General features: G+C 54.8%; 102 protein-coding genes, 3 tRNA genes and 1 pseudogene (2 of these 106 running past the window's edge). 66 read left to right on the top strand and 40 right to left on the bottom strand.

The annotated features are described in order from the left end of the window. The 3 genes from uvrB to katG all read left to right on the top strand — a co-directional run. Positions 1 to 1,541, top strand: the 3' portion of a protein-coding gene (gene uvrB / locus H573_RS0101895; RefSeq protein ID WP_027872789.1) for an excinuclease ABC subunit UvrB. 487 nt of this gene lie to the left of the window's left edge; only the last 1,541 of its 2,028 coding nucleotides appear in the window; its start codon lies off the left edge, out of view; its stop codon occupies positions 1,539 to 1,541. A gap of 59 nt (positions 1,542 to 1,600) precedes the next feature. Beyond that, positions 1,601 to 1,677 (top strand) — tRNA-Val (locus H573_RS0101890). 308 nt (positions 1,678 to 1,985) lie between these two features. Then, positions 1,986 to 4,166, top strand: a complete 2,181-nt coding sequence (katG, locus tag H573_RS0101885) for a catalase/peroxidase HPI (RefSeq protein ID WP_027872788.1) — start codon at positions 1,986 to 1,988, stop codon at positions 4,164 to 4,166. An 85-nt stretch (positions 4,167 to 4,251) separates the two neighbouring features. Here katG and mobA read toward each other — a convergent pair whose 3' ends face one another. After that, entirely contained in the window at positions 4,252 to 4,833 is a 582-nt protein-coding gene (gene mobA, locus H573_RS0101880; protein ID WP_027872787.1) for a molybdenum cofactor guanylyltransferase MobA, read from the bottom strand. 107 nt (positions 4,834 to 4,940) lie between these two features. Here mobA and tsaB point away from each other — a divergent pair, with 107 nt between their 5' ends. The 4 genes from tsaB (at position 4,941) to H573_RS0101860 (ending at position 8,743) form a co-directional block, all read left to right on the top strand. Next, a complete protein-coding gene (tsaB, locus tag H573_RS0101875; protein WP_027872786.1) occupies positions 4,941 to 5,615 on the top strand; it encodes a tRNA (adenosine(37)-N6)-threonylcarbamoyltransferase complex dimerization subunit type 1 TsaB in 675 nt (224 codons plus the stop codon). Between the two features lie 85 nt (positions 5,616 to 5,700). Continuing rightward, entirely contained in the window at positions 5,701 to 6,501 is an 801-nt protein-coding gene (locus H573_RS0101870) for an undecaprenyl-diphosphate phosphatase (protein ID WP_027872785.1), read from the top strand. A gap of 43 nt (positions 6,502 to 6,544) precedes the next feature. Beyond that, positions 6,545 to 7,444 (top strand): NAD(P)-dependent oxidoreductase, encoded by a 900-nt coding sequence (locus H573_RS0101865; RefSeq protein WP_205618881.1) that lies wholly within the window; start codon positions 6,545 to 6,547, stop codon positions 7,442 to 7,444. 18 nt (positions 7,445 to 7,462) lie between these two features. After that, a complete protein-coding gene (locus tag H573_RS0101860; RefSeq protein WP_027872783.1) occupies positions 7,463 to 8,743 on the top strand; it encodes a M18 family aminopeptidase in 1,281 nt (426 codons plus the stop codon). A 34-nt stretch (positions 8,744 to 8,777) separates the two neighbouring features. Here the strand turns inward: H573_RS0101860 and H573_RS0101855 are convergent, their stop codons facing one another. Further along, positions 8,778 to 9,569 (bottom strand): enoyl-CoA hydratase/isomerase family protein, encoded by a 792-nt coding sequence (locus H573_RS0101855; protein ID WP_027872782.1) that lies wholly within the window; start codon positions 9,567 to 9,569, stop codon positions 8,778 to 8,780. A 132-nt stretch (positions 9,570 to 9,701) separates the two neighbouring features. Between H573_RS0101855 and H573_RS0101850 the strand changes: the two genes are divergently transcribed. Both H573_RS0101850 and H573_RS0101845 read left to right on the top strand, forming a co-directional pair. After that, a complete protein-coding gene (locus tag H573_RS0101850; protein ID WP_027872781.1) occupies positions 9,702 to 10,805 on the top strand; it encodes a tRNA-queuosine alpha-mannosyltransferase domain-containing protein in 1,104 nt (367 codons plus the stop codon). Between the two features lie 73 nt (positions 10,806 to 10,878). After that, entirely contained in the window at positions 10,879 to 11,886 is a 1,008-nt protein-coding gene (locus H573_RS0101845; RefSeq protein WP_027872780.1) for a tryptophan--tRNA ligase, read from the top strand. On the opposite strand, the gene H573_RS0101840 is transcribed toward H573_RS0101845, so the two are convergent. The 3 genes from H573_RS0101840 to H573_RS0101830 are packed head-to-tail and all read right to left on the bottom strand — an operon-like array spanning position 11,872 to position 14,378. Next, a complete protein-coding gene (locus tag H573_RS0101840; RefSeq protein ID WP_161624225.1) occupies positions 11,872 to 12,738 on the bottom strand; it encodes a DMT family transporter in 867 nt (288 codons plus the stop codon). The two genes, H573_RS0101845 and H573_RS0101840, sit on opposite strands and share 15 nt — an antisense overlap. A 55-nt stretch (positions 12,739 to 12,793) precedes the next feature. Continuing rightward, the gene (locus H573_RS0101835; RefSeq protein ID WP_051170850.1) at positions 12,794 to 13,390 is read right to left on the bottom strand and encodes a nitroreductase family protein; all 597 of its coding nucleotides are present in this window, start codon (positions 13,388 to 13,390) and stop codon (positions 12,794 to 12,796) included. A gap of 1 nt (position 13,391) precedes the next feature. Beyond that, complete coding sequence (locus H573_RS0101830; protein WP_027872777.1) at positions 13,392 to 14,378, bottom strand: cyclase family protein; 987 nt, start codon at positions 14,376 to 14,378, stop codon at positions 13,392 to 13,394. Between the two features lie 110 nt (positions 14,379 to 14,488). Here H573_RS0101830 and H573_RS0101825 point away from each other — a divergent pair, with 110 nt between their 5' ends. Further along, complete coding sequence (locus H573_RS0101825) at positions 14,489 to 15,409, top strand: LysR family transcriptional regulator (protein WP_027872776.1); 921 nt, start codon at positions 14,489 to 14,491, stop codon at positions 15,407 to 15,409. Here the strand turns inward: H573_RS0101825 and H573_RS0101820 are convergent. The 4 genes from H573_RS0101820 to H573_RS0101805 all read right to left on the bottom strand — a co-directional run bounded on the left by H573_RS0101820 (position 15,406) and on the right by H573_RS0101805 (position 18,909). After that, on the bottom strand, positions 15,406 to 15,675 hold the full coding sequence (locus H573_RS0101820; protein WP_027872775.1) for a hypothetical protein: 270 nt from the start codon (positions 15,673 to 15,675) through the stop codon (positions 15,406 to 15,408). The two genes, H573_RS0101825 and H573_RS0101820, sit on opposite strands and share 4 nt — an antisense overlap. Positions 15,676 to 15,848: 173 nt before the next feature. Continuing rightward, positions 15,849 to 17,906: a TonB-dependent receptor gene (locus tag H573_RS0101815; RefSeq protein WP_027872774.1), complete on the bottom strand. Its 2,058-nt coding sequence runs from the start codon at positions 17,904 to 17,906 to the stop codon at positions 15,849 to 15,851. A 47-nt stretch (positions 17,907 to 17,953) separates the two neighbouring features. Then, complete coding sequence (locus H573_RS18745; protein ID WP_051170848.1) at positions 17,954 to 18,541, bottom strand: PaaI family thioesterase; 588 nt, start codon at positions 18,539 to 18,541, stop codon at positions 17,954 to 17,956. Between the two features lie 281 nt (positions 18,542 to 18,822). Then, positions 18,823 to 18,909: transfer RNA gene (locus tag H573_RS0101805), tRNA-Leu, on the bottom strand. Positions 18,910 to 19,055: 146 nt separating this feature from the next. On the opposite strand from H573_RS0101805, the gene queA reads away from it, so the two are divergent. The 5 genes from queA to H573_RS0101780 are packed head-to-tail and all read left to right on the top strand — an operon-like array spanning position 19,056 to position 22,349. Then, entirely contained in the window at positions 19,056 to 20,117 is a 1,062-nt protein-coding gene (gene queA, locus H573_RS0101800; protein ID WP_027872773.1) for a tRNA preQ1(34) S-adenosylmethionine ribosyltransferase-isomerase QueA, read from the top strand. A gap of 46 nt (positions 20,118 to 20,163) precedes the next feature. Continuing rightward, positions 20,164 to 21,273, top strand: a complete 1,110-nt coding sequence (tgt, locus tag H573_RS0101795; protein ID WP_027872772.1) for a tRNA guanosine(34) transglycosylase Tgt — start codon at positions 20,164 to 20,166, stop codon at positions 21,271 to 21,273. Next, positions 21,266 to 21,580: a YqfO family protein gene (locus H573_RS0101790; RefSeq protein ID WP_027872771.1), complete on the top strand. Its 315-nt coding sequence runs from the start codon at positions 21,266 to 21,268 to the stop codon at positions 21,578 to 21,580. Before tgt ends, H573_RS0101790 begins: the two co-directional genes overlap by 8 nt. 18 nt (positions 21,581 to 21,598) lie before the next feature. Continuing rightward, on the top strand, positions 21,599 to 22,168 hold the full coding sequence (locus tag H573_RS16640; RefSeq protein ID WP_051170846.1) for a gamma carbonic anhydrase family protein: 570 nt from the start codon (positions 21,599 to 21,601) through the stop codon (positions 22,166 to 22,168). Further along, a complete protein-coding gene (locus tag H573_RS0101780) occupies positions 22,158 to 22,349 on the top strand; it encodes a DUF1289 domain-containing protein (RefSeq protein WP_027872770.1) in 192 nt (63 codons plus the stop codon). The genes H573_RS16640 and H573_RS0101780 overlap by 11 nt, the downstream gene beginning before the upstream one ends. Positions 22,350 to 22,358: 9 nt before the next feature. Here the strand turns inward: H573_RS0101780 and H573_RS0101775 are convergent, their stop codons facing one another. After that, complete coding sequence (locus H573_RS0101775) at positions 22,359 to 23,633, bottom strand: HlyC/CorC family transporter (protein ID WP_027872769.1); 1,275 nt, start codon at positions 23,631 to 23,633, stop codon at positions 22,359 to 22,361. A gap of 81 nt (positions 23,634 to 23,714) precedes the next feature. Beyond that, positions 23,715 to 24,512, bottom strand: coding sequence for a cytochrome C assembly family protein (locus H573_RS0101770; RefSeq protein ID WP_027872768.1), 798 nt, complete (start codon positions 24,510 to 24,512; stop codon positions 23,715 to 23,717). A gap of 182 nt (positions 24,513 to 24,694) precedes the next feature. On the opposite strand from H573_RS0101770, the gene ffh reads away from it, so the two are divergent. The 14 genes from ffh to H573_RS0101700 all read left to right on the top strand — a co-directional run bounded on the left by ffh (position 24,695) and on the right by H573_RS0101700 (position 40,032). Further along, positions 24,695 to 26,071: a signal recognition particle protein gene (ffh, locus tag H573_RS0101765; RefSeq protein ID WP_027872767.1), complete on the top strand. Its 1,377-nt coding sequence runs from the start codon at positions 24,695 to 24,697 to the stop codon at positions 26,069 to 26,071. Positions 26,072 to 26,306: 235 nt separating this feature from the next. Then, on the top strand, positions 26,307 to 26,555 hold the full coding sequence (rpsP, locus tag H573_RS0101760) for a 30S ribosomal protein S16 (protein ID WP_027872766.1): 249 nt from the start codon (positions 26,307 to 26,309) through the stop codon (positions 26,553 to 26,555). Between the two features lie 5 nt (positions 26,556 to 26,560). Continuing rightward, on the top strand, positions 26,561 to 27,085 hold the full coding sequence (gene rimM, locus H573_RS0101755; protein WP_027872765.1) for a ribosome maturation factor RimM: 525 nt from the start codon (positions 26,561 to 26,563) through the stop codon (positions 27,083 to 27,085). A gap of 33 nt (positions 27,086 to 27,118) precedes the next feature. Continuing rightward, on the top strand, positions 27,119 to 27,859 hold the full coding sequence (trmD, locus tag H573_RS0101750) for a tRNA (guanosine(37)-N1)-methyltransferase TrmD (protein WP_027872764.1): 741 nt from the start codon (positions 27,119 to 27,121) through the stop codon (positions 27,857 to 27,859). A 47-nt stretch (positions 27,860 to 27,906) separates the two neighbouring features. Then, positions 27,907 to 28,269, top strand: coding sequence for a 50S ribosomal protein L19 (gene rplS, locus H573_RS0101745; protein ID WP_027872763.1), 363 nt, complete (start codon positions 27,907 to 27,909; stop codon positions 28,267 to 28,269). A gap of 110 nt (positions 28,270 to 28,379) precedes the next feature. Further along, positions 28,380 to 29,288, top strand: a complete 909-nt coding sequence (gene xerD / locus H573_RS0101740; protein WP_027872762.1) for a site-specific tyrosine recombinase XerD — start codon at positions 28,380 to 28,382, stop codon at positions 29,286 to 29,288. Positions 29,289 to 29,366: 78 nt separating this feature from the next. Further along, entirely contained in the window at positions 29,367 to 30,140 is a 774-nt protein-coding gene (locus H573_RS16635; protein WP_036255452.1) for a DsbC family protein, read from the top strand. Between the two features lie 151 nt (positions 30,141 to 30,291). Further along, a complete protein-coding gene (locus H573_RS0101730; RefSeq protein ID WP_027872761.1) occupies positions 30,292 to 31,599 on the top strand; it encodes a homoserine dehydrogenase in 1,308 nt (435 codons plus the stop codon). 60 nt (positions 31,600 to 31,659) lie between these two features. Then, the gene (gene thrC / locus H573_RS0101725; RefSeq protein WP_027872760.1) at positions 31,660 to 33,057 is read left to right on the top strand and encodes a threonine synthase; all 1,398 of its coding nucleotides are present in this window, start codon (positions 31,660 to 31,662) and stop codon (positions 33,055 to 33,057) included. Between the two features lie 38 nt (positions 33,058 to 33,095). Next, positions 33,096 to 34,799 carry a single-stranded-DNA-specific exonuclease RecJ gene (gene recJ / locus H573_RS0101720; RefSeq protein WP_027872759.1) on the top strand — a complete coding sequence of 568 codons (1,704 nt, stop codon included), beginning with the start codon at positions 33,096 to 33,098 and terminating at the stop codon, positions 34,797 to 34,799. A 72-nt stretch (positions 34,800 to 34,871) separates the two neighbouring features. Continuing rightward, positions 34,872 to 35,970, top strand: a protein-coding gene (gene prfB / locus H573_RS0101715; protein WP_154653813.1) for a peptide chain release factor 2 whose coding sequence is annotated in 2 segments (ribosomal slippage) — positions 34,872 to 34,946 and positions 34,948 to 35,970 — 1,098 coding nt in all. Because the reading frame shifts where the segments join, the coding sequence is not laid out codon by codon here. Positions 35,971 to 36,033: 63 nt separating this feature from the next. Further along, positions 36,034 to 37,548 (top strand): lysine--tRNA ligase, encoded by a 1,515-nt coding sequence (gene lysS, locus H573_RS0101710; protein ID WP_027872757.1) that lies wholly within the window; start codon positions 36,034 to 36,036, stop codon positions 37,546 to 37,548. A gap of 147 nt (positions 37,549 to 37,695) precedes the next feature. Beyond that, entirely contained in the window at positions 37,696 to 38,349 is a 654-nt protein-coding gene (locus tag H573_RS0101705; protein WP_027872756.1) for a Crp/Fnr family transcriptional regulator, read from the top strand. 105 nt (positions 38,350 to 38,454) lie between these two features. Continuing rightward, the gene (locus H573_RS0101700; protein ID WP_154653812.1) at positions 38,455 to 40,032 is read left to right on the top strand and encodes an alpha/beta hydrolase family protein; all 1,578 of its coding nucleotides are present in this window, start codon (positions 38,455 to 38,457) and stop codon (positions 40,030 to 40,032) included. Between the two features lie 11 nt (positions 40,033 to 40,043). Here H573_RS0101700 and xseA read toward each other — a convergent pair whose 3' ends face one another. Then, on the bottom strand, positions 40,044 to 41,393 hold the full coding sequence (xseA, locus tag H573_RS0101695) for an exodeoxyribonuclease VII large subunit (RefSeq protein WP_027872754.1): 1,350 nt from the start codon (positions 41,391 to 41,393) through the stop codon (positions 40,044 to 40,046). A gap of 110 nt (positions 41,394 to 41,503) precedes the next feature. Here xseA and guaB point away from each other — a divergent pair, with 110 nt between their 5' ends. The 9 genes and pseudogenes from guaB (at position 41,504) to tadA (ending at position 49,327) form a co-directional block, all read left to right on the top strand. Then, positions 41,504 to 42,970, top strand: a complete 1,467-nt coding sequence (gene guaB / locus H573_RS0101690) for an IMP dehydrogenase (protein ID WP_027872753.1) — start codon at positions 41,504 to 41,506, stop codon at positions 42,968 to 42,970. Between the two features lie 78 nt (positions 42,971 to 43,048). Then, positions 43,049 to 44,632 (top strand): glutamine-hydrolyzing GMP synthase, encoded by a 1,584-nt coding sequence (gene guaA / locus H573_RS0101685; RefSeq protein ID WP_027872752.1) that lies wholly within the window; start codon positions 43,049 to 43,051, stop codon positions 44,630 to 44,632. A 121-nt stretch (positions 44,633 to 44,753) separates the two neighbouring features. Continuing rightward, a pseudogene (locus tag H573_RS16630) lies at positions 44,754 to 44,999 on the top strand (TIGR03643 family protein). 119 nt (positions 45,000 to 45,118) lie between these two features. Next, positions 45,119 to 45,544 (top strand): DUF3465 domain-containing protein, encoded by a 426-nt coding sequence (locus H573_RS0101675; protein ID WP_027872751.1) that lies wholly within the window; start codon positions 45,119 to 45,121, stop codon positions 45,542 to 45,544. A 560-nt stretch (positions 45,545 to 46,104) separates the two neighbouring features. Further along, positions 46,105 to 46,401 carry a DUF6920 family protein gene (locus H573_RS19860; RefSeq protein ID WP_422730519.1) on the top strand — a complete coding sequence of 99 codons (297 nt, stop codon included), beginning with the start codon at positions 46,105 to 46,107 and terminating at the stop codon, positions 46,399 to 46,401. Positions 46,402 to 46,521: 120 nt separating this feature from the next. Then, entirely contained in the window at positions 46,522 to 47,781 is a 1,260-nt protein-coding gene (locus H573_RS0101670; RefSeq protein WP_027872750.1) for an esterase/lipase family protein, read from the top strand. Between the two features lie 109 nt (positions 47,782 to 47,890). Then, positions 47,891 to 48,289, top strand: a complete 399-nt coding sequence (locus tag H573_RS19230; RefSeq protein ID WP_084497903.1) for a GFA family protein — start codon at positions 47,891 to 47,893, stop codon at positions 48,287 to 48,289. Between the two features lie 40 nt (positions 48,290 to 48,329). Further along, positions 48,330 to 48,791: a methyltransferase family protein gene (locus tag H573_RS0101665; protein WP_027872749.1), complete on the top strand. Its 462-nt coding sequence runs from the start codon at positions 48,330 to 48,332 to the stop codon at positions 48,789 to 48,791. Between the two features lie 38 nt (positions 48,792 to 48,829). Further along, on the top strand, positions 48,830 to 49,327 hold the full coding sequence (gene tadA / locus H573_RS0101660) for a tRNA adenosine(34) deaminase TadA (RefSeq protein ID WP_267878896.1): 498 nt from the start codon (positions 48,830 to 48,832) through the stop codon (positions 49,325 to 49,327). A gap of 33 nt (positions 49,328 to 49,360) precedes the next feature. Here tadA and H573_RS0101655 read toward each other — a convergent pair whose 3' ends face one another. From H573_RS0101655 to H573_RS0101635, 5 genes are all read right to left on the bottom strand, one after another. Continuing rightward, positions 49,361 to 50,032 carry an adenosylcobinamide amidohydrolase gene (locus tag H573_RS0101655; RefSeq protein ID WP_161624224.1) on the bottom strand — a complete coding sequence of 224 codons (672 nt, stop codon included), beginning with the start codon at positions 50,030 to 50,032 and terminating at the stop codon, positions 49,361 to 49,363. Positions 50,033 to 50,103: 71 nt separating this feature from the next. Then, complete coding sequence (gene egtD / locus H573_RS0101650) at positions 50,104 to 51,078, bottom strand: L-histidine N(alpha)-methyltransferase (protein ID WP_027872746.1); 975 nt, start codon at positions 51,076 to 51,078, stop codon at positions 50,104 to 50,106. Positions 51,079 to 51,102: 24 nt separating this feature from the next. Next, positions 51,103 to 52,377, bottom strand: a complete 1,275-nt coding sequence (gene egtB, locus H573_RS0101645; RefSeq protein WP_051170843.1) for an ergothioneine biosynthesis protein EgtB — start codon at positions 52,375 to 52,377, stop codon at positions 51,103 to 51,105. A 99-nt stretch (positions 52,378 to 52,476) separates the two neighbouring features. Then, positions 52,477 to 53,280 (bottom strand): PhzF family phenazine biosynthesis protein, encoded by an 804-nt coding sequence (locus H573_RS19225; RefSeq protein WP_084497850.1) that lies wholly within the window; start codon positions 53,278 to 53,280, stop codon positions 52,477 to 52,479. Positions 53,281 to 53,357: 77 nt separating this feature from the next. Next, positions 53,358 to 54,506: an acyl-CoA dehydrogenase family protein gene (locus tag H573_RS0101635; RefSeq protein ID WP_027872743.1), complete on the bottom strand. Its 1,149-nt coding sequence runs from the start codon at positions 54,504 to 54,506 to the stop codon at positions 53,358 to 53,360. A gap of 99 nt (positions 54,507 to 54,605) precedes the next feature. Between H573_RS0101635 and H573_RS0101630 the strand changes: the two genes are divergently transcribed. The 4 genes from H573_RS0101630 (at position 54,606) to H573_RS0101615 (ending at position 58,183) form a co-directional block, all read left to right on the top strand. Continuing rightward, positions 54,606 to 55,058 carry a hotdog fold thioesterase gene (locus H573_RS0101630; protein WP_234701821.1) on the top strand — a complete coding sequence of 151 codons (453 nt, stop codon included), beginning with the start codon at positions 54,606 to 54,608 and terminating at the stop codon, positions 55,056 to 55,058. A gap of 26 nt (positions 55,059 to 55,084) precedes the next feature. Continuing rightward, positions 55,085 to 55,768 (top strand): tRNA (guanosine(18)-2'-O)-methyltransferase TrmH, encoded by a 684-nt coding sequence (trmH, locus tag H573_RS0101625; protein WP_027872741.1) that lies wholly within the window; start codon positions 55,085 to 55,087, stop codon positions 55,766 to 55,768. Positions 55,769 to 55,842: 74 nt separating this feature from the next. Next, positions 55,843 to 56,979 (top strand): DUF1214 domain-containing protein, encoded by a 1,137-nt coding sequence (locus H573_RS0101620; RefSeq protein WP_027872740.1) that lies wholly within the window; start codon positions 55,843 to 55,845, stop codon positions 56,977 to 56,979. Positions 56,980 to 57,007: 28 nt separating this feature from the next. Beyond that, positions 57,008 to 58,183, top strand: coding sequence for a sulfotransferase family protein (locus H573_RS0101615; RefSeq protein ID WP_027872739.1), 1,176 nt, complete (start codon positions 57,008 to 57,010; stop codon positions 58,181 to 58,183). Between the two features lie 8 nt (positions 58,184 to 58,191). Here the strand turns inward: H573_RS0101615 and H573_RS0101610 are convergent, their stop codons facing one another. After that, the gene (locus H573_RS0101610) at positions 58,192 to 59,073 is read right to left on the bottom strand and encodes a LysR family transcriptional regulator (protein ID WP_027872738.1); all 882 of its coding nucleotides are present in this window, start codon (positions 59,071 to 59,073) and stop codon (positions 58,192 to 58,194) included. A 167-nt stretch (positions 59,074 to 59,240) separates the two neighbouring features. On the opposite strand from H573_RS0101610, the gene cysC reads away from it, so the two are divergent. Both cysC and sat read left to right on the top strand, forming a co-directional pair. Next, on the top strand, positions 59,241 to 59,852 hold the full coding sequence (cysC, locus tag H573_RS0101605) for an adenylyl-sulfate kinase (RefSeq protein WP_027872737.1): 612 nt from the start codon (positions 59,241 to 59,243) through the stop codon (positions 59,850 to 59,852). A gap of 56 nt (positions 59,853 to 59,908) precedes the next feature. Next, positions 59,909 to 61,096, top strand: a complete 1,188-nt coding sequence (gene sat, locus H573_RS0101600) for a sulfate adenylyltransferase (RefSeq protein WP_027872736.1) — start codon at positions 59,909 to 59,911, stop codon at positions 61,094 to 61,096. A gap of 223 nt (positions 61,097 to 61,319) precedes the next feature. Here the strand turns inward: sat and H573_RS18740 are convergent, their stop codons facing one another. From H573_RS18740 to gcvP, 3 genes are all read right to left on the bottom strand, one after another. Then, the gene (locus tag H573_RS18740) at positions 61,320 to 62,615 is read right to left on the bottom strand and encodes an OmpA family protein (RefSeq protein WP_051170842.1); all 1,296 of its coding nucleotides are present in this window, start codon (positions 62,613 to 62,615) and stop codon (positions 61,320 to 61,322) included. A gap of 65 nt (positions 62,616 to 62,680) precedes the next feature. Then, entirely contained in the window at positions 62,681 to 65,374 is a 2,694-nt protein-coding gene (locus H573_RS0101590; protein WP_154653810.1) for a PI-PLC domain-containing protein, read from the bottom strand. A 359-nt stretch (positions 65,375 to 65,733) separates the two neighbouring features. After that, positions 65,734 to 68,607, bottom strand: a complete 2,874-nt coding sequence (gene gcvP / locus H573_RS0101585) for an aminomethyl-transferring glycine dehydrogenase (RefSeq protein WP_027872734.1) — start codon at positions 68,605 to 68,607, stop codon at positions 65,734 to 65,736. Between the two features lie 243 nt (positions 68,608 to 68,850). Here gcvP and H573_RS16620 point away from each other — a divergent pair, with 243 nt between their 5' ends. The 4 genes from H573_RS16620 to H573_RS0101560 are packed head-to-tail and all read left to right on the top strand — an operon-like array spanning position 68,851 to position 71,794. Then, a complete protein-coding gene (locus H573_RS16620; RefSeq protein WP_051170839.1) occupies positions 68,851 to 69,915 on the top strand; it encodes a peptidoglycan-binding domain-containing protein in 1,065 nt (354 codons plus the stop codon). Between the two features lie 49 nt (positions 69,916 to 69,964). After that, positions 69,965 to 70,549, top strand: a complete 585-nt coding sequence (locus tag H573_RS0101570; RefSeq protein WP_027872732.1) for a uracil-DNA glycosylase family protein — start codon at positions 69,965 to 69,967, stop codon at positions 70,547 to 70,549. Next, on the top strand, positions 70,546 to 71,160 hold the full coding sequence (locus tag H573_RS0101565; protein ID WP_084497849.1) for an NUDIX domain-containing protein: 615 nt from the start codon (positions 70,546 to 70,548) through the stop codon (positions 71,158 to 71,160). Before H573_RS0101570 ends, H573_RS0101565 begins: the two co-directional genes overlap by 4 nt. Before the next feature lie 58 nt (positions 71,161 to 71,218). After that, positions 71,219 to 71,794 carry a DUF1134 domain-containing protein gene (locus H573_RS0101560; RefSeq protein WP_027872730.1) on the top strand — a complete coding sequence of 192 codons (576 nt, stop codon included), beginning with the start codon at positions 71,219 to 71,221 and terminating at the stop codon, positions 71,792 to 71,794. 21 nt (positions 71,795 to 71,815) lie between these two features. On the opposite strand, the gene H573_RS16615 is transcribed toward H573_RS0101560, so the two are convergent. Together H573_RS16615 and greB are read right to left on the bottom strand one after the other, a co-directional pair. Continuing rightward, positions 71,816 to 73,087 carry an alpha/beta hydrolase gene (locus H573_RS16615; RefSeq protein WP_154653809.1) on the bottom strand — a complete coding sequence of 424 codons (1,272 nt, stop codon included), beginning with the start codon at positions 73,085 to 73,087 and terminating at the stop codon, positions 71,816 to 71,818. A gap of 30 nt (positions 73,088 to 73,117) precedes the next feature. Next, positions 73,118 to 73,627, bottom strand: a complete 510-nt coding sequence (gene greB / locus H573_RS0101550) for a transcription elongation factor GreB (protein ID WP_027872729.1) — start codon at positions 73,625 to 73,627, stop codon at positions 73,118 to 73,120. Between the two features lie 82 nt (positions 73,628 to 73,709). Here greB and H573_RS0101545 point away from each other — a divergent pair, with 82 nt between their 5' ends. The 6 genes from H573_RS0101545 (at position 73,710) to H573_RS0101520 (ending at position 79,302) form a co-directional block, all read left to right on the top strand. Beyond that, complete coding sequence (locus H573_RS0101545; RefSeq protein ID WP_036255448.1) at positions 73,710 to 74,531, top strand: M23 family metallopeptidase; 822 nt, start codon at positions 73,710 to 73,712, stop codon at positions 74,529 to 74,531. Positions 74,532 to 74,576: 45 nt separating this feature from the next. Beyond that, the gene (locus H573_RS0101540) at positions 74,577 to 74,762 is read left to right on the top strand and encodes a Trm112 family protein (RefSeq protein ID WP_027872727.1); all 186 of its coding nucleotides are present in this window, start codon (positions 74,577 to 74,579) and stop codon (positions 74,760 to 74,762) included. Between the two features lie 124 nt (positions 74,763 to 74,886). Further along, positions 74,887 to 77,508, top strand: a complete 2,622-nt coding sequence (gene alaS / locus H573_RS0101535) for an alanine--tRNA ligase (RefSeq protein WP_027872726.1) — start codon at positions 74,887 to 74,889, stop codon at positions 77,506 to 77,508. Positions 77,509 to 77,592: 84 nt separating this feature from the next. After that, positions 77,593 to 78,822 carry an aspartate kinase gene (locus H573_RS0101530; protein WP_027872725.1) on the top strand — a complete coding sequence of 410 codons (1,230 nt, stop codon included), beginning with the start codon at positions 77,593 to 77,595 and terminating at the stop codon, positions 78,820 to 78,822. Positions 78,823 to 78,899: 77 nt separating this feature from the next. Next, entirely contained in the window at positions 78,900 to 79,082 is a 183-nt protein-coding gene (gene csrA / locus H573_RS0101525) for a carbon storage regulator CsrA (protein ID WP_027872724.1), read from the top strand. 127 nt (positions 79,083 to 79,209) lie between these two features. After that, positions 79,210 to 79,302 (top strand) — tRNA-Ser (locus H573_RS0101520). Positions 79,303 to 79,568: 266 nt separating this feature from the next. On the opposite strand, the gene H573_RS0101515 is transcribed toward H573_RS0101520, so the two are convergent. From H573_RS0101515 to H573_RS16590, 9 genes are all read right to left on the bottom strand, one after another. After that, the gene (locus tag H573_RS0101515; RefSeq protein WP_027872723.1) at positions 79,569 to 80,267 is read right to left on the bottom strand and encodes an endonuclease/exonuclease/phosphatase family protein; all 699 of its coding nucleotides are present in this window, start codon (positions 80,265 to 80,267) and stop codon (positions 79,569 to 79,571) included. An 8-nt stretch (positions 80,268 to 80,275) separates the two neighbouring features. Continuing rightward, positions 80,276 to 81,022, bottom strand: a complete 747-nt coding sequence (locus H573_RS0101510; RefSeq protein WP_027872722.1) for an endonuclease/exonuclease/phosphatase family protein — start codon at positions 81,020 to 81,022, stop codon at positions 80,276 to 80,278. 724 nt (positions 81,023 to 81,746) lie between these two features. After that, positions 81,747 to 82,175, bottom strand: a complete 429-nt coding sequence (locus tag H573_RS0101505) for a hypothetical protein (protein ID WP_027872721.1) — start codon at positions 82,173 to 82,175, stop codon at positions 81,747 to 81,749. Then, positions 82,169 to 83,785: a YfjI family protein gene (locus H573_RS16610; RefSeq protein WP_084497847.1), complete on the bottom strand. Its 1,617-nt coding sequence runs from the start codon at positions 83,783 to 83,785 to the stop codon at positions 82,169 to 82,171. Before H573_RS16610 ends, H573_RS0101505 begins: the two co-directional genes overlap by 7 nt. After that, positions 83,782 to 84,630, bottom strand: coding sequence for a toprim domain-containing protein (locus H573_RS16605; RefSeq protein WP_051170835.1), 849 nt, complete (start codon positions 84,628 to 84,630; stop codon positions 83,782 to 83,784). The genes H573_RS16610 and H573_RS16605 overlap by 4 nt, the downstream gene beginning before the upstream one ends. Continuing rightward, the gene (locus H573_RS19220; protein WP_161624223.1) at positions 84,623 to 84,961 is read right to left on the bottom strand and encodes a helix-turn-helix domain-containing protein; all 339 of its coding nucleotides are present in this window, start codon (positions 84,959 to 84,961) and stop codon (positions 84,623 to 84,625) included. Before H573_RS19220 ends, H573_RS16605 begins: the two co-directional genes overlap by 8 nt. 1 nt (position 84,962) lies before the next feature. Beyond that, entirely contained in the window at positions 84,963 to 85,292 is a 330-nt protein-coding gene (locus tag H573_RS19460) for a hypothetical protein (RefSeq protein WP_051170832.1), read from the bottom strand. A gap of 129 nt (positions 85,293 to 85,421) precedes the next feature. Continuing rightward, positions 85,422 to 86,495, bottom strand: coding sequence for a hypothetical protein (locus tag H573_RS0101480; RefSeq protein WP_027872720.1), 1,074 nt, complete (start codon positions 86,493 to 86,495; stop codon positions 85,422 to 85,424). Positions 86,496 to 86,598: 103 nt separating this feature from the next. Further along, positions 86,599 to 87,954 carry a tyrosine-type recombinase/integrase gene (locus H573_RS16590; protein WP_205618880.1) on the bottom strand — a complete coding sequence of 452 codons (1,356 nt, stop codon included), beginning with the start codon at positions 87,952 to 87,954 and terminating at the stop codon, positions 86,599 to 86,601. 459 nt (positions 87,955 to 88,413) lie between these two features. Here H573_RS16590 and H573_RS0101470 point away from each other — a divergent pair, with 459 nt between their 5' ends. The 3 genes from H573_RS0101470 to ppnP all read left to right on the top strand — a co-directional run bounded on the left by H573_RS0101470 (position 88,414) and on the right by ppnP (position 93,068). Next, positions 88,414 to 89,538, top strand: a complete 1,125-nt coding sequence (locus tag H573_RS0101470; protein WP_027872719.1) for an efflux RND transporter periplasmic adaptor subunit — start codon at positions 88,414 to 88,416, stop codon at positions 89,536 to 89,538. Positions 89,539 to 89,628: 90 nt separating this feature from the next. Further along, entirely contained in the window at positions 89,629 to 92,790 is a 3,162-nt protein-coding gene (locus H573_RS16585; RefSeq protein WP_051170830.1) for an efflux RND transporter permease subunit, read from the top strand. After that, positions 92,787 to 93,068 (top strand): pyrimidine/purine nucleoside phosphorylase, encoded by a 282-nt coding sequence (gene ppnP, locus H573_RS0101460; protein ID WP_027872718.1) that lies wholly within the window; start codon positions 92,787 to 92,789, stop codon positions 93,066 to 93,068. Before H573_RS16585 ends, ppnP begins: the two co-directional genes overlap by 4 nt. Here ppnP and H573_RS16580 read toward each other — a convergent pair. After that, the gene (locus H573_RS16580) at positions 93,065 to 94,402 is read right to left on the bottom strand and encodes a flavohemoglobin expression-modulating QEGLA motif protein (protein WP_036255441.1); all 1,338 of its coding nucleotides are present in this window, start codon (positions 94,400 to 94,402) and stop codon (positions 93,065 to 93,067) included. The genes ppnP and H573_RS16580 overlap by 4 nt on opposite strands. Positions 94,403 to 94,409: 7 nt before the next feature. Continuing rightward, a complete protein-coding gene (locus H573_RS0101450; RefSeq protein WP_234701820.1) occupies positions 94,410 to 95,585 on the bottom strand; it encodes a GNAT family N-acetyltransferase/peptidase C39 family protein in 1,176 nt (391 codons plus the stop codon). 139 nt (positions 95,586 to 95,724) lie between these two features. Between H573_RS0101450 and H573_RS0101445 the strand changes: the two genes are divergently transcribed. Continuing rightward, entirely contained in the window at positions 95,725 to 97,194 is a 1,470-nt protein-coding gene (locus H573_RS0101445) for a RimK family protein (protein ID WP_027872716.1), read from the top strand. A 39-nt stretch (positions 97,195 to 97,233) separates the two neighbouring features. Here H573_RS0101445 and H573_RS0101440 read toward each other — a convergent pair whose 3' ends face one another. Together H573_RS0101440 and H573_RS0101435 are read right to left on the bottom strand one after the other, a co-directional pair. Further along, positions 97,234 to 98,373: an acyl-CoA dehydrogenase family protein gene (locus H573_RS0101440; protein ID WP_027872715.1), complete on the bottom strand. Its 1,140-nt coding sequence runs from the start codon at positions 98,371 to 98,373 to the stop codon at positions 97,234 to 97,236. A gap of 15 nt (positions 98,374 to 98,388) precedes the next feature. Continuing rightward, a complete protein-coding gene (locus tag H573_RS0101435; RefSeq protein WP_027872714.1) occupies positions 98,389 to 99,582 on the bottom strand; it encodes an acyl-CoA dehydrogenase family protein in 1,194 nt (397 codons plus the stop codon). Between the two features lie 262 nt (positions 99,583 to 99,844). On the opposite strand from H573_RS0101435, the gene H573_RS0101430 reads away from it, so the two are divergent. Together H573_RS0101430 and glpK are read left to right on the top strand one after the other, a co-directional pair. Continuing rightward, a complete protein-coding gene (locus H573_RS0101430) occupies positions 99,845 to 100,594 on the top strand; it encodes an SDR family NAD(P)-dependent oxidoreductase (protein ID WP_027872713.1) in 750 nt (249 codons plus the stop codon). 83 nt (positions 100,595 to 100,677) lie between these two features. Then, complete coding sequence (gene glpK, locus H573_RS0101425; RefSeq protein ID WP_027872712.1) at positions 100,678 to 102,156, top strand: glycerol kinase GlpK; 1,479 nt, start codon at positions 100,678 to 100,680, stop codon at positions 102,154 to 102,156. On the opposite strand, the gene H573_RS0101420 is transcribed toward glpK, so the two are convergent. The 3 genes from H573_RS0101420 to H573_RS16570 all read right to left on the bottom strand — a co-directional run bounded on the left by H573_RS0101420 (position 102,153) and on the right by H573_RS16570 (position 107,431). Then, the gene (locus tag H573_RS0101420) at positions 102,153 to 104,855 is read right to left on the bottom strand and encodes a putative bifunctional diguanylate cyclase/phosphodiesterase (RefSeq protein ID WP_161624222.1); all 2,703 of its coding nucleotides are present in this window, start codon (positions 104,853 to 104,855) and stop codon (positions 102,153 to 102,155) included. The genes glpK and H573_RS0101420 overlap by 4 nt on opposite strands. A gap of 89 nt (positions 104,856 to 104,944) precedes the next feature. After that, complete coding sequence (locus H573_RS0101415; protein WP_027872710.1) at positions 104,945 to 106,078, bottom strand: hypothetical protein; 1,134 nt, start codon at positions 106,076 to 106,078, stop codon at positions 104,945 to 104,947. 630 nt (positions 106,079 to 106,708) lie between these two features. Then, on the bottom strand, positions 106,709 to 107,431 hold the full coding sequence (locus H573_RS16570) for a DUF1499 domain-containing protein (RefSeq protein WP_051170827.1): 723 nt from the start codon (positions 107,429 to 107,431) through the stop codon (positions 106,709 to 106,711). Between the two features lie 236 nt (positions 107,432 to 107,667). On the opposite strand from H573_RS16570, the gene H573_RS0101400 reads away from it, so the two are divergent. Both H573_RS0101400 and H573_RS0101395 read left to right on the top strand, forming a co-directional pair. Beyond that, positions 107,668 to 108,444, top strand: coding sequence for an SDR family oxidoreductase (locus H573_RS0101400; RefSeq protein ID WP_027872709.1), 777 nt, complete (start codon positions 107,668 to 107,670; stop codon positions 108,442 to 108,444). 22 nt (positions 108,445 to 108,466) lie between these two features. Continuing rightward, complete coding sequence (locus tag H573_RS0101395; protein ID WP_027872708.1) at positions 108,467 to 109,162, top strand: EthD domain-containing protein; 696 nt, start codon at positions 108,467 to 108,469, stop codon at positions 109,160 to 109,162. Between the two features lie 19 nt (positions 109,163 to 109,181). Here H573_RS0101395 and H573_RS0101390 read toward each other — a convergent pair whose 3' ends face one another. Further along, positions 109,182 to 110,012, bottom strand: coding sequence for a MerR family transcriptional regulator (locus tag H573_RS0101390; protein ID WP_084497841.1), 831 nt, complete (start codon positions 110,010 to 110,012; stop codon positions 109,182 to 109,184). Positions 110,013 to 110,226: 214 nt separating this feature from the next. On the opposite strand from H573_RS0101390, the gene H573_RS0101385 reads away from it, so the two are divergent. The 4 genes from H573_RS0101385 to H573_RS0101370 form a co-directional block, all read left to right on the top strand. Further along, positions 110,227 to 112,701 carry a TonB-dependent receptor gene (locus H573_RS0101385; RefSeq protein ID WP_051170825.1) on the top strand — a complete coding sequence of 825 codons (2,475 nt, stop codon included), beginning with the start codon at positions 110,227 to 110,229 and terminating at the stop codon, positions 112,699 to 112,701. 34 nt (positions 112,702 to 112,735) lie between these two features. Further along, complete coding sequence (locus H573_RS0101380) at positions 112,736 to 113,416, top strand: START domain-containing protein (RefSeq protein ID WP_027872705.1); 681 nt, start codon at positions 112,736 to 112,738, stop codon at positions 113,414 to 113,416. Positions 113,417 to 113,531: 115 nt separating this feature from the next. Then, entirely contained in the window at positions 113,532 to 114,386 is an 855-nt protein-coding gene (locus H573_RS0101375) for a metal-dependent hydrolase (RefSeq protein ID WP_234701818.1), read from the top strand. Next, positions 114,383 to 115,343, top strand: partial view of an alpha/beta fold hydrolase gene (locus H573_RS0101370; protein WP_027872703.1) — the 5' portion only. 38 nt of this gene lie beyond the right edge of the window; the window shows 961 of its 999 coding nt (coding positions 1–961); the start codon lies at positions 114,383 to 114,385; the stop codon falls past the right edge of the window. The genes H573_RS0101375 and H573_RS0101370 overlap by 4 nt, the downstream gene beginning before the upstream one ends.

Below are 115,343 nucleotides of genomic sequence, written 5' to 3'. Positions count from 1 at the left end.
GTGGTGAGCGCATCGACCAGCGCAAACTGTTGCGCCGCCTTGCCGAATTGCAATACACCCGCAACGATATGGCCTTCCAGCGCGGCACCTACCGTGTTCGTGGCGATGTGATTGATATTTTTCCTGCCGAGAGTGAAAAGGATGCGGTGCGGGTTGAATTGTTCGACGACGAGATTGACAGCATCAGCGGTTTTGACCCGCTGACGGGCGAGTCTTACGGCAAGATGCCGCGGGTTACTATTTACCCGAAAAGCCACTACGTAACGCCGCGGGAAACGCTGCTGTCTGCGGTGGATAAAATCGAGCTAGAGCTTAAGGACCGTTTGGAGCAGCTGCGCAGCAACGAGCTGCTCGTCGAGGCGCAGCGCTTGGAGCAGCGCACTCGCTACGACCTGGAGATGATTCGCGAGCTGGGCTATTGCAACGGCATCGAGAACTACTCTCGGTATTTGTCTGGCAGAGAACCCGGGGCGGCGCCGCCAACCTTGTTTGATTATTTGCCTGAAAATGCCTTGGTCGTCATCGATGAGTCTCACGTGACCATTCCACAAATTGGTGCGATGTATAAAGGTGACCGCTCCCGTAAAGAAACGCTGGTGCAGTATGGTTTCCGCCTGCCGTCGGCGCTGGATAATCGACCGATGCGCTTTGAGGAGTGGGAGCGCCTTGTGCCGCAGTTAATTCTGGTGTCAGCAACACCAGGGCCCTATGAAGAAGAACACGCGGCGCGTGTTGTTGAGCAAGTCGTGCGCCCGACAGGGCTGGTTGATCCCGCCATTGAGGTGCGTCCGGCCAGTACCCAGGTTGATGATCTGCTATCAGAGATCAACGTGAGGGTGGAAAAGAAAGAGCGGGTGTTGGTCACTACATTAACCAAGCGCATGGCCGAGGACTTATCTGAGTACCTCGACGAGCATGATATTCGCTGCCGGTATTTGCACTCCGACATCGACACGGTTGAGCGCGTAGAGATCATCCGGGATTTACGCCTCGGTAAATTTGATGTGCTTGTCGGCATCAACTTGCTGCGCGAGGGCTTGGACATGCCGGAAGTGTCGCTGGTAGCGATACTCGATGCAGACAAAGAGGGCTTTCTGCGCTCTGAGCGCTCTTTAATACAGACGATTGGCCGCGCGGCGCGAAACTTGAACGGCAAGGCAATTTTGTACGGCGATAATATTACCGGATCCATGCGCCGCGCTATTGACGAGACCGAGCGCCGCCGCGAGAAGCAGCTTGCCCACAACGAGGCGCACGGCATTGTGCCCAAGGGCGTGCACAAATCCGTTGAGGATATTTTAGAGGCTGCGGCGGCGCCGGGGTCAAAAGCCAATCGTCGTGGACGTGACCAGCGCAAAGCCGCTGAGCCCGCCGGTGATTATCTGCTCGATGCAGAGAGCTTGGCGCCGAATGAATTGGCGAAAATGCTTAAAACGATGGAACAGCAGATGCAGGAACACGCTAAAAACCTCGAGTTTGAAGCGGCGGCCAAACTGCGCGACAAGCTTCACGAGATTAAGGAGCGCATGTTTATTAGCTAATTGGCGACCGGGCTTGTCTTCCCCGAATTGCCTGCTTATAATGCGCGGCTCTCAACAATACGACCGTAGCTCAGTTGGTTAGAGCACCACCTTGACATGGTGGGGGTCGGTGGTTCGAATCCACTCGGTCGTACCAAATTTAAAGGCTCGCCTATGGCGGGCCTTTTTCATTTCTGGCTTCTCTTCGAGGCTAACTGGGCGCTCAGTCCGAGCTATCATTGTCTAAATCTATCATTTTAATGTTAATAATCGATTTCATCTTTTATCTGTCTGCAGGCTTACTAGTCATGCCTGGACCGGAAAGCGCGTTGTCGTGTATACGAGAAAGGGAATAAATGCTGCTGAACGCTGATTGACGACCTTGGTCAGAAAGCTGTGCTAGGTTCAAGGGCAGGCGGTGTTGCCAAAAAATGAATACGCTGACGTAAACAATGGAGATCGACGATGACTGGCTCTTCTTCCTCGGGCGGTAAATGCCCGGTAATGCACGGTGCGAATACACGCCAAGAAACGCAGGTGGCCTCTTGGTGGCCCAATTCGCTGGATCTGGATTTGCTTCACCAGCACGACCGTAAGAGCAATCCGATGGCCGAGGACTTCAACTATGCAGAGGCGTTTAAGCAGCTGGATCTGGAGGCGGTTAAGAGTGACCTCAAGGCCTTAATGACGGACTCGCAAGATTGGTGGCCGGCAGACTGGGGGCACTACGGTGGGCTGATGATTCGCATGGCCTGGCACGCTGCTGGCACCTACCGTATTGCCGATGGTCGCGGGGGTGCGGCTACTGGTAATCAACGCTTCGCCCCCCTAAATAGCTGGCCTGATAATGCCAATCTTGATAAAGCTCGACGCTTGTTGTGGCCGATAAAGAAGAAGTACGGCAACAAGCTGTCATGGGCAGACCTGATGATTCTGGCCGGTAATATGGCTTACGAGTCGATGGGGCTGAAGACCTACGGTTTCGCCGGCGGGCGCGAAGATATTTGGCACCCTGAAAAAGATATTAATTGGGGTTCTGAGAGCGAATGGCTTGGCAAGGGTCAAGACCGTATGAATAGTGATGAGCGCGGCGCGCTCGACAATCCCCTCGCGGCAGTGCAAATGGGCCTGATTTACGTTAACCCGGAGGGCGTTGATGGCAAGCCCGACCCATTAAAAACCGCTGAAGATGTTCGCCTCACCTTTGCACGCATGGCAATGAACGACGAGGAGACGGTAGCACTCACCGCTGGCGGTCACACTGTGGGGAAATGTCACGGCAATGGCGACGCGGAAGCCCTCGGCCCCGAGCCCGAAGGTGCTGATGTTGCTGAGCAAGGCTTGGGCTGGCGTAACCCCAATGGAAGCGGAGTAGGCAGCGACGCTGTGACCAGTGGTCTTGAGGGTGCATGGACAACAAACCCCACCCAGTGGGACAACGGCTACTTCTACCTGCTGTTTACCTACGACTGGGAGCTGAAAAAGAGCCCGGCTGGCGCCTGGCAGTGGGAACCGATAGACATCAAGGAAGAAGACAAGCCGGTCGATGCCAATGACCCTTCGCAGCGCCATAATCCGATTATGACTGATGCCGATATGGCAATGATTAAAGACCCCGCCTATCGCGTTATTGCCGAACGGTTCTACAAAGACCCAGCGTACTTTTCCGAGGTGTTCGCCCGCGCTTGGTTTAAGTTAACGCACCGCGACCTTGGGCCTAAGAGCCGTTATCTGGGCGCTGATGTGCCCGCTGAGGACTTGATTTGGCAAGACCCAATTCCCGCGTCAGAAACCCGCTTGTCAGACGGCGATGTGGAAACCTTGAAGAGCGCTGTGCTCGCCAGTGGTTTGACAGTATCTGAGTTGATTGCCACTGCTTGGGACAGTGCGCGCACTTTCCGAAATTCGGATTGTCGCGGCGGGGCGAATGGTGGCCGCATTCGCTTGGCGCCTCAGCGTGACTGGGTTGGCAACGAGCCCGAGCGCCTTAACAAGGTGTTAACGGCACTTGAGAAGGTGCGCGAAGCGCAGGGCGTGTCGGTGAGCATGGCAGACCTCATTGTACTGGCCGGTAGTGCGGCTGTTGAGCAAGCAGCGCAAGACGCCGGTGTGGCAGTAACTGTGCCATTTTCACCTGGGCGTGGTGATGCCACAGCAGAGATGACAGATATTGAGTCCTTCGCAGTGTTGGAGCCGCTGCACGACGCGTTCCGAAATTGGCTGAAAGCTGACTTTGCCGTTCCCGCCGAAGAGTTAATGTTGGACCGCAGTCAGTTACTGGGGCTCAGCGCGCCAGAAATGACAGTCTTGCTCGGTGGGATGCGCGTGTTGGGTGCGAACGCGGGTGGGAGCCAGCATGGCGTGTTTACCGACCGCGTGGGCAGTTTGACTAACGACTTCTTTGTCACGCTAACCGATATGCGTTACGCCTGGAAGCCGGTGAGCGACAACCTGTTCGAGCTGCGTGACCGCGCCAGTGGCGAGGTGAAGTGGACGGCGACACGCGTTGACCTGGTGTTTGGCTCGAATTCGATTCTGCGCTCCTATGCCGAGGTGTATGCTCAGGACGACGCCAAGGAAAAATTTGTCCACGATTTTGTCGCGGCGTGGGTGAAGGTGATGAATGCGGATCGATTTGATCTGTAATAACCGCTGCTAGCCCCAGGCTTTGGCCTGAAGACGCGCCCCGGCGCGTCTTTTTTGTTGCCTACACTATTGCGGCTTGTGCGGCCTAGCTATTGCTGCGTCCTGCATCGCTTGGCCGGTTCATATTCTTAAAGCGCTCGGCTTGATCGGAGAAATCCACTTTTTCAGCATGGCATTGTTCGAACCAGCCTTTAACGCTGCGCTGGCCGCGTTGTAAGTAGTCATACAGGCTTGCGCGGAGGTTCGCAGGAATAAGTGCGTACAACACCTGGTCCTGCTCTCCGTCAAAGGCAAAACGAATCGCGCTGGTGCTTTGCTTACTCAGTCGCTGATACAGGTCGGTGGGCGGGCAGGGGTTGTCGCAGGGCACCACCAAAACTTGCGCTTGGGACGCGCCCTCAAGCCCGGCCAGGATCCCTGCCAAGGGGCCGGGGAAGTCGGGAAGTGTGTCGGGCAGGGGGCGTCCATAGTCCCGGTAGCGGTCGCTATTGCGGTTGCAGCTTACCAACACTTCATCGGCATTCTCGGCAAGCGCATCGACAATGTGGGCGATGAGCGGTCGGCCTTGCCAGTCCAGCAGGCCCTTGTCTTTGCCCTGCATTCGGCGGCCCTGTCCGCCAGCCAGAATTAACAGGCTATAGGGTTGGGCAGCATTGGTTTCAGGCATTGGGGAAAACCCTGTTTTATCCATGAGTTCGGCGTGTTCGCTGCCTATGTTAGGGCTGTGCTGTGCTATCATGCCAGCGTTTTTTAGCGCTGTCGGATACTCTCCCTATGACAACCCTGCTTGCCATCGATGCTTCAACATCGGCGTGTTCTGTTGCGCTGATGCATGAAGGGCACGTGTACGAAGATTTTCGTATGCTGCCTCGCGCCCACACGCGATTTTTACTGCCCATGGTGGATGAGATGTTAGCTGAGCATTCACTGCCGCTCGCGCAGATGGATGCACTGGTTTTTACGGCAGGCCCCGGTTCTTTTACGGGCTTGCGGGTGGCCATTGCCACGGTGCAGGGCTTGGCCTTTGCGGCGGAATTGCCGGTAGTGCCGGTTTCAACCCTGGCGGCGATGGCGCAGTTCTACGCCGAGCGAGAGGGCGTGGCTGAAGGCGCAGTGATCCTGCCGGCGCTGGATGCACGCATGGACGAGGTGTATTTCGGTCGCTATCAGTACCGCGATGGCGTGGTTGCGCCGCTAAACGCCGATCAGTTGCTGCCACCTGAGCAAGTCGGCAACACGGCTGCGGCCGCCGCGGGTGTCGGCGATGGCTGGACTTATGCCGGGCGCTTTGGCGATGCCGCGCCAGCCATTGTTGACCAAACGATCCTGCCGAGTGCCGCCGCCGCGCTAAAACTGGCAACGCCAGATGTGTTGGCAGGGAAGGTGTTGCCTGCAGAGCAGGCTCAGCCGGTTTATTTACGCGAAAGCGTGGCATGGAAGAAGCAATAATTAATGCGTCATAAGCAATAGAGAATCAGGCGCTGGTGTTGGCATAAACAGCCTCAAGCAAATTCGATAGATAGGAAAGCGTGTAATGGATGCACTGCAAGCGGTGATATTAGCGGCAATTCAAGGCTTAACGGAGTTTTTGCCGATCTCCAGTTCCGGGCATTTAGTCCTGCCGCAAACCTTGCTGGGCTGGGAAGATCAAGGCCTTGCTTTTGATGTTGCCGTGCATGTGGGATCGCTGTTAGCGGTGCTGGCGTATTTTCGTAAAGACGTTAGCACACTGCTTACTGCCTGGACGCAAAGCGTGGTGGCAAGGCAACACAGCGCCGACAGCCGGCTTGCATGGATGGTGATTGTGGCAACACTGCCCGCCGTGGTTGCCGGGCTGATCTTTAACGATATTATCGAGCAACACCTGCGCGGCGGGGTGGTGCTAGCAACAACGACGTTGGTGTTTGGCGTGATTCTCGGCTTGGTTGATCGCTACTCCAGCCACAGCCGCAGTATTGCTGATATCGGCCTGCGCATCGCATTGCTGGTTGGCTTTGCTCAGGCTCTGGCGTTGGTGCCGGGTACTTCGCGATCGGGGATCACCATGACCGCGGCACTGTTATTAGGGTTGGGGCGCAGCGATGCCGCGCGCTTCTCCTTCTTGTTGTCCATGCCCATTATTGCGGCGGCGGGTAGCTATAAGTTACTGGAATTGCTGCAGCATGGCAGTGATGTCGCCTGGCAACTGCTGGCAATCGGTCTGGCCGTCTCGGCGGTGACGGCCTACGCCTGTATCAGCGTATTTATGAAGTGGGTGGAGCGAGTCGGCATGATGCCCTTTGCCATATACCGAGTGGTACTGGCGATAATTATCTACGCTGTCGTGCTAGCCTGATCGAGAAACATAGCAACGCGGTGAAACAAGGCGGATGACGGTGATGAAGGCAGCATTTTTAGGTTTGGGTGTGATGGGCTTTCCGATGGCAGGGCATGCCGCGAAGGCCGGGGTAGACCTGCGCGTATACAACCGCAGTGTGGAAAAAGCCCAACGCTGGCAAGCGACCTATTCCGACTGCGTTGCCGCGAGCGTCGCGGACGCGGTGGCAGATCGCGACGTCGTCGCAATCTGTTTGGGCGCCGACGCTGATGTGCGTGAGGTGCTGTGTGGCGAACAAGGCGTGTTCGCCCATATGCCGCGTGGCGGTGTTGTGGTCGATCATTCCACGACCTCTGCCGAGCTGGCAAGAGAGATGGCGCAGGCCGCTGCATCGGCTGGACTGCAGTTTATCGATGCACCTGTATCGGGTGGCCAAGCGGGTGCGGAGTCCGGCAAGCTCACAATCATGGCGGGCGGTGAGTCAGCAGCTTTTGCCAAGGCTGAGCCGTTATTGCAGTGCTATGCGGCGCGGTACCGTCTTCTTGGCGAGGTTGGCAGTGGTCAGTTGGCGAAAATGGTTAACCAGATCTGCATTGCCGGCCTGCTGCAGGGTTTGGCGGAAGGAATGAACTTTGGTCAGCGCGCGGGCTTGGATATGTCGGCGGTTGTGGATGTGATCAGCGCGGGTGCCGCTCAGTCCTGGCAGATGGATAATCGAGCGGAAACCATGCTCGCCGGCGAATTTGACTTTGGCTTTGCCGTGGACTGGATGCGCAAGGATTTGTCGTATGTACTCGACGAGGCGCGTCGGCAGGGCAGTAGCCTGCCAGTGACGGCCCTGGTCGACCAATTTTATGCGCAGGTGCAAAGCCTGGGCGGCGGTAGGAAAGACACATCAAGTTTGCTGTTAGCACTGCAGGCCGCGCAGCAGCACGCACGTTCTTCCAGAGACAAAGGTTAGTGAGTGATCGGATTGAATATGGATAAGCAAACGTTTAACCAGCAGTTGATGACATTTTTAGATGCCAGCCCGACGCCGTTTCACGCGGCGAGTAATATGGCTGCAGCGCTGGACGCCGCGGGTTTTATCGCGCTGGATGAGCGTGATGATTGGTCGCTTGAAGCGGGCAAGGGCTACTATACCCTGCGCAACGGCGCTTCAATTGTGGCGTTTCGAGTGGGCCAGGGCGATGTCGCCCAGCAGGGCTGGAAGATGGTCGGTGCTCACACTGACAGCCCTTGCTTGAAGGTGAAGCCCAACCCGGTACTGCACAAGAAGGGGTATTTTCAGCTCGGTGTGGATGTGTACGGCGGCGCGCTGCTCAACCCCTGGTTTGATCGTGATCTCGGTCTGGCAGGCCGCATTAGCTACCGCAGTCAGAATGGCGAGTTGCGTAATCGCCTGATTAATACTGAGCGAGCGATTGGTTGTATTCCCAGCTTGGCGATTCATTTGGACCGAGAGGCCAACAGTAACCGTAGTATCAATGCCCAGACCGACCTGCCGGTATTGATCAGTCAGCCTGACAAAGCCCCCGACTTCAACGCCTTACTCAAACAGTTGCTGATTGAGCAGGGCGGTAATGATGTCGACACGGTTTTGGACTACGAATTGAGCTTTTATGACGTGCAGGGCGCTGCCCTGGTCGGGCTTGAGCAGGAGTTTATTGCCAGTGCGCGTCTGGACAATCTGCTGTCCTGTTTTATCGGCTTGCAAGCGCTGCTAGCGGCGCCCTCCGATCAACACAGTGTGTTTGTCAGCAACGACCATGAGGAAGTTGGCAGTATGTCGAGCAGTGGTGCTCAGGGGCCCATGTTGGAGTCGGTATTGCGCCGTATTGCCGGGGATGAGAGTCGCTGGCAGCGGGCCATTGCTCACTCTCTAATGATCTCGGCAGACAATGCGCACGGGGTTCACCCCAACTTCAGCGACCGCCACGACGCGAATCATGGGCCGCTGCTGAACCGTGGTGCCGTAATAAAAATTAACGTCAATCAGCGCTATGCCACCAACAGTGAAACCAGCGCGGCCTTTCGGCATCTTTGCCAGCAGTGTCAGCAGCCGGTGCAGAGTTTTGTGGTGCGCAGCGACATGGCTTGTGGAAGCACGATCGGGCCGATTACATCGTCTACACTGGGTGTGGCAACGTTGGATATCGGTGTGCCGACCTTTGCTATGCACTCAATACGTGAGCTTGCCGGCGCCGATGATGCGGTTGGATTAAGTCAGGTACTGGCAGCGTTCTACGCGCGGCAATAGTGCTGCGCGCAGAACACCCCGTGGCGCAATAGTGTTACTCGCCCTTGAAGCTGGGCTTGCGGCGCTCTACAAACGCGGCCAAGCCCTCTTGACCATCCGCGCTGCCCACGCAGTGTGAAATTCCACGGCTCTCCTGTTCGAGCTGGCATTCCAGTCCGTTTTCGTAGCTGCTCAGCAGCAGTGCCCGTGCGCGCGCATAGGCTTCGGTAGGGCCCGCTGCGAGTTGCGCGGCAATCTTATAAGTTTCCGTAGCGAGGTCCTCGTCGGCAAACACCTTGGTGAGCAGTCCCCAGTCCAGTGCCTCGGCAGCACTGAGAACGCGGTTGGTGTAAATCAATTCCTGCGCGCGGCGCAGGCCGACCAAGCGCGGCAGCCAGGTGGTCGAGCCGCCATCTGGGCTGACTGCGATGCCGGTGTAGGCCATAGTGAACTTCGCCTTTTCGGAAGCCAGCACAATATCGCCAGACATCGCCAGGCTAAATCCAGCGCCAGCGGCAGTGCCATTTACCGCGACAATCAGCGGCGCGCGCATACGGGCAAAGCGCGAGTTGGCCGCGTGCAGGTTGGCGGTGATTTCTTTAATCAGTTGCGGTGCCTCATCGCCCGCCTGATGAAAGCTTTGTACATCGCCGCCGGCACAAAACATTTTGCCATCAGCAGTGAGCACGACCGCGCGTACATCGGAATTGCTGTCACATAAAATGGCCGCTTGCGCCAGTTCCTGAGCCATTTGTAGATTTAGGCTGTGTGCCGCGTCGGGGCGGTTTAGCGAAATGCGAGCGATGCCGTTTTCAAGTTCGAAGCGCAGGGTGTCAAATTGGCTCATGTCAGTGCTTGCCTATTGTTGTGAATGAACGTGGCACGGGGCCAGATAGTGGGGAAAGAAGGGTAGTGCAGCACTGTAGTCGGGTCAACGAGTGCGTATACTTCCGACGCTTCTGTAATGTGAGGGGAAACTGTGCGCATCTTGCTATTGTCGGCCTACCACGCGAATAGCCACAAAGCCTGGGCTGACGGTCTGGTGGCGGCGATGCCGACGCATCAGTGGACGGTGCTTACGCTGCCGCCACGCCATTTTAGTTGGCGATTACGCGGTAATAGCCTGAGTTGGGCAATGCTGCAAAGTGAACAACTAAATGCCGACTACGATTTACTGGTCGCCACATCGATGACCGATTTATCCGCTCTGCGAGGGTTATGCCCGTCGCTTTGCCGCTTACCGACGCTGGTGTATTTCCACGAGAACCAGTTCGCCTACCCCGTGAGCGCGCAGCAGCGACAGGGCGTTGAACCTCAGATACTAAATTTGTACACCGCCCTGGCGGCAGACAAGGTGCTGTTCAATAGTGACTACAACCGCCAAACGTTTATCGAGGGCGCCGATAGGCTACTGGCTAAGTTGCCCGACTTCAGCCCGCGCAGCGAGGTGATGACCCGGCTTAACGAAAGCGAGGTGCTGCCAGTCGGTATTGCACCGCCAGCACCAGCAGCGCCGCGCTTGCCGAGCGAGCGCTTGTCGGTGTTGTGGAATCACCGCTGGGAATACGATAAAGGCCCAGAGCAATTGCTCTTGGTATTGCAGGCTTGCGAGCGCGCCGCCTTGCCTCTCGACATACACATCATTGGCCAACAGTTTCGCAAACGCCCCAAGGCTTTCAGTGACATTGAACGCTTGCTTACCCGCAGTCAGTCCCTGGTCTGCGAACATTTTGGCTACGTGGAAAGCCGTGATCAGTACGAAAAACTCTTGGCCGCCAGTGATGTGGTGCTGTCGACGGCGCTGCACGACTTTCAGGGGTTGGCGGTGATGGAGGCTGTTGCCGCGGGGTGCCGGCCATTGTTGCCAGCGCGCTTGTGTTACCCGCAGTGGTTTGACGCGCCGTATTTATACGACAGCGCCTTGGATGCGCCCGCTGTCGAGGCAGAGTCGGCCTGCGAAGCGCTGGTCGCACTGCTGGCCGAAAAACGCTGCGGGGCGCTACAGACGCCCGATATTTCCGGCCTATATTGGCCGTGTATCGCAGCACAGTATCAGCGTCATTTCGATGCGCTTTGCTGCTGAGCAGCGGTGACAGCGCATCTGGCAGTCAGTATCATAGTCGGCTTTTCGTTTTCCGTGAATACAGGACAGCATCATGGCCAAGCCCCGGGTTCTCACCGGCATTACCACCACTGGCACGCCGCATTTGGGTAACTATGTTGGGGCAATTCGCCCTGCAATTGCAGAGAGTCAGTCCACCGAGCAAGACAGTTTCTTCTTTCTGGCCGACTACCACGCGTTGATCAAATGTCAGGATCCGGCGGCCGTGCATCAGTCTGCCCGTGAGATTGCGGCTACGTGGCTGGCGTTGGGCCTGGATACGGATCGCACGACCTTTTATCGCCAGTCTGATGTGCCGGAAATTACCGAATTGATGTGGGTGCTCAACTGTGTGGCGAGCAAGGGGTTGATGAACCGCGCCCACGCTTATAAGGCGGCGGTGCAGGACAACCAGGAAAAAGGTGAGGACGCCGATTTTGGTGTGACCATGGGCTTGTTCTGTTACCCAGTGTTAATGGCGGCAGATATCCTGATGTTCAACGCGCAGCGTGTGCCGGTGGGGCGTGATCAAACCCAGCACTTGGAAATGGCGCGCGATATCGCTCAGCGTTTTAACCATATTTACGGTGAAACGTTTGCCATGCCAGAAGCCGTTGTCGATGAAGACGTGGCGGTGCTCAGTGGCTTGGATGGCAGAAAAATGAGTAAGAGCTACGGCAATACCATTCCGCTGTTTTTGCCTGAGAAAAAACTCAAAAAACACATCAATAAAATCAAAACCAATCTGCTGGAACCGGGTGAGCCTAAAGACCCAGATGACTCAACGGTTTTTCAAATTTGGCAGGCCTTTGCCAATGCCGAGCAAACGGCATACATGCGCCGCGAGTTTGAAAATGGTATTGCCTGGGGCGAGGCCAAGAAGCAGTTATTTGAATTGATCAACGATCAAATCTCAGCGGCGCGCGAGCGTTACGATGCCATGCTCAACGACGGCAGTTACCTCGATGCTGAGCTGGCCAAAGGCGCAGAGAAAGCCCGCGCCGAGGCGGCGATAATGCTAGATAAAGTGCGCGGCGCGGTAGGGTTGTCACGCTTCGGCTAATGATGCGTGGCGTTTAGCTGCTGCGCTGCTGATGGCAATGCCCAGCGCGATTGCAGCGGCACCTGCCCACGCCCCTGGCGGGTATTGCTCGCCAAGTAACGAGGCGGATATCAGCATACTGACTGAGGCCGCCACGTAGCCCAGCTGGCTGAGCAGTACCGGGCCGCCGCGTTGTTGCAATCGGAATATCAGCGGCGCAGTTGCTGCTGCAATCAGTAATTGCGCGCTACTTAGCGCCGGTGCCAAACCAAGCTGAAAAAGGCCTTGGGGCCCACTGGTAGTGACAAGTAGCAGCAAGTAGCTAAGGCTGGCAAAACCGTGGCTCCACAGAGCGAGCTCGTCTGCCGCGGCTCCTGGTGGCCAGTCCCAGCTGCGGTAGATATTTCCCGCGGCAAGAAGCATCGGAATACACAATGCCAGCAGCAGGTATCCCAGCTCAGGCGCATCGGCGGCGCTGCCGCGTGAGACGCTGACGGCGACGGCGCCCAACAAACCTAACACCACGCCCAATACGCCGAGACCGCTGGTGGTTTGCTGACGCAATAGCGCGGCAAAAACGAGTGTGAACAGCGGTGACAGGGCAAACATCAATCCTGTATAGCCCGCCCCACTGTGCGGCACACTGATTACTAGCAATAGATTTGGCGCGGCAAAACTGAGTGGCCCGGCAATAAGGCAGTAGCGCAGGTGCTGGCCGCGTGGGCGCTGTAAACGGCCTTGCAACCAGAGCGCAGGAAACAGGGCTATGACGGCGCCAAGGGACGTGAGCATCGCCCAAAAAAGCGGGCTCAAGCCGTTAGCCGATGCCAGCTTTGCCATCGGAAAGCTGAGACCAATCAAGGTCCCAGACATTAGGAGTAGCCGCGAGGCGTCCAATTTTTGCGGCGACTGTTGGACCCTTTCCATTTCAGGACACCTCCGTAGCACCGCGCCCGGCGTAGGCGATCGCTGACAGGGGTAAGCGCGGGCGCCGTGTTTCCTGGTTGCGCAGCGTCGCAGGTAAGTTGTTCGCTTGGCCTAAATAGCCCACTGCTACCGCGACCTGTAACTGCCAGTGGTCGGGGAGCAACTGTGCTGAAACGGCCCGCTCGCGGTGAATACCTGCCATGGCATGCGTTTGCAGGCCAAGGTGCTCTGCTTGCAGTGCTAGCTGCATCCATGCCGCGCCACAGTCAAATTGGTGGTAGGGCAGAGCGCGAGTTTTTCCGCCACTTTGGTGCTCAGGTGTTGATGCGATCAGAATCAGTGCCGAGGCCTGTTGCGCCCAGCTGCGATTGAATTCGTCCAGCAGCGAAACAAAGGTTTGCCAGTTTTCATCGTTGCGCAGGCTGTAGACGAACCGCCAGGGCTGGCTGTTATAGGCCGACGGGGCCATGGCAGCCGCTGAAAGCATCGACTGTATTTGCTTGTGATCCACGCGGCGGCCTGAAAACGCGCGCGGAGACCAGCGACGTGCAATGGTGGGCAGCATATCCGCTTGGGTGTTGAGAGAAGGGGTGGACATATCAAGGCTCCTTGGTCTGGGGCAGTAGAGGGATTGCGATGGGGCGAAGAGGGGCGGCATCGGCGCCGCGCAGTCGTAGCCCCGCTGCGATGAATGCGAACTCATACACCCGGTCCTTTGCCAACTCTTCAAGGTAGGCGAGTTCGATAATGGGAACCCCGCGTTGTGCAAGCAGGTAGGTGTGCACGGGGACATAGTCGCTGTCGAGCTCAGAGGGGAAGGCCTCCAGACTGAGGTTATCGGCGCCAACCACCATTACCCCGGCGTCTTCCGCGAGATACTTGGCCGCTTCCAGGCCGAGTCCGGGCGGAGAGTCCATGTATGCCGCGGCGCGCTCGTAGCGTTGCATGCGGCCGGTTCTCAGTAGCACAACGTCGCCCGGGTGCAGTTGCAGGCCTTGGCGAGCAAGGCTAGCGACGATGTCGTCTTTCGTTATGCGGTAGCCGTCTGGCAGCATCGCTTGTTGGTGCAGAGCGGCGATATCCAGCATTACGCCGCGGGCGATGATAGGTGGGAATTTTTCAACGCCGCCGCGTTGCCAGCCGCGATCGCCAAGATATTTCGCCGCGGAGAAACCGTTCCATATTTTGCCATTGAGTCCAAAGTGACTCAGTGCGTCGATATGTGTGCCGGTGTGGCTATACATGGAAATAGCCGAGCCGCTGTAGCTGACTTGACGGTTTTTCCGCTCTCCTTGCTCAAGCGGGTCATCAATGACGTTGCCGTCGGGGGTGTGGGTCATCCACAGTCGATAGTGCGGGTCGCCGGCGGCCTGCCAGCTGGGCATGCCGATGTAATAGTCCACCGATAGGTCGTAGATGCGCTGGCTGGTCAGGCGCATAAAAATAGCGGCGCGCTGCCTGGCATTCATGGTGTTGAGCTGGCCTATTTCATCTGTTGCGCCCCATGGGCTAATGCCCACATCTCGTTCTGCGTGGGCGTGGCTTAGCAACGCGGCGAACAGCAGCAGTAGGGTGAGGCGTTTCATGCTTTGGTCTCCTGACGTAAAACAGGAGGCCAGCCTAGCGCGCTCAATTGTTTTTATAATCTGCCTTATTGGAATAATATTGTTTCCAAATTAAATATAATTGGTGGCTTATGCTCGATGACATCCATGTTTTTGCTCAGGTGGTCGATGCTGGAAGTTTTACCGAAGCAGCAACACGGCTGAATATATCCAAGTCGCTGGTCAGCAAGCAGGTGAGTCGTCTTGAGGGGCGCTTGCAGCTTCGCTTACTCAATCGCAGTACGCGCAGCTTGAGCCTAACGGACGCCGGGCGTCGCTTTTATTCGCGGTGCCGAGGTGGCTTGCAGGAGATTGATGCCGCCATAGAAGGCCTCGCGTTTATGCGCGACGAGCCGGTGGGTTTGCTGCGGATAAACCTGCCGATGTCATTTGGGGTGATGCATGTTTCGCCGTTGCTTCCGGCGTTGCAGCAGCGCTTTCCTGAGCTCGACCTAGAGGTCAATTTAGATGATCGCAAGGTCGAACTCATTGAACCGGCCTTTGATGTGTCTATCCGTATTAGCGATCTCGCGGATTCGAGCATGGTGGCTCGGCGCTTGGGGCCCTGTCGGCACCTGTTGGTGGCTTCTCCCGAGTATGTAAAAGCGAACCCGCTGAGTGACGTGGCTGAATTGGCAGAGCATCGAATTCTAAGTTATCGCCATCAACAGTCGTCAACCGAGTGGCATTTTACGCACCCTGAGCACGGTCACCAGAGTGTGCGCTTGCGCCCGGTAGCAGAACTGAATAACAGCCTTGCTATCAAACAGATGGCGGTGCAGGGGGGAGGTATTGCGCGAATGCCGAGCTTTGCCGTTGCTCAGGATATTTGTGAGGGTCGTTTGCAAGCTGTATTGGCGGGCTATCAATGCCCGGAGTTGTCAATCTTTGCCGTGTATCCGGTGCGGCGCTATCTGCCCCCGAAGGTACGCGTTTTTATCGATTTTATGTTGGAGCATATTGGTGAGAACCCGGCCTGGGACAGGGCGCTGACGCTGTCAAATCAACGCTAAAAGCGTGCCGACAGCGAGATGCCCAGGGGGCCAAGGGTGAGTGTTGTGCCATTGCGATGGCGCAATGAGAGCTCGAAGCGCTCCGAGTCGGAACGAAGCTGCAACTTTGGCAGCCGCTGCGCGGGCACAATAGTTGAGCGCACGGTCTCCGGGGTCACGATAATCTGGTCGAGCGACTGGCCGGCAAAATCACGTTCAGTCTGGGCACTGGCTGCGCTACTCAGCAGTAGTATTAACAGGGCTGTAAATATGGCGGTGTATGTCATCGCTGCTCTCCGAATTCGCGGTGTCGCTGGTTACTGACTATTGCGAAATTGCCGAACAGAGAAAATACGGGAAGCGCGGGAAGGTGACCTGGGTCTCGCTGTGTTTGGGTAAGTCACAGCGTAGCTATGGAGTTATACCTAGGCAGGGCAGGCCCCTGCCTAGGCTAGAGGGGTTAGAAATTGACGCCAAGCTCAACAAAGACGCTGCGGGGCTCGCCAATAAAGTAACGGTAATTGCCAAACGCATAGTCGGCGCGCTCTGCGTAGTCGATATCCTCGATGTTGTTTACCCGCACCACGCTGTAGACGTGCTCACCGTAGTGCTGCACCCAGCGAGCATGAAGCAGTGTATGCCCGGGGTAGCGGAAGCGGTTGTCGGCTTCAAGGAAGTACTCACTCTGGTGCACAGCTTCAAGGCTGAGCACCGTGCTTGGGGTCGCCTGCCAGATGAGTTGTGTGCTGGCGAGCTGGCGTGGGGCAGTGTCGAGTTCGTTACCGGCTTTGGTCAGTGCATCGTTGTCGTACTGGTGCTTGCCGTAGCTGCCTTGCAAGCGCCAAAGCAGCTGCTCGGTGAGCGCCCAGTTCACTTCAAGCTCCAAGCCGCGGCTTTCTGTGCGCCCGCCGTTTATATTCTGGCGGTTGCTGTCTTGAATAATGACGTCGTCTTTTTGCAGCCAATACACCGCACTTCGATAGCTGAAATCCTGCCACTCGCCGCGCAGCCCGATCTCTGCACTATTCAACAGCTCCTCCTCCAATTTAGATGTGAGCTGCTGATTCTGCAGGCGATAGAGTTCACTGGCCTGAGGCGCCCGAAAACCGTGGGCGAGGTTGGCGGTAAAACTGTGATGGGCATTTAACTGGTGGACCACCCCGCCGTGGAAAGACCAATTTCGAAAACGCTCGCTTTGGTCGTCTGGTCGCGCGTAGCGGCAGGCACCATTGCCCGTTGTGCAGGGAGTGCCATCGTCGGCGGTGTTGCCGCTAATCATGCGGTTATCGTAGTCGTAAAACTGAATATCGTAACGCCCGCCGAAGTTCAGGCGAGTTGTATCATTTATCTCGTAGTCACCGCCAACAAACCAGGCGAAGTAGCGGGCATCTACCTCGTAGTCGTAGTGTTTTCCCTGGGGGAAGGGGCCAAAGCCGGCGCTGTCCTGCTGCTGCTCCAGGTAGGCTTGGCTCAGTTCCATGTCAAAGCCGTTGTGCAGGGTAAGCTTGTCGCTGCTTTGCTGGTAGAACGCGGTTTGCACACCAACGCTGCGCTCGCCATTTTCTTCAAGCGGGGTGCCGGGAAGAAAATGCTGCAGAAAGCTCATATCGGTGTAGCGCAGATACGGCGTGACAACAAAGTGGCTGTCCTGAGTGCCATCGCGTTCAAAACGGCTGTAAAAGCGCACATTTTTGCTATTGCGGTAAGCGTCGGGGTTGGGGTTTTCACGCTTGCGGCTGTCGTCTTTGTAGGCGTCTTTGCCGAGCACGTATCCCGCGGTTTCTTGTTGCAAGTTTGCTGCAGATAGCAGCGACTGCACCGACCAGGCTGCGCCGTTGTAGTTGTGGCGTAGCGACAGCTTTTGCTGGTTATAGCCAGAATCCTCTTTATAACCGCCATCGCTGCTGCCGTGCGCGCTAATGCGATAGCCGTGTTTGCCCACGGTGTTGCTATGGCTAAACTTGAGGCGGCCATAGTCATTGGGGCCGCCTTCCGCGGCGATCTGCGTTTCTGGTGTTTCGCTTGGTGCGCGGCTGACAATGTTGATAACGCCATTGAGGGCGTTGCTGCCGTGCACGGCGGTACCGGGGCCGCGAATCACTTCAATGCGGGCCGCTTGTTCGCTGTTTACATCAAAAAGTTGGTTGACGTTGCAGAAGCCCGGGCCGCGCAGCGGGATACCGTCTTCAGCGAAGTAGAACGCACCACAACTCCCCGCGCCTGTGAGCACCCCGGAGCGAATCGCGGTGAGGTGTTCCTGACCATTGCCGCGGCTTATCCACACCCCCGGCGCACGGCTCAGTAGCTCGCTAATGTGGGTATGGCCGATTCGGTCGAGGCTGTCTTGGTCTATCACGCTGATAACAACGCTTAAATCCTGCGGGTCGCGCTCGGTTCGGCTAGCCGTAACGGACACTTGCTCCATCGTCGTGCTGGTACTTGGTGCCTGATCCGCCCAGAGTAGAGGGCTCATGCCCGCCAGCAGTAGGCTTAGTGGGCGCAGTCTTACAAGATTCATTCGGTTCGATCCCGTTAGTGTCAGGGTGGCTAGTGGCAGGGTGAATATTACACGATTCGGATAAACAAGCCTTCAGACGAGGCAAGTACGTCGTCGCCATCGTGGCACTCACCGTGGGCGATAATTTTGCGCTCACCGATATCTTCCAGCCACGTGTCGAAGCGCAGCGTTTTGTATAGTGGGACAGGGCGCCGGTAATTAACCTTCAGCGATGCGGTATAGCCCGGGGTGCCATTGCGCAGGCAGGCAAAGGCCAGCAATTGGTCGAAAACCAGGCTCGTCACGCCGCCGTGCACGCTATTTGGCGGGCCTTCGTGGCGTTTACCGAAGCAGATATCACTGACCACGCGGTCATTCTCTACTCTAACTTCCATATCGGGCGAGTAGGCATTGTAGCGGCCGGTGGCGGGGCCGTAGGGGAGGGCTTCGCGTAGCTCGTCACCAAACTCCATATTGAAATAGGGCATGATCTTCTCGCCCTGGTGAGCGCTGAGCTGATCGTTCAGTGCTTCAATCTGGCTGGCAAGTTCAGCGAGCCGCTCCGCATCGGCGTTAACGTCAATGCTGAGTTCTAGACTTTCCTGTAACGCCCGACTGAGGCGAAGCAATTGCGATGAGGCAGTATTGGCCGACATGTGTCCGTCGTTCCTTATTGTAATGACTAAATAAAACGAGAGCCGCAGTGTAATAGGAGGAGGCTGTGCTGCAAAGGCTTGGTTATGAGAGTGTGCCGGTTCTTAGTGTTTTATAAGTGGGGGGGGGCAGCGAGAGTTGGCGGTAAGGTGTTGGTATCGGATATTTATCGGCGATAACTGGGTTTTTACTGCAGCGTGCAATTTCTATAGCGCACAGTGGTGACGCGTATTTAGTGGTCAGGGAAAGCGTTTGAACAGTAAAGGTGTCTACAAAGAAAAGATGGTACCAGAGGCCGGACTCGAACCGGCACGCCCGTGAAGGCAAGGGATTTTGAATCCCTCATGTCTACCAATTTCATCACTCTGGCATTGAGGAGGCGGGATTATAGCAGCCTTGTTTAATCGGTCAATCCATCGGCTAAAAAAATTGCTGTTTTCCCTCTAAATGTCGATGAATGGAGTCCGAAAGCGATTTCCGTTAATCTTGCGGCCTTTATTTTTAGTGATCGAGAGTATGCAGCGCCGCGACTTTTATTTTGATCTGCCTGATGAACTGATTGCGCGTTATCCTGCCCAGCAGCGCGACGGGAGTCGCCTGTTGGTGTTACAGGGTGACGGCAGGCTCGAGCACCGGCAGTTTCCTGATTTACTCGACTATCTGCGCGAGGGGGATTTGCTGGTATTTAACGACACCAGAGTGATTCCCGCGCGGCTATTTGGCGCAAAGGAATCAGGTGGGCGCATTGAGATATTGATCGAGCGCCTGATCGATGAACACCATGCCCTGGCCCATATACGGGCGAGCAAATCGCCGAAGGCGGGTAGCCGCTTGTTCCTGGCTGGGGATGCGGAGGCGCCAGTTGGCAGTGATGCGGTTGAGGTGCTTGGCCGCCAAGGCGCTCTGTTTGAACTGCGCTTTGATGCGCCGTTGTTAGAGCAACTAAATACCTATGGCCACATGCCGTTGCCGCCCTATATCGACCGCGCGGACGACGCAGAGGATCAGCAGCGCTACCAAACGGTGTATGCCAAACGCGATGGTGCGGTAGCCGCGCCGACGGCGGGCCTGCATTTTACCGAGGACTTTCTCGCGGCATGTAAGGCAAAGGGCGTTGAACAAGCCTTTGTGACGCTGCATGTCGGGGCGGGAACCTTTCAGCCGGTGCGCGCAGATGATATTCGCGATCACGAGATGCACGCCGAGTATATTGAAGTGTCGGCCGCCGTCGCCCAGCAGGTCAGGGCAACTCGCGCTCGTGGCGGGCGTGTGGTCGCCGTGGGCACCACCAGTGTGCGCAGCTTAGAGAGCGCTTCCCAGAGTGGCGAAATTGCGGCATTTTCCGGTGATAGTCGAATTTTTATCTACCCTGGCTATCAGTTTAAGAGCGTGGACGCCTTGTTTACCAACTTCCACCTCCCGGAGTCCACGCTCATCATGCTGGTCAGCGCCCTAGCTGGTCAGGCGCCGGTAATGGCGGCCTACCGCGAAGCGGTGGCCGAGCGTTATCGTTTTTTCAGTTATGGTGATGCCATGCTGGTTTTCCCCACTTTGCAGCAGGAGTCCATAAATGACTGATGCCTCTTCTCCCTCTGATACTGGCAGCAGTCGTGATGATTGCCGAATGCAGTTCAGTCGCAGTGCCCAAGACGGCCTGGCGCGACGCGGCGAATTAAGCTTTCCGCGCGGCAAGGTGCAAACGCCTGCCTTTATGCCGGTAGGTACCTACGGCACGGTAAAAGGAATGCTGCCGCGGGATATCCACGAGATCGGTGCGGAAATCATACTGGGCAATACCTTTCACTTAATGCTTCGCCCCGGTACAGAGGTGGTGAAAGCCCACGGTGATCTGCATGACTTTATTGGCTGGGAAGGGCCGATACTGACTGACTCGGGGGGCTTTCAGGTATGGAGTTTGGGCAAGCTGCGCAAAATTAGTGAAGAGGGCGTGTCTTTTCAGTCGCCGGTCGACGGTAGCAAGGTGTACATGGACCCGGAGCGCTCAATGGAAGTGCAGCGCGAGTTGGGCTCCGATATCGTTATGATCTTCGATGAGTGCACGCCGTACCCTGCAACAGAGGCAGAAGCGCGCAGCTCTATGGAGCTGTCATTGCGTTGGGCAGAGCGCAGTAAAAGCGCCCACGAAGGCAATGATGCCGCCTTATTTGGGATCATCCAGGGTGGCATGTACCCCGAGTTGCGCCGCGAATCCCTGGCGGGTCTTCAGGACATTGGCTTTGATGGCTATGCCATCGGCGGGCTGTCGGTTGGCGAGCCCAAAGAGGAAATGCTCAAAGTTCTGGATGGTCTAGCGGATCATCTGCCAGAGCAGCAGCCCCGCTACCTGATGGGCGTTGGCAAGCCCTCTGACATTCTTGAAGCCGTGATGCGCGGTGTCGACATGTTTGACTGTGTGATGCCAACCCGCAATGCCCGCAATGGCCACCTGTTCACTTCAACGGGAGTCATTAAGATTCGCAACGCGGTTCATCGCCACAGCGACCAGCCGCTCGATGCGAATTGTGACTGCTATACCTGCCAAAATTTTTCCCGAGCCTACCTGCATCATTTGGATAAATGCCGGGAAATATTGGGCGCCCAGCTCAACACCATTCATAACCTGCGGTACTATCAAAACCATATGGCGGCAATTCGCCAGGCAATAGAGCAGGGCCGCTTGGCCGAGTTTGCCGAGGAATTCTACGCAAGTCAGGATGGTAGGGCGGATGTATAAGCTGGTGTTTTTTGTCCCCGTCTCGCATTTGGAGGCGGTGAAAGACGCGGTTTTCGCTGCCGGTGCGGGGCGCCAGGGCGAGTATGAACACTGCTGTTGGCAGACGCTGGGCTATGGTCAATTCAAGCCCAGTAGCGCTGCCCAGCCGTATATCGGCGAGTCGGGGGAATTAGAGGTGGTACCCGAATATCGCGTAGAAATGGTGTGCGAGGCCTCGGCGCTTAAAAATGTGGTTCACGCCTTGCGACGTGCCCACCCTTACGAAGAGCCGGCCTTTGATGTAACCGAAACAGTGGATGGCCTGTAGTGGGCCGAGAGAGTAGTTATGTTGTATGAACTGGGTGACCGTCGAGTCAAAATGCTCGGTGATGGTCACTTTGTGGCGGACAATACATCGCTGATTGGCGACGTTGTGCTGAGCCAAAATGTAAGTATTTGGTTCAATGTGGTGATCCGCGGTGACACCGAACAGATTCGCATTGGTGCTGGCAGCAATATTCAAGATGGCAGTATTCTGCACACCGACCACGGTTTTCCAATGAATATTGGCAAGGATGTGACGGTGGGGCACAAGGTCATGTTGCACGGCTGCACGATTGGTGATGGCAGTTTAATCGGCATGAATGCAGTGGTTCTCAACGGCGCCAAAGTCGGAAAAAACTGCCTGATTGGTGCCAATGCGCTGGTGACAGAGGGTATGGAAATACCCGACGGTTCGCTCGTGATGGGAATGCCGGCTAAGGTTAAGCGCGCACTGAGCGACGTGGAGCAGGCAACCCTGGCGCTCTCGGCTCAGCATTATGTGGAGAATGGTCAGCGTTTTCTCAGCGATTTGCGTCCCCAGAGCCTTGCGTCGGCAAAGTGTGATGGCGAGGAATTTAACGATGAGTTCTGAACCATTAGAAACCCCAGTCAAGTCGCCCTGTGTCTCGGTGTGCGCGCTGGATGAGCAAGATGTCTGTCTGGGTTGTTACCGAACAGTAGAAGAAATTCGTGAGTGGTCGTCGGTAAATGATGCGCAGCGCCGAGAGATTGTTCGTATGGCCAATGCGCGTTGCAAGGAACGCTACGGCTAATTGTCGGCGCTATACGCGCCGACGGTTGCGACCTTTCGGGTAGGCTCTTACCAACTGGATCAGGTTGCCTTTCATTTCCATAATTTCAAAACAGTAGCCTTCAACCGTAACGCCCACCATGGCCTCTGGAAAGCTCTCCAGTGTTTCCAATAGCAGGCCGTTCAGTGTTTTAGGTCCGTCGGTGGGCAGCTCCCACTTAAGGGTTTTATTAATGTCCCGCACGGTGGTGGTGCCGTCGATCACAAATGTGCCATCGCTTTGGTGGGTGATGTCGTCGGTGTCAGTGCTGAGGTTAGACGTGAACTCGCCGACAATCTCTTCAAGCAAATCCTCTAGCGTGACGATACCCTGCATCACGCCGTACTCATCGACAACAATGCCCATGCGTCGCTTTTGTTTTTGAAAGTTAAATAGCTGGGTGTGCAGGGGGGTGCCTTCCGGAATGAAGTAGGGGGCTCGAAGGGCGCGTAGCAGGCGGTCGCGCTGTACTTTGCCGTGCTCATCAACGCTGTTAATAATGTCCCGTTGATGGAGAATGCCGACAACATTATCAATGTCGTTTTGGTATACCGGAATGCGGGTAAACTCAGCGTCGCGCAGCTTTTCGATGATGGCCGTCGTGTCGGCTTCAATATCAATGCCGTAGACCTCATTGCGCGGGATCATAATGTCGTCCACGGTGATGAGCTCTAGGTCCAATATATTCAGGAGCATGCCGCGGTGGTGTTTGGGAATCAGGTGGCCGGCATCGCCGACGATGGTCCGCAGCTCCTCCATGCCGATGTGTTCGCTGCCGTCATTCTTCTCAACACCGGTCATGCGCAGCACCATATGGGTGATATGGCTAACTAACCAGATTACCGGGAACAGTAGGCTGCGCAGCGGCAGCAAGATATGGCTGACGGTATAGGCCACCATCTCAGATTTATACGCGGCAATGGTCTTGGGGATGATCTCGGCAAAAATCAGGAAGACTAGTGTCAGTAAAATAGACGCGGGAACAACGGCGTTGTCGCCATAGAGACGAATCGCGAGTACGGTGGCGAGCGCGGCGGCGAGATTGTTGATGAGGTTGTTGCCGATCAATATTGTGCTGATCAGGCTGTCGGGTTTTTCCAGCAAGCGCGCAGCGCGCCGGGCACCGCGGTGGCCAGTTTTCACTTTGTGGCGCAGGCGGTAGCGGTTCAGGGACATCATTCCGGTTTCAGAACCGGAGAAGAAACCAGAAAAGAAGATCAGCGCGGCCAATATTCCAAATAAAAGACCCAGCGGTGCCTCGTTCAAAAAGCCCTAAACTCCCGAGAAAAAAATCAGTGCCAATCTTGAAGAAAAACCGCCTGCAGCACAAGCCGCCAGGCTCATAAGTTAGGGGCTGGCAATCAAGCTCAGGGCGATTTTTGTGCCCAGGTAGCCCAGTAGCAGGAAGGCGAAGGCCCACAGTGTCCAGCGAATCGCTGTGCGGCCGCGCCAGCCGAGGGCCAGCCGCCCGCCAATAAGCACGCCAAGCAGCAGCCACGCCATGATGGAAAACAGGGTTTTGTGGGCAAGGTTCTGATCTAGCAGGTTATCGACGAATACCACGCCGGTGCCAATGGCAGCTGTTAGCAGCAGGAAGCTCGCAGCAACCAGCTCAAACAACATGCTCTCCATGGTTTGCAGTGGCGGCATGAAGCTGGGCAAGCCGCGAAGCTGATGCTGGCGCAGCATGCGGTCCTGGCTGGCCAGTACCAGCGCCTGAACGGCGGCGATGGTGAGCATGCTGTATGCCAATATCGATAAAATGATGTGGCTGTACATGCCTGCGGTGTGCTTTTCACCAACTTGCTGGCCCGGTAGAAGTAGCTCTAAAGCGATGGCGAGCATGGCGAGGGGGAACAATGCCAGTAGCAGATTGTGTATCGGTCGGCGAAGGCTGGCCCCGAGAGTGATCGCGCAAATCAGGCCGGTGAGGAGCGAAAACAGCTGCGATAGCCCCAGATCTGCGCCCATGGGGGTGGCAATGGCGCTTACCGCCGCCACAAAATGCGCTGCAATGGCCGCGGCACCGAAGCACAGTGCGCCGCGGCTGAGTTGTTGGCCGTTGCCAAGGCGAAGGCGCCTCACCTGTGCGCCAGTGGCGAAGAAGTATAGAAGGACTGCTATCAGGCTGCTTGCAATGTTCATGTACTCGGCTTTGCCGGATTCCCTGTCTGCGTTTTGGGTCTGGGCAGTGACTCGGTTATACTTCCGCGTCTTTCTGTCGGCCCGCTGCGTTCTATGCGTGGGCTGATTGTAAGCGTGTTCACTGCAGCCTGTCGATACGGCTTACAGTACAAGCGCATTTCCGACTTCAGAGAGTTGATGGCATGTTTGAAAATCTCACCGAACGTTTATCGCAAACCCTGCGCCATGTTACCGGTCAGGCTCGCCTTAGCGACGACAATATAAAAGATGCGATGCGCGATGTGCGCATGGCATTGCTTGAGGCTGATGTCGCGCTACCCGTGGTGAAGGACTTTGTTGAGGCGGTGCGACAACGCGCGGTGGGTCAGGAAGTAAGCAAGAGCCTGAGCCCGGGGCAAATGTTCGTGAAAATCGTCCAGCAAGAGCTGGAACACATCATGGGCGATAAAAACGAAGGCTTGGATTTTTCCATTCAGCCGCCGGCAGTCATCCTAATGGCGGGCCTGCAGGGTGCGGGTAAAACCACCTCGGTTGGTAAGTTGGCAAAATACTTAAAGGAAAAAGAGAAGAAGAAAGTATTGGTCGTGAGTGCCGATATCTATCGTCCGGCGGCCATCAAGCAGTTGGAGACCTTGGCCGGGGATGTTGGTGTCGATTTCTTTCCGAGCACCACCGAGCAAAAAGCCGTGGATATCGGCAAGGCAGCTCTCGCCGAGGCAAAGCTGCGCTTCTACGATGTGGTGATCGTCGATACGGCGGGTCGTTTGCACGTCGACACCGACATGATGACAGAGATTCAAGAGTTGCACGCGGCGATTACGCCTGCGGAAACGCTGTTCGTGGTTGACGCCATGACCGGGCAAGACGCGGCCAATACCGCCAAGGCCTTTGGCGAAGCCCTGCCGCTTACCGGGGTTATTCTCACCAAGGCTGACGCGGATAGTCGGGGTGGTGCGGCGCTTTCGGTTCGACACATTACTGGCAAGCCAATCAAATTTTTGGGGGTGGGTGAGAAAACCGACGCTCTGGACCCCTTCCACCCGGATCGTGTGGCCTCGCGAATTCTGGGAATGGGGGACATTCTCTCCCTGATCGATGAGGCGGAAGCCAAGCTCGATAAGCAGAAAGCCGAAAAGTTGGCGAAAAAGATCAAAAAAGGGAAGAAATTTGATCTTGAAGACCTTCGCGACCAGTTGCAGCAAATGCAAAACATGGGTGGCCTCACGGGTATGCTGGATAAGTTGCCGGGGATGGGCAATATGGCGCAGATGGCGCAAAACCAGATCGATACCAAAATGTTTACGCGCATGGAAGCCATCATCAATTCGATGACGCCAGCCGAACGACGCAACCCGGATCTTCTCAACGGGTCGCGCAAGAAGCGTATCGTGGCGGGTTCCGGCACCCAGATCCAGGATCTGAACCGCTTGCTTAAACAGCACAAGCAAATGGCGAAGATGATGAAAAAAATGGGTCAGAAGGGTGGCATGACTAATATGATGCGCGGTATGGGCGGAATGATGCCTCCTGGTGGCGGTGGTCGCTTCCCTGGGATGTAGTCCAGAGCTGGCAAGAAATGTAATATAATCAAATACTTGCTCGCATTTTAGGGTGGCTGTCTGGCAGTGTGGTCAGGTAATAATCACCGCAGAGGGAAAAAAGTGTGTCAGCTGTTTCAAATGCATACACTTTCCCTTATAATTCCGCGCCTTTACGGCTACGGGTCGTTAACAGGATCAAAAATTCGCAGTAGCGGTCAACGCCGCTGCCCAAAAGCTAGGAACTGATACAAGAATGGTCACTATTCGTTTGGCACGTGGCGGCTCTAAAAAGCGCCCCTTCTACCACCTGACAGTCACTGACAGCCGCACTTCACGTGACGGTCGTTTCATTGAGCGCGTTGGGTTCTTTAACCCTGTTGCCCGTGGTAACGAAGAGCGTCTGCGTGTAGACACTGCTCGCGTTGAGCACTGGGTTGCTCAAGGCGCTCAGCTGTCTGACCGCGTTGCTAAGCTGATTAAAGAAGCGCCTGCAGCCGAGTAAGCTGGGTGTCTACCTCGTCTTCACCAGTCGTCATAGCGAAAATCTCGACGGTATACGGGGTAAAAGGGTGGGTAAAGATACATTCCTTTACCGACCCGCTTGAGAATTTTCTCGACTTTTCTGACCTTCGGCTTCGTCAAAAAGGTCAGTGGCAGAAAATCGAACTCGACGAATGTCGGCGCCATGGTAAGGGCATCGTAGCCCATATTAAAGGTGTCGATGATCGCGAGGTGGCTCGAGAGTATTGCGGGCTTGAGCTGGGGATTATGGCAGAGCAGTTGCCAAGCCTGGCTGAAAATGAGTTTTACTGGCACCAGCTGGTTGGTTTGAAGGTTATCGCTTCGGGGCAGCTGTTGGGTGTGGTGGATCATATGATCGAAACCGGCGCCAATGATGTAATGGTGGTGCAGCGGTGTGAGGGAAGCCTCGACGATCGAGAACGGTTGATCCCTTACTTGCCGGGTGATTTTGTGCAGGATATAGACCTGCAAAGCGGCATGATTACTGTCGATTGGGACCCGGAGTTCTAACGCGCAGTGAACGTGGTGCGTGATGGGGGCAGGATGGATATCGCAGTGGTAACCCTGTTCCCCGAAATGTTCGGCGCTATCAGCGATTATGGTGTTACCGGACGAGCAGTACAAAAAGGTGTGTTAAACCTTAGCTGCATCAACCCGCGGTCATTTACTCAAGATCGCCACCAAACGGTTGATGATCGCCCCTACGGTGGCGGCCCAGGTATGGTGATGATGCCAGAACCGTTAAGCAAGGCGTTGCAGGCAGCGCGCGAGACGGTTGCCAAGCCGGCTAAGACGGTATATCTGTCGCCGCAGGGTAGAAAGTTAGATCAAAATGGCTTGCAGGAGCTGGCGCAAGAAAGTGCGTTGATTCTATTAGCCGGGCGTTATGAAGGCGTTGATGAACGCTTGATTGAACGTGAGATCGACGAAGAGTGGTCTATTGGTGACTATGTCATCAGCGGCGGCGAGCTGGCTGCGATGGTGATGATAGACGGCTTGAGTCGTTTGCTGCCGGGCGTGTTGGGCCATCAGCAGTCGGCGGAGCAGGACTCCTTCGCAGAGGGGTTGTTAGATTGCCCACATTACACTCGGCCCGAGGTGTATGGGGAAGATGTGGTTCCAGAGGTGTTGCTTAGCGGCAATCACGGAGCCATACGACGCTGGCGCTTAAAGCAGGCGCTGGGTCGAACGTTTGTACGGCGCCCGGACTTGCTCGAATCGAGAGAGCTGAGCGACGAGGAAAACACACTGCTGGCGGAGTATCTTCGCGAGCGTAACGACTAATTGACAGCTAGCTGTGAAGCTACCAACTTTTATTTCAGGAGCATGCCATGAGCACCAACAAAATTATCGCCGAGCTGGAAGCGGAGCAGACCGCCAAAGAGCTGCCGGAATTCAGCCCCGGTGACACCGTTGTCGTTCAGGTAAAGGTTAAAGAAGGTAACCGCGAGCGTCTGCAGGCCTTTGAAGGTGTTGTTATCGCCAAGAAAAACCGCGCGTTAAACTCTTCTTTCACCGTTCGCAAGATCTCTCACGGTGTTGGCGTTGAGCGTACTTTCCAAACTTACAGCACGCTGATCGATAGTATTCAGGTTAAGCGTCGCGGTGACGTTCGCCAAGCTAAACTGTACTACCTGCGTGAGCGCAGCGGTCGTTCAGCTCGTATCAAAGAGAAGCTGGCAACCAAGTCGTAAGACGGTTTTTGCATCTCCGAAAAGGCAGCCAGTGGCTGCCTTTTTTGTGTCTGGCTGGTGGCGCCGTCCATCGACGAGATAGAATCTGGCTGACGATCGAGGAGGAGTTCATGGCGCAGCGAGCCAGTGATCAGGATCAGCCAACCATAGACCGCTACATTGACGCGCTGTGGCTCGAAAAAGGGCTTAGCGATAACAGCCTGCAGTCTTACCGCCGCGATCTACACCAATGGTCCCATTGGCTCGCTCAGCGGGGTAGTAGCGTGCTGCTATGTGGTCGCGCCGATGCGCTGGATTATTTGGCCGAGCAGCGCGGCAAGGGGAAATCTGCCCGCAGTACCGCACGTTTGCTTTCTTGCCTGCGGGGTTTTTACCGTTATCAGCTCCGGGAAGGGCGCCTTCAGGAAGACCCGCTTGCCAATATTGAAGCGCCCAAGTTGGGGAGGCCTCTACCTAAATCCTTGAGTGAGGCTGATGTTGAGGCCTTGCTCGCGCAGCCCGACGACGATATTGCGATCGAGCAGCGTGACCGGGCAATGCTCGAGCTACTGTATGCCGCTGGCCTGCGAGTCAGCGAGTTGGTGAGTCTGCGGTTTTCGCAGTTAGGCCTGGAGCAGGGCGTGGTGCGAGTCACCGGTAAGGGCAACAAGGAGCGCCTGGTGCCCATGGGGGAAGAGGCTCTGCACTGCTTGCAGGCGTATTTGCGTGGCGGTCGGCCGCAATTGTTGGCGGATGGCGAGTCGGATGTGGTATTCCCCAGTCGCCGGGGGCAGATGATGACTCGGCAAACGTTTTGGCACCGCGTGAAGCTCTACGCGCAGCGCGCCGGCATTCGCGCTAGTATTTCCCCGCATACGCTGCGTCATGCGTTTGCCACACATCTAGTGAATCATGGTGCTGACCTGCGGGTTGTTCAGCTGCTGCTTGGTCACAGCGACTTGAGCACCACGCAGATATACACCCATGTTGCCAGAGAGCGAATGCAGGCTTTGCATCGCGCACATCACCCGCGCGGTTGAACTTGGCGCTTTCTCTGGGTTCTCAATGGTATATGATGACCGCCTTCACACCTTCCGTACGGAGATTTTTCGTTGACTATGTATAGCCCCCGAGTATTGATTTCGCGCGCTCTATTCGCGTCAGTAATAGCAGCTTCAACTTTTTTTGGGGTGGCCTACGCCGAGCCTGCCAAGACCGCGACCTTTGTCGATAAGGCGGCTGAGCAAGCGATTCGCAGTGCGTTTAAGAGTTCTCGCCCAGACCTGCAGGTAAGCAGTGTTGCAATCAGTGAGATGCCCGGGGTGTATCGCGTTGAAATGGCCAATGGGCCGACGGTATATGCAAGCGCCGACGGTAAATATATTGTTGCCGGTAAAATGTACGAGCTGACGGCGAACGGCATTGAGGATCTCGCCGAGCGCCGCTTGCAGCCCCAGCGCAAAGCCTTACTCTCCAAAGTGCCACGGGAAGATATGATTATCTTTAGCCCGGAAGGGGAAACAAAAGGCGCGCTGTATGTATTTACCGATGTGGATTGTGGCTTCTGCCAAAAGCTGCACAAAGAGGTGCCTGCCCTGAATGCCAGTGGTATCGAAGTGCGCTATCTTGCCTATCCCCGCCAGGGTGTTGGCACGCCAACATTCAACAAAATGGTGTCCGCCTGGTGCGCCGATGACCGCCTCGCAGCGATGGATGCCCTAAAGACTCGTCGCCCCATTGCGAATAAGCAGTGCCAAACGCCGATCATTGGCCAGTACGAATTGGGTCAGCAGCTTGGAGTGACTGGGACACCGGCGATCGTCACCGAGGACGGCGCCCTGATTCCCGGCTACCGCCCGGCTGACCAGCTGATTCCCCAAGCACTGCGCTGAGAAGTCGTCAAAAGGTAGGAATAGAGGGGCTCTGTTTGGATCTCTGGCGCTTCAGCATGGCGCTAGGCCCCCATCCTGACATAAAATGGAAAGTTCGTAGCGCCGCGCTTATGTGCGGCGCGCTAATAATTGAGTTTTAAAAGGAGTGGCGGTGAGTCCGGTCAGAGTAGGTATATGTGGTCTTGGTACCGTTGGCAGCGGTACTTACGCAGTATTAACGCGCAACGCAGCGGAGATTGCTGCCCGTGTCGGTGCCGATATTGTGGTAACTGAAATAGGTGCGCGTCGCGACAATCCCAATTGTGATACGGGTGATGTGGCCATTAACCGCGACATTTTTGCCGTTGCAGAAAACCCCGATGTCGATATTTTGGTTGAGTTGATCGGCGGGACCACCGTTGCCAAGGAATTGGTATTAAAAGCCATTGCCAATGGCAAACACGTGGTGACCGCCAATAAAGCCTTGATCGCCGAGCACGGCAACGAAATTTTTGAAGCGGCTGCCCAACAGGGCGTTACGGTTGCCTTTGAAGCAGCGGTTGCCGGTGGCATTCCCATTATCAAAGCGCTGCGCGAAGGCTTGGCAGGGAATAAAGTGCAGTGGCTCGCGGGCATTATCAACGGCACTGGCAACTTTATTCTCACTGAAATGCGCGACAAAGGGCGTGACTTCAACGACGTACTGGCCGAGGCTCAGGCCCTGGGTTACGCCGAGGCGGACCCGACCTTCGACGTTGAGGGCATAGATGCCGCGCACAAGTTAGTGATTTTGGCGTCACTGGCCTTTGGTATCCCGCTGCAATTTGACAAGGTATATACCGAGGGAATTAGCCGGATCGCCCAGGAAGATGTGGTCTACGCCGAAGAGCTGGGTTATCGCATCAAGCACTTGGGTATTGCCCGCGATACCGAAAAAGGCATTGAACTGCGCGTTCACCCCACACTGATCCCAGAAAAGCGCCTGATCGCGAACGTAAACGGTGTGATGAATGCTGTACTGGTGCAATCGGATGCTGTTGGTCCGACCTTGTATTACGGTGCTGGTGCCGGTAGCGAACCCACAGCATCAGCGGTTGTCGCCGATGTCGTGGATGTCGCGCGTACACTTAGCGCCGAGCCGCATCACCGGGTGCCTTTCCTGTCATTCCAGCGCACGTCGTTGAGCGATCATCCTGTGCTGCCGATAGATGATGTAGAAACCGCCTATTACTTGCGCATGTCGGCCCTCGATAAGCCTGGCGTACTGTCGAAAGTGGCGCAGATTCTCAGCGACGACGGTATTAGCATTGAAGCACTGATTCAAAAGCAGCCGGCGGAGGACGCGAATTTAGTCCCGGTGATTATCCTTACCAACCGCACTGTCGAGAGCAAGTTGTTTGCCGCCGTCAGCCGTATTGAAGGGCTGGAAGGTATTGTTGGTGAAGTGACGCGTATTCGCGTTGAGTCACTGGCGGGCTAAGTATCGCTTCTACACTGCGTCTTCGGGCGCAGTCCCCATATTCCATGAAGAGTTAGTAACGTGAAATACATCAGCACCCGTGGCCAGGCGCCCGCCCTCAATTTTGAAGATGTACTGCTTACCGGCTTGGCGCCGGATGGCGGTCTTTACGTGCCGGAGTCCCTGCCTACTTACAGCCGCGAGCAAATTGCGGCGTGGTCGTCGTTAAGCTATACCGAGTTGGCCTTTGAAATCGTTCAGCCCTTTGTTGCGGGCAGCATTCCCGATGCCGATCTCAAAGCGATTATCGATGATAGCTATTCGGACTTCAGACACCCGGCCGTCGCGCCACTGGTGCAGCTGGGCCAAAACGAATGGGTGTTGGAACTGTTCCAGGGGCCGACCCTGGCCTTTAAAGACTTTGCATTGCAGATGTTGGGACGCCTGCTGGACTATGTGTTGGAGAAGCGCCAGCAAAAAGTCGTTGTAATGGGCGCGACGTCAGGCGATACCGGGTCGGCGGCGATTCAGGGTGTAAAACGCTGTGAAAACGTCGATATTTTCATTCTGCACCCCTACCAACGCGTGTCGGAGGTGCAGCGCCGCCAGATGACAACGGTGCAGGGCGACAATATTCACAACATTGCCCTGAAAGGGCACTTTGACCACTGCCAAGCCATGGTGAAAGCGAGTTTTGCGGACCAGAGCTTTTTGCCCGAGGGGCGCCAGCTGGTAGCGGTGAACTCCATTAACTGGGCGCGTATAATGGCGCAGATCGTTTACTACTTCTACGCCGCCTTTGCTTTGGGCGCGCCGGATCGCAAAGTCAGTTTTTCTGTGCCGACGGGCAATTTTGGCGACATCTACGCCGGCTACCTCGCCAAGCAGATGGGGCTGCCCATTGACCAATTGGTGGTGGCAACGAATCAAAACGACATTCTGCACCGGGTGATCAGCGGCAACCAGTTTGAAAAGCACGATTTGCAGCACACATTGTCGCCAAGTATGGACATTGTCGTGTCCAGCAACTTCGAACGGATGCTATTCGACTGCTTTGATCGCGACGGTGCGGCCATCGCCGACCTGATGCAGCGAATGAATACCGAGACAGTATCTCTTCCCGCCGCCGCGTTTGAGCGCGTACGCGAGCTGTTCGCCAGCGCCAGCGCCAGCGACGAAGAAACCGTGGCTACCATCGCCAGCGTCTACGACGACAGCGAGTACCTGCTCGATCCGCATTCGGCAATTGGTGTTAAAGCCGCTCGCGATTGCTGGCGCGACCGCAGCGTACCGATGGTGACCCTCGCCACTGCGCACCCAGCGAAATTCCCTGAAGCGGTAATGAAAGCCGGTTATCCCAGTGCGCCAGCGCTGCCGCATCATATGGCGGACCTTTTCGACCTTGATGAGCGTTACGAAGTGATCGACAACGACATGTCGAGCGTTCACAGCTTTATGGCAAAGAATATCCGCGCCTAAACGTGAGTCGCTTCCCGCGTATCCTTGAAAGAACCACCGTGGCAGATGCGACGGTGGCGCTGCCTTCATTGCCGCCCCTTTTGTCTCGGCTGTACGCCGCGCGCGGCGTAGTGTCCGACGAGCAGGCAAAGCTCGGTTTGGATGCCTTGCCCGCACCCACTATGAAGGGCATGGAGGCGGCTGTCTCAGCGCTGGTTGAGGCGATCAGTGAGGGTAAGCGCTTGTTAGTGGTTGGCGACTTCGACTGCGACGGCGCCACCAGTACAACCCTGGCGCTGCTCGGCTTGCGAATGTTGGGCGCTGCTGACGTCGATTTTCTGGTCCCCAATCGCTTTGAATACGGCTATGGCCTGAGCCCGGAAATTGTTGCTGTCGCGGCTGAGCGTCGCCCGGATATTATCATTACCGTCGACAATGGCATCTCCAGCATCGACGGTGTTGCCGCGGCGGCACAGGCCGGTATTCCGGTTATCGTGACCGACCACCACCTGCCTGGTGACCAGCTGCCAGACGCACTGGCGATTGTGAACCCCAATCAACCCGGCTGTGACTTCCCAGATAAATCACTGGCTGGCGTCGGCGTGATGTTTTATGTGCTGCTGGCATTGCGGGCGGCGCTGCGAGAGCGCGGTATCTTTCGCGATGGCAAGGGCCCCAATCTTGCTGAGTTGCTCGATCTCGTGGCGCTGGGCACGGTCGCTGATGTGGTGCCTCTGAGTCAGGCAAACCGGGTGTTAGTGGAGCAGGGCTTGCGGCGAATTCGCGCCGGGCGCTGCCGCCCGGGAATTAGTGCCTTGCTTCGCGTTGCCGGGCGGGAGCCCGCGCGCTTGGTCGCCAGTGACCTCGGTTTTACCGTTGGGCCACGTTTGAATGCGGCGGGCCGGCTGGATGATATGACGGTGGGGATCCGCTGCCTGCTTGCCGACGATGCGACGCAAGCCCTGAACTTGGCGGCCGAGCTGGATGACCTCAATCGAGAGCGTCGCAGCATAGAGCAGAGCATGAAAGACGACGCCATGCGCGCACTGGCGCATCTGCAGCTAGACGCCAGTAAGGTTCCGGCGGGATTGTGCCTGTATGATCCAACTTGGCATCAGGGCGTTGTGGGGATATTGGCCTCGCGGATCAAAGAGCAGTTTCACCGTCCGGTGATTGCCTTTGCCGAGGCCGATAACGGTGAAATCAAAGGCTCGGCCCGTTCTATTCCCGGCCTGCATATGCGCGATACCTTAGACAGGGTCGCAAAACGTCACCCGCAGATGTTAAGTAAATTTGGTGGCCACGCCATGGCGGCGGGGTTGAGCTTGGCCGAAAAAGACTTTGAAGCCTTTAGCGATGCCTTTGTTGACGCCGTTCGTGAGCAGCTTAGTGACGATCAGCTCGAGGCGGTGGTTCACAGCGACGGCGAGCTGGGCCCGGCAGACCTTAAGCTGGAAAATGCAGAGCTGCTGCGCAGTGCCGGCCCGTGGGGGCAGGGCTTCCCCGAGCCATTGTTTCACGGTGTATTTACCCTGGTTCAGCAGCGCCTTGTCGGCGAGCGGCATTTAAAAATGACGCTCGCACCTCGCCATGACGAGCAGGCGATCATTGACGCCATTGCGTTTAATGTCGACCTCAACCTGTGGCCAGACCCATCGGTGACGGAGGTGGAGGTGGTGTACAAGCTAGATAGCAACCTCTGGCGTGATCGCCTGTCACTGCAGTTACTGGTTGAGCATCTGCGTCCCTGCGCTGGTACATAATGCCGGCCAGCTTTCCGCCGCGCGACGCATCGGGTAAAATGCCCGCCTTTTCACGTGGTCCGGATACTATCCATGCTAGAAATTAATCCCCTGCGCAATGCCCTTAAGGATATGACTGAGCGTACTGATACGCTTAGGGGGTATCTTTGACTACGCTAACAAGAAAGAGCGCCTAACTGAGGTCGAGCTGGAGCTCGGTGACTCCGCGGTGTGGGACGACCCCGCCCGCGCCCAGGAGCTTGGTCGCGAGCGCGCCAACCTGGAAGGTGTGGTGGGCGCCATCGACGAGTTAGACGCCGGTATTGGCGACGCTTCGGAACTGCTCGATATGGCGGCCGAAGAGAACGATGAAGACACCATTGAAGCCGTGCAGGGCGATATCGAGCGCCTCGAAGGGGTGCTAGCCAAACTGGAATTTCGCCGTATGTTCTCCGGTGAAATGGACCCCAACAACTGTTATTTGGATATTCAGTCCGGTTCCGGCGGCACCGAAGCGCAGGACTGGGCCAATATGGTGCTGCGCATGTATTTGCGCTGGTGCGAAGACAAAGGCTTCAAGGCAGAACTGGTTGAAGTCTCTGACGGCGAAGTGGCGGGGATCAAAAGCGCGACCATTCATATTCAGGGCGAATATGCCTTCGGTTGGCTGCGCACCGAAACCGGTGTTCACCGCCTGGTTCGCAAGTCGCCCTTTGATTCGGGCAACCGCCGTCACACATCGTTTTGTTCGGTGTTTGTGTCGCCGGAGATCGACGACAATATCGAAATTGATATCGATCCTTCCGATGTGCGCACGGATACCTATCGCGCCAGTGGCGCAGGTGGTCAGCACGTTAACAAGACCGACTCGGCGGTTCGCTTAACGCACGAGCCGACCAATACCGTTGTACAGTGTCAGAGCGAACGCTCCCAGCACCAAAACCGCGACAACGCATGGAAAATGTTGAAGGCCAAGCTCTATGAAATGGAGCTGCAAAAACGCAATAGCGAGGCCCAGGCATTGGAAGACAGCAAATCGGATATTGGCTGGGGCAGCCAGATACGCTCCTACGTGCTCGACGACCAGCGTATTAAAGACCTGCGCACCAATGTACAAACCAGCAATTGCAACAATGTGCTCGATGGCGACCTTGACCTGTTTATCGAAGCGAGCCTGAAATCTGGCTTATAAGGCCGGCACCCTAGCTAATGAAATGACGCGGCCCGATGGCGGGTCCGACCAAAGGAAACACAGATGTCTGAACAGCAGAACGACACGCAAGCCCAGGAAGCCGGGCAGGAAGAAAATCGCTTGATTGCTGAGCGCCGTGCCAAGTTGGCGGCGATTCGCGAAAAGCGCAATGCCTTTCCTAACGACTTCCGACGCGATGCCTACGCCCAGCAACTGCAAGAAGAGTTGGGCGAGCACGACAAGGCGGCGCTTGAAGCGCTGGACAGACATGCCGCGATTGCCGGTCGCATTATGGCCAAACGTGGCCCGTTTATGGTGCTGCAAGATATGTCTGGTCGAATTCAGACCTATATCGACAAGAAAAAACTGCCTGAAGCGCTGACCGATGAGATTAAAAGCTGGGATATCGGCGACATTATTTTTGCCAAGGGGCCGGTGCACAAATCTGGTAAAGGCGATTTGTACGTGTATATGCAAGAGGGCGGCTTGCTGACCAAGTCATTGCGTCCATTGCCCGACAAATTCCACGGCCTTCAGGACCAGGAAATGCGCTATCGGCAGCGCTATGTCGACCTGATTATGAACGAGCAGTCGCGTCGCACCTTCGCGATTCGCTCTAAGATGATCAGCTCTATCCGTAACTTTTTGCAGCAGAAAGACTTTGTCGAAGTTGAAACACCGATGATGCAGGTGATTCCCGGTGGTGCCACCGCGCGGCCGTTCGTGACGCATCACAATGCGCTCGACCTCGATATGTACCTGCGCATTGCGCCCGAGCTTTATCTCAAGCGCTTGGTGGTTGGCGGATTCGAGCGGGTGTTTGAAATCAACCGTAACTTCCGCAATGAGGGTTTGTCGACGCGCCACAACCCCGAATTCACCATGATCGAGTTTTATCAGGCCTATGCTGACTACAAAGACTTGATGGACCTGACTGAGGCAATGTTGCGTCACGTTGCTCAGGAAGTATTGGGCACCACGTGCTTGCACTACCAGGGCAGTGACTACGACTTTGGCAAGCCGTTCACCCGACTGTCGGTCTTTGATGCCGTGCTGCAATACAACCCGTCCATCAGCGCTGACCAGTTAGCCGATATGGAGCAGGCCAAAGCCATTGCCAAAGGCCTTGGCATCGAAGTTAAGGACTCCTGGGGGCTGGGCAAGATCCAAATTGAGATCTTTGAGGAAACGGTTGAACACAAGCTGGATCAACCCACGTTTATTACCGAATACCCCACCGAGGTATCGCCGCTGGCCCGTCGCAGCGACGACAACCCCTTTGTGACTGACCGGTTCGAGTTTTTTGTGGGTGGTCGCGAGCTCGCCAATGGCTTCTCCGAGTTGAATGACGCAGAAGATCAAGCTGAGCGATTCATGGCGCAAGTGGCCGAAAAAGACGCTGGCGACGATGAAGCTATGCACTACGATGCTGATTATATCGCCGCCTTGGAATACGGCCTGCCACCGACCGCTGGTGAGGGGATAGGTATCGACCGGCTGGTGATGCTGTTTACCGATTCGCCATCAATTCGCGACGTTTTATTGTTCCCACATATGCGGCCGGAATCACAAGGTTGATTAAGTGGGTGCCGGTTCACCGGCACCCACTCCTTCCCATTGGTTGCACTTTGCGACCTGATTCTCAGCGATAACTTCAAGCTAGACAGCAACTTGCGCAGCTATGCTATAGTGTTGCCAATAAAAATTTGGGCCTGGAGTGTGGCAATGAGTATCGAAAACGTAGATCTGTTTGACGGTTTGTCGCCAGATGAACTCAAGCTTTTGCGCGATACCAGTATTCTTCGTGAGTTTGCAAAAAACACCGTACTGATTCACGAAGGCGACGTGGCGGACTCTCTGTATGTCGTCGAAACCGGCCGGGTAAAAGTCTACTGCAGCGATAAAAGCGGTAAAGACTTCGTGTTGAATATACTTGAGTCCGGCGACTATTTTGGTGAGCTGGCCCTGCTGGACGATGACCGCCGGTCGGCGTCGGTGCGGGCGATGGATGCGACGCAGGTGCGCATTATCTACAAAGAAGATTTCAAAGCCATTATGGATATGCATCCGAACATCACTCGTATTTTGAACAAGAACCTGACGCGCCGTATTCGCAAGTTGACCAATGATGTGAAAAGTCTGGCTTTGCAGGATGTCTATGGCCGCGTGGTGAAGGTGCTTACCGGATTAGCCGAGCCCCACGGTGAAGAGGGGCAAATGAAGATCAACGAGAAACTCACCCAACAAGAGATCGCTGACAGAGTGGGCTCGTCACGGGAAATGGTGGCGCGTATTCTCAAAGACCTGACCATCGGGGACTATATCGAAGTGGAAGGTCGACATATCATTCTTAAGAAGAAGCTGCCGGAGAGCTACTAGGGTCTGCTCATATTCACCAGGATGATGAGCTCGATGCCAGCGGCGCCCATAGTGGCGCCGTTTTCGTTCCTGTTGCAGTAAAACAAATAATAACCAGGGGGTAATATGCGGGGCTTAGGAGCAATACCGCTCGCAGTAATCGTGGTGATTGTCAGTGCCTGCGGCGGTGGCAACAGTGGGTCGTCGCCCAGCCAGGCTGAGCAGGGGGCGGCGAATCTTTTTCAGCGCCACAGTGTTGATACACGCTGCGATCTTGCGGCCTATCCGTCGGCTGACTGGTTGCAGTGCGAGCTGGAAAATCATGCCCGAACGCTGGAGGCCAATGTCGAGCAGCTCGCCCCTAGTTTTGTTATTCGCTCTCAAACGCAGGAAAACGCTAACCGCTTGGCGATGCTAGCCCGCATTGCTGAGGATCCGAGCTGGAGCTTGCCACCCACCCAGGGCACCACGCCGCTTACGCCACTGTGCTCGGCGGGAATGGGGCCCTGCGTTGGTGACCCGTTCCGCTACCCCGGTGTTGATGGCCCGGATGGCCGGACCTTCTACGAGCAAGAAGCCGTTGTCGAGCCCGTCGTCTATTACGATGAAGGGTGCGCACGCATCAGCGGACGGGTGTGGCGGCCACGCGCCATGCAGGCTGGTGAACGGGCGCCTGTTGTTGTGATTAAAAATGGCTCCGTGCAGGCAGGCGAGCAGCTTTACTGGTGGGCGGCGCAGGCCCTGGTGCGAGCGGGGTATGTTGTGCTGACCAGCGATCCTCGCGGGCAGGGCGCATCGGACATGGCAACACCAAATTCGGCGGAGCAGGGCGGCAACATTAATGGCCATGTGTTTTACCAGGGCTTGGTCAACGATATCGACTTTATTTTATCGCGCCCAGCGCTGCACTACCCCCATGAAGCGAGTTGCGCGGGCAGTTACCCAACCGAAACCCGCGCGTTTAACCCCTTTCACGCCTTTGTTGACCGTGAGCGCATTGGGATAGCCGGACACTCCTACGGCGCCGCTGGCGTGACCTGGGTACAGACCTATGGCGCGCCGGGTGCTGAAAACTGGCCGGGCTTATTGAGTTCGGAAAACCCGGTAGATGCGGTGGTGGCCTGGGATGCCCTGGGTTATACCGACACCGGCAATAACGCCACCATCACCAGTGTGCAACTGCCGCCCGGCAGTACCAATGCCATTACCGACGCCTTTGGTGGTAGTGACTTCCCGGCAGTGGTTGCCCATAAGCCCGCGCTGAGTTTTAAGTCGGAATACGGCTTTACGCCGGTACCGTTCGTCACCGATCCGGATCGGGATGCGCATAAAAATGCCTTCAAACAGTGGCAGGCAGCGTCTGTTCCTGTGGTGAGTGTCACCATTGCTGGTACGACGCATTTGGATTACTCATTGGGGCCGACCTTGCCCGCAAGTTCTTGGTGCCCAAATACGGATAATAATCGCTGTGAGGGCGGTTGGGCGCGCCCGATGATTACCGAATACACCGTTGCGTGGTTTGATCGATGGCTGAAAAAGCGGGGAGAGCTGGGCTATGCCCAGGCGGAGGCGCGCCTGTTAGATGACGCGCGCTGGGCTGAGCGAATGAGTTTTCACTTTGCTTCCGCTCGTGATTTTCCCTTGCGCAGCGGTGAAAGGGAGTCCTGTGAAGATATCCGCTTGTTATGCGGTGCCGGCGAGTAAACCCCGTTGACTCACTCGCTCTCATCCACGGTGAGGGCGACCTGCCCCTCGGCGAAACGCCCGCGCAACCGCTGCCCTTGCTGAAGATCGGCGGCGCGTCGCACTGCCCGGCCTTGTTGGTCGAGAACAATCGCATAGCCACGGCTAAGCGTCTGCTCGGGGCCCAATTGTCGCAACTGAGACTGCAGTGCCTGTAATTGTTGTGCGCGGCGTCCCATTTGCTCTTGCACGCTGCGCTGCAGCCTTGCTTGAAGTTGTGTCAGGGCATTGAGCCGTGTCGCGTGTTGCCGATCGGGGCTCAGCAGCAGCATTTGTTGTTGCAGGCCCGCGAGGCGCGCCAGGCGTTGGCGCTGGCTACTTTGCCACTGGCGTCGCAGACGCATTTCAAGCTCATCCAGCCGCTGCGCTTGCTCTCTGAGCCGGCTCCGTGGGTCTCGAATGCGTCGGTTCAATTGTTGTAATTGTTCACGCTGATGCTGAAGGCGTCGCCGCTGCGCCCGAACCAGACGGCCGCGTAGCAGCTGTACCCTCGAGTTGATTTCGCTTTGATCAGGGCTGAGCAATTCCGCCGCAGCCGACGGCGTTGCCGCGCGCAAATCCGCGACAAAGTCGGCAATGCTGAAGTCCACTTCGTGCCCCACGGCGCTCACCACGGGCAGTTCCGATTGGTAGATGGCCTCGGCCACCACCCGCTCGTTAAAGGGCCAGAGATCTTCCAATGAACCACCGCCGCGCGTCAGCAGGATCAAGTCAAAGTTATGCGACGCTGAACGGGCGAGCTGATTCGCCTGGGCGATAGCGCGTTGTATTTGCCCGGCCGCCTGCTCGCCCTGCACCAGCACAGGCAGCAGGGTGACCTTCATTGCTGGCCAGCGTCGCTTGAGCACGGAAACAATATCCTGCAGGGCGGCGCCTGTGGGTGAGGTGATAATGGCAATGTGCTTGATAGCCGGCGGCAGGGGCTTTTTCAGCGCCGAGTCGAACCAACCGGCTGCCTGCAGTTCTGCCTTGAGTGCTTCGAAGGCGGCTGCCAGCGCACCGGCACCGGCGGGTTGCATGTGCTCGACAATAAGCTGGTAGTCACCGCGCCCTTCATAGAGGCTGACTTTGCCGCGAACGACCACCTGCAGGCCCGGTTGCGGTTGAAAATTCACCCGCATATTGCGGTTGCGAAAGAAGGCGCAGCGGATCTGTGCGCGCTCGTCCTTTAGCGTGAAATACCAGTGGCCGGAACTGGGGCGCGACAGGGTGGAGAGCTCGCCGGTAACACTCACCTGGGCGAAGCAATCTTCTAAAAGTTGCTTGGCGAGGCGGTTGAGTTGGCTGACGCTGAGCTGTTGTGGGGATTCTTGTGTAGTCATTGCGCAATCATATCAAGATATAGCGCTATTGCGGGGTCAAATTGGTTTACTCGGGGGCTGTCATCACTTAAAATTGCCAAGATTCTAGCCACCGGCATTGGAATCATTCTATGTTACGTATCGCACAAGAAGCACTGACCTTCGACGATGTTTTGCTTCTTCCCGGCTACTCCGAAGTAACCGCCAAAGACGTCAGTCTACGCACTCGACTCACTCGCAATATTACCCTCAATATTCCTCTGCTATCTGCTGCTATGGATACGGTCACCGAAAGTGGCTTAGCCATTGCGCTGGCGCAAGAAGGTGGTATCGGCATCATCCATAAGAGCATGACCATCGAACAGCAGGCTTACGAAGTTCGAGCGGTGAAAAAGCATGAAAGTGGGGTGGTGAAAGACCCGATTACTATCGATGCGGCGGCTCCCATTAGTGAACTGTTTGAGCTGCGTCGCCGTCACAAAATTTCCGGCGTACCGGTGCTCGATAAGGGCGACTTGGTGGGTATCGTCACCAGCCGTGACGTGCTGTTCCAAGAGCAAATGGATGTGCCGGTTTCAACCATCATGACTCCCAAGGCCAAGTTGGTAACGGTTAACGAAAACGACGATATGTCGGTGGCCCGAGAGTTACTGCACAAGCATCGGATTGAAAAAGTTCTGGTTGTGAACGATGCCGGCAAGCTGACCGGGATGATCACCGTTAAAGATATGAACAATGCGCAAACGTACCCGCTGGCCTGTAAAGACAGCTCGGGCCAGTTGCGGGTGGGCGCCTCTGTAGGAACCAGTGCTGATACTGACGACCGCGTGGCGGCGTTGGTGGCGGCGGGCGTGGATGTACTCGTCGTAGATACCGCTCACGGGCACTCGAAGAACGTTCTTAACCGGGTTAAGTGGATTAAACAGCACTACCCTCAAGTGGATGTGATTGGCGGCAATATCGCCACTGGCGAAGCGGCTCTAGCCCTGCTGGAAGCCGGTGCCGATGCCGTGAAAGTCGGCATTGGCCCGGGCTCAATTTGTACCACGCGAATTGTCACTGGCATTGGTGTTCCGCAAATCAGTGCTATTGCCAATGTGGCGGCGGCACTTAAAGACAGCGGACTGCCGCTGATTGCCGATGGCGGTATCCGCTTTAGCGGCGATCTGTCAAAAGCCGTCGCGGCGGGCGCCAATGCGGTGATGATGGGCTCAATGTTTGCCGGCACAGAAGAAGCGCCGGGAGAAGTGGAGCTTTACCAGGGCCGCACGTATAAGTCTTACCGTGGTATGGGCTCGCTGGGTGCCATGACCAAAACCCAAGGCTCCAGTGATCGTTACTTCCAGAGTGCTGAAGACGGTGCGGAAAAGCTGGTACCCGAAGGTATTGAAGGTCGCGTTCCCTACAAAGGGCCGCTGGCGGCTATCGTGCATCAGCTGATGGGCGGTTTGCGCAGCGCCATGGGTTATACCGGCAGCGTGGACATTGAGACCATGCGCAGCAAACCACAGTTTGTACGTGTGACGGCTGCAGGCATGAATGAGAGCCACGTCCACGATGTTAGTATCACCAAAGAAGCACCAAACTACCCGACCTGAGTGTCGTAATGGGGCGCTGCCTGCGGCGTCCCCGTCCCACCTTTTACACTACCCCTCAGTCTGAATAGAGAGAACGCCGTGTCCAGCCCCGATATTCATGCCCACCGAATTCTGATCCTTGATTTCGGTTCTCAGTACACGCAGTTAATTGCGCGCCGTATCCGCGAAATAGGCGTGTACTGTGAGATTCGCGCCTTCGATATTGAAGACGCAGAGATCGATGAATTTCGTCCATCGGGGGTGATCCTGGCCGGTGGCCCCGAGTCGGTGACGGCGGCAGGCTCGCCGCGTGCGCCGCAGAAAATATTTGACCTCGGAATCCCAGTACTGGGGATCTGCTACGGCATGCAAACCATGGCCGAGCAGTTGGGCGGCAAGGTAGAAGCATCGCCGGTTCATGAATTTGGCTACGCACAAATTCGAGTGGAAACGCGCGGTCAGTTAACGGCTGATATTGCTGACCACATGGACAGTGAGTCGGGTAAGGCGCTGTTGGATGTATGGATGAGCCACGGCGACAAAGTGGTGGCGCTTCCCGACGGGTTTGAAGTGTTGGCGTCGACACCATCGTGCCCCATTGCCGCCATGCAGTGCGAAGAGAAGCGGTTTTACGGTGTGCAATTCCACCCGGAAGTAACCCATACCCTGCAGGGCCAGCGTATTTTTGAGCACTTTGTACTCCAGCTTTGTGGATGCGAGGCCTTGTGGACGCCGGCAAATATTATTCAGGACGGCATTGAGCGCGTGCGTGAGCAAGTGGGCGACCAAAAGGTCCTGCTTGGCCTCTCTGGCGGTGTCGACAGCTCGGTGGTCGCGGCGCTGCTCCACAAAGCGATCGGTGAACAGCTGACCTGTGTCTTTGTTGACAACGGCCTGCTGCGCAAAAATGAAGGCGACCAAGTCATGGAAATGTTCGCCAACAATATGGGTGTTAAGGTTATCCGTGTTGACGCCGAAGAAACCTTTTTAAGCAAATTGCAGGGCGAGGCCGACCCCGAGAAAAAACGTAAAATTATTGGTAATACCTTCATCGAAATTTTCGACGAAGAAGCGGCCAAGCTTAAAGACGTGCCGTTTTTGGCTCAGGGAACCATCTATCCCGACGTTATTGAGTCGGCGGCATCAAAAACCGGTAAAGCCCACGTCATTAAATCTCATCACAATGTTGGTGGCTTGCCCGATGATATGGCAATGGACTTAGTCGAGCCGTTGCGTGAGCTGTTTAAAGATGAAGTGCGACGCATAGGTTTGGAGCTGGGCCTGCCCTATGACATGGTCTATCGCCACCCATTTCCCGGCCCCGGTCTCGGCGTTCGTATTCTCGGCGAAGTTAAAAAAGAGTATGCCGATGTGCTGCGCGAAGCTGATGCCATCTTCCTGGAAGAGCTTCACAAAGCCGACTGGTACCACAAAACCAGCCAGGCCTTCGCGGTATTTATCCCTCAGAAATCGGTGGGTGTCGTCGGTGACGCGCGTCGTTACGAATGGGTTATTGCACTGCGAGCGGTAGAAACCATCGACTTTATGACCGCCCGCTGGGCGCACCTGCCTTACGAGCTACTGGAGACGGTTTCCAATCGCATCATTAACGAAATCGCCCATGTCTCTCGCGTAGCCTACGATGTGTCGAGCAAGCCTCCCGCAACGATTGAGTGGGAATAAGTTCGTTTTGTGATGGCGGCGCGGGCGGGCTGTTCCGCTTGTGCCGTGGCTTCGTGAGCTCGGAAATCCGTTTGTTGCCAAACAGCCTATAAGCAAAACCTATCTGTTGGTCTTTGCTACTATGAGCCCTCAAGATTTATCGCGTATTATTGAAATGGCCTGGGAGGATCGGACTCCCTTCGAGGCGATAGAAAACGACTACGGTTTATCAGAGGCGGCGGTGATACAGCTGATGCGACGCTCTTTGAAGCGATCTTCGTTTCGTCTCTAGCGCAAGCGTGTCTCCGGTCGTAAAACTAAGCATGCTAGCTTGCGATCACCGTCGGTGACTCGCGCATACTGCCGAAGTCAATATCGGCATCGCTAAATCAGTACGGTGATAATTGTAGCGTTTGCGATGTCGAGCTGGGCTGTGTACGCCGTGTTTTGACAGACTTCTAGCCACCGGGGCTAGCCCGAGAGGATGGATTCGTAGGGGGAGAGCACATGCGTTGGATATGGGTGCTGGTGTTCGCGACGGTTGCACTGGCCTTTGGTTTTTCAAACAGCACCAATGACGTTGCACAGGGCACACAGGGCAGCGATGAGCGACTTCTTCATGCTTATGAGAATCGCCAGTCGAACTTGCAGCTGTCAGGGCAGGGCGTGGTAGAAAAATTATTAAGCGATGACCTCGACGGCAGTCGCCATCAACGTTTCATTCTACGCTTAGCTTCCGGGCAGACTTTGCTCGTCGCACACAATATTGATCTTGCACCGCGCATAAACGACCTTAAGGTCGGTGATATGGTCGCTTTTTATGGCGAGTATGAATGGAATCAGCGTGGCGGGGTCATCCACTGGACACATCACGACCCCAGAGGCAAGCATCCCCACGGCTGGTTGAAACACCGCGGGGTGACCTATCAATAAAGGCTATTTCGAGGGCATTGGACGCTGTTTGTGGAGCAATTCCATCAAGGTAAATGCGACCTCTGAACCGGCGTTTTGGTTCTGCCCTGTAACAACTATACCGTCGACCACAACGTGATTGGCCAGCAGGTCATAGAATTTTGTGTTGGATTCAAAGGCCGCGCCAGCAGCTCGTAATGCAGACTCTGGGTGTTATGGCGTTTCGGTGATACCGAGCTCTTCGATTTGTTTGTCGGTAACGGCGGTTAGCTTGCGTGATTTTTTCACCGAGTACCTCTGAGTAACCCAGGTCGTACGCGGCGCCCAGCCTCCAGCTAATCATAAAAAAAGTGCTGCATTCGCGCCCCCTAAAAACCGGATTGCCGGCGGTCGTTGAGCGTTACTTTGACCGCTGTTTTGGCGATGCATCTCGCGACTACGCTGCGGTGCGATTAAAACGGCGTGGGCTTGCGCAGTGATGTGAACCATCAACGTTGGTGGGCATTCTCTGCACAGCAGCACTCCACATTGGTGTTTCCGGACTTTGACTGATAGGCAATACTTCGGGTTAACACTAATATTTGCGATTGTGGCAGCAGGGGAAAAGGGCTCGGCTGTCGCAGTACTCAGCGATCGCGGCCAACGCTGTGAGCATGCACTTTCACTTTAATTCTGAAGGGGAGGTCACGCGGGTGTCTACTCCCGAACGGTTTTGCTGGGTTAACGATGGCTACGAGAAACGCCCCTGGGAGGGGCGCTTTTACCATTACCAACGCCGTTCAGGTATGTGGTTGCCCAATTACTTCTGCCAGTGCCGCTTGGCATGTCCCTCAGGGGGGGGAGAGGTTTGGCGAGGTATTCCAAAGGCCGAATTTTAATATACGAGTGTATATACAAATGTATTGACACTTGTCGGTCAAGGCGTATAGTCGCGGTGGTCAATTATTGAACATAGTGGTGGAGCAGGCCATGCAAGTGACCACTGAAGAGAGTAGGCAATGAAAACAGGAAAAGTCCTCCACGGCGCGGCGCGGCTCGCTTTTGATAGCGTAGACGGTGTGAATACCATCGTAGAGCAGATGTACCGCAATATCAGCGCGACACCGCTGCCATTTGGTCGCGCGCCGGAGGGGCCTGCTCCCGGCATTGCGGGGTTGGTGCATCGAGTGATTCGCGGCGTTAACGGCGGGATTCGCAGCACCACTGATGTGGCTTTGTCACCACTGACAAACTATTTAGATGGGCATTTTCCCCCGGGGCCGCATCGGGCGGCAGTGATTGCGGCGCTCAACGGAGTATGTGGCGACCACTTGCACCGTAGTGGCAACCCCTTAGCGACCCCAATGACGCTGAGAGTGATGCTGGGCCAGGACGCACCGCAAAGTGATGGCCCTGGTGCCGCATTATTTGAAACCTGTCGCAGATCCGTTGAGATATACCCCAGTGCCGAGGCCCTGGGCGACAGCGAGTTTACCGCGGGTGGCCATATTTTATTGCTGGCCCATGGCCTGTGCATGAATGAATTGGAATGGACAGCGAAGCAGCACAACCACGGACATATGCTGGCTAACGAGTATGGCTACAGTCCGGTGTTTGTGCGTTACAACAGCGGTAAACATATTTCACAAAATGGGCGTGAGCTTGCCCAACACCTTGAGGGGCTTGTCGAGCGCTGGCCTGTTCCGGTTCGATCGATTACCGCCTTGGGCTTCAGCATGGGCGGGCTGGTACTGCGCAGCGCAATGCACAGCGCTCTTGAACACGCGCAGCGGTGGCCACAGCTTTTGGATAAGGTGGTGTACATCGGTACACCTCACCACGGCTCTGCGTTGGAGCGGGGCGGCTATTGGCTGCAGAGAGCAATGGCATTCAGTCCCTATACTGCGCCGCTTGCTGCGCTGGGCCGCATTCGCAGCGACGGTATTACAGACTTGCGCCATGGAAATATTGTCGACGCCGATTGGCAGTTATATGACGAGCATCAGGACAATGCCGATCATCGGGTGCCGCTCATGCTTCCACCAAGCATTGACCATTACGCGATTGCGGGGACACTGTCTCGGTCGTCGGCGGGCTACCTGCAGCGCAGTGATGGTTTGGTGCACCCCGATAGCGCTTTGGGGAGGCACCCGCTGGGGGCAAAAACGCTAGGCTTTGCCGCAGACCGGCAGCGGGTGTTTTGTCAGCTGGATCATTTGAGTATGCTCAGTGACGCTCGCGTTGCCGACCAATTGAAAGAGTGGCTGCGCTTAAGTTGAACTGGGTGGTCTCGAACTAATTGGCCTTGAAATGAACGGTCTTGCGCCGAATATTGGGGCCGGAGGTACTTATGTGCCCCGGCCCCGCCATAACAAAGGGAGTGTTGTGATGATAAGTGGGTCGTGCCTGTGTGGCGAAGTGCAGTACACAGTCGAGGGAAAATTCGACCATTTTTTCCTGTGCCATTGTCGCCATTGCCAAAAGGATACCGGGTCAGCCCACGCGGCAAATCTGTTTTCCCATGGCGGGCAGCTAACGTGGCGTCAGGGAGAGTCATTGGTAACGAGCTTCACCTTAGAGGGGAGTCGTCATTGTAAAAGTTTTTGTAGTCGTTGTGGCTCGGCGCTGCCATCGCTGCAGCTTGCGGGGGAGCTGTTGGTGGTACCAGCGGGAAGCGTAGATGAGCCGCTACAACAGCGCCCCAATGCCCATTTGTTTACGCGTAGCCGCGCGTCCTGGGATGCCGATTTAGAACAGTTGCAGGCGTTCGAGACGCTGCCGGGGTAGAATACGTCGCCATAATCTCTATCACGAAGGATGATATTGAGTGAAAGGCTTAGAGAATAAGATACCGCCGCCAGCAGTGGCCCTATTGGTGGCCACTGCTATGTGGGGGCTCGCTGAGGCGACGCCGAGTATGCCCGTTGATAACACGACGAGGCTTGCTCTGGTGGCCCTGTGTTATCTGCTGGGCGCTGGATTTTCTCTCGGTGGGGTGATGTCATTTCGGCGCGCAAAAACGACGGTGAACCCCTTGAAGCCTGAATCAGCCTCGGCACTGGTCGACACAGGCATTTACCGCTACACCCGCAACCCAATGTATGTTGGCTTTGCGTTATTTTTGTTGGCGTGGGCGGTGTTTTTGTCGTCGCTATGGGCCCTGTTGGGACTGCCGCTGTTTATTGCCTATATTCAGCATTTCCAAATTCGCCCGGAAGAGCGCGCTTTAGAACGGATTTTTGGCAGTGAATTCTTAGACTACAAACGCCGGGTTCGCCGCTGGTTGTAGCGGTGTTGTCGCGATAAATATAAAGGGTGTTAGAAGCTTTGCACGACGACGAATACTGGATGCAACAAGCCCTGTTATTGGCAGAGCGTGCGGAAAAACTCAATGAGGTGCCGGTTGGCGCGTTGGTGGTACGCGACGGCGTTGTCTTGGGTGAGGGCTATAACAGCCCGATTTCCGGGCATGACCCCTGCGCCCATGCGGAGATTATTGCCCTGCGCCAGGCCGCCGCGAACGTTGAGAATTACCGACTGCCGGGCGCGACTCTATACGTCACCATTGAGCCCTGCGCTATGTGCGCGGGCGCGATCATTCACAGCCGGGTGGCGCGACTGGTGTATGGCGCCAGTGAGCCTAAGGCAGGGGCGGTGAGTAGCCATTTGCAGTTATTTGATCAAGCGCAAATGAATCACCGGGTTCAGTGGCAGGGCGGCGTGCTGGCTGAGCAGGCGAGCGCGCAAGTGCAGGCTTTTTTCGCGCGCCGCCGCGAAGAGAAAAAAATAGCAAAGCGCGCGGCGAAGGCAAGTAGCGGCGAGTAATCGGGCAGTTCCGTGTGCGAACAATTGCGATTGCTAGCAATAGAAGGCGTCGATACTGCTGCGCAGTGCGTCCATATACTGGCGGGCAATGTGCTCGCCAATGTCAGTGTGTTTTCCCAGCCAACGCACAGGGGCGCCGCTACCACTAATTATCGCGCAGGCGTCGGTGCCGGTTCCTGTCGCAATTTGCCCTGATACCGGGCTGCGAATATTCATGTCTTGCAGCACCGCAGCCTTGGCTTCGCTGATTAAGCCGTGGAGCTCCACCATGCCCGCCGTTGAAAAACTCAGGTCGGCGATAACAACGCTGTTGATAGTGCCGACCGGCATGGCTTGGGTGGGCTTCCAGTCGCAGGGGTCGCCGGCGCGGCGTGCGTTGCTCAGTCCGCAGCTAACATAAACAGCAAGCGCTTCCCCGTAGATGTGGCTGTGTGACTGGCGCAGTGACTCCATTGAGGCTGCGGTCATCATACCGACACAGGTGTCGGGAAGTTGAAGGCGCTGCTGAGCTTGCTGAAGACTTTGTTCCGGGGTGTGCAAAGGGACATTGGCGTCGCGCTCGACGCGCAGGTTGATAAATGACCGCGCGCTGACCAGCCCACCATTCAATACTGCTGAGCTTAAACACGGTCTTGGCTCGGGCCACTGCAGTGTAAAGTGAGCCGAGCTAGTGTGAGACCGCCAATTGTCGCTGGGTGTTTCCAAGATCAACCTGCCGAGTATTTTGAGGCAGGTATTGTCAGTGAAGGCGCTCAGCGTCTCAAGGATTTGTACGCTTATTTCTGGCCGAGTAAGAATACGCCAAAGTCACCCTGAGGGTCTTTCCAGACCCGGTGAATTTCCATATCTGCCGCTGATGCCAACTCGGCAATACTTTGTTCGCTGTACTTATGCGAATTTTCCGTATGGATGACCTCGCCGCAATGGAAGTCCATCTTTTCACCTGCCACATTAACGGTTTGCTCTCGGCAGGCGACCAGCTGCATTTCGATACGGCTGAGTTGTTCGTTGAAGATGGCCCGGTGTTGAAAGCCATCGTCAACATCGAAATTGGCCTTCAAATCGTGATTGATGCGCCGCAGAATATTCTTGTTGAACTCTGCTGTGACACCGCGCTTGTCGTCATAGGCGGCCAGCAGCCGCTGTCGGTCTTTTATCAGGTCGGCGCCTAAGAGCAGTGCACCTGATGGGCCAGCCAGGGCTTTTAGTGAGCGAAGTACGCCCAGTGCTTCAGTGCGGTTAAAGTTGCCAATGGTCGAGCCGGGAAAGAACACGAGGCGGCGGCCAGACTGGCAAAGCGTGCTGACTTCATCGAGGCAGGCCTGGGCGGTGAAGTCGCCGGCAACCGGGTGAACCCGCAATTCCGGGAAGCGCTCTTTCAAGCTTGTGATCGCATGCACCAAGGCGTCGACGGATATCTCCAGCGGAATGTAGCGAGGTAAAGTCGGTAACTGTTTGAGTAGCAGCTGTACTTTTTGGCAACTGCCGGCGCCCGGCTCAATGATTTCGGTGTAGGGGCTCAGCGCCTTGGCGATACTCTTACCGCTGCTGCGCAGGATGCTGTATTCAGTGCGCGTTAGGTAATATTCGTCGAGCAGGCAAATTTCTTCGAACAGGCGCGAGCCGCGAGCGTCGTAAAAATACTTGCAGGGCAGAGTCTTCTGAGCTTGTCGCAGGCCGTGAATAACGTCGTGTAAAAAGGTGTGGTATTGGTCGTCTAGCGTGCTTTCTTTGGCGAGTGTAGAAGGCATAGCAGCTCCTGTTGTCATTATGGTTTACGTCAGGTCGCGAGCGAGTCGTAGTCCCGCGCATTGCCAATATTGGTGTGGGTAGAAAAAGTTGCGGTAGCTGTGGCGAAGATGGTTGTCGGGGCTGAGGCAGGAGCCCCCGCGTAATACGAACTGGCCAGACATAAATTTGCCGTTGTATTCCCCCGCGTCGCCAGCAAAGGGCGTGAACCCCGGGTAGGGTAGGTAACTGCTGTTTGTCCATTCCCAGATATCGCCAAACATTTGCGCCAATGGGGTGTGCTGAGCCGCTTCTGGGTGATAGCGGGCGCAGTTTGCAAAGTGTCCTGCTACTGGAAGGGCGCGACTGGCATGTTCCCATTCCTGCTCGGTAGGCAGGCGGGCGCCCGCCCAATGAGCGTAGGCGGTGGCTTCATAAAAATTCAGGTGGCAGGCCGAAGAGGCGGCTTGCAGGGGGTGCAGGCCTGCCAGGGTGAACTCCCACCACTGGCCATCACGCAAATGCCAGTAGTGCGGTGCACCTCGCCCGGTGTCTTGCAGTTGCGCCCAACCGTCGGATAACCAGTGCTCTGGTCGTTGGTAGCCCCCATCGGCAATAAACTCGGCGAATTCACCGTTGCTTACCGGCCGGTTGGCAAGCTCGAAGGGGTTAAGCCAAACTCTGTGCTGGGGGCGCTCGTTGTCGAAGCTGAATTCGCTGCCGGTGTCGCCTATGCAGACCAGCCCGCCGTCAAAACATGACCAGCTCAACGGTGCTTGCTGCGATGCTACAGCGCTGGCTGGGCTTCGCTGATAGGCTGGAAACAGCGGGTTCTGATGAAAGGCGTGCTTAATGTCCATGAGCAGCAATTCCTGGTGCTGCTTTTCGTGCTGGATGCCCAATGCTAGCAAGCCGCTGGGGTCGTGCTGGTAGCGGTTTAGAAACGCAAGAATATGGTGATCGACGTGGGCGCGATAACGTGTAATTTCGACGAGTGAAGGGCGCGACAGCAAGCCGCGATGTGGGCGGCTAAATTGTTTTCCAATCGCGTTGTAATAGCTATTAAACAGTTCACCGTAACTGGGGTGGAAAGGCTGATAATCGGGTAATTGGGCTTGCAGTATAAAGGTTTCAAAGAACCAACTGCTGTGTGCCAGATGCCATTTGGCCGGGCTGGCATCGGGCATGGATTGCAATTGGCAGTCTTCATCACTCAGGGTCGCAACGAGTGCCAGGGTTTCGTCCCGGCATCGCCGGTACCGGTGCTGAAGCGATATAGGTTCTGCAAGGTCGCCGTGATCCGACCTAGGGTGATCGAGCATTCGTTGCTCCCGCGGGGTCGCTCTTCTCGTATACAGGTAGCATCGTCATCTACCAAATAGCCAATTGCTAAATAGTCACCTGCCAAGGCTACACATTGGTTACAGTGTAGAGCACTTTCCCCAAATGCGTGTTGAGCTACCCAAATGTTGGGCTCGCAACCGTCCGCCCTGTGGCGATGCCTGCCAACAGCGTATTGGGCGGGCGCCCAATCGCCCCCGCCACCAATTGGCAATCAAACAGTGAGCTGACCCCGTGGCGGGGTCTTCAAGAGTGCCGTAAGCGGGTGTGAAGTAGCGGCTGACAACATCGATGCCCGGTCGGTGACTTCTGGCCGTTATCAGTATGCAGTCTGTTGTCAGCTGCAATAGTGCCTCGGCGTTGAGCCGCACCTCTTGCGCGGCCGACTCACTGTGCAACTCGACGATAAGGCTGCCGGGCAGGGAAGTGCTTTGCGCGCACCGCAATATCCTCTGCCCGATCAGCGTTGCCAGTCCCTCAGGCGGGCTGCAGAGCCGATAATTATTGCTGGGCAGCGCCAGGCACGTTTCATCGCGCAATCGCGTGGCGCGAATGTGTTGCTGACAGGCAGGGAGATGGAAGTGTAATGGCTCTTGCTTACCGTGTGACCACAGCCAGTGGGCGGCACAGAGTAGGGCGTGCCCACAGAGCTGAATTTCCCCGGATGGGCCGAAGCTGCGAAGCGTGATAGGGCTGTTGCGATGTGTAGCGGGCAGCAAAAGGGCACATGCCGTCGCACCAGGCCGGGCAAGATATTGCGCTGCCGTTGCGTGAATGTCTGCCGTTGGCTGAACGGGGACGACCCAGGCTGGGTTCCCGGCACAGTTGGGGCCGGTAAATGCGTGAATCAGTTGGGGGGGGAGTGATGTGATTGACGAGCGCATCGTCAAAGTGTGGGTGATCTTCTTGAGAAGGGCAAATACCACTCGGGGCCACTGGTGCAGCCCCGAGCGGTAGGTCGTTATTTAACCAGTTCGCGACCGATGATGAGTTTCATAATCTCGTTGGTGCCCGCATAGATGCGCTGCACGCGCGAGTCGGCAAATGCACGCGCCACTGGGTACTCCCACATGAAGCCGTAACCGCCGTGCAATTGCAGGCACTCATCAATGACCTTGCATTGCAGGTCAGTGGCCATCAGCTTGCATTTTGCGGCAGCGACGGAGTCGAACTGCTTGTTGATGTGAAGCTCCAGGCAGCGATCCATATAGGCTTCGGCCACAGTAATGTCGGTATCCATTTCCGCCAGCTTGAACTGGGTATTCTGGAAGGTGGCGATACTCTTTCCGAAAGCTTTGCGCTCTTTCACGTACTCGACAGTTTGTTCCAACACCGACTTAGCATTGGCAACGGCGTTAATGGCAACGCTCAAGCGTTCCTGCGGCAGGTCCTGCATGAGGTACACAAAGCCCATGCCTTCTTCGCCAAGGAGTTGGTCTTTGGACACGCGCACATCTTGGAAGAACAGCTCGGAGGTGTCCTGAGCCTTCATGCCCACCTTCTCTAGGTTCGCGCCCTTGCTAAACCCAGGTGTTCCCGACTCTACCAAAAACAAGCTAACACCCTTGGCGCCGGCACTGGGGTCGGTTTTGGCAACCACAATCACCAGGTCAGAGAGCTGCCCGTTAGTGATGAAGGTTTTGGAGCCGTTGATAATGTAGTCGTCACCATCTTTTACGGCAGTGGTTTTAATGCCCTGCAGGTCGGAGCCGGCACCGGGCTCTGTCATGGCGATCGCGGTGATTATTTCGCCGCTCACGCATTTGGGCAAATACTTCTCTTTCTGTGCCTCGTTGCCGTAGCTGATGATGTAGGGAACAGCGATATCAGAGTGCAAGCCCCAGCCAATACCGGTCAGGCCACTGCGGCCCACTTCTTCGTCAACAATGGCGTTGTAGCGAAAGTCTGCGCCGACGCCGCCGTATTCCTCTGCCACGGTGGGGCTCAGGAAGCCTTGCTCGCCGGCTTTAATCCACAACTGACGGTCGACATGGCCATCTTTTTCCCACTGGGCGTGGTAGGGCGCAGCCTCGGTTTCCAGGAATTTACGCACCGAGTTGCGGAACATTTCATGTTCTTCTTCGTAAATATATCGTGGCATGCCGCTCATGGCTGACCTCCTTTGTGATAGATTTTGACCTTATTTTCCTACATGTTAACAGGGAGAACTTTAAAAGCCACTAGCTCCGCATACGCGCAGGAAAAGGGCTTGGATGTAGTACAAAAGGAGAAAAACGTGACCTTGTGGAAGCAAAATGGTGATGTTGAAAAAGCCAATGAGATGATGAAAAACACCATTGCCGAGGTGTTGGATATTCGCATTGAGGCGATTGCAGAAGACTCGTTGACAGCCAGCATGCCCGTGGATCATAGAACCCACCAGCCAATGGGTATTCTTCACGGCGGGGCGTCCGTGGTACTAGCCGAAACAGTGGGGAGTATGGCCGCGATGATGGCTGCAGAACCCGGTAAGGCCTGCGTCGGTTTGGATATCAATGCCAACCATCTGCGCAAAGTGGTAAGCGGCCGCGTAACGGCGGTTGCCAAGCCCATTCATATTGGCCGCACCACCCACGTTTGGGATATTCGCATCTGCGACGAGCAACAGCGTGATATCTGTATCTCGCGGCTGACCATGGCCGTGATTGATATGCAGGTATAATGGCGATTTTTTGACGTGTATCTACCATGACCCCGGAACGCTACCAACGGCTCAGAGCCGTGCTGGATCGTCGCCAGCCTGATTTGACGGTCATCACCGACAATGTCCACAAAGGGCGTAATTTATCGGCGATAGTGCGCACTGCCGATGCGGCGGGCATCGCGGAAATGCACGCAGTGATCGACGACAAGGACTACAAGACTTTCCGTGGTACAGCGATGGGTAGCCACAGCTGGGTAGCCGTGCGCCGCCACCGCGATATTGCAGCGCTGATTAAAAAGCTTCAGGGCGATGGTTATCAGGTTCTTGCGGCCCACCTTGACGCAGACTCGGTGGATTATCGCCAGCCCGACTACACCCGACCCACGGCGATATTGCTGGGGGCGGAAAAGCGGGGCGTAAGTGCTGAGGCGTGCGCCCTGGCTGATGCGCACATCACGATTCCGATGATGGGCATGGTGCAGTCGTACAATGTGTCGGTGGCGGCGGGCATTATCCTTTCGGAGGCGCAGTATCAGCGCGATCAGCAGGGTTTGTACGACCGGCCCCGACTGGATGAACAGACCTACCGGCAAACGCTGTTTGAATGGGCTCATCCGCAAGTGCGCGACTTTTGTCGTGAGAATGGCTTGGACTACCCAGCGTTGCGCGAGGAAGATGGTGAAATCGCCGACCCTGCGCAGTGGTATAAGCGCATTCGTGAAGACTGATTTTCATCCCTCTGGGTGATGCCCACCGTTGCCATTTAACGCCATAGTGCCTGCCATAATAATGGGAGAGCACGATGACTGATAACGCTAAGGCGAATGGTAGCCCGGTAAACGCTGAGATAGATGCGGTAATGAGCGGAGAACTTTGGGCGGAGTTCTGCGATCAACTCAAAGACGCTGGCCAGCAAATTTTGCGCCCTGAAGCCCCGCAAGATGCCCTGCACCGCGCCGAAGGATGGCGCTATCTCACGCGCTTAACGCGCATTGCGCTGGATATGTTTGTCGAGTGCAGTGATCCGGACTTCCCCGACTTCTACCGCCCCTCGCACGAAACCGCCAAAATTGGTGCGGACAACCCAGATAACTACTATCAACGTGCTGAGATCAATGGCGCACACGACTATCGAATTCGCGGAAGCCGCGGCAGTGTCGCGTATCTGGGCTTCATTGCGATTGCTGGTGGCTATGAGGAAGAAGACGGCAATATGCGCTCGGTCGCAGCGTTGGATACCCATGGCGGTTTGGAAGTGAATGACGATGGCAGCATCGACATTATTCTGTCCCGTAAACCTCACCCCGAGAATTGGTTGGCGATCACTGAGGACACGGTAGCGGTGCTGGTGCGCCAGACGTTTCTTGACCGGAAAACCGAAGTCGCGGCAGACCTGATTATTGAGCGCCTCGACCGCGACGGCGTTAAGCCAGCGCCCCTGGATGCTGCAGAATTTGCCCAAAAACTGCGCAGTACCGCAGCCTTTGTCAAAGGTACCGCCACCCTGTTCGCCGACTGGGCCGAGGGCTTTAAAGCGCAGCCCAATAGCCTTCCCGCCGCCGACCAAGCCTACTGCCAGAAACTGGGTGGCGACCCCAATATCTATTATTACCACGGCTATTTCTGTCTGGCAGACGATGAAGCGCTAGTGATCGAGGTCGATGATATTCCCGAATGTGACAACTGGAATTTCCAGCTTAACAACTACTGGATGGAATCGCTGGAATACCGCTACGTCGATATCCATGTGAATAAACATACCGCGCAGTATCGCGATGACGGCAGCGTGCGCATAGTCGTCGCTGCGCGTGATCCGGGCTGCGCAAATTGGCTGGACACCACGGGGCACCGTGAGGGCACTATGGCCTTTCGCTGGATTGGTGCAGCACACATCACCGACCCGCGCTGCAGCGTGGTAAAAATCGACACACTACAATAACAATCGCGAAACGAATAAGGAAAGCACCATGACAGAGCAGGCAATTCCGCAGGTGGATCTCAGTGTTGATTCGCTTTTACAAGCAGCCACCGAGGCAACGGGCGGTTTGCGCGATTTTGGCGACGAGTCATTTCGCGAGCCAATGGCGGTGTTGGTAAAGGCGTTGAACGAGGAAGCCAAGCTCAATGCTGCCGGCCGCTTCGGGCAGTATCAACGCATTCTGAATATTTTGATTAACCGTCTGAGAATGGAAGCCTGGATTAGCAAGCACCCGGAAATCCTCGACGAGAAAGTGCTGTCGCCGGTGGTGATTATCGGTTTGCAGCGCACGGGATCGACATACACTCATCGCATCCTGGCCAGTGACCAGCGCTTCTATGCGCCACTTTGGTATGAAGTGCGTAACCCCGCGCCAGCGCTGGATTGGGATTTTAGCGGCAAGGACCCACGAATTACCTCAGCAGAGCAGGAGATTGCCGCGATGCTGGAGGCTAACCCAGAGATCGCGGCCATTCACCCCATGGACCCGGTGGGTGCTGATGAGGATATTTTGCTGCTGGAGCACAGCTTTTACAGCACGATCCCCGACGCGTTTTGCAATGTTCCCAGTTACGGGGAGTGGAACGACAGCCACGACAATACCCCGGCCTATGAGTATTTGAAGCGCATGCTGCAGTTTTTGCAGTGGCAGAAAAAACGCAACGGCCAACAGGCTGAGCGCTGGTTGCTGAAAACGCCGCATCATTTGCACCATATCGCTGTGCTGTTGAAGGTTTTTCCCGACGCCAAAATCGTGCAGACCCACCGCGACCCGCTGCAAACCATTCCGTCGGCAGCCAGTATGAACTACAACCTGTGGATTATGGCTAGCGACGATGTGGACCCAACCGTGGTAGGCGAACAATGGGCGAAGAAATACGCCAGAGGTACGTTGCGCACCATGGCAACACGTGAGCAATATCCCGACGCCTTTCTCGACGTATGGTACAAAGACACGATTAGCGACCCGCTGAAGAGCATGGAGTCGGTGTATCAATTTATTGGTATGGCATTCACCGATGAGGCACGCGATGCCATGGAGCGTTACCGTGAGGACAATAAACGCGAAGCACGTCCCGCCCATGAGTACACGCTAGAGCAATTCGGTTTTACCGAGCCGCAGTTGAAAGAGATGTTTGCCGACTACCGCGCCAAATACCTTTAGTGCGGCGACTAGCGTTGGCGGCGGCAGAGTTCGATCCAGTAGTTCACTGCCGCCTTGTCGTGCCGCTTTTTCGGCAGGGCGAAGTAAAAGCGGCGGCGCATATCCCGACGCGCCAATTTAAGCGGCACCAGGGTGCCGTTGCGAAAGTCATTTTGCAGTACCACCTGTGATAGGCAGCCAATACCGAGGCCTGATTCCACGGCGCTTTTTATCGCTTCGTTGTGGCGAAATTCCCGATAAATATTAATCTCCGGCAGCAGGCCGGCCAGTGCTCGGTCGAAGGTGTGTCGCGCGCCTGAATCCGGTTCGCGCAAAATCCACCGAGCGCTTTTTATGTCTTTGTTGCTAAGGCTTTGCTGCTTGGCAAGGGGGTGCGCGGCGCTGCAAAAAACGATCAGCTCATCCTCCATCCACGGGATCAGCTCCAGCTCTCGGTGCTGAACCTCCCGCTCAATCATGCCGACGTCGACCTCGTAATTGAGGACCTTCTGAACGATCTCGGGGGTATTCGCCGTGTCGAGCTCAACATCCGCATCGGGGTAGTGACTCAGGTAGTCGGCGAGATAGCGCACCACCAGATGGTTGCCAATGGTAAAGCTGGCACCGACCTTCAAGTGCCCGAACTCGCCGTGGCGTTGCAGCAGTTGTTCAAACTGCTGTGCGTGCGCATACAGCGTTTCTGCCTCTTTGCGCAGGCTGTGGCCGACCGGGTTTAACGACAGTTTGTTGCCCTGGCGCTCAAACAGCGACACACCGTAGTTCCGCTCCAGGGCTTGCAGCGCCGCGCTGGCCGCAGATTGAGACAGGCTAAGCTCAGCCGCCGCCTTGGATACGTTTTCATGGCGGGCGACGGCGAGGAATATGCTGAGTTGGCGCAGACTGTAGTTCATGGGCCAAGCGTAGCGTGTTCGCGCCATTCTCGCTATCGATAAAATCGATACTGAGTATAGTAATAAGCCGTTTTACTTGTTGGTGGGGCAGTCGTATCATTGCCGCCAATTCCGACTGGCCGGTTCGGCTGGTCTACTTTTGACGCTACTCAAGTGTGGAGATCAACATGACCGAAGTGAAGGCTACAAATGTTCACTGGCACGACGGCGAAGTTAGCCGTGAAGACCGCAATGCACTGTTGAAGCAAAAAGGTGCCACGCTGTGGTTCACTGGTCTGTCAGGCAGTGGCAAGAGTACCGTTGCCGTGGCGTTGGAAAAAGCGCTAATGCAGCAGGGCCACCTTTGCTATCGCTTGGATGGCGATAATATCCGCATGGGTATTAACAAGAACCTGGGCTTTAGTGCAGAGGATCGCGCAGAAAATATTCGCCGCATTGGTGAAGTGTCGAAGTTATTTGTCGACACCGGCGTAATTGTATTGAGCAGTTTTGTCAGCCCTTACCGCGAAGATCGCGATGCGGTGCGCGCGTTGCACGACGAGAGCGATATGGCGTTCATCGAGGTATACGTGAATGTGCCGTTGGAAGTGGCTGAAGAGCGTGACCCCAAAGGCCTGTATAAAAAAGCTCGTGCAGGTGAGATCAAAAACTTCACTGGCATTGACGACCCCTACGAGGCACCGGAAAGCCCAGAACTGGTTCTCAACAGCCACGAGCTGAGCCTGGACGAAGAGGTAGAGGTTCTGCTGAATATGCTGAAAGAGCGCGGCATTATTTAAGCCCAATTTGCTCAGCAACTGAACGAGAAGACACCACGAAATTACGGAGTTTTATGATGATTAAGCCCCATGGCGCTGATGAACTTAAGCCGCTGTTTGTTTACGACACCGAGAAACACCACGCACTCAATGCTGAGGCGGAAACTCTGCCTTCTATTATTGTTAGCTCTGCCGCTGCCGCTAACGCGGTGATGCTGGGTGCCGGTTACTTCACCCCGCTGACTGGCTACATGAACCTGACGGACTCTCTGAGTGTGGCCGAGAAACTTCACACTGCAGAAGGCCTGTTTTGGCCAGTGCCTGTTGTTAACTTGGTGCAAGATGCACAAGGCATTGAGGCGGGAAGCCGAATCGCGCTGCGCGACCCCAATGTTGAGGGCAATCCCGTATTGGCGATTATGGATGTAGACGCTGTTGAGTCGGTTAGCGACGAACAGATCGACTTCATGGCTGAGAACATCTTTGGCACCCTGGATGCTGAGCACCCCGGTGTGAAGACTTTCAAGTCTTTGGGCAATACCTTGCTATCAGGCCCGATCCAAGTGCTTAACTTCAGCTACTTCCAGGCTGACTTCCCGGATACTTTCCGCACTGCCGTTGAAATTCGTAACGAGATTGCAGAGCGTGGCTGGGAAAAAGTGGTTGCTTTCCAAACGCGTAACCCAATGCACCGCGCGCACGAAGAGCTGTGCCGCATGGCGATGGAAGACCTGGGTACCGATGGCATCCTTATTCACATGTTGCTCGGTAAATTGAAGGCCGGAGATATCCCCGCTCACGTGCGTGATGCGGCGATCCGCAAAATGGTTGAAGTTTACTTCCCCAAGAACACGGTAATGATTACCGGCTACGGTTTCGACATGCTTTACGCTGGCCCACGTGAGGCGGTATTGCACGCGGTGTTCCGCCAGAACTGTGGCTGTACGCACCTGATTGTTGGCCGTGACCACGCCGGTGTGGGTGACTACTACGGTGGTTTCGATGCGCAGACGATTTTCGATGAGAAAGTGCCTGAAGGGGCGCTGGAAATTGATATCTACCGCGCCGACCACACGGCTTACTCTAAGAAGTTGAATAAAGTGGTGATGATGCGCGATGCGCCGGATCACAATAAAGAGGACTTCGTATTGCTATCCGGCACTAAGGTTCGTGAAATGTTGGGTAATGGCATTGCGCCACCACCGGAGTTTTCACGCCCTGAGGTAGCTCAGATTCTGATGGACTATTATCAGATTGAAGGCTAATTAGACAGCCTCTAAAAAAGCCCCGCGGTGACATCACCGCGGGGCTTTTTTTTAGCGCTGATATTTCTTAGTGCAAAAGCGACGTTAACATTGAAGCCTAAGTGGCCGGTCTAGTAGAGCCTACTTTCCCTGTATGTAGGGCGCTGCAGTGGCCCGTAGAAACGGCGGACTCAGACACAAAAAAAGGGGGCCTAGGCCCCCTTACAATATTGCGTCAGTGCGATTAGCGATTCGGGCTATTCACCTGTAGCTCTACGCGACGGTTGCGCTCACGGCCCTCGTCGGTGGAGTTATCGGCAACGGGTTTACTTTCTCCGTAGCCCACCGCGCGCAGGCGGCTGCGTTCAATACCTTTGCTAATCAAGTAGTCGACCACTGACTGTGCGCGCTCTTGCGACAGGCGCTTGTTGTAAGCATCGCTACCTACAGAATCAGTGTGACCCGCTATGATAATGGTAATGTCTGGCTCGTTGTTCAGGGCCTTGGCGACGTTATCCAGCACGGTCTTCGAATCAAGCATCAGCCGAGCTTTGTTAAATTCGAAGTGTACGCCATCGATATCGACTTTTTGCGAGATCACACAGCCGCGGGAATTCACTTTCATTCCGGGCAGGGTGCCTGGGCACTGGTCGATCTTATTGGGTACGCCATCGTTGTCGCTATCGAGCGGGCAACCGCGAACATCAACGGGTACGCCAAGCGGGGTGCCTGGGCACTGGTCAATATCGTTGGGCACGCCATCGCGGTCATCGTCGATAGAGCAGCCGTGGACATTTACTTTGGCGCCGCGTGGGGTGTTTGGACATTTGTCGCGGAAGTTGGGAACGCCATCGCCGTCGCTATCCAGCGGGCAGCCGTTCGAGTCGACAGGCGTGCCACGGGGAGTGTTAGGGCACTTGTCGATGCGGTCGGGTACACCGTCGCCATCGCTGTCGTAATTATAGGGTAGAGGCTTGTCGCCGAAGGGGACGGAGATACCCAGCATAAAGGCATAGGTATAGAAGTAGTCGTCTTCGAGAACGTCTTTTTCGTTGATTTTATCTATCTGGTAGCGGGCTTCTGCACGCAGTGACGCCTCGCCTAAGTCGTAAGTAAAACCGGCGATTGCGTCGTTACCGAAATCAGTTTCGATATCGCCAACAAACTCAATTTCATGGTAAGTCGCGCCAACACCGAAGTAGGGTTGGAGGGCGCTGGCATCGAGCTCAAAGGCGCCGAAAGGGAAGAACAAAATATCGACACCTGCCGCAGCGCGCTCGTAGACATCGTTCTTACTGGTTTTGAGCTCACCATAATTTAAGTGGGCATCGAGCATGATGTAACGGCTGATGGGCTTGCCGATACCGATCTTACCAATGCCGCCATTGTCGTAATTTTCATCGTCGGCGACCGTTGCGCCGAGCATAACGTGGCCACGCCAGCGGTCATCATACACCGATTCTTCATCGCTGCTGTCGGCGAGCAGGGGCGAGGTCAACGCCGTGGCAGCCATCGCAAGCGCAAGAGTACGCAGTTTCATTTAGTTTCTCCTAGTAACTACCCAGTGGCAAAACGCGGCCGTTAGGCCGCGTTTTATCCTTTTTATTATGGTGCTAAACCTTCAAAGAGGTTTATACAGTCATCATAGAATGTGTCGTCGAAGTTTTGGAAATCTTCGGGGTTGAAGCCCAGTAATGTATCAAGCAATGCATCTGTGACTGATAGAACCGGAGCTGCCAAACATGCATCTACGGCATCAACGATCGCACCGAGTCCCGCAGGCAGCTGGTCGCCACCGGAGAGTAAGAGACTGGTCAAATCACCTAAGCCTGCACCCAGGTCCGGTGCAGAGGGGTCGAGCGCAGAGAAATCGCCCGTTACTAGTCCCTCGATGATTGCTTCAGCGGGAATTGTGCCGCCGTCATCGTTGCTAATCAACGTTGCGAGTAAGGGGTCGGCAACCAAGCTGATGCCGTAAATCACCGGTAAAATCACGCCTGGTGTTTCAAAGCCTGCGCCAGGGAATGAGCTCATTGTTAGGACGGGCTCAAGGACTTCGCACAGTTCATTTGAATAGGTCAGCAGCTTATCATCGGCGGCCGGCAGGACCAACACGCTAGCGCCATCGACCGACTTAGTCTCAAAGTTGCTGTCCAGGTCTGTGTCAGCCTGCGCCTGCACACACACAGTGCTCAAACGCAGTAAGCCGTCAGACTTCAGGCGTCCTTTCTTATTGGGGTCAAAACTCGCTGCGCCATCCACCACAGCGAACTCGCCTATTCCACCACTGATGTCCTCAACTGGAACCGAATCATTGATCGCTGTCTGGCACTCTGCAGGATCAGCAAAGTCACCACTCCAGAAGCCGGGTATTGCAGTGAAAGCGATGTTGCTTTGATCGGTTACACGAAGTAAGCGTGTCGTCGAGGTATTGTCAGCGCCGAGTAAGTCGCCCTCAGTAGGTAGGTCAGTTGAACCCTGCAGGCCACTGAAGTTGGCATAAGCTTCAAACTGTTGCCCGCCGCGAACAAATTGTTCGCCCTCTTCCAGTGTTTCAACCAAATTGTCACGACCGACACAGGCGAATTCATCTTCGGCCAAGGTGTCAGGCTCATTGCCATTAGGCACCATGAACAGGCGTAGCTCTGTCAGTGTGCCGGGATCTACGGCGTTCACCGGACGTGTCACTGAAACCGGCTCGTCGCTGCCAAAGTAAGTCAGTTTGAGGTCTAGCTGCCCACTCGTCGCGCCGGCTTGTGCCGTAAGGGTAGTGTTAACCGATGTATCGGGTATGGGGAGGGCCGTGGCAGGCACACTAGATTCCCATTCGATCAGGCCGTTAGGACAGGCCTCAAAAGCACCGGTGCCACCAGCGAGTTCAGTGAACTTACACAGCGCGCGGTACTCAATGCCATCCAAGAAGCTGTTGACATACAGGGTGTCTGGGCCGTTGGTGTCATTGTTCAGTCCATCTACACGCTCTATTTTTATCTCATCGACGCGCGGGCCAACCAGGTTCAGCTCAAGCGTGTCAGCCAGATCGGGAACGTTGTTACCAAAGTTGCCGGTTACCACGCTGGTCAGAGCAATGCCGCCGGCTGCTTTCAATTCGTCATACGTTGCGCCGTCAACGGTCACTGCAAAGCCTTCCTTGGGGTCGACTTTAGGATCGCTGCTGTAGATCAGGTCGCCGTCGCGGGTGCTCCAAACATCATTGTCGTTGTCGCTGCACTGGTAAACCTGCAGGGTTTGGCCCGGGTTTTGCACGTTGTTGTAGGTGAGGCGCGCTACGAACTGCAAGCGCTGCGCCGCAGGCACGCTAATGCTGTTTGAATTCAAGCCTTTACAGCTCGCAACCAAGTTCTGGTCTAATACACCGCCTTCGTCGCAGGCTGAGGCTGTTGGGTTAATGACCGCACAGATATCCACCTTGGCGAAGGTTGCTGGCTTGATCGTTACCGTCAGCTCGCGGATGCCGTCAGAAGTTGCACCAACACAGCCATTGGGGTTGCTGTCGGCATCAACGGCAAACAGGGTAACTTGGCGCTCGGCATTATTACCGTCGCTAGTGAAGGGGCTTTTGTAGGTAACGGGAACCGAACCGTTGAGGGCAACAGGTTGATCCGCTGACGGTTCTGCCAGCGCGGTATCGCTGCTGCAAATATAGACGGTATCGGTGATGTTTTCGGGAATCGGCGTATTGGTGAAATACTGCAGTAAGCGGTAGTTCGTTGTTTCCGAGTCGTTTTCAATCAGCGGGTCAAGCAAAATTAGCTCTTTGCCCACAATCTTGGGGCTGCCTGCCGGCGTGGGTGGAACCACGGTGAAGGGCAGGGTCTTGCTGAAGGTTTTGCCTGATTTAGTAAACGTACCGGTTACCGTTGCATTGATATCTGCGTCATCAACGCCCATCTGCACGCGGTTCAGAATATCCTGGACTTTGCCGTCTCTAACGGTGTCGCGGAATTTCGGAGAGCCATCGTCATTGACGTCGAGCTCAGCCTTTTCGGGAGAGCCGAGATTCGCGCTCAACTGCCAGCGAACCTGGTCGGTAATAACCATTTCTGGGCCGACGTTCTTGTTAATGCCATCGGAGCGCAGCGCGAGCATGCGCACAGAAATCCGACTGTTACCGGTACCCGGTAAAGTCGAGACGTTGTTGACGAACTCCATGCGGAGGGTTTCAGGGTCTATGGTTAATCCCGGACGGTCGGGGCTGCGGGCATCGCCACCGCCTCCACACGCTGCGAGTAAGAACGATGCGAAAACGAGCGACATCGCTATTTTTATGCTTTTCATGTATTCCCCTCCCGGAGAGTCAAGCTGGTACAACAGGAAATGGGTGTGCGCTTAAGGTTACGTAGTTTTACGGATGTTGTAAGTAAAAACAACAGTCGTCACCTCTAAAGTTAGATGTTAGAGCAAAAAGGCCAAAATTTTCTGTGATATGTGCACGTTTAGGCTCTTGGTCGGCATTATTTTAGGGCTAAACGATAGCTATGTCGCTGTTACAAAAGCAATTTTGGGCAATGTCGCAAGCTGGTGGAGAGTTTGCCTTACCGCGTGTGGTTTTGGCTCGTCCTATCGCGGTATTGTTAGAGGGTGGATATGGGGAGTTCGCCCCACTCTTGGGTTTTTGAGTGGGGCGGGGAAGGGTTTTATCGATAGCTCTCTACCGGCGGGCAAGAGCAGATCAAGTTGCGGTCGCCGTAGACGTTATCGATGCGATTGACCGTTGGCCAATATTTCGACTCTCTTAAGTCGTTAACGGGCCATGCGGCTTCTTCGCGACTGTAAGCGCGAGCCCAGTCACTGCTGACGATGTCGGCTTGCGTGTGCGGTGCATTAACCAGTGGGTTGTCGTCAGCGGGAAGCTGGCCAGCTTCCACGCGCGCAATTTCCTTGCGAATGTGGATCATGGCATCGCAGAAGCGATCGAGTTCGGCCTTGGCTTCGCTTTCAGTCGGCTCGATCATCAGTGTTCCGGGCACTGGGAATGACATGGTGGGCGCGTGAAAGCCATAATCCATTAAGCGTTTTGCAACGTCTTCTTCGCTGATGCCACTGCTTTCTTTTAAGGGGCGCAGGTCGATAATGCACTCGTGGGCGACGCGACCGTGTTTGCCGGTATAAAGGATGGGGTAGTGGTCAGCCAGGCGCTTGGCCATGTAGTTGGCGTTAAGAATCGCAACTTCTGTAGCGCGGCGAAGTCCGGCGCCGCCCATCATGCGGATATACATCCAGGAAATAGGTAGGATACTGGCGCTGCCGTAGGTGGCTGCCGATACGGTGTCGTTTTCGCTACCCAGGCCGTTAATCGGCTGTACAGGGTGATTGGGCAGGAAGGGAGCCAGGTGGGCTTTAACACCGATAGGCCCCATGCCAGGGCCACCACCACCGTGGGGAATGCAAAATGTCTTGTGTAGGTTGAGGTGCGATACGTCGGCACCAAAATGGCCAGGGGCGGCAAGGCCCACCAGGGCATTCATATTGGCGCCGTCGACGTAAACCTGGCCGCCGTGCTCATGAACGATGTCACAAATTTCGCGAATGCCTTCTTCGAAAACGCCGTGAGTCGAGGGGTAGGTCACCATTAGTGCGGCGAGCTCGTCGCGGTGTTGCTCGGCTTTTTGCCGTAAATCCGCGACATCAACATTGCCCAGTTCGTCGCAGTTGACGATCACCACACGCATACTTGCCATCGCTGCTGACGCGGGGTTCGTGCCGTGTGCTGAGCTTGGTATCAGGCAGATGTCGCGCTGCGCATCGCCGCGGCTTTCATGGTAGCGGCGGATGGCAAGCAGTCCGGCATATTCGCCTTGAGAGCCCGCATTCGGTTGCATGGAGAATTTGTCGTAGCCTGTGCATTCCACCAGTTGCTTTTCCAGTTCATCAACCAGCTGCAGGTAGCCTGTTATCTGATTTGCGGGGGCAAAGGGGTGGATGCGCCCCAGTTCAGGCCAGGTAACCGGGATCATCTCGCTGCTGGCGTTGAGTTTCATGGTGCAGGAGCCGAGCGCGATCATCGAATGGTTAAGCGCAATGTCCTTGCGCTCCAGGCGGCTCATATAGCGCAGCATTTCTGTTTCAGAGTGGTAGCTATTAAAGACCGGATGCTCCAGAACGGCGGTGTGGCGTTGCATATCCGCCGGTATTCCCGGTAATTCGCCGAGCTGGCTGTCGATATCCGCTACGCTCGGTAGCGCTTGGTCTGCCGTAAATACTGACCAAATTTGTTCGATATCTTCACTGCGAGTCGTTTCATCCAGGCTGATGCCGAGACTGTCGCTATTGCGCCGGAAATTAAGGCCCAGTGCCTCTGCTTTGTCGGCCAACTCTTTGCTGCGCTCGCCACAGGCGACAGTTAACGTGTCGAAGAAGTGGGCATTGCTGTCGAAACCTAGCTGCTTGAGGCCCGATGCAAGTACGGCTGTAGAGCGGTTGACACGAAGTGCGATCCGGCGAAGTCCTTCGGGGCCATGATAAATGGCGTAAAACACCGCCATAATGGCGAGCAGCGCCTGCGAGGTACAAATATTGGAGGTGGCCTTTTCGCGGCGGATATGTTGCTCGCGGGTTTGCATGGCCATGCGCAGTGCCGGTTTTCCGCGGCTGTCTACCGACACACCAATGATGCGGCCAGGTACGGAGCGCTTATGTTTGTCTTTAGTTGCGAAGAAGGCTGCGTGGGGGCCGCCAAAGCCCATGGGGACGCCAAAGCGCTGAGCGCTGCCAACGACAATGTCGGCACCCTGTTCGCCTGGAGGTGTGAGTAGCATCAGGCTGAGAAGGTCGGCAGCGACCACGCTAAGGCAGTCTTTCTCCTGCGCGAGCTGGCAAAGTCCGCGCAAGTCTCGAATTTCACCGCCTGTCTGTGGGTATTGAACAAGTACGCCGAAGCAGGGCTGCGCTTCCAGGTCGCTAAAGGCGTCGCCGACGACGACTTCGAGGCCGAGCGCATCGGCGCGTGTTTTGAGTACCGCGATAGTTTGTGGGTGGCAGTGCTGGTCGACGAAAAATACATCACTTTTGTTTTTCCGCGCCGCGCGTTTGCACATCGCCATGGCTTCCGCGGCAGCGGTAGCTTCGTCTAGCAGCGATGCGTTGGCGAGATCCAGTCCGGTGAGGTCGATCACCATTTGTTGGAAATTCAGCAACGCTTCTAGGCGCCCTTGCGCGATTTCCGGTTGGTAGGGTGTGTACGCGGTGTACCAGCCTGGATTTTCCAGTACGTTGCGCAGAATAACCTTGGGGGTATGGGTGTCGTAGTAACCCATGCCAATATACGAACGGGCAATCGTGTTCTTGGCGGCAATACTGGCCAACTCATTGAGTGCATCTTGTTCGCTAACCCCGTCGGGCAGCGGCAGTGAGTCACGCAAGATAGATGCGGGAACCGTTTCGCTGATCAATGTCTCTAGTGAGCTGCTGCCCAAGCTATTGAGCATAGCGCGAACTTGCTCTTCGTTCGGGCCGATGTGCCGCTGTTGAAATTCACCTGAGTCACTAAGTTGCTTGAGAGAGTGGGTCATTATTGCAAGGCGCCTGCGTTCAAAAAAAGCGCGCTTATTAAAGCATATTGCGGTTGGAATTTCCCCGGCATTATTGCCGCCAGCTGCGATATTTTCCTCGGAGATCGCCGCATTCAGGAAGTTTATTGTGTGGTTTGGCGATTTGTGGAAATTGCGGTCGATAAGCTAAATGAATTCGTTATAAAATGCTGCAAACATAGATCGCTCGTTAGATTTATGGGTCATAGTCAGTAGGAGAATAGAGTGATTCGCAGTGCCACGCTTGCCGTATTGATCGCCGCTGTTTGCAGCGCCTGTGTGATGGCCCCGAACTACCGGGGTGGTCGCACACCCGTCGAGCAAGGTGGTCAGCGCGTTGCTTCTTTGGAAACGGCACTGGCAGATGCGTTGATCCAAATTGAAAAGCTCAAGGCACGAGATGGTGGTAGCGCGCTATCGGCAATGCCGCCTGATGCGCAGACGGGCGCTTGTTATGCTCGAATGTTGTTGCCGCCAAAATTTATTGATCGCGAAGCCACTCGGGTGGTGAAGGAGTCCAGTGAAAAACTGGAGATGCAGCCCGCGAAAACGGAGTGGCGCGAAGAAAAGGTTGTGGTGAGTGAGGCCTACACGCAATTAAAGGTGGTTCCTGCGACCTATAAATGGCTTGAAGAAAAGACGCAGGTGCTTCCTGCCAGGGTTCGCCAAGAATTGGTGTCTGAGGCTGAATACGAGACAGTAACAGAGAAAATCCTGAGCAAGCCGGCAGAGTCGGTGTGGCGCCCGGGGCGCGGTGCGGTGGAAAAGATTGATGAAGACAGCGGCGAGATTCTCCACTTGGTGGAGGTGCCTGCCAAGTACCGCCGAGTCGAGCGCCAGGTGTTGAAGCGCCCAGCCGTGTACCGCCGCGTTGTTGAGCCTGCCGTTTTCGAGACGGTGAAAAAGCGGGTGATCGACAAGCCTGAACACACCGTTGAGGTGAAGGTGCCTGCAACAACCAAAACGGTGCGAGTGCAGCACGTTGTCGAGCCGGCAAAGGTCAAGCGAATTAAGGTGCCTGCTGTGTATGAGCGCTACAGCTATCGCGAAAAAATTGCCGATGAGACCTTGGTGTGGCGGCAGATTCTGTGCAAACGCGACGCAAGTGAAGCCACTATTCGCAATGTTCAGCGAGCCCTTAACGAGCGCGGCTTTGATGCGGGCTACGCCGATGGCATTCTCGGTAAACGCACACGTACCGCTATTCATAGTTTTCAGCAGAAGAAGGGGTTGGCGACAGGCCGTTTGTCAGTTGAGACCCTAGAAGCGTTGGATGTCGCGGCACCCTAGCTAGTGTTGTTCTCTTGCCGCCATATGCATTCGACTGCAAAATGCGGCTATGGAGAACCTTCAACAGTTACTTAATGAAGTAGCGGCATGCCGCCTTTGTGAATCGGCGCTGCCTCTTGGTCCGCGCCCGGTTCTACGGGTCGCGCCAGAGGCTAGAATTCTCATTATCGGGCAGGCCCCGGGGCTGAAAGTGCACAATAGTGGGCTGCCCTGGGATGATCCTTCCGGTGACCGCCTTCGCGGCTGGTTAAGCATCGATCGAGAGCAATTCTATCGCGACGCGCGCCTGGGTATTTTGCCGATGGGCTTTTGTTACCCAGGCAAGGGCAAGAGTGGCGATTTGCCGCCTCGTCCAGAGTGCGCGCCAACATGGCATGAGCGCCTGTTGCAGCAGATGCCGCATATAGACGTTGTGCTACTGATAGGCCAGTATGCCCAGAAACGCTATGCCGGTGATGGCGAGACAAGCCTCACCGAACGCGTACAAAACCAGTCGCTAGACGGGCGGTTTATCAGTCTTCCACACCCCTCGCCGAGAAATATCCGTTGGTTTAAGCAAAACCCTTGGTTTGATGAGCAGCTACTGCCATCGTTTCAGCGCCGAATACACCCCCTACTAAGCGAGCCGTCGTGAGTGATAAAAAACAGTCAGTGATCGTTGGGCCTTGGCGGCTGCATCACAGTGAGAGTGTCTACGAGAATCCGTGGCTGCGGCTTGAGCATCACGAGGTGACCACGCCGGGAAACACGCCGGGCATCTACGGGAAAGTTTGCTTTAAGAACCGTGCGGTGGGCGTGATACCGGTGGATGAGCAGGGCTACACCTGGTTGGTAGGTCAATATCGCTATCCGCTGCAAGCCTATAGCTGGGAGATACCCGAGGGCGGCTGTCCTCTTGACAGCTCCGCGCCGGAGGCAGCGCTGCGCGAGCTTGCAGAGGAGACCGGCCTGCGTGCGGCGGCGCTGCACCCATTGATGACGCTGCACACCAGCAACTCCTGCACCGATGAAGTCGCACAGATTTATGTAGCGCGGGGCCTAACGCTGGGCGAAAGCGCGCCGGAGCCCTGCGAGGAGCTTGAAGTCCGGCGTCTACCGTTGCCTGAGGTAATAGACATGGCGCTTTCCGGTGAGATTACCGATGCTATCAGCGTGGCGGCGCTACTAAAGCTGCACACCTTGTTGCTGAAACATGAAGGCTGTTGGAAGGCGTTGCTTGAGCGTCTGCCGCCCAGTGAGATATAAACAGCGTTGTCGGCAATAGCCGCCGGGGCCCTTCATAGGAGCCTGAAGAGGAGGTCGTATGGAACAGATAGTGCGGTGGAGCAACGGTGTATTTGCTGCTTTGGTTATCACGCTGTCAATGCTGGCGGGTGCGCATGCGGAAGAGTCCGCCAAGGGCTTCAGTCGCGAGCAGGTAATGGAAAAAGCCGGGTTGTTTTTCGGCGAAACAACCGAGGGGTTGGCAAAGGCGGTCGAGAAGGTTTTTGCCGAACAAGGTGAGCCCAACGCCATTATTGTTGGCGAAGAGGTCTCCGCAGCACTGGGGGTTGGTGTGCGCTACGGCCGCGGTGAATTGCAAACCCTTAGTGGGGAAGTTCGCGCGATATTTTGGCAGGGGCCATCCATCGGTTTTGATCTCGGGGCAAATGCATCCAAGGTTTTTACGCTGGTTTACCAGCTTGACGACGTCGAGCGTTTGTATCAGCGCTTCCCGGGCGTGGAAGGGAGTATCTATGTAGCCGCCGGTGTCGGGGTGAATTACCAGCGCAGTGGCGACATCGTTTTGGCGCCTATTCGCACGGGTGTTGGTCTGCGCAGCGGCGCCAATGTTGGGTATTTGCAGTACAGCAAAAAAGCCAGCTGGAACCCGTTCTAAGGGCTCGCTCTAAAGCCCGGTTTATGCCGGGCTGGTTTCATCGCTGAGCGCTGCGGCAGTCTTTTCGGCTTGTGCCAAGTAGCGCTGGTGAAGGCAGTGGCAATAGTCGCAGAGGGCATTGACCACAATTTGGCTTCGCAGTGAGATCACCAAGTCGAAGGCGTGCTGAGCATCGGGCAGTTCGGCGTAGGCCACGGGGTTTTTTGAGCTGGCCTTCAATTCTGCGTAGAGCTCACGCGACTCTTTCACCGGTACAAGTGTGTCCGCTTCGCCGTGAATAATAAGAAAGGGTGGTGCATCTTCATGTATCCACGACACGGGCGAGGCGCTGCGCCACAGTTCGCCGCCCTCGCTGCGCGTCTTCTTAATCACGCGCTCAGCCAGCCATTGTTCTAAGCCTTCATTGTGCCGCTGTGCCTTACTGTTCAGAAAATCATAGACCCCATAAAACGGGATGCAGGCTTGCACCTGAGTGTCGCGCTCCTCAAAGCCCGGCTGAAACTCGGCGGCGTTAGCACTCAGTGCTAACAGACTACTTAAATGACCGCCAGCAGAGCCGCCCGTGGCGACGATAAAGTCGGGGTCACCACCGTAATCGGCGATGTGATCTTTGGTCCAGACCAGCGCGCGCTTGCAGTCGATAATATGGTCGGGGAAGGTTGCCGCCGGACTCAGGCGATATTGAACGGCAACGCAGATCCAGCCGTTTTCGGCGAGCTGTGTCATTAGTGGCAGGGCCTGTTGCTCTTTGCTGCCCAGGTTTTGCATCCATGCGCCGCCGTGTATTTGTAGCAGTACCGGCGCATTTTTTGGGCAATCCCGGCGACGGTAGATGTCGACATGAAGCTTGCGGCCATTAACATCGCAGTAGGGAATATCCTTCAAGCGCTCTACCCGTGGATGGCGGAAAGCGAAGGGTTTTAGCAAGCGGTCGCTGTCGGGGGTGTAGTGCAGGTTATCGGGAGTCTGCGGATAATCGTCAGTCTCCAGCGCTTCGCAAACAGCCGCACGCATAATTGCCTCATTATTTCGCGCCCTGAAGTAAAACAAGCCCAAGCTGAGCCAGCTTGCCATGGCAATCAGCAGTCCGAGGCTATCGGCGAGGCCGTCGAGTTCGCCGAATAAAACGATCCCCGCCGTAAGCAGCACATTGATGGCTATGATATGCAGGCCGAGTTCGCCCGCTAACATGCCAAAAATGAAGCTGACGATGCCCATGAATTCAGGTCTACCTTTCCAGGGGTGGTAGGCGTTCCAGCTAAACCATGCCCAGAAGAGTGAAAGTGTCAGCATTGCGAATGTGCCTCGGTTGATGTGTGTGACTCAGCGCGGAGAATGCCCGTAGTGAATGGCGGTAATATAATAAAGCTTTTCGCCGGTTGGCGCTGTGACGGAAATTTCATCATCTACTCGCTTGCCAAGCAAGGCTTTAGCGAGCGGCGAGTCCATGGAAAGTTTGCCACTGCTCACGTCAAACTCATCCGGGCCGACGATACGGTAGTGGCTTTCGTTACCGTCTTCATCCTCTATGGACACCCAAGCGCCGAAGAAAACCCGTTCTCGATCGCTGGGGAATTCGTCGACCACAGTGAGTTCATCGAGTCGTTTGCTGAGAAAACGCACCCGGCTGTCGATTTCCCGCAACCGTTTTTTGCCGTAGATATAGTCGCCGTTTTCCGATCGATCGCCATTCTTTGCCGCCTCGTGCACGGTTTGGGTGACTTGCGGACGCTCCACTTTCCACAGCTGACGCAGTTCTTCACGAAGCGCGCGCTCGCCCTCTGGGGTGATGTACCGAGAGCCTCGTTGGCGGGGCGGACGATAGCGACTCATTTGTTGTCAAAACCTTAAGCGAGATGCTGAATCGCGCATAATATCGCGATATGGTGTTAGGCAGAAATCGCTAGGAGATGATATGCGAACGCTAATGATATTGTTAACCGCGCTGTTGCCGCTGCAACTCGGTGCTATTGAACTGCAGGGGCAGTTGATACAGGGCGGGCTTATCCACGGCAAAGTGGCACCTGGCAGCCGAGTGGAGCTCGGAGAGCACACGTTGAAAGTGGCTGAAAATGGGGTGTTTGTGGCCGGCTTTGATCGCGATGCGCCCGCGGCGATGACGTTGCGCGTGTGCCGTGACGGCGACTGTACCAGCCAGGAACTTGCGATAACGCAGCGCGAATACGCCGTGCAGCGGGTAAATGGGGTCCCTCAGAAAACCGTTACACCGCCGGCAGAGGTGCTGGCGCGTATTCGTCAGGAGTCCGCCATGGTGGGTAAGGCGCGCCGGCGCAGTGAAGACCGGCAGGATTTTTTAAATACCTATCAATGGCCGCTAATTGGCCCCATCACTGGTGTTTTCGGTAGTCAGCGTGTCTATAATGGCACCCCCGGTCGACCACACTATGGTGTGGATGTGGCGAGGCCCGTGGGGGCAACGGTTATCGCGCCCAACAGCGGCGTGGTGACGCTGGTTCACAACGATATGTTTTATTCGGGGGGAACCCTGATCATCGATCACGGCCAGGGTATCTCCTCCACGTTCATCCATCTGAGTAAGATTTTGGTTGCACCCGGGCAAGAGGTGGAGAGAGGGCAGGCCATCGCCGAGGTAGGTGCAACGGGGCGGGCGACAGGGCCGCATCTTGACTGGCGCATGAACTGGCATGGTCAGCGTTTAGACCCGGCGCTATTGGTAGGACCGATGCCCAGTGAGCTGGCGCCCGTCAGTGAATGAGCGCACCCCGGGGCTGCGTTGTTGTTTTGATTTAGAGTGTTGAAAATGATTGATAAAAAGTTGTTGGAAATATTGGTTTGCCCGGTGAGCAAAGCGCCTGTCGAGTTCGACGCTGAGCGCAATGAGCTGGTGTGTCGCGCTAGCGGTTTGGCCTACCCGGTGCGCGACGGTATTCCGGTAATGCTGGAGTCAGAGGCGCGACCGCTGACTGCTGATGAAAAACTTGGCTAATTCACCCGTTGTCGCGGGCGTTGGCGCATACATCGCCTGCTGATTTCGCTATACTTTTTCCTTTCCGCCGGAAGCTGTCTTCCGGCGTTTGTCGTTATGTAGACCCCAGAGTGAGACCGTGTTCATGAAAAGCGCTGCTATCCGCGATGCCTTTATTCGCTACTTTGAAAGCAAGGGACACACCCCGGTGGCCAGTAGTTCGCTGGTACCCGGTAATGACCCTACGTTGCTTTTCACGAATGCGGGGATGGTGCAATTTAAAGACGTGTTCCTCGGTCGCGATAAACGTAATTACAGCCGTGCAGTCAGCAGTCAGCGCTGTGTTCGCGCTGGTGGTAAGCACAACGATTTGGAGAATGTTGGCTACACCGCTCGCCACCATACGTTCTTCGAAATGCTGGGGAATTTTAGCTTTGGCGACTATTTCAAGCGCGATGCCATTCTCTTTGCGTGGGAATTCTTAACGTCGAAGGAGTGGCTGAATATCGATAGCTCACGCCTGTGGGTAACGGTTTATGCCGACGATGATGAAGCCTACAAGATATGGAATGAAGAGGTTGGTATTCCGGCTGAGCGCATGGTGCGTATCGGCGACAACAAGGGCGCCAAATACGCCTCGGATAACTTCTGGTCAATGGGTGACACAGGCCCCTGTGGGCCCTGTACAGAAATTTTTTATGACCACGGTGAAGATGTAGCCGGTGGTCCTCCGGGGAGCCCGGATGAGGACGGCGACCGCTACATCGAAATTTGGAACAACGTATTCATGCAGTTCAATCGCGATGCCGATGGCACCATGACTGAGCTGCCTGCGCCATCGGTAGACACCGGTATGGGGCTGGAACGCATATCTGCGGTGATGCAGGGTGTTCACAGCAATTACGAGATAGACCTGTTCGATAACCTCATTGCCGCGACGGCCAGGGTGCTGGGTGTTGATGACCGTCAACACACGTCGTTGCGTGTTATTGCTGACCATATCCGCTCCTGCGCGTTTTTGATTGCCGATGGTGTACTGCCATCCAACGAAGGACGCGGCTATGTGTTGCGCCGGATAATTCGCCGTGCAGTGCGCCACGGCAACAAGCTTGGTGCGACCGAGCCCTTCTTTTACAAACTGGTTGATGCCCTGGCTGTTGAAATGGGCAGTGCTTACCCTGAGCTACGTGAATTGCAGGGTGCGATTGAAAAAGCATTGCTCCAGGAAGAAGAGCAGTTCGCGAAGACTCTGGACCAGGGGATGAAGATTCTCGAGGCAGACCTGAGTGAGCTTAAGGGGCAGCAAATCCCGGGTGAAACGGTGTTCCGTTTATACGATACCTATGGTTTTCCCGTGGACCTTACCGCCGATATCGCCCGTGAGAAAGACCTGACGTTGGATATGGACGGGTTTGAGGCGGCCATGGAGGCGCAGCGCGAGCGTGCTCGCTCAGCATCGAATTTCAAAATGGATGCCGACCTGCGTTTAGACGTCGACGGTGCCACCACCTTTACTGGCTATCAGTCGCTGAGCGACGATGCCAAGATTATTGCGCTGTTGCGTGATGGTCAGCCCTGTGAACGCGCTGCAGAGGGTGATGATGTTCTGGTGGTGCTGGATCGTACACCTTTCTACGCTGAGTCCGGTGGCCAGGCAGGGGACTGCGGTGTTATCCGTGCAGAAGGCTTACGCATAGAAGTGCGCGATACCCAAAAGGCCGGTGATCACTTTGTGCATATTGGCGTGGTTGCGGCGGGGGCGGTTGTTGCCGGCCAGACTGTTGAAGCCGAAGTAGATGCCAGTATTCGTCAATCTACCGCGCTGAATCACTCGGCAACCCATTTGCTTCACGCCGCATTGCGCAAGGTACTGGGTGAACATGTAGCGCAAAAGGGCTCGCTGGTAACCGCTGAGCGCCTGCGTTTTGACTTTGCCCACGGCGAGGCGGTAACTGCGGAACAGTTGCAGAAAATAGAGGCGATGGTGAATGACGAAATTCGCCGAAATACGGCGGTTGAAACCGTGGAAACCGACATCGACTCTGCTAAAGAGCGGGGCGCGGTGATGCTGTTTGGCGAGAAGTATGGCGAAACCGTGCGTGTATTGAGCATGGGCGGCGACTTTTCTGTCGAGCTGTGTGGCGGCACCCATGTTCGTCGCACCGGCGATATTGGCGTGATGCGTATCGTTGCGGAATCTGGCATTGCTGCCGGTGTGCGCCGAATTGAGGCGGTAACCGGAGCCGAAGCGCTTAATGAAGCGGGGCGCGATCGCAGCCGTCTGCAGTCTGCTTGTGCGGCATTGAAAAGTACGCCTGAAAATTTTGATGCCAAACTTGCGCAGCTGCTGAGTAGCCACCGGGAACAGCAAAAAGAACTAGAGCGTCTAAAGGCCAAGCTGGCAACCGCGGGCAGTCGCGATCTATTGTCTGAGGTGGAAGAGATCAACGGTATTAGCGTCCTCGCCGTTAATATAGAAGGCGCTGATGCGAAGACCTTGCGCGATAGCATGGACCAGCTGAAAAATAAGTTGGGCTCAGGTGTGGTGCTGCTGGCCAGTGGCGAGGGCGAAAAAGTATCGCTGGTCGCCGGCGTAACGAAAGACCTCACGGGTCGCTGCAAAGCGGGCGATATTATGAAGCGAGCTGCGGCGGCAGTCGGAGGCAAGGGCGGCGGTCGTCCAGACATGGCGCAGGGTGGCGGCAGCGATGTTGCCGCGATCCCCGCTGCCTTGCAGTCGGTCAAAGATTACGTGAATCACGTATAGAGACATAGTAGCCGTTTCCTTTATTCTGGAGTTGTTGTTTAATGAGCGCCCTTCGCACAGGGCGGTCATTTGCAGATAGAAAACATGAGTCTGATTGTTCAAAAATTTGGCGGTACTTCGGTCGGCACCGTTGACCGGATAAAGGCGGTCGCAGAGAAGGTTGCCGGCTTTCGGCGTCGCGGTGATGATGTTGTGGTAGTCGTGTCGGCCATGAGTGGCGAGACTAACCGCTTGATTGAAATGGCCAAGGCCATGCAGGAGCACCCCACCCCAAGGGAGTTGGATGTTCTCGTCGCAACCGGCGAGCAAGTAACCATTTCCCTGTTGTGTATGGCCCTGCATGAACTCGGTGTCGGGGCGAAATCCTACACGGGCAGCCAGGTGCGTATTCTCACCGACGAGGCCCACACCAAGGCGCGGATCAGGGAAATTGATGATCACCGTATTCGCGATGACCTGGCTGGTGGCAACGTGGTTGTAGTTGCTGGCTTTCAGGGTGTGGATGAGAACGGTAATATCACCACCCTTGGCAGAGGTGGCTCTGATACCACGGGTGTCGCCTTGGCGGCGGCGCTGAAGGCCGATGAGTGCCAGATATATACCGATGTCGATGGTGTTTACACCACCGACCCTAGGGTAGAGAGCCAGGCGCGTCGGCTTGAGCGCATCACCTTCGAAGAGATGCTGGAAATGGCTAGCTTGGGCTCGAAGGTGTTGCAAATTCGCGCCGTTGAGTTTGCAGGTAAGTACAATGTGCCGTTGCGCGTATTGCACGCCTTTGAAGACGGCCCGGGTACGTTGATTAGTCTTGAGGAAGAGTCAGATATGGAAAACCCGGCGATTTCGGGTATCGCGTTCACGCGCGATGAAGCAAAGATTACGGTACTCGGTGTACCCGATACACCGGGCTTGGCCTACCAGATACTTGGGCCTGTTAGCGACGCAAATATTGAGGTAGACGTCATTGTTCAAAACGTCGCAGAGGACAATACGACTGACCTGACCTTTACTGTCGGTCGAAATGACGTTGCGAAAACAGAGGCAATTGTTCGCAAGCTGGTCGAAGAGACAGGTGCGCGAGAGGTGAAAACCGACAATAAAATTGCCAAGGTGTCGCTTGTGGGTGTCGGAATGCGCTCACACGCTGGCATCGCAAGTAAAATGTTTAAAACTTTGGCGGAAGAGTCGATCAACATTCAGCTGATTACCACTTCAGAAATTAAGATTTCGGTGGTCGTTGATGAAAAATATCTAGAGCTGGCGGTGAGGGCCCTCCATACAGCTTTTGATCTAGATAAAGCGCCTACATCGTAGAAACAGAGACGTGAACTGCTGCGCGCATACGGATACGCACGGGGTACGGATACTGGCTCTGGATAGGAGAAAGCAACATGTTAATACTGACTCGTCGTATTGGTGAGACGCTTATGGTCGGTGACGAAGTGACTGTCACTGTATTGGGAGTGAAGGGGAATCAAGTGCGTCTGGGTGTGAATGCGCCCAAGCATATCGCCGTTCACCGGGAAGAAATTTATGACCGCATTCAAGGCGAGAAAGACGGTAATAAAGAATAGCGGGAAATTAGCCTAAAGGCCTTTGATTCTTCGCTCAGTATGGTATTATGCCGCGCGTTTCGTTGCTAACACGCTTTTGAAAACAAGGTCTTAGCAGCGAAGCTCCAACGGAACGTTGGAACAATTCGGAGAGGTGGCCGAGTGGCTGAAGGCGCTCCCCTGCTAAGGGAGTATGGGGTTAATAGCTTCATCGAGGGTTCGAATCCCTCCTTCTCCGCCATTATTTAAGATAACCCGCTGATATAGCGGGTTATTTTTTTGTCTGTTGTTTTTTCTTGTGCCACTCTTGGTGCCAAAAAGTCGGGCCCACTATCTCGTCAGCACTTCCCCTGGGGGGCTAACTACCTGAAATCTTTCATTCCCGCTTTGCATTTGTTTATTTAAGGGCTGAAAAGCGAAGCCAAGTACGTGCAAGCTGTATATCGCCTCGTCTCGGCTAATATTGTTAGTGTTGCTGCCATAATCTCCCCTCGCGATTCTTGTTTTTCAGGTTTTCAAACTAACTACCAATGGCATATGGTCGCTTAGGTCTATCCAGTTTTCGTATTTACCTATCTCTATATGCGGGTCTTGCAGTAATGCCTCCGAAATATACGCGTAGTCTATGTGGTAAGACTTTTGTTCATTGCGGTACATGTACTGTGTGGCCGTTTTTTCTAGGCCATGATCTTCCATTGTCAACCGGTGGTAGATGCTCTCGATACTTAATTTGCTTAGATCTGTAACAACGTCACTATGGCTACAGCCAGAGTGCTTTTTGTCCCAGGCAGCATTGCTATTCAGATCACCGCATAGAATTATCCGGTCTGAGCCAATTTTTCTTTTATGTATTTGCAAGTATTGCCACAGCTGACCTATGTAGCGAAATTTTCTAGGCCCAGGGTTTTTTGTCCAAATGCCAACCAAATTGAAGGAATCGTTGATACGGCATGGCAAAAAGAGTTCTAGCCCTTCATCACTCCAATCAAGTTTTGCTATCTTGGTCGAGCCTTTTGCAAAAATTCCTATCCCCTTATTTTTGGATTGGCCAAGCCAAAGGTAGTCGCCGGCCCATTCTCGATAGGCTTTGGTTGATTGGGCTGGGTCTTCACACTCCTGAATGACAAGGACGTCTGCGTCCATTGGCTCTAGCGCGTGGTATTTCTTCCTGAATGCGCCGTTACAGTTCCATGTAATAATTTTCATTTCTGGGTTCAAAACCTAGTGATTAAGGGCGTATGGTCACTTAGAGCTATCCAGTCTTTATAATCGCCCACTTCAATGCTAGCCGAATGAAGTAGGTCGTCCGACAGGAAGACATAGTCAATATGGTAGGGCTTTTCTTGTTTGCGCTGATGGAACAAAGTTGGTTTAGACTCTTTTCCAGGGTCCTCGCCGGTGCGGTAATGGTAAAGGCTGCGGAGCCCGAGTTCCTCTAGCTCCGCTACGGTGTCGGAGTGGCTCCACCAACGGTCTGGCTTGTCCCACTGTACGTTGCTATTGAAATCGCCAATAACCATAGTGTGATCGTTGGCTAGCTCAGCGTGATGGATTTGCAGGTATTTCCAAAATTGCCCCATATAGCCGAAAACATGGTCTTCCTTACCTTTTGTCCATACAGCCAGGGCAGTGGTGCTGTGGTTTATGGTGAATGGTAGAAATAAACGTAGATCTTCTGTGCGCCACGTTATACTGCGGCTGCGGCTTCTTAGGCCGGGAACTGTAAATTCTCCCTGCCAGTCCAATCCTTGAGCGGTGTTGCCTTTGCGCGGAAAAACTCCGATGCCCTTATTTTTTGATTCTCCAAGCCAAAGGTAGTCGCCGGCCCATTCTCGATAGGCTTTGGTTGATTGGGCAGGGTCTTCACACTCCTGAATGACAAGGATGTCTGCGTCCATTGGCTCTAGCGCGTGGTATTTCTTCCTGAATGCGCCGTTACAGTTCCATGTGACAATTTTCATTCTTGGCTCAACAAGCTAAGTAGTGCTTGGATCATACCGTAGATGCGTTCTGGGTCGATAATTTACCTTGTACTCGATTGTTAGAGAACCCATGTAGGTTACAAACGAATGCCTAGTTTTTCACAACAAGTGATTAAGGCGCGGTTTGCTTCCACATCAGCTGCGAGATAGCGTTCCAGCAGACGTTCACGAGATTTACCCCACAAAGGACGTCGATAGCTGCTCTTCAATTTGTCGTGCAGCTTATTCCGCTTAATGCAGGCGCGGCCATGCTCATTCTCAAGTTGAGTTTGATAGGGCAGCCGGTAACATTGGCGACAGAGAAAATACTTGTCAGCTCCACATAGCACCTCACAACGCCTATTACAGCGTGGGCAGAGAAACCATTGCCTTGCCCCGCCATAGTGGCAAGGCGTCTCAGATAGCCGTATGTGCCGCTCTATATCCTGCCAATCACTAGCCGAAAGGCGATTCCGGTAGCGATAACTGATGGTTACTTGGTCACTCCCAACTGTGAAAGCAACGCTAGCAGTGAGTTCACCATTGCGTGACCAGTTTAGATTTCCGGACAACCCTGGCTTCAGCAGGCACTGCCTTCGCATATACCGAATATCAATTCGTTTCGTCGACTCGACTACCCTGGTGTAATTCGATGGCCTACCTGATCCCACACCGCCCATAATCAGCCTCCAGTTTTTATCGAAATCATTTGGAAATCACCTATTTAACGGTTCCGTTCTCTAAGCCATGTATTAGCTGCAAATCGACCTTTGTTTTGCTTTCGGTGTGGTGCGCACTCACCCTGCATTGCTCGCTGCCATATTTCTATGTACTGATCGAGTAGGACATCGCGCTTGTCTGGGGTTAGTGGTAGACGTTGGCGCAGGAAAGCCAGGTCATCGGGTGTGATCTCTATACCTCTAAGATTGAGCGCTTCTATGCTTAATTCAAAAGTAGGAGGTATTGCGGATTTTGCGGAATTGCGGGTTTTGTGGTCAGTCACCTCTGGCGGCAGCGTATAATGAGGGTTTGATTGAGCCTGTTTCATATGCTCATTACTGCGGGTTTTTGCGGAGAATTGCGGATGTTTCACCCCCGGCAAGTTCGGCGGATTGTTTCGGAGGGCTATCCCTTCGGCAATCAGGTCTAGCATTCGATTACCTCCCAGCTTATTGCTTTACCGCCAGTGCCAAGTTCAGCGGTTAGGTGGCCGTCTAGCCGCAATCGTTCGAGTATTGCCCTGGCTATACTCGACTTTCGGTACGCACTTGGCAGGCGCTTAAATTGAGCTGCCTCCAGCTTGCCTCCATGCTGTTTGATCCATTCAAGCAATTCGCGGGCTTGCACGTCTGCAAGGTCATTGGCGGCTTCCCCTGTGCGGATTGCCATGGAGCTAAGGTAGTAGGAAACCAGCTCGCCGGCGCGCTGAATATGGCATGCTGTGATTTCCTCACCTTCAACAAATGCCATGACAGCAGCCATGCGTGCGGCATTCTCGGCGGCTTTAGAGGCGAAGGCTTTAATGTCGACAAAGCTGCCCCCTGGTACAAGGTGCTTTTCGATACCGTCATGCAATGCTTCCCAATATTGATAGGCCTCTCCGGTAATCTTGAGGGTGTGCAGTTCAAGCCCACCGGTTTCCTCGTTTGTCTTTAGCGGGATAGCAAGCAACTCAGATAGTCGATCCCAATAAGCATTAATAGCTGGATCGTTATCAGCCCCGATTTCTGGATTACGATCTTTGAGAAAGCGAGTACCGGCGATGCTGTCCTCATGGCATACCAGAAAGCGTGCGATAAAGCCCTGCCCAAGTAATAGAGGGTCGGACAATACTTCAGCGCTGACGACGGGTTGTACCATGAGGTGTGCTGAAAGACGGCGATTATCCATTTCTCCAGATTCACCCTCTGCTGCGCGAGTGCGCTGTAAGGTACTGCCGTCCCACAACTGAGACAAGCTGCCGATCATTCGGCCTTTTGCGTCGGCGCTCATGCCGTGGCCGTTAAAGAAGCTCACCGCCTCATCAGAGAATAAGCCAGCGCTTGGAACGCCTTGCTGATAATGGCGCCATATCGCCTCTGGGGTGGGTTCTGTGAAGGTGATGCTTGCCCTTGGTGGCGGGGTCGGCTTTTCTGACTCAAGCTCTAAGAGTGCGCTAGCGAGGCGTTGCTCGTCGCTTTCGCTCATGGCCTTGTGTTTGCCATTAGGCTTGAATGATTGTTTGACTGAGTTGAGACGCATCTCCCACGCGAGCAGGTTTGAGCGGTAGCGGCTCCATTCAGAGTTAAGCTCTTCTCGGCGCCTTGCTTCAAAACCTCTGATTGGTTTGAGCGCCAGTTTGTCGGTTGCGCTCTTGCGATCACCGCTTTCGGCAACGGATAGACAATATAACGACACTGGGCCAGTGCTTATCTTGCCTCTCGCCACGTCAACGTGCTGTTGAGCAACGAGCGAAGAGGCGGCAAGAACTGACTGACAAGCAATTCCGAGAGGTACTTGCACGTGATAAGCAAGAGCTTTTGCGGCATTTCCTAGTATTGGGCCTAATGCTCCAACCGGATAGGTGATTGCCTGTGGTTTTTCCGGCAGAGGAATGGGTTTGAGCATAGGCAAAGGGCGGCCATTAGCGTTTCCCGCACTCTTTCCGCAAGCCGTCCGCAAGTCCTTCTTATTCGGAAAGCTTTGCAAATCAGGTTTTTCCGAGTTGGTCCGCAAATCCGCAGCTCCCGCAACGCCTGCGGTTATCTGTAGTAGTTCATTCATACAGATACCCCGCGTGCATTGACCCAGTCATTAAAGTCAGTACCAGGAGTGGGAGGGCACCACAGGTCGGCACCAGTCAAAGCGGAAGCCTGTCTAGCAGCTTTGATTCCAGCCGCGTCATTATCGGCAACCACGATTAGCTGGATGTTTGGGTGCTTCTCCTTGATTTTCATCGTAACTGCAGGGAGGTTTCCAGCGTTAAATGCACATGCAGTGGTTCGGCCTGTATAAGCCCTCACACTGGCGGCGGTGGCAAGGCCTTCTGCAACATATATTGGGCCTTTGCTTCTGCCCTCAACCCAATACATGCAGCCTTTGATGCGGCCACCAGACAGGAAGCGCTTTTCACCACGGGAGCTGATTGTCTGGATTGACCACAACACACCATCAATGTCAGTTACCGGCACAATCAAGTTGCCAGCAGTTTCACGCAAACCGCAAGGCCCAATGCACTTGCTAGTTAGGTAGGGGTGACCGGGGGCGGCGGGGTGGGAGTTATTCCAGATTACTTGCGCTCGCCGTGCGGCGGCGTGCTGCTCGGCTTTTCTGGCCTTCTTAGCGCGTTCTCGGGCCTCTGCCATCATCGCCTTGCTCGCTTCAATGTCGGCTTGAGTTAGCTTGTTGTCGAGCCACGTAGATACGTTAAGGCTCTGCCCCGTGCGCCAGTCGCCTACTACACCGGCTACTCCGTTCGGAGATCCAAAGAAGACGTACCAACTTGAATGGGATTTAGGCTTATCAGGTTGGGCATAGCGGTGGACCTTTCCGTCAATTTCAATGTGGCGGGGTGGCTCGAGTCCCGCATTGTAAAAACCTTGTTGGAGGTCACGGTATATATCATTCATTGCTCGTACCTCCTTTGCTTTTATTCTTCTTGATCGGCCGCTTCCATGGGCCGGAGTGAAGAGTGTACAACGCTGTGCGATGCCTGTTTCCTTGTGCATTGACGCCTCTGACCATTTCTTTTTGGATGTTGTGGCCATAGTCGTGACGTAGCTCAAACACCCTGGGTGCGGGTGCCATCACGTCGTATTGCTCACGGAACTCAAGGGTGGTGATTCCGCCAGGTACTGTCCGTAATGCTTCTATCATGCGTTGGCGCTGGGCGGCGTAGGAGTTACAATTAGACGGCACTGTTGTTGAGGCTGCTTTCTTAGGAGAGTGGCCTTTTTTCATGCTATGCCACCTCCGTTGTACTAAACATCGTTCGCCAATCAAGCTTTGTGCGTGCCGCATGGATTGCTTTGACCAGTTCTCTCATTTCTGCGTCATTAGCACCCGCTAGCCGGGCGCATTGAACAATCTCAATTTCGTAGTCCGGGGTTCCTTTTGTGCGTGGGCCAAGCTCTACCATTTCAGGCAGTAGGCCTTCCTTGCGCTTTCGGTAGTCGCTAGTTTTGTTTTCGCCCAGCAGGGCCAAGCGATCACGTGGGCGTAAAAACTTGAAGGGGATGCGGGGATTAATATCGGGGACGAGTGGTGTTGCTTTCGTTTTGGGTCTAGCCACGATTTAGCTCCTTTGTTGCTAAAGGTTCCCCCAGCAGTCATTTGGGGGCGTGGCTGTAGAATCGCTAACATATTGACTTCAAAAGCCTAAATAGGATTTTGAAAACCGAAATAGAAGTATTTCGGTTTTTTAAGGGTGCTCAATTTTATTGCGTAGCTGTTCTAGGGTGGCGCCCAGTTCCTTATCGTCTAAAGCGTTCAATATGCTTCTTGATGTATCATCGTTGATATTCTCGCCAATTTTGTTCACCAGACGCCCTAATTTGCTTGCTGCGCCTCTTTCCCGCCAATCAATCCCCTGTTTGAAGAGTAATGCGCCAAGAAGTAGTAAGTACGATCTCTCTTTCTTGTGGTGTAACGCTTTTGGGGGGGGAGTCTCATCCTGTTTTTTTGAGTTAAGGTCGACCAGTTTTTCTTCAAGCTGTGCAATTCGTACTTTTGCATGTCTTAACTCTTCCAGTTTGCTGAGCATCATTTTGATATGACGCTGGTGATCCTTCGCCGCCTCCATCAGTTCGGTGCATATTTGGATGCGTTTTCTTTCAGCCCAACACAGAAAGTCCTCTGGTGGATAGGCTTTGCGCTTAAACTCGGCTTTTCCGAAACTGCGTTCTGCCAGCTCACATGCACTGGAAAACTCGTGCGCAAGCTCCTTGCCTAGCAACACCTCCGCGGAAAAATGCGAGCTAAAAAAACTGACATATTTCTCCCCTGGTAGCTCCAGAGTAGGGGGTATCGCCTCGCCCAAAATGCCTGGCTTGATGCTAAAGGCAAGGCACAGCCCCTCTTCGATGGTCCAGGCATCCATTCTCGCCCAATGTTTGAAATCTGGCTTGGCGTGATCTGCTTTAAGGCGACGGGAACGCTCTTTGAGGTCATTGTAGAGCGCATCCATAGCTTCAGTGTCTAGGGAGAGCAATTGTTCGTAGCGGTTAGCGCCGGCTCGAAGTGCATCCGACCTTTTCTGCTGCTCATCGGCTAGTTGTTTCCTCACCACTTCTCGCGCTGCTTCTATTTGCTCTGCGTTACCTGACTTTCTTAGCGACCTGTCTATTAGTAACTCTTCGCTTTTAGGCTGTCTTAGCCCAGCTCCGCTACCATTTTTCATAAGACTTGGCACATGGTCGCCGCCCATCTCCAGAAGGGTGATTTCCCAGGCAACCCTGTTTATTTCTGATACTGGAGGCCATTTGTTCTCGGCCATAAGTTGACACTCCTTCTAGTTTTCATTCTGGTTTAGGTAGCTGTAATGGCATAGTGAATTGGTCACCTATTAAGAGGGAAAGCCATCAAAAACATAGCGTTACTTAGGCAAGTACGTCTCTAATTGGTATCACCTCGCCCTGTTGGGCCTCAGGCTGCCCAATTCGGTTTGCCCAGTCTTGCATCAGTTTGCGGCGTTTCTCGGGCAGTGTGGAGCGGTGGTAAGCAGCCTCTGCTTTGTCCTTGAGCTGATGGGCCATAGCAAATTCGATCAAATCTCGGGGGTATGCTGTGCATTCACCAGCCCAAGTGCGGAAAGTAGTGCGGAAGCCATGTGGAGTGACTACACGGCCATCAGGTGCGCGCCAAGGTGTTTTCTCATTGTCCATGCTCTTTATCAGTTTGAGCATGGCCATATTCGATAGTTGGCCACCGCGTGGGCTTTGGAAGATCAGGCCTTTGTCATTTTTATTTTCAAGGCTGGTAAGGATTTCTATGGCTCGGTCAGACAACGGGACAATATGCTCCTTCCGAGTCTTGAGTCGATACTCTGGGATCGTCCATAGCTCGGTATTGAGGTCAATTTCACTCCAGTCGGCCTCTAGCACATCCCCCGTGCGGGTGTTGGTCAGTATTAAGAACTCAAGGGTTAGGGCTGATATGCTGTTTGATTCCCGTAGCGCCGATATAAAAGCTCCTATTCTCTGGTAGGGCAGGCTGGGGAAGTTCTCGGCTCTCGCGACCTTAGATGGCTTTGCCAGTAAAGCGTCCAAGTGTCCGCGCCACCGTGCGGGGTTCTCTTCTGTTCGTAGCTTTCTTGCTCTGGCGTAATCAATAACCTTTTCTATCCGCCCTCGCACCCTAGTAGCGGTTTCGGTTTTGGTTGTCCAAATAGGCTCCAGAACCTGAAGAATATCGTCTGTGTCTATGTCGGCAATATGGCGATTGCCAATAATAGGGCTGGCGTATTGCGCTAGTGTGCGCTCCCATTGTTGAGCATGTTTTGGATTAGACCATGCTGAGCGATTGGCGTTTATAAACTTTTCTGCCACTTGGTCAAAGGTAACCAGTTGACGCTTGTTCTTGCGTGCCTCTGCCTCTTTTTCGCGTTTTAGGTCCAGTGGGTCACGAGGTGGGGTAGTTGAGTTGCCCTTTAATATTTTGCGCCAGTAGGCCAGATGCTCGCGCGCCTCAGCCAACGAGACTTCTGGATAACTGCCCAGTCCCATCTTCCGGCGACGCCCGTCCAACATATACCGGAAAACCCAACTGCGGCTACCTCCAGGGTCTACGTTGAAGTAAAGGCCGCGTCCATCGGCATAAGTGCCCGGCTTAGTCAGCCTTTTTAACTGTAGGTCTTTGAGCTTTTCTTTGGGGTGGGGTTTAGGCATATCTCCGCCAGAATAATATTGTGCCAATCCTTGCGCCAAATTATATGCATTTGTACGAAATCTTAACAACCCTTATGAAACCCTAAAATTCGTTATGTACTTTATATATAGCATCTAAATTAAGTTTACGTTGGTTTCATTACGTGGCAAAGGAATAGACTCCTTCTCCGCCATACATAAAAAGCCCCAGTCTGACGACTGGGGCTTTTTTTATGCTTGCGTTTTGGCATTTTGGCCACCCTGCAGTTGTTGGCCGCGCCAAGACTTTACTTATGCGTTAGTTTGTGTCCAAGGTTATTCCCAATAACCCCTTTAATATTAATGGCTTACGCAATGTAGGCGGTTAAATTGTTGATGCATTCTCATTCTCATCCCTGTTACTATCTCTGTGTAAAATTCGTACTACTGTTTCTAGGGGTAACAGCGGTGATCTCGTGATAGGGAAGCTGTTGGGCTTGGCGCATTCGCCGAGCTCGACACATTGCTATATCGAATTCGCAGCTACTGGATGGTCGACAAGGAATACAAATGACTAAGCGTATGGTCGTAATGCTGGCAATCAGCGGCGTTGTTTTTGGTGGCGTGTTTGGTATGAAGTGGTTTGGCAACCAGATGATGAATGAATTCATCGATAATATGCCGACGCCGCCGGTGACGATTTCAAGCACTACGGTTACCCCGCAGCAGTGGGTCGCTCGTCTGAACGCGGTGGGCAGTTTGGTGGCAGTGAAGGGCGCCGATCTGACCGCTGAAGTTGATGGCACCATCACCAAAATTAGTTTTGAATCTGGGCAAAGCGTTGAGGCGGGCACCGAACTACTGAGTTTGGAGTCTGTCGCTGAGCGCGGTGAGCTCGCGCGATTGGAAGCGCAGGCAAAGCTTGCCGAGATTGAGCAGCGCCGGCGCGAAAAACTCTACAAGCGCGGAACCATCTCTAAGTCTGAATATGACACCGCGCTGGCAGAAACGAATGTGGCCAAGGCGGCAGTGGAGGCGCAGCGGGGACGTTTGAATTTGAAAACTCTGCGAGCGCCCTTTAGTGGTGAGCTGGGTATTCGCCGAGTCGCATTGGGTCAATACCTCCGCGCTGGCGACAAGATCGTTACCCTGCAGTCTTTAGATCCCATTGAGTTGGATTTTTCATTGCCTGAAAAGCAGCTGGGCAAGGTGAACCCGGGCAGATCGATCGAAATCGTTGTCGACGCGCTGGGTGGGCGCCAGTTTAGTGGCGAGATTATCGCCGTTGAACCCAAGATTGATGCACAAACGCGTAACTTCGATGTGCGCGCGCGATTTGCCAATCCTGAGAAAGTGCTGAAACCGGGCTTATTTGCAAAAGTTACGGTAAACCTGGGAGAGCCGACGCAGGTGCTGGTTTTGCCAAAAACCGCTATTCAGTACAGCTCTTACGGCGATTCGGTTTTCGTTATTCGTCAACAGGAGGGTGGCGACGCCGAGGCCCTGGATGTCATTCAACGCTTCGTTACCTTGGGAGAGGCCCGCGGTGATTTTATTGAAGTCATTTCAGGCGTTAAAGAAGGCGACGAAGTCGCCAGTACTGGCTTGCTGAAGCTGCGCAGTGGTCAGCCGGTTACGATCGATAACACGCTCCGTCCCAAGCCTAGCTTGACGCCGGCCCCCCCGCAGGGGTGATCGGCGATAAATAGCTTGATGGCCTCTAAAGAGGTTGATGGTCATAAATAGGTTGATGACTCTCCCACGCCACTAACAAGGACAGGCGTCATGCATTTCACAGATATATTTGTTAAACGCCCGGTGTTGGCCATTGTGGTCAGCTTGGTGATCTTTCTACTGGGTTTACGCGCGGCACAGGACCTGACGGTGCGTGAATACCCTGAGATTCAAAATGCGCGGATCAGTATCTCGGTCGTTTATCCGGGCGCGGACCCAGAACTTGTCGAAGGTTTTATCACCACGCCGCTGGAGCGTGAGATAGCCTCAGCAGATGGCATTGATTTTCTTACCTCCAATTCTGCTCAGGGATTGTCGAGCATCTCGGCGAACCTGAAAATTGATAAGGACCCCAATGAGGCGCTGACCGAAATATCCGCAAAAGTGAATAAGCTGCGCAGTCAGCTACCGGAAGGTAGTGAGGACCCTGTTATTCAGTTAGCGGGTGCCGGTGACAACGCGGCGATGTACTTGTCGTTTTACTCCAAGACGCTGAGCAAAGCGCAAATTACTGATTATGTGGCGCGGGTTGTTGAACCGGAGCTATCTGCCCTCAGCGGTGTGGAGCGCGCGGTGATACTCGGTGGCAGGAATTACGCCATGCGGATCTGGTTTGACCCAGAACGTCTTGCGGCGCACAACATGACACCGGGCGAGGCCTTTTCAGCAGTAAAACGGCAAAACGTTTTATCGGCCGTAGGGGAAACCAAAGGGCAGTACGTTAAGGTCGGCATTTCTGCAGATACGGATTTGAGCACAGTAGAGGCATTCAGGGACCTTGTGCTGCGCAGTGAAGGAACGCAGCTCGTGCGCTTGCGGGATGTCGCCGATGTGGTGTTCGGCGATGAGAGCTACGACTATGTAGCGCACTGGGATGCCGAGCCAGGCCTGTTTATCGGTATTGAAGTGCGCCCGGATGCGAACTTGCTGGATGTCACTGCGGAAATCCGCGAAATGTGGCCGCGTATTCACCGCGCTTTGCCGGAGAGTATTGAGGCGAATATTTCCTATGACAGCACGGTTTATGTCAACGCGGCAATCAGCGATGTACAAGCAACACTGATCGAAGCGGTCATTATCGTTATTCTGGTCATCTTCTTGTTCCTGGGTTCACTGCGCAGCTCAATGATCCCGGCGGTGACCGTACCGCTGTCGTTGGTAGGCGCTCTATTCCTGATGTACTCGATGGGCTTCTCGATTAATCTGCTAACGCTATTGGCGATGGTCTTGGCGATCGGCATGGTGGTCGATGATGCGATTATTGTGCTGGAAAACATCCATCGTCATATTGAAGAGGGCATGGAGCCATCTAAGGCCGCCTTGGTAGGCGCACGCGAGTTACTGGGGCCGGTTATCGCGATGACAATCACCCTGGTGGCAGTGTATGCACCGATTGGCTTCTTAACCGGAATGACGGGCAAGCTGTTCACCGAGTTCGCGTTTACCTTGGCGGGCGCGGTATTGATTTCGGGCGTTATTGCACTGACGTTAACACCGATGATGTGCGCAAAAATACTGCAGTCGCACGATGAATCGGGTAGCAGTCGTCTGGAGCGTTTCCTGGATGAGAAGTTCGAATACTGGCGCCAGGGCTATAAGCAGCGACTCCACTCAGCGATGGACCAGGTCAATGTGATTGGCGTATTCGGTTTGGTGGTGTTGGTATCGTGTTATTTCCTCTACCAGAGCAGTGACAACGAATTGGCGCCGGCCGAAGACTTAGGTTTTGCTGGCGTCATTGCCGAGGGTGACGGCTATGCATCGCCGGAGTACTTTACCAATGCCTTTTTGGCCGCTCAGAATTTGGCGTTGGAGCACCCCAATGTGGATCATACGTTTGCCTTCACCATCTCAGAAAGTGGTGAAAGCAATAAAGGCTTTATCGGCTTGATTGGCACCCCCTGGGACGCTCGGACCAAGACAATGGGGGATGTCGCTAACGACTTGAGTATGAGCATGGAGTCAGTGGCGCCGCTACGCCTGGCGACATTCCAGCCGCCGCCGCTGCCAACTCCAGGGCAGGGCTATCCCGTGGAGTTTATTCTCAAGTCGACGGCTGAGCCACAGCTGATGGCGGAAGTGGGCGATGAGCTGGTTAAGCGTGCGATGGCCAGTAAGCGCTTTTTCTACGTGGCCTCGCAGTTAAATTTCGATCGCCCCGAGGCCGAAATTATCGTCGACAGAGACAAGGCCGGTCTACTCGGCGTTGACATGCAAAGCCTGAGCTTAGATCTGAGTGCGATGATGGCGGGTGCTGAGGTGAATCGTTTTTCGTATATGGGGCGCTCGTACAAAGTCATTGCCCAGGTTGAGCGCGAGGAGCGCCTGAACCCTCAGCAACTGACCGGGTACTACACGCGTGCGGCAAGCGGCGACCTGATTCCAATCTCCACACTCGTCGAGGTTGTGCAGCGAACCAAGCCAAGATCAATACCCCATGCCCAGCAATTAAATGCAAATACGATTATTGCAGTGCCGCGCCCCGATGTTTCCCAGGGCGAAGCGCTGGCCCTGCTTGAAGGTATTGCCAACGACATTATGCCCGCCAACTTTCAGCTGGACTACGCGGGGAGCTCTCGGCAGTTCAAGCAAGAGGGCGGAGCATTGGTGGGAACCTTTGCCTTTGCCCTGCTGATTATTTACCTCGTCTTGGCGGCGCAATTCGAGTCTTTCCGGGACCCGCTGATCATTCTGGTGACCGTGCCTATGTCGGTATGTGGCGCGTTGCTGTGCATTAATATTTTTGCACTGACTAACGGTATGCAGCTGACAACGTTCCCCGGTATGACCCTGAATATCTATACCCAGGTTGGCCTGGTCACCCTGATTGGGGTGATCTCCAAACACGGTATCTTGATGGTGGATTTTGCAAACCGGTTGCAGGAGCAGGGCGTGTCCAAGCGCGAAGCCATAGAAGAGGCCGCGTCGATTCGTTTGCGTCCTATTTTGATGACCACGGCGGCGCTGGTGATGGCGATGTTGCCACTGCTGGTTGCCAGTGGTGCCGGTGCGGCATCGCGTTTCTCGCTAGGTATGGTTATCGCCTCGGGAATGAGCATCGGCACGCTGTTTACCTTGTTCGTTGTGCCGGCCATGTACCACTACATAGGGCGAGACCACCGCGCCACGTCTTCCGCTGAGGGTGGTGTACTGGCCGAAGCGGGGCGCGACGGGTATGATCGCGCCTTAACTGAAAAAGAGGGTGTGTCGTGATCAAGCACAACAGCTATTTTGACGAAAAAGTTCAGTCATTGGGTTTTGAAGGAAAATCCCAGCCGGTCTCGGTGGGCGTTATGGAAGCCGGTGAATACCGCTTTGGCACCGAAGCGGCGGAGCGCATGCAAGTTATTACTGGCGCGCTGGTTGTATTGCTACCGGGTTCCAGCGATTGGCAGCGCTTTAGCGCCGGGCAATCTTTCGATGTACCGGCCAACAGCGCGTTTGATTTGAAAGTGGAAGAGACCAGTGCCTACGCGTGTTTTTATGGCTAATCGCACTTGGTGCCATGTATAGCGTCCGGAGCGGCTTTCAAGTGCTCGAAAAGTGTTTGAAAGTGCTCCTGGACACTGTGAATATTGATATCCGCCAGCCCGCTAGATAAGCCAAACCACACGTACAAGCCATTTAGGTCTCGAAACATAGGCGGCAGATAATGCGGCGCTTCAATGATGCCTTCCTGGCAATAGGGGTAGAGATGGGGGACGTCCTCCAGGGACACCTTGCCTACAAACAGCATTGGTAGTATTTCCGGCACGTCGCTGAGGATCGCGCTGCGAATAAAGTTTACCGTTTCGACAAAGCCCCTGACGTAGCTCAAATCTTTGGTGAAACAGGCGCCGCCTTCCACCATTCCACCGCGGAATACCCGCTGGGCAATTTTGTAGCTTTCCTTGTTGCTGAGGCCCTGGCCAACAAAGTGCCGATATACATCGAGAAAGTCGCCCCCTTGTTCTGCGATATCGATAGCCACTACACGGTCGCTGATTTTTCGCGCGCGCCCGGGAAAAGAGCTAAACGTCAGTGTCTCGATAAGCACTGCTAAGCCCTCTTGGAGGGCAGTAATACGGGGAGAGCCGACGCTTAGCCAGCTGGCCCATGGCTGGCGGCGACCATTTAACGTGGTGCCGACATGCACCCAACCTTCGTGAACCTCCAAAACTTGTATATCGAGAAGGGAGAATTGCGCGTGGCGATTAATTTTGATGCAGTCGCCCCCGGCTGAGGCATCAGACACGATGCCATCTGTTTCCCGAACGGTGAAAGCGGTATCCGGAAAAAAGGGCTTGAGTCGTTGGGAGAGCATTTCCACTGCGCCAGTCGCATCGATGACCTTGGGGTAGGGGGATGCAAGATGGTGGGCAGCGGGAAGGGAAAAAATGCTGCACAAGCGCTTACCCATGTCGATAAGCGGCAGGCTGTCACCCCGCAGACGATCGCGTGCAGAGCCATAAAGCCGCCGGCTGGCGGTCAAGAATGCCTTTTGGCCACGGTGCTCCAGTAGGTCAACCACGCTGCGGTACTGTTCGGCGGTTTGCCAAAGAATTTGGCCGAGGGCGTCGCCGTGCCCCAGAGCACTATCGAGCCGTTGTTGGAAGTTTTTCAGTTGTGCATCAATCTCTGCCGCGTTGAAACTGAGAGGGTTGTTGCGCAGGTAGTCTTCACGGCACACGGTCGGTAGCGCGTTGGCGCCGTTCTCAAAAAAACGTTTCTCCACATCATGGGGCCACTTGATCGCATCGAGTATCAATATCGGCTTTTGAATGCGGATCAGCTCATCCGAGAGCGCGCGCAGCGCTGTTTTATAACTTGTGGCGTCTGATGTCATCACGGCCTCATTTTTGTAGGGTTAATATGCAGCGTAGACGCCGTTTTCCAAAGCTTGCCATGTTGCTGAATTGTTCAAGTGATATTGGCACGCGGTGGTATTCAATCTCAGACTGCCAGTGGCCCTTGCTGCTGTCTAAGGAATGGCCCCGACAGGTGTTGCTGTCGGGGTCATTGATATACACCGTATTTTCCTCCCCTCGGTACACATATACCCAGTGAGGCGCGCGTTGGCGGTCGAGTGCCCACGTGCTGATCAGTGCGACAACGTGACGGTTTTCAATCAATAGCGACTGCAGGGCCGGTGTGTCGAGCTTATTGACCCGAATATCCGCCTTATAGTCCGTCAACTGCGCCATAAAATCGTCGTGAACCAGCTGCATAAGCTGGCGCTTGGAGGGCGAGCGAACGCTGTCGATGAAGGCGGGGGCCGTATCGCTAATAAAGAGCGTGGCGTTAAATTTTCGGCGCAGCGCCGCCAACATTAAGCCTTGTGGTGTGCAGCCACCGTGACCGCTACCCATATAGATGCTGGTGGCTTCCCGCCAGATTTGCAGCTCCTCGCGCCGGGAAAAGGGCGATGCCGGATCCAGGTCTCGCATGGCCATCATCAAGCTGGCGGGGCCGCAGGTAAAACCCGTGGTCTGCCGGTAGTAGTGGGGTGAGTGCGCGCCGCGCTGCGCGGGTGTTAGCAGTCGCTTTTCCATACGTACGGCACTGCAACCATCGGCGTAGTAGTCACTGACACGGCCAAAAGTGCGGTAGCCACGGCGGTTGTACAGGGAAATTGCGGCGGCATTGTCCTCTCTGACTTCAAGGCGAAGGAAAACGCTTTGCCTGTTGCGGGCGAGTTGTTCCGCTGCGTCGAGTAATAACATCGCGACGCCTTTACCGCGTTGGTCGGGCGCGACGGCGAGTGAGTAAAGCCGGGACAGCAGGGTGCCACGGCGAAACAGTAGCAATGCATAGCCCAACAGTTTGTCAGCTTCACGACAGACGAGCAATTGGTGGGCGCCGTGGCGGATGAACGCTTTAAAGCTGCGCTGGGAGATCCGGTCACTACTAAAGCAGTGTCGTTCCAGCTCGACCAGTGCCGGCAAATCTATGGGGCTAGCGGGGCGAATACACGGCGACATGGGGCAGACTCGACAAATACCGCAGATGGCGGCGCATGTGCGGATCATACTGCGCATTATTTGCCGTCTACAACATAAAATAGTACTTGTTTCGCTGTTGCGCTGGTCGCAGAATGCCGCAGCTTTTGCCACCGCATAGACGGTCGCTGATCCCGCATGGGGAGAGCATTTTGGGAGCATGGAGCCGATGTCCCGTTTAGTTATTGTTGTCGATGATGTGCGCGACTGGGGGCCTTATTATCCCAGCCATTCGGTCATCAGTTTTGATGATTATCTTTGTCTTGGAACGACTCGCGAGCGCGTCAGGGTCGTTAATCTTTGCCGGAACTACCGCTATCTCGGTAGCGGCTACTACTGCTCTCTGTTGGCTGAAGCCCGCGGGCATCATGTTATTCCATCGCTGAAAACCCTGACTGAATTGTCGGCAAAGCCGCTGTCGTCTATTCAGTGGCAGGGTATGTCGCCGACGCTTGCTGCGCTTGCACCGGGCCAGCCGGGCGAGGTGAAACAGTTGCGATGCTGGTTCGGCGAGACTTTGGAGCCAGAATATGCCAACCTTGCGCGCTCGGCGTTTCAGTACTTTCCGTGTCCTATCCTTGAGCTGCGCATGGTGTATCGCCAGGGCTGGCGTATGGATAAATTACAGGCCGCGTCGCTGCGGGCTTTGTCGTCGAGCACTGAGCAAGACAGCTTTGCGGCGTGCTTTGAGCGCTTCAGTCAAAAACTATGGCGGCCGGCCCCCGCGCAAAAGCGCTTCCGCTATGACCTGGCGATTCTGGTCGATACCGAGGAGGCGATGTCGCCTAGCGACGGCGCCGCCCTGCGGAAATTTATCCGCGTCGCGGAAAAATACGGTATCTGTGCGGAGCTGATTGGAAGAGCGGATTATTCGCGGCTGGCAGAGTACGACGGTTTGTTTATCCGCACGACAACGTCGGTAGCGAACATCAGTTACCGCTTTGCCAAGCGCGCGGAAGCGGAAGGCCTGGTGGTTATCGATGACTCCCAGTCGATCTTACGGTGCACGAACAAGATCTATCTTGCTGATTTACTAAGGCGGAACGCGGTTGCTGTACCGAAGACGGAGTATTTGCGAAGTGGCAGTGAGTCGGAAGCGCGGCGCTTGATAGATGCACTTGGCCTACCCCTGGTGTTAAAGGTGCCCGATGGTGCGTTCTCTAAAGGGGTGGTTAAAGTCGACAGCCTGGCAGCGCTGTGTGTGGAAGCGCAGCGACTACTGGATAAGTCGGCGCTGCTTCTTGCGCAGGAGTTTATGTATACCGAATACGACTGGCGTATTGGGGTATTGGACGGCCAACCGTTATTTGCTTGTCGTTATTACATGGTGAAAAAACATTGGCAGATTTATCGTCACGGCAAGCGAAGCCAGTCAGGTGGATTTGATGCGGTGCCGATTAGCGATGTCCCAGCCGACGTATTGCGCGCAGCGGTCAGTGCCTGTCAGCTTATTGGCAACAGTTTTTATGGTGTGGATATCAAGCAGCAGGGAAGTCGGGTGGTGGTCATTGAGGTCAACGACAATCCCAGCATAGACAGCGGGGTAGAGGATAAGCTGCTCGGCGACTCGCTTTACGCGGCAGTTATTGAGGTGTTTTTACGGCGAATGGAAAGGCGAGGGCTTGCGGCGACTAAGTAGTGATAAGGGCATCTCTCGATGCCCTTTTTGCTTCGCGCCCTAGTAGCCGCACAATGAGGCATAGCGGTCGCGATGGAAGCCGCTGTGCCCCAATAGTTGAGTCGCTACGCGAGAGCGTTTTAGGAAAAAGCCAATCTCGAGCTCGTCCGTCACACCGATGCCGCCGTGCATCTGCACAGCCTCGTTTGTTACCAGCTCAAAAACGTCGTTCATGCGCGCTTTGGCCAAGCTGGCAAGCTGAGGCAAGTCTGCACGCTTGTCATCAATGGCAGAGAAGGCATCAAAAAGAACCGATTTTGCCAATTCAAGCTCGATATACATCAGCGATGCGCGATGCTGCAGGGCTTGAAAGCTGCCAATTTTTACGCCGAACTGGTCGCGCTCTTTTAAATATTCCACGGTGCGCTCAAAGCATTCGAGCGCGCCACCGAGCATCTCTGCGGCTAAGCAAACGCGGCCACGATCAAGTACCGTCTCCAGAACTGGCCAGGCCTGGCCTAGCTCGCCGATAAGCGCATCGGCTGAGACGTCTACGTTATCGAAACTGAGGGCAGCAGCGCCGCGGCTATCGACCATCTTGCGGCGCTGACGAGTTAGCCCCTTGGCATCGCCGTCTACGAGAAACAGGCTGAAGCCATCAGCACTACCGGCTGTTCCGCTGGTGCGCGCAACCACGACCAGCTTATCTGCGCTGTGCCCGTCGACAACGAAACTTTTATTGCCATTCAGGCGGAAACCGCCGTCGTGGGCTTCTGCAGCCATTGCGGTATCGAGTGGTGCGTGGTGGTGCCCCTCTTCTAGGGCGAGAGCAAGAGTGAGCTCGCCGCTGGCGACCTTCGGAAGCAACGAGGATTTTTGCTCTTCATTGCCGCCCAGCAGAATTGCCGACGCGCCGAGTACAACGGTGCTTAACAGGGGTGATGCGGCCAGCGTGCGGCCACTTTCTTCGATGATGGCGCCTAGGCCCATAAAGCCGAAATCCAGGCCATCGTACTGCTCGGGCAGGACAATGCTGGCCCAGCCGAGTTCACACATTTGCTGCCATTGCTGCTGGGAGTAGCCGGTTGGGTCGTCGCTGTCGCGCAACGTGCGCAGCGCTTCTACCGGCATATTTTCGCTCAAAAAATCCTTGGCGGTGTCCTTGAGCAGGCGTTGTTCTTCATTAAGTACCAGTGCCATGTTGGGCTCCCTTAATTACTGCTGAGGCAAGCCAAGGACACGCTTGGCAATAATATTGAGTTGCACTTCTGATGTGCCACCGGCAATAGAGAGTGCTTTTGAGAACAGCCAGCCACGCGTCGTCAGCTTTTCGTCTTCGTTAAAGCCGTCGCCGTCCCAACCGAGTGCCTGGTGACCAAGCAGCGCGAGTAACAGTTCTTCTTTGCGCTTACCTTCTTCCGTACCCACGTACTTCATAATGAGCGGTACATTGCTGTCGGCCTGGCCGCTCATGCGCTCTTCAAAGGTGCGGAAATGCGTCAGGCCAATGGCGCGGTAAGCCATTTCATGGCGCACCAACTGGTCGCGTAGCGCCGCATCTTTGAGCTTGCCGTTTTCATCTGTGCCGACATATTCCAGTGCCGCTTGAACGGGGCCAAAGCTGGGGCCAGGGGTATCGCCGCCGATTTCTGACATCAACTTGCGCTCGTGCTTGAGCAGCGCTTTGGCAACCGACCAGCCCTTGTTCAGTTCGCCAATCAAGTTGGCCTTGGGCACTTTCACGTTGTCAAAGAAGGTTTGGCAAAATTCGGATTCGCCGCTGATCAACTCAATCGGTGTTGTGGTGACACCCGGATCATCCATATCGATGAGTAGGAAGCTGATGCCTTCTTGTTTTTTTGCGTCTGGGTCTGTGCGGACCAGGCAGAAGATCCAGTCAGCCTTGTCGGCATTGGTTGTCCAGATTTTCGAGCCGTTGACCAAAAAGTGGTCGCCCATATCTTCGGCGCGGGTTTGCAGGCTGGCCAAATCGGAGCCAGCGCCGGGTTCTGAGTAGCCCTGGCACCAACGCACGTCGCCGCGCGCAATTTTGGGAATGTGTTCCTGCTTTTGCTCGTCGTTACCAAACTCGAGTACGGCGGGTCCAAGCATCCAAATGCCGAGGTCAAAAAGCGGGGTACGGCAACCCAGCGCCTTCATCTCTTCTTTCAGGACTTTGGCTTGGCGCTCATCGAGGCCGCCACCACCCAATTCGCTGGGCCATTCGGGTACTGTCCAGCCTTTGTCGCGCATGCGCTCAAACCACAGCTTTGCATCGTCGCTGGGGAACTGTTTGTTTTTGCCCGCCCACACTTGTTCTTCGCGGGTAATTGGCAGGCGCTGTGAGGCGGGGCAGTTGTCCTCCAGCCACTGTCTGACTTCGAGGCGGAATTGGTCGAGATCGGCCACGTCGCTCTCCTATTTTATTGGGAATATGGCAGTGCCGCGGCAGCCGTGCTGGGCGGTTTCAATGGTTGCTCAGCTTAGCGAAAGGCAGGCGCAAGGCAAGAGCCAAACGCGTCATGCCGACTGACATATTGGGTCACTAATTTCATTTGCTTCTCCTACTTTTGGGTGTTTACGCCAACGCGACAGTTGCCGATGCTTGTCGGTTAGCCGTTGGCGCAGCGATACTGCGCGGCGAGTTCATTGAAAATAATTAGGAATCTCTATGACTCGATTTGAGAACAAGGTGGTAATGGTGACTGGCGCGGCGTCGGGGATTGGCCGTGCGGCAGCCCTGAGGGTGGCATCAGAGGGTGGTAAGGTTTTTTGTACGGATATCAACGAAGAAGCTTTGCAAGAACTGGTGGTGGACATTCAGAAACAGGGCGGGGAAGCCATCGCACAGCGGTTTGATATTTCCGCCGAGGGTGCCGCTGAGGAATGCCTCGCCAGCTTGATCGCGCAATGGGGAAGGCTGGATGCACTGGTTAATATGGCTGGTATTTTGCGTTTTAGTAATGCCCACGAGACGCCGCTGGAGGTGTGGCAAAAAATCATTGCGGTAAACCTGACCGGGACCTTTATGCTGTGCAAAGCAGTACTGCCTGAGTTGCTCAAAACGAAGGGGGCGATTGTGAATGCCGCCTCAACGGCGTCGCTGCAGGGACTGCCTTGGGGCGTTGCCTACGGTGCAAGCAAAGGCGGCGTGTTGGCGATGACCCGCAGTATTGCTGTGGAGTATGCAAAGCGCGGCGTCAGGGCGAACTGTGTGTGCCCCGGTGACATTAACACCGGGATGGTGGAAGGCCTGAGTTTCCCCGAGGATGCCGACTTCGACCTCCTGAACCGAATTACCTCGCTGACTGGCGCGAAGGGTCCGGAAGTGGTGGCTGGCGCTATCGCATTGTTGGCCAGTGATGACGGTATTCATATCACCGGTGAAGAAATACGGGTAGATGGCGGCATTCTTGCGTGATTTTGCCGACAAATCGCCTTGTGTGGGGAGCCGCTGCTGTTTAGTCTTGCTGCGTTTAGTAGATGACTTCAGCGGAGTGACGTATGGCGACCTACCTTCTTGCCATTGATCAAGGGACGACCAGTTCCCGGGCTATTGTTTTTGATAATCGTGGCAAGATCTGCGGTGTTGGGCAGCAAGAGTTTACCCAACATTACCCCAAGGATGGCTGGGTAGAGCACGATCCCGAGGAAATCTGGCAAACCACGCTGGCGAGCTGTAAAGCGGCGATCGCCGCAGCGGCAATCACGGCTGATCAAATTGCCGGTATTGGTATTACCAATCAGCGTGAAACGACACTGGTATGGGATCGAAAGACGGGTGAACCCGTTTATCCAGCAATCGTTTGGCAGGATCGGCGAACCGCTGACTGGATTTCCCAGCTCAAGGAACAGGGCCTAGAGGGAACCGTAAACAAGCGCACGGGTTTGCTGTTAGACCCTTATTTTTCGGGCAGTAAGCTTGCCTGGATACTCGATAACGTTTCGGGGGCGCGGCAGCGTGCCGAGGCGGGCGAGCTGGCCTTCGGCACGGTTGACTGTTATCTGCTGTGGCGTCTGACCGGTGGGCGAGAGCACGCAACTGATGCCAGCAATGCCTCGCGGACCCTGCTGTTTAATATCCACCGTCAGTGCTGGGATGAAGACCTTCTGGAAATGTTCAATATTCCAGCGTCGCTGTTGCCTGTGGTGAAAAACAGCTGCGACGACTTTGGTGTTGCCGATGCCTCACTGCTCGGTGCTGAACTTCCCATTGCGTCGTTAATCGGTGATCAACAGGCCGCGACCGTGGGGCAGGCTTGCTTTAAACCGGGCATGGCAAAAAGCACCTATGGTACCGGGTGCTTTGTCATGCTCAATACCGGCAACCGCGCATTAACCTCGACAAACCGTCTGCTAACGACGGTGGCATACCGAATTAACAATGAAGTCTGCTATGCCCTCGAAGGCAGTATCTTTATGGCCGGCGCGGCAGTGCAGTGGTTGCGCGACGGTCTGAAATTAATCGGTTCGGCGGCTGAAACCCAGGCGCTTGCTGAGAGCGTTGACAGCGCGAATGGCGTGTTCATGGTGCCGGCATTTACCGGGCTGGGCGCACCGTATTGGGATCCCGACGCGCGGGGGGCTATCCTCGGGCTGACCAGGGACACGGGTATTGCGCATATTGCCAGGGCGACGCTTGAATCCGTGTGCTATCAAACGCGCGATTTACTCGAAGCGATGGCCGGCGATGGCGCTGATATTCAGCACCTGCGTGTGGATGGTGGCATGGTTGTGAATGATTGGCTGGTGCAGCGCTTATCCGATACCTTGGCCTGTCATTGCCAACGCCCTGCGGTGACAGAGACAACCGCCCTCGGCGCGGCATACCTGGCTGGCTTACAGCTAGGCTTGTACGCCTCATTGGATGAAATTGCGGATATGTGGCGCGAGGAACGCAGCTTTATGCCGGCCATGAGCGAGATCGACCGAGAGACTCGTTATCACGGTTGGAAGAAAGCCGTCGCTCGGGTTCGCAGTTAAACGCGAATACTCAGATCCAAGGCGCTTATCGGCACCGGGCGGCTGATGTAGTAGCCTTGGATGTAATCCACTTGCATGCTGCTTAACACTTCCATAGCGGCTTTCTCTTCAACGCCCTCTGCGATGACTTTCTTGCCGAGGCTGTGGCTCATTTCGATGATGGACCGTACTAGCGCCTGATCGTTTTCCCGCTCATGGATAAAACGAATAAACGCCTGATCAATTTTGATGTAGTCCACCGGCAACTCCCTCACATATTCGAACGAGGTAAAGCCGACTCCGAAGTCGTCCAGGGCGATTTGCGCACCGCTCAACTTGATCTGCTCCAGCAGGGTGCGAGCATTGTCGATGTTTTCCAGTGCATCAGTTTCAACGAGCTCGAAAATCACGGCATCAGGTGTGACGCCTGTGTCATCAATAATTTTCGCGAGGCGCTCTGAAAAGTCGGGCTGTTCCAATGTTGGCGCCGTTATATTAATGCTCAGTTGAATGTTTACCCCCGCTTGCTGCCATGCTGCCAGCTGGCGCAGGGCTTTCTCGATAACCAAGTAGTCGATTTGAGGCATCAAACCTGACTCGGTAGCAATGCCTAAAAATTTGGCAGGGGCGATAAAACTGCCTTCGTCATCGAGCATTCTGACTAAGCTCTCACAATGACTAATGCGCTGGCTTTTTAGATCGATGATCGGCTGGTAAAAAAGGACGAGGCGGTTATTGTTTAGCGCTTGTACAAGCTGCTCCTTTAGTAAGTATTTTTCCTGCCGGTTCTCCCGACTATCCTCTTCATCAGCATAGTAGACGTGGCCCTTGGCCTTATTTTTCATTCTTTGCATCAAGGATGTGGCATTGGAGAGTAATTCGTCCACATTGCAGGCATCGCGTTCGTACTTGTCAACGATGACTGTCGCGTAAATGGACTCTGTGTGATTGCCGAGGGTTATTTCAAAGTGACTGATGTCTTCGAGCTGCTGCGGTGATGCGGGAGGCTGTGAGGCAAGCAATACACAGAATTCCCCCGAGCCGGTGCGCGCTAGCAAGCAGGAGTTATCCAGGGTCTGACTAATATGGTTGGCGAATTTGCGCAGCAGGTCATCACCACAGTCAAAGCCAAAGCGGTCGTTGAACTCAGAGAAGTTGTCGATATCGATCATGATCAAGCTTATGGCTTGTTCGTCCTCGAGCCGATGAATTCGGCGGTGGGCTTCCTCGATAAAGGTGCTTCGGTTGAGCAGCCCAGTGACTCGGTCGTGCTCGCCTAACCAGCGCAGGCTTTCCTCGGCACGTCGGGTTTCGGTAATGTCTACGCCCAGAGAGAGGATCAGCTTTGTGCTGTCTAACTCAACAATTGAGTGGGTCCAAAGGAAGTCGTGAATTTGCCCATCAATCGCGAGAAAGGGCAATTCATTTTGAAGTTTCTTTTGGTTTTTATCTGCCATGTTTCGCAGTGAAGTGCTGAGCGTGACTTCGCGCTCCGGATCGCGAACCCACTGATTGATATTGGCGTTGACGGGTAGGCTGCTGTTTAGGCCGCTGAGCATTCGTCCCATCGCGTTGATGTTCTGTATCGTGCCATCTAAGCGGTGTGTAACGACGACCATTGGCGAATTTTCCAGCAGCATTTCGTTAAACTGCTTGGCTTCTGTTAGGGCATGAACTTTGTCTTGAAGCTCAAACTGGTGGCGGGCGATATCTTTGTTGAGCAGTTCTAGTGCATCGGTTACCTGTTCCGCTGTGTCGTGTAAGAGGTCAATTTCATCGGCATAGTGTTCGTGTCGTGGGACGGTACTCAGGGCCTTGCGTGCCTCGTCAAATCGTGAGGCAGATAAAAGGGGCAGGGTTTCAGTAATCGTATTGAGTTTACTCAGAGGAGGTCGCAGCGTTAAGTAGACGACGATAATAACGAGTACTGACGTGGAGAGGGCGGCAATGAGTATCTCGCGCAGCGTTGCTCTGGCTAACGAGGAAATATTTGATTCGTCAGAGATAATGGCCAGATGCAATTTGCCGCTCGGCATTTCAAAATAGCGTGCCCCCAGGTAGGTTCCATTTGTCGCCCCAAAGAATGTGCCGCTCGACAGGAGGGTTGAGCCGCTCGTTGCCAGTATGGCCGCTAACATCTGGGCGCTTTTGTTGCCGTGACTGGAGAGTAGCGTTTGTTGGGCTACATCACCGCTCTCTGTCGATGAAAATATAACCAGTTCGGCGCCCGTAATATCGAAAAAGTCTTCAACCAACAGCGAGGCTGAGCGATTGATATTTACAATTAATTCGTTGCCATCATCGTTTATTAGTGGAATAAAAACGCTTTGCGTACAGGTTGGGTTACAGATTATCGAGGCGTACGGTCGCTGGTTCTCAGTGATACTCGCTACTGCGAGCTGAATGTCTTGCTCACTGGGCTGGTAGCTTGTGCCTTCAAGGTGTGCCGAAGCTAAAATGATCCCCTTTGTCGATATGAATACCACGGAGTCGATGCCCGACATCAACGACGGCGCGGGCACATTGTTGTTGCTAATCGCTTCGATACTGGGGAGCTGGTAGTGATCGGCGCTGCGAAATAGCTCGCGGCTTGAGCGGTCTACAAGGGTTTTGAAGGTGGATTCGAGCCTCTGCAAGCGCGTGTGCACACCGGTTTCATAATCTTTTAGGGTGTTGTAGTAGGTGAGAGCCCCTCGGCCAAACATGATCAGCGTGATCATAACGAAAATGATGGCGCACAGTTTTTGGAATAGGCTCAGCCCCTTTACAGTCTCCCGCAGTTGCGCGGAGTGTGGCAGCTTTGAGTTCATTAGAAGCGGTAGCCGACCATGACTGCGAGCATCTCGGTTCGCTCACGGGTACCGTTTGGATTGTCTATGTCGGGTATGCCTCCAGTGCCGCGCATGCCAAGCAGGTCGGCAGCGATCGTCCAGTTTCCAGATGGCGACCACTTAGTGCCGACGACGAGGTGTTGTGTATCCGTCGCATTGCGGTTGTCACGATCGTTCACGCTGTACTCTACGCGGCTATATAAACCAATCTTTGGTGATAACCGGTATTCAGCCTGAAGGTAGGCCGCTTCAATATCATTCTTGGCATTGCCCTGGCGTCCGGCTTCATATTTGACCGTAGTGAGACTGTATTCCGCGGTAAATGACCAGTCCTGCAGGTTGTGTTGCGCTGACAACACGTAACCACTGGCGTAAAGATTTAGGCCATCAGCGCCCATAAAGTCGGTGTCGAAGTCCAACCCAACATTGTACATCGATAGAGCGAAGCGGCTGCGCCCACCTGACATCGCGTGAGAAAGCTGCGCAAAAATGGGGTGGTCGAGACTCCCCTGTGCAATCAACTGAGAGGTTGATGTGCCGAGCAAATTCTTAATAACATCTTTCGACAGACGTTTATTCCGCCCCGCGGTCAGCGAAAAGCTCGTCGTCGAATCCTCGGCGTCCCAATAGCTATAGAGTTGAGCGCCATCAGATGAAAACAACAGTTCTCTTAAGCCATTACCCTCGTAGTAGATAGCCTGTGGCATAAGAACGCTGGGTCGGGTAAATAAGACATCTCTTGTTTCATTATAAAAGCCGTAGGCATTGCGAACGCGCCCAACTCGAATGCCTAGACCTGTGACATCGTTCTCTATTGCTTTGTAGTCAGCAAAAAGAAAATCAATACGTAGGCTGCCGTTGTCGGTGGCGCCGGCATCTCTGCTAAGCAATTGCCCGGCAAAATTGAGAGAGTTATTGAGCCGCCAATTTGCGTTTAGGCCAATTTCGGTAAGTTCGGTAGAGCCGCGCTGACTGTCACCATAAAAATTGTTGCTGTCACTGAGTAAGTAACCTTGTGACGCAAAGCCGTGAATTTGCCCACCCGGGATTTCCAGTGCTTGTGTCGCGGCTGAAGCAAGGGCGAGTAGCGAGACAATTGCATATTTATTCATGGCTGTAGTCCGGTGGGCACGATGGCATAGTATTGCTGTTTATTTACTGATAATTCGCCCGGTGCATAACCAATAGCTCCAGGAGTAGAGGTAACAACCCTCCGAAGCTCCTCTATATCTTTTACTGTGGTTGGCGGGGTACCCACGCCGCTGAAAATTACGCGATCCCACTGGTCTCTAAGAACATAGGGGTAGGTTTTCAGTACCGTTTTGCAGAAATTTTTATGCAATGGATGGTTGTCGGGTAGTACAAAAACCTTGATAGGTGTTTGGTTCTCCCAGCTGCGCTTTCGCAATGAAAATATTGCCCTCAGGGTGCTGGTGTTGAGCTTGCCGACATTCACGCTATCGTGTGCGATGAGAATGACGGGGGTGCTTGCCGCCGAAAAATTGCAGGCGAGGCTAGACCACAGCAGCAAAGCTGCTACCAGCCAGCGGGGGCGTTTTAGGGAGCTTATGCCCACAGTGCCGTGGCCTCCGTATTAGTTAGGGTCAATTAAGAAGAGGAATCATCGACCCTTGGCTTCATGCACAATATTTCATTTTCGGAGATAGTTACTCATTCTCGCAGGGACGTCTGTTAGGGTAAACCGAAATAAACGTCCTTTGCTCACCTACTATAGACCGAAACTATGGTTGTTGCATGGTGCGTAAGCGCTGTGCCAGCTGTGTATTGAAGCGCATGATCCTCTCGGCGTTCGCGCCGAGGTCACCTTTGCCAACGCGTGATACGGAGCGCAGGTCGATCTTACTGCCACTCTCGGTCTCTTGCAGTCGGATGACGATGTCGTCGGTAAAGCCAAACCAGAAACTTCGACTTGTCGCCTCTATGTGGCCGGGTTGCTTATAGTGTATTTCCCAGCCCATTTCCTGAGCTGTGGTGACACAGAGCTGCTGAGCGCGATCCAGCGGTAAGGTAGTGGTAATGCCAGTGAGATCAGGGTAAGCCGCGCGTTGTATGTCAGCGACCTCTTTGCTGTAGACCAGCGGGTTGTCGCCCGGCTTGCGCAACGACGCTGCTGCAATAAAGCTCGGCGGTGATGCAAGGTCAGTACTGATATTGTGGATCAGAGGGCGATTACTGCCGGAAAGAATATTGAAGGCCATAAAACTGATGGCGGGCAGCGCGATAATGGCGGCGCGGCTGAGCCTTTTTTGATCATTTTTATTTTTGCAGCGACGGCTAAATAGGGCGGATAGAGTGATGGCGCTTAGCGAGAAAAGTGCCGAAGCGGCAAAAATCAGCAGCCCCACTCTAAAATGGGCGAGGTCGGCGCGTACGGTCACGGCGCTTGCTATCAGCATGATCAGTGATAAATAGGCGAGCCTCTCGGCCAGATAGACGATGCGCATTGTGTCTCCCGTGTCGCAAAATAGGTGGCTAGCACGCTGAGCGTAGTCGATACATAGGATAATTAAAATGACTTGCAGGCGGTGTTTTTGCCATTGAATTCTTACCAAAGCGTAATAGCGTCGCGCTATGTTTTTTCACGATAGCGTGATTTACTGTTTGGGTTATAGGTATGTAACTAATCGCCAGTGGATCGCTCCACAGGCGAGACTTATTTAAGAAAAAAGAGGTTTTTACGATGGGTAGAGTCGCCGGGAAAGTCTGCATCGTGACAGGCGCTGCAAGTGGAATGGGTAAAGCTGACGCAATCATGCTGGCCGCTGAGGGCGCGAATGTAGTGCTGACCGATCTCAATGAAAAAGATGGCCAAGCAGTGGCTGAACAGATCGGTGAGAAAGCGATATTTATCAAGCACGACGTCAGCAGTGAAGCGGATTGGCAAAACGTCGTGAATACCGCTGTGGAGAAGTTCGGCCGCTTGGACGTGTTGGTAAATAACGCTGGCATGATGGCACTGGGTAATATTGTTGAGTGCAGTTTGGAAGACTATCGCCGGGTAAACTCGGTAAATAGCGAAGGGGTCTTCCTCGGTTGTAAAACGGCGATTCCTGCTATGGAAGCCAGTGGCAATGGCGGTTCGATTATTAACATGTCCTCAGTGGCAGCGCTGCACGGTATGTCTTTTGTTGCCGCCTACAGTGCCAGTAAAGGCGCTGTGGCTGCGCTGACGAAGGCAGTGGCGTTGTATTGCCGAGAAAAACGCAACGGTATTCGTTGTAACTCCATTCATCCCGATGGCGTGAAAACTCCCATGGTATTCAAAGTCGCCACCGGTGCTGAGACCGCTAGCCGCGAGGAGATTGAGTCCTTGTCTACCGAGGCCAACCCAATGTGTGAGCCCGAAGATATTGCGGCGCTGGTAACGTACCTGGCTTCGGATGAGTCTCGTTTCGTCAACGCCGCAGAGATGCTGATCGACAACGCGGCTACGGCAACGCCACCCATCGGTATTTAATTTAGCAAGGGACTCTCTGCCAATGCGCAAGATACAAATCTTTTTGTGGGCCTCTGGGTCTGCCGAGGACTTTTTTGACCGTGTATTGGCGGAGGTTCCGCCCGCGCTGCTGGCGCTGGAGGGGCTTAGCCGCCTGCAACTGAACCTTGCCGATGGCGACGTTGCGGCGGCCGCTGAAAAACGTATCGCCAGCGATGGCGTGGCGCTATTTGATGCAATGTGCAGTTTTTATTGCGAGGCGGATGAAACGCTTGACCAAGCCATAGCGGTGCTCGCAAACGTTGCGGCTAAGGTTGCGGTGTATCAGGTGGAGGCAGAAGAGCCTCTACGAAATACCCGGTATCCGGTCGCGGCTGGGCAGCGCACCCCTGGCTTTAGTCAGGTGGCACTGCTGCGTTGCCCCGAATTTTTGACATACGAGCAGTGGCTGGGCTACTGGAAAAATACCCACACACAAATCGCCATCGATACACAGTCCACCTTTCGCTACGTGCAAAATCGTGTGGTGTCGGGACTGAACGAGGACGGTGGCGCCTATCAGGCGATTGTCGAAGAGTGCTTTCCCGCTGAAGCAATGACCAGTGCAGAGGCATTCTACAATGCAGATGGCCAGCCTGAGCTCTGCCAGCAGCGTATGCAAACCATGTTGGAGAGCTGCGCGAAGTTCATCGACTTCAACGAGATCGATGTTCAACCCACCAGTGAGTACTGCTTTTAACGCAAGCCGTGGTGGCGGTTCAATCTTCTTTGGGTAACTGCTTTAAGATGGACTCGAGCTTATCCGCCAAAAAGCGGCTGGCCGCGTAGTCCATTGCCCGGCCTAATTCCGCATCTACTACAATTTGAGCGAGAGGGCGCAGGCGCCATACTAACTCGGCAATTTGCGGAAACTCCTCCTTGGGTGGAAGGGGTTGTTCACCGTAGGGCTCGAGCACATGTTGGGTGACCAGTTTTACAAAGGAGTCTGCGACGGGCTGCACCTTGCCCCGCATTAGGGTGAGGATCTCCAGCAGGTCTTCGAGTGGAATGCCGGTTTTACACAACTCCTGAGCGACCTTGAGGGTGTTCATACTGGTCACCCGCAATTGCGCGCCGTTGACCGAGAATAAGTCCAACTCAGCCGCTTTTTTTATTGCTGTCGGCGTCAGTTTGGTGCCAAACATTTTTACCATTTCGGTCATTGGCAGATTGATCGGATCCTCCTTCCCCCAGGGCGAATTTATCGCCGACTCCATTCCCAGTACTTCGCTAAGACCAATGCCTTGCTCCATTGCCGAGAGCAATTCCCTGATTGAGGAGAGGGTATAGCCACGCTCCAACAGGTTACTGATCAGCCGCAGCCGGGAGAGGTGCTGGTTGTTGTAAATGCCTTTACGGCCGCGCAACGCGGGTGGCGGGAGTACGCCTCGATCCTGATAGGCGCGGATGTTGCGAACGGTGGTGTTCGCCGCCAAAGCCAGCTCCTCAACACTGTATTCACGTTGCTCACTGTCGCTGGTGGCACTGGCCTCCGCCCCTTGGGGCAGGTATTGAGCGATGTTGTTCATGGTGTCTTCGGGGAAATGCATTGGCTTTTTGCTGCTCGGACTGGGTTGAATGCTTGGCAGGCGTACATGAGCTGCCGTGAAAATCTATTCTAATCAAAGGCTTGAGTAATTTCAGCCCCGGGTGTGTGTCGGTACTGCACAAAAATACCGCCACTGTGTTGACAAGGCGACGGCCGCCATTTATGTTTCATCAAATAATGTAACATAATAAATTGCAACATAAGGGCATGTCATAATGGGTAGTTTTAGCATAATACGCGCGGGCAGCATAGCGCTGGCCTGCACGGTTCCGTTGTCTTCGTATGCGGCGAAACTTGAGGAGGTGCTAGTCACCGCCCAGCACCGCGAGCAAAGCTTGCAGGATGTGCCCGTTTCCGTGAGCGCCATCGGCGGTGAAAAAATGCTCGAAGCGGGCATTAACCGCATGGAAGACCTGCAGGCCTACGTACCCAATCTCACTGTCACTGAAAGTGGTATCAGCACCGATATCTACGTGCGTGGTATCGGCACTGGCATGAACCAGGGGTTCGAGCAGTCGGTGGGGATGTATGTAGACGGTATCTATTATGGGCGAGCCCAGTTAGCCCGCGCGCCTTTTCTCGATCTTGCGCGCGTTGAGGTGTTGCGCGGCCCGCAAAATATTTTGCAGGGCAAAAACAGTATCGCTGGGGCGATCAATATTATTACAGCCTCCCCAGGAGATGAGCTTGAAGGGCTGTTTTCAGCGCTTTACGAACCAGAATTTGACGAGAAAGTGGTCGACGTGATGTTGTCGGGGCCAATTACCGATAATTTTGGTTTGCGGTTTTCTGCGCGCTTGCGGGAGTTTGGTGGCTATATGGAAGACCTCAATTTAGATATTGAGGGGCCTCAGTACGACCAGGCCACGTTTCGCTTGAAGGGCACCTGGGATGTGACTGACCAGCTGCGCGCCGAATTAAAATACGAGCGGGGCAAGTTTGACACCGTTGGGCGCCACGCAGAGATCATCAACGACGAACCTTCGACGTCGAGCAATTTTGTTTTGGCGGGGCGCACACAATCGGAAATTCTTGATCGCAGCTTTTATCCTCCTTTTTTGGACGTTGATACCGACGATTCGGTTCGAAATAACTACCTCGACTACAAGGGGCACTCCAACGGTAATTACAGCAACAACGACACCAATAACCTGACGCTGAATGTCAGCTGGGTCAGCCCAGACGGTCATGAGTTTCGGTCGATCACAGGGATTCTCGATTACCAGTACAACGACTTGTGCGACTGCGATGCCACTGCCGCAGAGTTGTTTAAGTTCGAGATGGAAGAGGACTACCGGCAGGTCAGTCAGGAATTTCGCTGGGTCTCTCCGGGTGGGGAGTTTGTTGATTATATCGCCGGGGTGTACTTCCAGCAGAATGACTTGCTGTTCAATGATGAGTTAATTCAAGACTCGAATCTGGTGGTAGAACTATTAAATGCTGCTGACTTCATAGAGGGCGGCGCCAGGGGCGATCTTGACCCCTTAACACTGGCTGCAGACCCCTACGAAATCCTGGGTTTTGGTGATGCGGGTAATGCTATTAAAGATATTAAAGGCCCCCGCGAATTTACCAGTAAATCCAAAATTGCCTCGGCATTCCTGCAGGCAACCGTCAATCTGCACGATACATTGCGGCTAACCCTCGGTGGCCGCTATACCTATGAAAACAAGAAGGGAAGCAGAAAGCTGACAATTACTGATCTTGATGGCAACGAATTGCCGCAGGGTGAGGTCGACACGGTTGCAGCAATCACCTTTGCGATGGAGCGCCATGATTTACAGGGCGAGCGCAGCGAAAGCCAGTTTTCTCCGCTGATAAATGTGCAGTGGGACTATTCCGACGAGGGCATGGCATATTTCACGGCGACAAAAGGCTTCAAGGCGGGGGGCTTTGATGCGCGCTCTAACCAAACGCCAGAAGCTGAATTGACCTATCGTAACCCCAACGCCGTTGCACCTAATCAAACCATTCTCGAGGGCACCTTCGAATACGATGAAGAGGAGGCTCTGAGCTATGAATTGGGCTTGAAGACTGGCCTGTTTGACGGTGCGGCGGAGTTTAATATTGCTGCGTTCTACACCGAATACAGTGACCTGCAGATCAGCATTTTTGACGGCAGCATCGGTTTTCAAGTGGGGAATGCCAAGGAGGCCGTGACCATGGGTATTGAGATGGACGGTCGTTGGCAGGTTACAGACTATCTCACCCTCGGGGGGGCGCTGGCCTTGCTCGATTTTGAATTCAAAGATTTCCAAAATGGTCAGTGTCGCCAGGACCAAGTGCCGGACGCGCCTAATGGCCGCGACTGCGATTATACCGGGTGGTCGAATCAGTATGTGGCGGATTGGTCGGGTACCTTTATTGTGGGTTACGTGCGGCCTATCAGTCCCACCATCGGTATTGGCGCTTCTCTGGATGTCATTTTCACCGATAAATATAACCCCTCCAGCAACCTTGACCCGCGCGTTGAGCAAGAGGGGTTCTACAAATTCAATGGCCGGCTGGGCGTTGGGGCCATTGATCAGAGCTGGGAGTTGGCGCTGGTTGGTAAAAACCTGACGGATGAAGTGATTGTCGTCTATGCCGCCGATACCCCACTTGCCAAGACCCTATTTGGCACGACCAGTCACACAGGGTTTATTGAGGCTCCGCGCTCAGTTGCTCTGCAATTCAGTTACCGCCTGTGAGCGCCAAGCGGCGCATGCGGAAAGAGGAAAGATAATGATGACGTTGATGAAGAGGTTTGCGGGCGGCGAGTGGCTGGCCGCGGTGTGTTTAATGGCGCTGGCTACATTCAGTCACGCCGCAGAGTGGCGTGAAGAGAAGCGCGAGCAGGGTATAGCGGTATTTACCCGTGAAGTTGAGAACTCCGCTTTTAGGGAGTTTAGGGGTGAGGCAAAGGTAGAGGCTGAGATTAACCAGATTATGGCAGTGCTGGATGACACCGAGGCCTTTACCGAGTGGATGTACAACTGCCGGCAGGCGGTATTGCTCCATAAGTCGTCGCTGTTGGATCGCTATCAGTACTTGTTAAATGATTTCCCTTGGCCTGCCGCAGACCGCGAAATGCTGATTCGCAATCAAATTAGTCAGGACCCGGCAACCAGGGTGACGCGAATTAGCTTGGAAAGTGTCGACGAGGATGAGCTGCCCGCGAGCAGTCGTGGCAGTGTTCCAAAGACCAAAGGCGTTAAGCGGGTTACAGCGCTGCGCGGCTTCTTTGAATTAACGCCGCAAGAAGATGGCACAACAAGCGTGGTGTTTCAGCTGCATCTGGACCCTGCCGGCGGCTTGCCCTCCGGTCTGGTTAATAGCCTGATTGTGGACAATCCGTTCGAGACGCTAAAGCAATTGCGCGTTGTCGTTCAGCAACCGCAATACCAGAATTTCAATCCGTTCTAGCCCAGCGGACTCGACAAACAAATAAATCAAAATTAATTTGACATAGATTGATGTAACATTAATTATACATCAAATGGTGTAACATAAATTGATGGCTCATCAGGAGGCGCAAGCTATGAAAACAACAGTGATGCCCGTAAGACGTAATTTAGAGTTTAATCTCCCCGCAGACCGGGTTGGCGATTGGCATGCCAAAGGGGTCCATGTCAGTCATTTCTTCAATGCGATGTCGCTGTTTTTCCCCGACGGTGAGCGCTTCTTCATCGACAGCGTGCGCGCGTATCGTGATGAGGTGTCCGATCCGGAACTGAAAGAGGCGGTGCGCGGCTTCATCGGCCAGGAAGCGATGCACGGCCGTGAACATGAAGACTATAACGATGCCCTGGAGCAGCGGGGCATGCCGGCGAAGCGCAACTCACGGATAGTGCTTGGTCTGCTAAACATTACTCGAAAGATTGAAGGGCGCGCCGGGCAGTTGGCAATCACCATTGCCCTGGAGCATCTAACCGCAATCTTAGCCGATATTGTGTTGCGAGAGCCGCGCACACTGGCGGGTTCAGAGCCGCGCTTTGCCGCTATGTGGCGCTGGCACGCCCTGGAAGAAACCGAGCATAAGGCTGTGGCCTTCGATGTATACCAGCAAGTGGTCGGCAAGGGACCGTTGGCGTATTTTCGTCGCTGCCTCGCCTTGATCATTGCCACGCTGGTGTTCTGGGTGATGGTGATTCCCATCCACATTGGCATGGTAGCCCGAGAGGGTAAGCTCTTTAGCCTGACGGGCTGGCTGGGGGCATTTAATTTTCTGTGGGGCTCACCGGGTACATTGCGCCGGGTTATTCCGGATTGGCTAGATTTCTTTAAGCCCGGCTTTCACCCCTGGGATCACGACAATCGCCGTTATCTAGAGACCGTTGACGAACTGGTCGCTGAAGTCGAAGGCTATGACAAAGCAACCGGAGCGGCGGTGTGAACACCCTAGCGGTGCCAATCTCCGACGACGCCGATGCGCTGCTGCAAATGCAGCAGCAGTTTTTGGCTGGCCCACTTGCTCAGCATGATGCGGCAGTGCTTTCTGCCTGGCAGCCAAAGGCACGTTCGCTGTGGCGCTATTTGCAGCCAGTGATGGCACTGCGGGCGGGGATGCGTCAGGCAGTCTCGGTGGTTGACGGTCACCGTGTTCATTACTGGGTAGGCGGGCAGGCCACGGGGCCTACCTTGCTGTTACTGCATGGCTTTGGTGCCAGCCGAGAAAACTGGGCATTTTTGGTGCCGAGATTGGCCCAGAAGTTTCGCTTATTGGTGCCCGATTTGCCGGGTTTCGGTGTCAGCGAATTTCGCTATGGCGCTGAATATGCACTAAGTGCTCAAGCCGACAGAATGGCGGCATTCCTGGCCAATCAAGGGGGTGGCTCTGCCTACGTTGCAGGGAGTTCAATGGGTGGCGCAATCGCCGCGCAACTGGCGGCTCGCCACCCAGAATCAGTGGCGGCGCTGTGCCTAATGAACGCAGCTGGCGCCCCTGGTAGCAGAATGAGCGTATTGGAAAGCGGTTTGGCCGCCGGCCGCAACTACCTTGCTCCTAAACAACACAGCGACACCGCTAAGGTAATGGCGATTTGCCTGCATCGCCGTCACCGACTAGTGGGGATGGGCTTAGCTTGGGCAATGGCCGGAGAAATGTGCCATCGCCACCCCGTGAATCAGTATCTTTTCGAGTCTCTCGTGACGTCATTGCACGATACATGGTGTTGTCTGAAGGGGATATCCGCACCAACGCTGGTGTTGTGGGGCGACAGCGACCGGGTACTTGATGTGAGTTGCAGTGACGCCTTTCGGCAGCAAATTCCCCAGAGCCATGTGATGGTGATGCCGGGCGTTGGTCATCTACCGATGTTGGAGGAGCCCGCGGCGACGGCCAATGTGCTTC

This window comes from Neomelitea salexigens DSM 19753 (assembly GCF_000422345.1).
In the GTDB taxonomy this organism is placed as follows: Bacteria; Pseudomonadota; Gammaproteobacteria; order Pseudomonadales; family Spongiibacteraceae; genus Spongiibacter; species Spongiibacter marinus_A.
This window is presented reverse-complemented; position numbering and strand designations above follow the sequence as displayed.

Excerpts from the sequence above, each read along its gene's own strand:
- katG (WP_027872788.1), top strand. The coding sequence starts at position 1,986 with ATGACTGGCTCTTCTTCCTCGGGCGGTAAATGCCCGGTAATGCACGGT.
- mobA (WP_027872787.1), bottom strand. The coding sequence starts at position 4,833 with ATGCCTGAAACCAATGCTGCCCAACCCTATAGCCTGTTAATTCTGGCT.
- tsaB (WP_027872786.1), top strand. The coding sequence starts at position 4,941 with ATGACAACCCTGCTTGCCATCGATGCTTCAACATCGGCGTGTTCTGTT.
- H573_RS0101870 (WP_027872785.1), top strand. The coding sequence starts at position 5,701 with ATGGATGCACTGCAAGCGGTGATATTAGCGGCAATTCAAGGCTTAACG.
- H573_RS0101865 (WP_205618881.1), top strand. The coding sequence starts at position 6,545 with ATGAAGGCAGCATTTTTAGGTTTGGGTGTGATGGGCTTTCCGATGGCA.
- H573_RS0101860 (WP_027872783.1), top strand. The coding sequence starts at position 7,463 with ATGGATAAGCAAACGTTTAACCAGCAGTTGATGACATTTTTAGATGCC.
- H573_RS0101855 (WP_027872782.1), bottom strand. The coding sequence starts at position 9,569 with ATGAGCCAATTTGACACCCTGCGCTTCGAACTTGAAAACGGCATCGCT.
- H573_RS0101845 (WP_027872780.1), top strand. The coding sequence starts at position 10,879 with ATGGCCAAGCCCCGGGTTCTCACCGGCATTACCACCACTGGCACGCCG.
- H573_RS0101840 (WP_161624225.1), bottom strand. The coding sequence starts at position 12,738 with ATGTCTGGGACCTTGATTGGTCTCAGCTTTCCGATGGCAAAGCTGGCA.
- H573_RS0101835 (WP_051170850.1), bottom strand. The coding sequence starts at position 13,390 with ATGTCCACCCCTTCTCTCAACACCCAAGCGGATATGCTGCCCACCATT.
- H573_RS0101830 (WP_027872777.1), bottom strand. The coding sequence starts at position 14,378 with ATGAAACGCCTCACCCTACTGCTGCTGTTCGCCGCGTTGCTAAGCCAC.
- H573_RS0101825 (WP_027872776.1), top strand. The coding sequence starts at position 14,489 with ATGCTCGATGACATCCATGTTTTTGCTCAGGTGGTCGATGCTGGAAGT.
- H573_RS0101820 (WP_027872775.1), bottom strand. The coding sequence starts at position 15,675 with ATGACATACACCGCCATATTTACAGCCCTGTTAATACTACTGCTGAGT.
- H573_RS0101815 (WP_027872774.1), bottom strand. The coding sequence starts at position 17,906 with ATGAATCTTGTAAGACTGCGCCCACTAAGCCTACTGCTGGCGGGCATG.
- H573_RS18745 (WP_051170848.1), bottom strand. The coding sequence starts at position 18,541 with ATGTCGGCCAATACTGCCTCATCGCAATTGCTTCGCCTCAGTCGGGCG.
- queA (WP_027872773.1), top strand. The coding sequence starts at position 19,056 with ATGCAGCGCCGCGACTTTTATTTTGATCTGCCTGATGAACTGATTGCG.
- tgt (WP_027872772.1), top strand. The coding sequence starts at position 20,164 with ATGCAGTTCAGTCGCAGTGCCCAAGACGGCCTGGCGCGACGCGGCGAA.
- H573_RS0101790 (WP_027872771.1), top strand. The coding sequence starts at position 21,266 with ATGTATAAGCTGGTGTTTTTTGTCCCCGTCTCGCATTTGGAGGCGGTG.
- H573_RS16640 (WP_051170846.1), top strand. The coding sequence starts at position 21,599 with ATGTTGTATGAACTGGGTGACCGTCGAGTCAAAATGCTCGGTGATGGT.
- H573_RS0101780 (WP_027872770.1), top strand. The coding sequence starts at position 22,158 with ATGAGTTCTGAACCATTAGAAACCCCAGTCAAGTCGCCCTGTGTCTCG.
- H573_RS0101770 (WP_027872768.1), bottom strand. The coding sequence starts at position 24,512 with ATGAACATTGCAAGCAGCCTGATAGCAGTCCTTCTATACTTCTTCGCC.
- ffh (WP_027872767.1), top strand. The coding sequence starts at position 24,695 with ATGTTTGAAAATCTCACCGAACGTTTATCGCAAACCCTGCGCCATGTT.
- rpsP (WP_027872766.1), top strand. The coding sequence starts at position 26,307 with ATGGTCACTATTCGTTTGGCACGTGGCGGCTCTAAAAAGCGCCCCTTC.
- trmD (WP_027872764.1), top strand. The coding sequence starts at position 27,119 with ATGGATATCGCAGTGGTAACCCTGTTCCCCGAAATGTTCGGCGCTATC.
- rplS (WP_027872763.1), top strand. The coding sequence starts at position 27,907 with ATGAGCACCAACAAAATTATCGCCGAGCTGGAAGCGGAGCAGACCGCC.
- xerD (WP_027872762.1), top strand. The coding sequence starts at position 28,380 with ATGGCGCAGCGAGCCAGTGATCAGGATCAGCCAACCATAGACCGCTAC.
- H573_RS16635 (WP_036255452.1), top strand. The coding sequence starts at position 29,367 with ATGTATAGCCCCCGAGTATTGATTTCGCGCGCTCTATTCGCGTCAGTA.
- lysS (WP_027872757.1), top strand. The coding sequence starts at position 36,034 with ATGTCTGAACAGCAGAACGACACGCAAGCCCAGGAAGCCGGGCAGGAA.
- H573_RS0101705 (WP_027872756.1), top strand. The coding sequence starts at position 37,696 with ATGAGTATCGAAAACGTAGATCTGTTTGACGGTTTGTCGCCAGATGAA.
- H573_RS0101700 (WP_154653812.1), top strand. The coding sequence starts at position 38,455 with ATGCGGGGCTTAGGAGCAATACCGCTCGCAGTAATCGTGGTGATTGTC.
- xseA (WP_027872754.1), bottom strand. The coding sequence starts at position 41,393 with ATGACTACACAAGAATCCCCACAACAGCTCAGCGTCAGCCAACTCAAC.
- guaB (WP_027872753.1), top strand. The coding sequence starts at position 41,504 with ATGTTACGTATCGCACAAGAAGCACTGACCTTCGACGATGTTTTGCTT.
- H573_RS0101675 (WP_027872751.1), top strand. The coding sequence starts at position 45,119 with ATGCGTTGGATATGGGTGCTGGTGTTCGCGACGGTTGCACTGGCCTTT.
- H573_RS0101670 (WP_027872750.1), top strand. The coding sequence starts at position 46,522 with ATGAAAACAGGAAAAGTCCTCCACGGCGCGGCGCGGCTCGCTTTTGAT.
- H573_RS19230 (WP_084497903.1), top strand. The coding sequence starts at position 47,891 with ATGATAAGTGGGTCGTGCCTGTGTGGCGAAGTGCAGTACACAGTCGAG.
- egtD (WP_027872746.1), bottom strand. The coding sequence starts at position 51,078 with ATGCCTTCTACACTCGCCAAAGAAAGCACGCTAGACGACCAATACCAC.
- egtB (WP_051170843.1), bottom strand. The coding sequence starts at position 52,377 with ATGCTCGATCACCCTAGGTCGGATCACGGCGACCTTGCAGAACCTATA.
- H573_RS19225 (WP_084497850.1), bottom strand. The coding sequence starts at position 53,280 with ATGCGCTCGTCAATCACATCACTCCCCCCCCAACTGATTCACGCATTT.
- H573_RS0101635 (WP_027872743.1), bottom strand. The coding sequence starts at position 54,506 with ATGAGCGGCATGCCACGATATATTTACGAAGAAGAACATGAAATGTTC.
- trmH (WP_027872741.1), top strand. The coding sequence starts at position 55,085 with ATGACCCCGGAACGCTACCAACGGCTCAGAGCCGTGCTGGATCGTCGC.
- H573_RS0101620 (WP_027872740.1), top strand. The coding sequence starts at position 55,843 with ATGACTGATAACGCTAAGGCGAATGGTAGCCCGGTAAACGCTGAGATA.
- H573_RS0101615 (WP_027872739.1), top strand. The coding sequence starts at position 57,008 with ATGACAGAGCAGGCAATTCCGCAGGTGGATCTCAGTGTTGATTCGCTT.
- H573_RS0101610 (WP_027872738.1), bottom strand. The coding sequence starts at position 59,073 with ATGAACTACAGTCTGCGCCAACTCAGCATATTCCTCGCCGTCGCCCGC.
- cysC (WP_027872737.1), top strand. The coding sequence starts at position 59,241 with ATGACCGAAGTGAAGGCTACAAATGTTCACTGGCACGACGGCGAAGTT.
- sat (WP_027872736.1), top strand. The coding sequence starts at position 59,909 with ATGATTAAGCCCCATGGCGCTGATGAACTTAAGCCGCTGTTTGTTTAC.
- H573_RS18740 (WP_051170842.1), bottom strand. The coding sequence starts at position 62,615 with ATGAAACTGCGTACTCTTGCGCTTGCGATGGCTGCCACGGCGTTGACC.
- H573_RS0101590 (WP_154653810.1), bottom strand. The coding sequence starts at position 65,374 with ATGAAAAGCATAAAAATAGCGATGTCGCTCGTTTTCGCATCGTTCTTA.
- gcvP (WP_027872734.1), bottom strand. The coding sequence starts at position 68,607 with ATGACCCACTCTCTCAAGCAACTTAGTGACTCAGGTGAATTTCAACAG.
- H573_RS0101570 (WP_027872732.1), top strand. The coding sequence starts at position 69,965 with ATGGAGAACCTTCAACAGTTACTTAATGAAGTAGCGGCATGCCGCCTT.
- H573_RS0101560 (WP_027872730.1), top strand. The coding sequence starts at position 71,219 with ATGGAACAGATAGTGCGGTGGAGCAACGGTGTATTTGCTGCTTTGGTT.
- H573_RS16615 (WP_154653809.1), bottom strand. The coding sequence starts at position 73,087 with ATGCTGACACTTTCACTCTTCTGGGCATGGTTTAGCTGGAACGCCTAC.
- greB (WP_027872729.1), bottom strand. The coding sequence starts at position 73,627 with ATGAGTCGCTATCGTCCGCCCCGCCAACGAGGCTCTCGGTACATCACC.
- H573_RS0101545 (WP_036255448.1), top strand. The coding sequence starts at position 73,710 with ATGCGAACGCTAATGATATTGTTAACCGCGCTGTTGCCGCTGCAACTC.
- H573_RS0101540 (WP_027872727.1), top strand. The coding sequence starts at position 74,577 with ATGATTGATAAAAAGTTGTTGGAAATATTGGTTTGCCCGGTGAGCAAA.
- alaS (WP_027872726.1), top strand. The coding sequence starts at position 74,887 with ATGAAAAGCGCTGCTATCCGCGATGCCTTTATTCGCTACTTTGAAAGC.
- H573_RS0101530 (WP_027872725.1), top strand. The coding sequence starts at position 77,593 with ATGAGTCTGATTGTTCAAAAATTTGGCGGTACTTCGGTCGGCACCGTT.
- csrA (WP_027872724.1), top strand. The coding sequence starts at position 78,900 with ATGTTAATACTGACTCGTCGTATTGGTGAGACGCTTATGGTCGGTGAC.
- H573_RS0101515 (WP_027872723.1), bottom strand. The coding sequence starts at position 80,267 with ATGAAAATTATTACATGGAACTGTAACGGCGCATTCAGGAAGAAATAC.
- H573_RS0101510 (WP_027872722.1), bottom strand. The coding sequence starts at position 81,022 with ATGAAAATTGTCACATGGAACTGTAACGGCGCATTCAGGAAGAAATAC.
- H573_RS0101505 (WP_027872721.1), bottom strand. The coding sequence starts at position 82,175 with ATGCTAGACCTGATTGCCGAAGGGATAGCCCTCCGAAACAATCCGCCG.
- H573_RS16610 (WP_084497847.1), bottom strand. The coding sequence starts at position 83,785 with ATGAATGAACTACTACAGATAACCGCAGGCGTTGCGGGAGCTGCGGAT.
- H573_RS16605 (WP_051170835.1), bottom strand. The coding sequence starts at position 84,630 with ATGAATGATATATACCGTGACCTCCAACAAGGTTTTTACAATGCGGGA.
- H573_RS19220 (WP_161624223.1), bottom strand. The coding sequence starts at position 84,961 with ATGAAAAAAGGCCACTCTCCTAAGAAAGCAGCCTCAACAACAGTGCCG.
- H573_RS0101480 (WP_027872720.1), bottom strand. The coding sequence starts at position 86,495 with ATGGCCGAGAACAAATGGCCTCCAGTATCAGAAATAAACAGGGTTGCC.
- H573_RS0101470 (WP_027872719.1), top strand. The coding sequence starts at position 88,414 with ATGACTAAGCGTATGGTCGTAATGCTGGCAATCAGCGGCGTTGTTTTT.
- H573_RS16585 (WP_051170830.1), top strand. The coding sequence starts at position 89,629 with ATGCATTTCACAGATATATTTGTTAAACGCCCGGTGTTGGCCATTGTG.
- H573_RS16580 (WP_036255441.1), bottom strand. The coding sequence starts at position 94,402 with ATGACATCAGACGCCACAAGTTATAAAACAGCGCTGCGCGCGCTCTCG.
- H573_RS0101450 (WP_234701820.1), bottom strand. The coding sequence starts at position 95,585 with ATGATCCGCACATGCGCCGCCATCTGCGGTATTTGTCGAGTCTGCCCC.
- H573_RS0101445 (WP_027872716.1), top strand. The coding sequence starts at position 95,725 with ATGTCCCGTTTAGTTATTGTTGTCGATGATGTGCGCGACTGGGGGCCT.
- H573_RS0101440 (WP_027872715.1), bottom strand. The coding sequence starts at position 98,373 with ATGGCACTGGTACTTAATGAAGAACAACGCCTGCTCAAGGACACCGCC.
- H573_RS0101430 (WP_027872713.1), top strand. The coding sequence starts at position 99,845 with ATGACTCGATTTGAGAACAAGGTGGTAATGGTGACTGGCGCGGCGTCG.
- glpK (WP_027872712.1), top strand. The coding sequence starts at position 100,678 with ATGGCGACCTACCTTCTTGCCATTGATCAAGGGACGACCAGTTCCCGG.
- H573_RS0101420 (WP_161624222.1), bottom strand. The coding sequence starts at position 104,855 with ATGATCACGCTGATCATGTTTGGCCGAGGGGCTCTCACCTACTACAAC.
- H573_RS0101415 (WP_027872710.1), bottom strand. The coding sequence starts at position 106,078 with ATGAATAAATATGCAATTGTCTCGCTACTCGCCCTTGCTTCAGCCGCG.
- H573_RS16570 (WP_051170827.1), bottom strand. The coding sequence starts at position 107,431 with ATGCGCATCGTCTATCTGGCCGAGAGGCTCGCCTATTTATCACTGATC.
- H573_RS0101400 (WP_027872709.1), top strand. The coding sequence starts at position 107,668 with ATGGGTAGAGTCGCCGGGAAAGTCTGCATCGTGACAGGCGCTGCAAGT.
- H573_RS0101395 (WP_027872708.1), top strand. The coding sequence starts at position 108,467 with ATGCGCAAGATACAAATCTTTTTGTGGGCCTCTGGGTCTGCCGAGGAC.
- H573_RS0101390 (WP_084497841.1), bottom strand. The coding sequence starts at position 110,012 with ATGCATTTCCCCGAAGACACCATGAACAACATCGCTCAATACCTGCCC.
- H573_RS0101385 (WP_051170825.1), top strand. The coding sequence starts at position 110,227 with ATGGGTAGTTTTAGCATAATACGCGCGGGCAGCATAGCGCTGGCCTGC.
- H573_RS0101380 (WP_027872705.1), top strand. The coding sequence starts at position 112,736 with ATGATGACGTTGATGAAGAGGTTTGCGGGCGGCGAGTGGCTGGCCGCG.
- H573_RS0101375 (WP_234701818.1), top strand. The coding sequence starts at position 113,532 with ATGAAAACAACAGTGATGCCCGTAAGACGTAATTTAGAGTTTAATCTC.